Below are 109,221 nucleotides of genomic sequence, written 5' to 3' on the forward strand. Positions count from 1 at the left end.
CGTCGTCCGATGCGGGCAGACTTACGGAAGTTGCCTACTCAACGTGTTGCGTAATGTGCGGTAAGTGTCGATCTCTGGTGAATTCCCCCACAAGTAGGGCACGAACCCGCACGAACCCGCACACGCGCGCTGTTTCGGGTTAGCCTGAATCCCATGTCGGTAGCGCTGGAGAACATCCTCGCCAAGGCGGGTCTCAAAGTCGACGCGAACGAGTTCCTGAATCTCGTCGAAGACGCGGCGCGCAGACTCTCGCCGCCGAACCCGGACCCTTCGCACTACTTCTCCGCCGACCAGCGCGCCGCGCTGACCGACGTCGGCCTCGACCTTTCGCCCCACCGCGAAGGCGAACCGGACTACCGGGCGCGCACCGTCGCCGCCCACGCCGTGCTCGCCGAGGGCGCGCTCAGCGTCAACGAAGCCGCCCGCACGCTCGGCGTCGACGACAGCCGCATCCGGCACCGCCTCAAGGAAGGCCGGCTGACCGGCTGGAAGGACGGCGGCTGGCGGCTCCCGGCGTGGCAGTTCGCCGGCTCGGGCGTGCTGCCCGGCCTGGAGGTCGTGCTCAAGGCGCTGCCCCCGGACCAGCCCGCGCTCGTCGTCGCCGCCTTCATGAGCACGCCGCAGCCCGACCTCGTCATCAACGAGCACCCCGCGACCCCGAGGCAGTGGCTCCTGTCCGGAGGTGACCCGGACCACATCGCCCGCCTCATCGCCACGCTCGGCTCGCCGTTCTAGGCTGGAGCGTCCCCGAGCAAGATCACCGACAAGGACGGACCACCCCCGACCCATGGCCCGGCTACCGCTGCCGCCCGCCCGATCCGTCCTGGTCCGGCAGCTGAACCGCGCCAACGACGTGGTGACGGTCCAGCCCGCGACCAGGCTCGTCCGGATCTTCACGGCGCACGGCAACCACCCCCAGCAGTGGAATTCGTTCCGCTACACCGGCCCGCTCCCGCACGGCCGGTTCGACCAGCAGCCGCCCGGCCGCGGCGGCGCGCCGGTCACCGACCCCGCGAACGGGGTCCTCTACTTCGGCCTCACGGTCCGCACGTCGGTGGCCGAGGTCTTCCAGACGAGCTCGACGGTCGACCGCCGCACGCGCGGCCCCCGCCTGGTCGTCGTCCGCCCGACGCGCACGCTGCGGCTGCTCGACCTGACCAGCCTGTGGCCGACGCGGGTCGGTGCGTCGCAGGAGATCTCGAGCGGCCCGAAGAAGCTCACGCAGGCCTGGGCCCGCGCGATCCGCGGCGCGTTCAGCGACCTCGACGGCCTCTGGTACCGGTCCTCGATGGACTCCGGCGACCCGGCGATCTGCCTGTGGGACCCGCCGGCGGGCGCGGCGCTGCCGATCGCGCCGGACGTGCTGCTGCCGCTGGACCACCCGGGTCTGGACGTGCCGCTGGGCCGGGTCTGCGAAGAGCTGAACTACACGCTGCTCAACTGACCGGGAAGCGCACGCCGAACCACTGCTCGGCGCCGTGGGCCTCGTACGACTCGACCTCGGTGAAGCCCAGCTTCGCCGCGAGGCGCATCGAGGCCGCGTTGGCGGTCTGGGTGGTGAGCACCACCGGCTCGCCGGGCAGCGCGTCGTCGAACCACCCGAGCACCGCCGCGCACGCATCGGCCCCGTACCCGCACCCCCACGCCTCCGGCACGACGAGGTAACCGAGCTCGACCTCGCCGACGTCGGGGCGGAAGTGGCCCGGGTGCTCCTCGTCGCGCCGGTCGAGCGTGACCATGCCGATCATCGCCCCGGCGAGTTCGGCCACGAACAGGCCGGGGCGCTGCCCGGGCACCTCGGGCACCGCGCGCTCGAGCTCGTCCCGCGGCCGCGCGCCACCGAGGTAGGTGCCCACTTCCGGCGACGCGAACAGGTCGACGAACACCGGCCGGTCCCGCGCCTGCGACGCGCGGAGCACGAGCCGCTCGGTCCGGATCGGCGCGGGTGGCCAGGCGACATCTCCGAGGTCAGCCATGGGCCGCAACCTGGTGCACGCTCACAGGTGCCGCGACCACCACTCCAGGATCGCTTCGAAGCGCTGCACCCGGTGCCGCGGCCGGCCGGAGCGGGTCAGTTCGTGCCCCTCTCCGGGGAACAGCAGCATCTCCGCCGGCGCGCCCGCCCGCCGCAGCGCGACGAACATCCGCTGCGCCTGCTCCAGCGGGCACCGCCAGTCCTGCTCCGAATGCACCACCGCGAACGGGATCTTGATCCGCTCGGCGTGGTACAGCGGTGACTTCTCGCGCTGCACCTCCGGCGAAGAGCCGATGTAGGCGTCCACGAAGAAGTAGCCGATGTCCGAGCTGCCGACCATCGAGTCCCACGCGTTGACCGCGCGCTCGCTCCACGCCGCCTTGAAGCGCTCGCCGTGGTGCGCGGCCAGCCAGCTCGTCATGAAGCCGCCGTACGAGCCGCCCATGATGCCGACCCGGGAAGCGTCCAGGTCCGGCCGTTCGAGGGCCTTGTCCAGCAGCGCCAGGACGTCGTCGACGTCGACCGTGCCGAAGCCGTGCGTGATCGCGTGGCCGTGCGTCTGCCCGTAGCCCGCCGACCCGCGCGGGTTGCCGAGCACCACCGCGTAGCCCGCGGCCGCGTACACCTGGGCCTCGTCGAACACCGCCCAGTCCTGCTGGGTGAACGGGCCGCCGTGCACCACGCGCAGCACCGGGTGCGGGCCGTCGCCCTCGGGCAGCACCAGCCAGCCGTGCACCGGGTAGCCGTCCGGAGCGGTGGTGTCCAGCTCGATCATCGGCCGGAGGCCCTTGTCCCGCAACGGCTTCGAGTAGTCGGTCAGCACCTTCGGACCGGCGCTGAGCAGCACGACGTCACCCGCCGACGACGGCGTCGCGATCACGGCCGCCAGCACCGGGCCTTCGAGGGTGAACGACCGGAGCACCGCCTGGTCCGCGTAGACCACCGGCAGGTCGGTCAGCGGGGCGTCCACGGCATCGGCCGGGACCGCGCGCAGTTCCACCGCGCCCCGGTTGCGGACGGCTACGAGCACGTCGTCCCCGCGCGGTGCCGGCGGACCCGCCGAAGCCTCGCAGTCGACCGTCTCGATGTCGGTCAGCCGGCGGGCTTTCACCGGGCCGGCGCCGAACTCCGGGGTCGCGGCGTACAGCCCGGTCATCGCGGCTTCGTGGTGCTTCTCGAAGGACTGCCCGTAGTAGAACAGCGTGCCGTCGGCGCCGAACACCGGACGCTCGGCGAACCCCTCGCCCCGCACGAGGACCTCGGGCTCGCCGCCTTCGGCCGGGATCGCGCAGATGTCGCGGTAGTCGCTCTCGGCCGCACCCCAGTCCGGCGGCGCGGTGAAGACCACCCGGGTGCCGTCCGGCGTCCACACCGGGCCGGTGGCGTCGAAGCCGTCACCGGTCAGCGGCTCGGGCTCCGGTGCGTCCTCGGCCAGCGCGTCGACGACGAACAGCCGCTGCATCCGGTCGCGCAGGAAGCCGACGTCGTCGATGCGGTAGTCCATGCGCGTGATCCGGCGCGGCGCCTCGGCGGGCGGCTCCGGCGTCTCGTCGTCGGCGTCGGCCGTGCCGTAGCGGCCGGCTTCGGGCACGCGTGCGGTGAAGGCGATCCGCCGCGAGTCCGGCGCCCACACCGGCTCGCCGACGCCGAGGTGCAGGGAAGTCAGCCGCCGCGCCTCACCCCCGTCGGCCGGCATGACGTGCAGTTGCGGCCTGCCGTCCGCGCCCTGGCCCGCCCCCGCGCGGAGGAACGCCACCCAGCGCCCGTCCGGCGAGATCGCGGGCGCCGAGTCGCGCGGACCGTGCGTCCACGCGCTCTCGCCGCCGTCGAGCGACACGCGCCGCAGCGAGCTGTCCGCCGCGTTCGTCTTCAGATCGGGCTTCGTCAGCGCGGTGAGCAGCAGGTTCCCGCGCAGGGCGGGCCGGCCGGGGACGGCGAGGGCTTCGATGTCGACAGGGCGCACGCCTCGACCGTACCCGAAATCCTTAGCCGTGCGAACGACTTTGGTCGGGACTTAGGCGGCGACCTGCTTGCGCTCGTCCCGCCGCGCCTTCGCCAGGCTGGCCACCGTGGTGATCGTCAGCACGACGATGATGACGCCGAGGGAGATCCAGTTGTTGATGTCCAGCCAGTCCGGCACCACGTGGTACTCGTGCAGCGCGTGCAGGAACAGCTTCGCGCCGATGAAGGCCAGGATCACCGCGAGGCCGTAGCTCAGGTAGACCAGCTTCGTCACCAGGCCGCCGAGCAGGAAGTACAGCTGCCGCAGGCCCATCAGCGCGAACGCGTTGGCCGTGAAGACGAGGAACGCCTCCTGCGTGATGCCGAAGATCGCCGGGATCGAGTCGACCGCGAAGAGCAGGTCCGCCGAGCCGATGGCCACGATCACCAGCAGCATCGGCGTGATCATCCGCTTGCCGTTCAGCTTCACCGTGTAGTGGTGGCCGTGGTAGTCGTCGGTCACCGGGGCGATCTTGCGGACCTGCCGGGTGACGGCGTTCTCGTGGTACTCCTCTTCCTCACCCTTGCCGCGCAGCATGCTGATCGCGGTCCAGATCAGCACCGCGCCGAAGAGGAAGAAGACCCAGACGAACTGCTCGATGAGCGCGGCGCCGACGGCGATGAAGACGCTCCGCATGCCGAGCGCGAGCAGGATGCCGACCAGCAGCACGCGGTGCTGGTGGATGGCGGGCACCTTGAACGACGCCATGATGATCATGAAGATGAACAGGTTGTCGACGCTCAGCGAGTACTCGGTGATGTAGCCGGTGAAGAACTCGACGCCCGGGTCGTGCCCGGCGAAGATCCACACGCCGGCCCCGAAGAGCACCGCGCACGACACGTAGAAGATCACCCAGCGAGCGGCTTCCCCCGTGGTCACTTCATGCGGCTTGCGGTCGACGATGACCAGGTCGAGCGCGATCAACGCGAGCAGGCCACCGATCGTGGCGATCCACAGCCACAGGGGGACAGTCATGGAACCGAAACCTCCGGATAGTGCGCATGAGCAACTAACCGGAGGTCTCTCCCGCCGGTGAAAACACCGGCCGACGGTGCCGGGGGCGCAGGGCCACCGTGCTGACGACACCGCCGCGAAGGAATACTCCCCTCACAGCGCGTCCAGTTTGCCGGTTCCCCCCACCCGAGCGCCAGCCGGGATCGCGCACGTCACCGGGTTGGTCCTGTAATTTCGGTCACTTCGGTCCACCAGGTGGTCCCGAGCGTGTGATCGCTGTGAGGTCCGGGCGACACTCTCAGCAAAGCTCAAATAGGTTCGTCTGGTGCCCCGACTCCCGCTCCCGCGCACCCGCGGAGCCCGCCTCACCGCGCTCGCCGCCGTCGTCGTGGTCCTGGCCGCCGGCGCGGTCTTCTGGATCACGCGTCCCGCGGCGCCCGCCCCGGTGCCCGCGCAGGACGCGCTGATCGACATGCCCGCCGCCCCCGGCTCGGCGGAGCAGGTCAAGATCGACACGACGACCTACCTCCCGGCCACCGTGCCCGCGCCCGCGGTGCTGCTCGCGCACGGCTTCGGCGGGGACAAGACCAGCGTCGCCGACGACGCCCGTGAGCTCGCGCGGAAGGGCTTCGTCGTCATGACGTGGTCGGCCCGCGGGTTCGGCAAGAGCACCGGCAAGATCGGGCTCAACGACCCGGACGGCGAGGTCGCCGACGCGAGCCGCCTGATCGACCGGCTCGTCGCGCAGCACCAGGTGACGCTCGACGCGAAGGGCGACCCGAAGGTCGCCGTCACCGGCGCCTCCTACGGCGGTGCCCTGGCGCTGCTGCTGGCCGGCACGGACAAGCGCGTCGACGCGGTCGCCCCGGTGATCACCTACAACGACCTCGCGCAGGGCCTGGTCCCGAACGCGGCCTCGCCCGCGCTCAAGGCGTCCGGCACACCGGCCGCCGGCGCGTTCGCCACCGACGGCGTCTTCAAGAAGAGCTGGGCGGGCATCTTCTTCTCCGCGGGTTCGGGCGCGGCCGCGAGCGGGGCGCCGTCGGCCGAGGCCCCCGAAGCCGGTCAGGAGACCGACGCCGGCTCGACGGGCGCCGCCGGGGGCGCGGCGGCCGCCGTCCCCGCGGTGCCGCAGGGTGCGGGCGGCGGACCCCGGAGCGGCCCGGCCGACCCGTGCGGCCGGTTCACCGCCGCGGTCTGCCGCGCCTACACCGAGCTCGGCACCACCGGGGCGGCGAGCCAGGCGAGCGTCGACCTGCTGCGCCGCGTCTCCCCCGCGTCGGTGACGGGCAAGATCACCGTGCCGACCCTGCTGGTGCAGGGCGAGAGCGACACGCTGTTCGGCCTCGACCAGTCCGACGCGACCGCGCGCCAGATCACCGCGGCGGGCGGCAAGGTCAGGACGATCTGGTACACCGGCGGCCACGACGGCGGCAAGCCCGGACCGCAGCTGCGGGCCAAGATCGGCGACTTCCTGTGGACCGCGGTGAACGGTGGCGACCCGGGCACCGGGTTCAGCTACGACGTCCAGGGCACGTTGCGCGCCAACGGAACCCCGTCGGTCCGCACGGTCACCGCGGCCGCCTACCCCGGGCTGGCCGGGCCCGCCACCGAGCGGCGGCTGCTGCCGATGTCCGGGCCCGCGCAGTCGGTCGTGCGCCCGGCCGGGGCCAACCCCTCGGCGGTGAGCGGCATCCCGGGCCTCAACGGCGTCGCGAGCAGTTCGTCACGGCTCGGCGCGCTGTTCAGCAACGACCCGCCGGGCCAGGCCGCGCAGTTCACGACCGCGCCGGTGGACGGGCAGATCGTCGTGAGCGGCTCCTCCACCGTGCGGCTGCAGGTCGCCGCGGACCCCGCGCACCCGCAGCCGGACGCGGTGCTGTTCGCGAAGCTCTACGACATCGGGCAGGACGGCTCGCGCGTGCTGCCGGCCAACGCGATCGCGCCGTTCCGGGTCAGCGGGCTGCCCGCCAACGGCAACCCGGTCGAGGTCACCGTGACGCTGCCCGGCATCGTCCGGCCGATCGAGGGCGGCCACTCGCTGCGGCTGGTCGTCGGCACCACGGACCAGTCGTTCGCGACGCCGGGCGCGCCCGCGGTGTTCCGGGTCGCGCTCGCCGGCGGCACCGCGCTGGGCGTGCCGATCGTGCCCGGGACGTCGGTCGGCTCGCCGGCCCCGGTCGGGCAGCTGGTCGGTATCGGTGTGACGCTGGCGATCGGCGTCGCGGCGGTGCTCTTCGCGGCCCTGCGCCGCCGCCGGGCCACCGACGTCGACCCGGAACTGGCCACCACGCCGCTGGTCATCGAGGGGCTGCGCAAGCAGTACGCGGGCGGGTTCGTCGCGGTGAAGGACCTGTCCTTCCGCGTCGAGCCGGGCCAGGTGCTCGGCCTGCTCGGGCCGAACGGCGCGGGCAAGACGACCACGCTGCGGATGCTGATGGGCCTGATCACGCCGACCGAGGGCAGCATCCGCGTGTTCGGCCACAAGATCACCCCCGGCGCGCCGGTGCTGTCGCGGATCGGCTCGTTCGTCGAGGGTTCGGGCTTCCTGCCGCACCTGTCCGGCCGGGCGAACCTCGAGCTGTACTGGGCTTCGACCGGGCGCCCGGCGGACAAGGCGCACTTCGCGGAGGCGTTGGAGATCGCCGGGCTCGGCACCGCCGTCGACCGCCGGGTGCGGACCTACAGCCAGGGCATGCGGCAGCGGCTGGCGATCGCCCAGGCGATGCTCGGCCTGCCGGAGCTGATGGTGCTCGACGAACCGACCAACGGGCTCGACCCGCCCCAGATCCACCAGATGCGCGAGGTGCTGAAGCGGTACGCCGCGACCGGCCGCACCGTGGTGGTGTCGAGCCACCTGCTGGCCGAGGTCGAGCAGACCTGCACGCACGTCGTGGTCATGCACCGCGGCTCGCTGGTCGCCTCGGGCGAGGTCGGCGAGCTGGCCGCGGCGGGCGGCGAGGCGACGTTCCGGGTCGATGATCCGGCGGCGGCCGCGGCGGCGCTGAAGGCGCTCAGCGGCGTCACCGACGTCGAAGTCGAAGGCGACTTCGTGCACGCGAACCTCGGCGAGCTGCCGAGGGCCGAAGGCGTGGCCGCGCTGGTGCGCGCCGGCGTCGCGGTGGAGCAGGCCGGGCCGAGGCGCCGGCTGGAAGACGCGTTCCTGCAACTGGTCGGAGATGAGTCATGAGCGAGGGTGTGCACACCGATCCGCACGCGCTCGACGAGCTGAGCGACGTCGCGTCGCACGAGCACGCCGGGGTCGGGCCGGACGGCGCCGTCGAGGGTTACTCGGCGCGCCGGACGCTGCGGCTCGGCGTCGAGCTGCGGCGCCAGCTCAAGCGGCGGCGCACGCAGTTCCTGCTGGGGTTCGTCGCGATCCTGCCGTTCATCCTGGTGATCGCGTTCGAGCTGGGGCAGTCGAACCCGAACCGGCGCAGCGGCGGGTTCGTCGACCTGGCGACGGCGTCCGCGCCGAACTTCGTCGTGCTGGCGCTGTTCGTGTCGGGGACGTTCCTGCTGCCGATGATCGTGGCGCTGTTCTTCGGCGACACGATCGCGAGCGAGGCGTCGTGGTCGAGCCTGAAGTACCTGCTGGCCGTCCCGGTGCCCCGGCACCGGGTGCTGCGGCAGAAGGCGATCGTGTCCGGGCTGCTGTCGGCGTTCGCGCTCGTCCTGCTGCCGGTGATGTCCCTGGTCGTCGGGCTGATCTGGTACGGCGCGGGCGACGCGATCAGCCCGACCGGCGACGCGGTTTCCTTCGGCGACAGCATGCTGGCCATCGCACTGTCCACTGTGTACATCATCCTGCAGCTGGCCTGGGTGGCCGGGCTGGCCCTGGCGCTGAGCGTGTCGACGGACGCCCCGCTCGGCGCGGTCGGCGGCGCGGTCCTGGTGGCGATCCTGTCGCAGATCCTGGACCAGATCACGGCGCTGGAGGGCCTGCGCAACTACCTGCCGACGCACTACGCGTTCTCGTGGATGGACCTGATCTCCACGGACGTCGACTGGACCAACCTCGCGAGCGGCCTGCTCTCGGCGGTCATCTACGGAACGGTGTTCTTCCTGTACGCCGGGCGGCGGTTCGCCCGCAAGGACATCACGAGCTGAACCCGGTACGGTCGGGCAGGTGCCGATCACGCTGGAGAGCCACCACGACGTCGCCGTGCTGCGGATCGACCACGGCGGCGGGAACACCCTCGACAGCGACTCCTGCCGCGAGCTCGTGCTGCGGCTGGAGGAGGCTTCGCAGGCCCGCGCCGTGGTGCTCACGGGCACCGGGCGCGTCTTCTCCGCCGGCGTCGACCTCAAGCGGATCCACGACGGCGGCGCGGCCTACGTGTCGGAGTTCCTGCCGCTGCTGTCCGACGCGCTGCTGGCCGTGTTCGGCTTCGCGCGTCCGGTGGTCGCGGCGCTGAACGGGCACGCCATCGCCGGCGGCGCGGTGCTCGCCGCCGCGTGCGACCACCGCGTGCTCGGGGCCGGGACGATCGGCGTGACCGAGCTGCTGGTCGGGGTGCCGTTCCCGCTGTCGGCCCTGGAGATCCTGCGCTGCGCGTACGGGACGACGCCGTTGCCGTCGCTCACCTACTCGGGCGAGGTTTACGGCGGCGAGGACGCGCTCGCCCGCGGCCTGGTCGACGAGCTGGCCGCCCCGGGGGACGTCCTCGAGCGGGCGCTGGCCGTCGCGACCCGGCTCGGCGAGCTGCCGGCCGAGGCCTTCGCGCACACGAAGGCCCAGATCCGGCAGCCCTTCCACGAGCGGATCGCCGAGCACCGCCACACCGACGACCCCGAGGTGGAGCGGCTGTGGCGCGCACCCGCGGCCCTCGCCGCGGTGAAGTCCTATGTGGACAAGGTGCTCGGCTAGACGGCGTGCACGCCACTTTCGGCGAGGGCCTTGATGCCTTCGACCGTCTTCTGCATGTTGTTCTGCAGCTCCCCCAGCCGCATCGCGACGATTTCGTCCTCGTGCTCGGGCATCGAGCCGATGATCGTCGTCAGGTTGGACGGCCCGGGGCCGATCTGCGCCCACTGGCGCAGGATCGTGCCGTCACCGTCCGGGACCAGCTCGAAGCGCCAGGACGCGGCCGGGTTCGTCACGTCCATCACGGCCCACGCGAACAGCCGCCCGGGCTCGTAGCCGGTCACGGTCGAAACCGTCTCCCACTCCCCGGCGACCGGGTGGGAGTTGCGGCCGCGGAACTGCGCGCCCAGGCCGGGCTCGGTGCCCTCGACCCAGCCGCCGCCCTGGAACTCGTTCGAGAACCGGGCCGGCAGGTCGACGTCCAGCAGCCAGGACCAGACATCGGCCGGCCGCGCGGCGATACGGACTTCGACCTGCGTCGTAGGGCAGTCGGAAACCTTCATGGCGGACCCCTCGCTCGATGCCGGTGCCTACGGCTTCGGACCGTAACGTGGCGCCGATCACGCGGACAACTCGCACGGTGCCCGCCGCTGCGCACGGGAGAGGACGCGCGCACCCGACGAAAGTCGGGTCCTGACCGATTGTGCGCCCGGACAGCCGATTGCCGACCATCGCCGATTCTGTGAGGGTCCCACAGTGGGCTCCCGACAGTGGGCTTCGGAGCCGGGGAGGGTGCTTCCATGCGCAGACCGTTCATCGCCGTCGTCGCGGCCTTGCTGGCCCTGGCGGGGCTGGCGCCCGCCGCGAGCGCGGAGACCGACATCAGGGCGGCGCTGGCGAAGATCCCCGGGCTGACGATCGTCAAGGAGGACCCGGCGCCGGCCGGGTTCCGGTTCTTCGAGCTGACGTTCACCCAGCCCGCCGACCACCGCGACCCCCGCGCGGGCACGTTCCAGCAGCGGTTCACCCTGCTGCACCGCGACTTCTCCGCCCCGACGGTCGCCTTCACCAGCGGCTACAACGTCAGCACCGCGCCCAACCGGTCGGAGCCGACGCAGATCGTCGACGGCAACCAGCTTTCCATGGAGTACCGGTACTTCACGCCGTCACGGCCGGAGCCGGAGAACTGGGCGAAGCAGCTGACGATCTGGCAGGCGGCCGCGGACGAGCACCGCGCGGTGCAGGCGTTCAAGGCGATCTACCCGGGCAAGTGGCTGGCCACTGGCGGCAGCAAGGGCGGCATGACCGCGACGTACTTCCGGCGCTTCTTCCCCGACGACGTCGACGCGACGATCCCGTACGTCGCGCCCAACGACGTCATCGACCCGGTCGACGTCTACAACCGGTTCCTGTCGCGCGTCGGCAACGACCCGGCGTGCCGCGACAACCTGAAGGCGATCCAGCGCGACGCGTTGAAACGCCGTGACGAGCTGGGCGCGATCGCCGCGGCCGACGCGGCTCGCCGGGGCCTGACGTTCTCGATCGTCGGCTCGGCCGACAAGTCCCTCGAGATCTCGGTGATCGACTCGTACTTCGCGTTCTGGCAGTACCAGAAGCAGGCGGACTGCGCGACGGTCCCCGCGCCCGGAGCGCCCGCGGCGGAGGTCTACGCCTGGTACGAGAAGGTGGAGAGCCTCAACACCTACTCCGACCAGGACCTCGCGCCGTTCATCCCGTACTACTACCAGGCGGCGGCCCAGTTGGGCTCGCCCGAGGCGTACGACAGCTACCTCCGCGACCTGCTCCGCTACCCGGGTGCCGACCAGCCGAAGACGTTCGTGCCGGCGTCGATCCGGATCCCGCGCTTCGACTACCTGGCGATGCCCGACATCGACTTCTGGGTGAAGTCCCGCGGCACCCGGCTGCTGTTCGTGTACGGCTCGAACGACCCGTGGGGCGCGGAGCCGTTCGAGCTCGGCTTCGGCAGCCGGGATTCCTACCGGTACTACGTGCCGGGCGGCAACCACGGCTCGAAGATCGCCCAGCTGCCGGCGGCCGACGCCGCCGCGGCGACGGCGACGGTCCGCCGCTGGGCCGGGCTGCCGGCGACGTCCGCTCTGACGGCTCGCACCGCGCCCGCGGGCTTCCCGGACTTCGACGCCGACCTCACGCTTTCGGGGCGTCCGCCGCTGTGAGTTTCCGCGGGCCGGGCGTAGTCTCACGGCACCTGACGGCCCGGCCTGAGGAGTCGTGATGCCTCGTCCCGTCCACTTCGAGATCCACGCGGGCGACCCCGACCGCGCGGTGGCGTTCTACACGGCGGTGTTCGGCTGGAAGTTCGAGCGCTGGGGCGAGGTGCCGTACTGGGTGATCTCGACAGGCGAAGGCGACGGCATCGACGGCGGCCTGGTCCCCCGCATCGGCCCGGAACCCGAGGATTCGGCCCCGATCCACGGCTACGTCAACACGATCGACGTCGCGGACCTGGACGCGTCCCTGGCCGCGGTGACGGACGCGGGTGGTTCCCTGGCGCTGCCGAAGAACCCGGTGCCGGGGGTCGGCTGGCTGGCGTACTGCAAGGACACCGAGGGCAACATCTTCGGCATGCTGCAGCCGGATTCGGAAGCACCGGCGCCGAGCTGAGGCCGTCTCGCCTTCCCAGGCGTCGACGCTCACGACTTCAGTTCGACGAGTTCGAGGTCGGTCTGCGCGAAGTCGTCCCCGATGCACAGCAACGGTTCCCCGGCGACGAAGGTCGTGGCGTAGGTAAGGCAGTCACCGAAGTTCAGGCCGGCCGGATGCCTGCCCTTGCCGTATCGCATGAAGGCCACCTGCGCCGAACGCCAGTGCGGGTCGCCGAAGGAGATCACCTCGAACCGCCGTTGCTGCAGGAAGTCCGCGAGCAGGGCCTTGCCCCGCGGACCTTCCTTGTGCACGAGGACGAGGGTGGTCTCGACGAGCGTCGGCGCCCCGACCCGGCAGACCTCGGCGGAGCCGATGGCTTCGCCGAGCCGCGGCGCCATGGGCTCGCCCATGATCGTCGCGATGATCGCGGAGCTGTCGATGATCACACGCCACCGGGCCCGTAGCCGAGGATCTCTTCGCGCTCGGCCTTGCTGATCGGCACGCCACGGTTCTCCACGGAGATCTGGGGCCAGATCTCCTCCTCGAGAAAACGGACGAAGGCGGCGCCGTCCCTGGCCGCGCTCTGCTGCTTGCGAAGCTGGTCACGGCGCAGGCGCAGCGCCTCACGGACGGCACCGGTCTTGGTGTCGCCCGTCAGCTCGGCGATCTCGGCGGCCAAGCGCTCGGTCTCCGGGTCCTTGATGTTCATCGCCATGGTGTAATTCTACCTTCGATGGTGTAACTCGACCACAGTCCCCGATCCGGACCAGGGCAGGCCGCGTCCGGCCGCGGCCGCCCACGCAGCGGCGACCCGCGCTCAGAGCCCCACCACTGAGGCCTGCGGCGAACCCCATCCGTGCCGGTACGAGCAAGTGCCCCACCGCCCGTGATCGGGCGCCCCGAGCCGAGCGAGTACCCGCAGACCACGGCAGACGCCCCTGGCCAGCCCGGCTCGGGCCTTACTTGATGCCTGCCGCGTCCATGCCCCTCAGCTCCTTCTTCAGGTCCGAGATCTCGTCGCGGAGGCGGGCGGCCAGCTCGAACTGGAGGTCGCGGGCTGCCTGCATCATCTGGTCCGTCATCTGCTGGATCAGGTCTGCCAGCTGGGCTCGTGGCATGGCCGAGACGTCCTTGTCCACCAGCATGCCCGAGCTGCGGACCCGGTCGCCCTGCTCCGGCTTCTTGCCGCGCGAGGAGTTGCGGCCCGAGCCGCCCACCGAGACCTGCTCCGAGTCTTCCGCTTCGCTGTAGACGCGGTCGAGGATGTCCGCGATCTTCTTCCGCAGCGGCTGGGGGTCGACGCCACGCTCTTCGTTGTAGGCCACCTGCTTCGCGCGGCGGCGGTCCGTCTCCTCGATCGCGTGCTGCATCGAGTCGGTGATCTTGTCCGCGTACATGTGGACTTCGCCCGAGACGTTTCGCGCCGCGCGGCCGATCGTCTGGATCAGCGAGGTGCCGCTGCGGAGGAAGCCTTCCTTGTCCGCGTCGAGGATCGCCACCAGCGACACCTCCGGCAGGTCGAGGCCCTCCCGCAGCAGGTTGATGCCGACCAGCACGTCGAAGTCGCCCGCCCGCAGCTGGCGCAGCAGCTCCACCCGGCGCAGGGTGTCGACCTCCGAGTGCAGGTAGCGCACCCGGATGCCCAGCTCCAGCAGGTAGTCGGTGAGGTCCTCGGCCATCTTCTTGGTCAGCGTCGTGACCAGCACGCGCTCGTCCTTGTCCGCGCGCTCGCGGATCTCGTGGACCAGGTCGTCGATCTGGCCTTCGGTCGGCTTCACGACCACCTTCGGGTCGACCAGGCCCGTCGGCCGGATGACCTGCTCGACGAACTCGCCGCCGGCCTGGCCCATCTCGTACGGGCCCGGCGTCGCCGACAGGTACACCGTCTGGCCGATCCGGTCGGAGAACTCCTCCCAGGTCAGCGGCCGGTTGTCGACCGCACTCGGGAGGCGGAAGCCGTACTCGACCAGGTTCCGCTTCCGGGACATGTCGCCTTCGTACATGCCGCCGATCTGCGGGACCGTCTGGTGCGACTCGTCGATCACGAGCAGGAAGTCGTCCGGGAAGTAGTCGATCAGGGTCGCCGGCGCCGAGCCGGGGCCGCGGCCGTCGATGTGGCGCGAGTAGTTCTCGATGCCGGAGCAGAACCCGACCTGCCGCATCATCTCGATGTCGTAGGCCGTGCGCATGCGCAGCCGCTGCGCCTCCAGGAGCTTGCCCTGCTTCTCCAGCTCCGCCAGGCGTTCCTCGAGCTCCTGCTCGATGCCCTGGATGGCCTTCTCCATCCGCTCCGGGCCGGCGACGTAGTGCGTCGCCGGGAAGATCCGGACCTCGTCGACCTCCTTGACGATGTCCCCGGTCAGCGGGTGCAGGTAGTAGAGCTTCTCGACCTCGTCGCCGAAGAACTCGACGCGGATCGCCAGCTCCTCGTACGCCGGGATGATCTCGACCGTGTCGCCGCGCGCGCGGAACGTGCCGCGCGCGAACGCGATGTCGTTGCGGGTGTACTGGACGTCGACCAGCGCGCGCAGGAACACGTCCCGGTCGAGCTGCATGCCGACCGCGAGCTTGGAGGACCGGTCGAGGTAGGACTGCGGCGTGCCCAGGCCGTAGATGCAGGACACACTCGCGACCACGATGACGTCACGCCGCGACAGCAGGTTCATCGTCGCCGAGTGCCGCAGCCGCTCGACGTCGTCGTTGATCGACGAGTCCTTCTCGATGTAGGTGTCCGTCTGCGCGATGTACGCCTCGGGCTGGTAGTAGTCGTAGTAGCTGACGAAGTACTCGACCGCGTTGTTCGGGAAGAGCTCGCGGAGCTCGTTCGCCAGCTGCGCGGCCAGGGTCTTGTTCGGCGCCATCACCAGCGTCGGCCGCTGGACGCGCTCGATCAGCCACGCCGTCGTCGCCGACTTGCCGGTGCCGGTGGCGCCCAGGAGCACGATGTCCTTCTCGCCCGCCTTGACCCGGCGTTCGAGCTCGTCGATGGCCGCCGGCTGGTCACCGGCGGGCTGGTACTCACTGACCACCTCGAACCGGCCGCCGGTCCGCGGGATCTCCGAGACGGGCCGGAAGTCGGACTGGGCGAGCACGGGGTGTTCGGTTGCGAAAGCCACGAGAACCAGAGTAGGCCCCACCACCGACAATTTCCGTCGGCCCTGGTCAGCGGGGGTGGAACACGGTGACGGAGGCGACTTCGGCGCCGTCCACGACGCAGTGCAGGACGGCCCCCGGCACCGGGCCGTCCCCGAAGCACGAGACCAGCACCCGGTCGGGTCCGGTCGCCTGGACCTCGGTGCGCGGGAACTCCCGGAGCACCTCGGCGACCTCGGCCGACGGCGCCTCGAGGTGGGCGAGCACGACCTCACGCGGCGACGGCGGCGGCGGGATCGGCAGCGCATGGCCCTCGAAGAGGCGGTTGAGCTGGTCAGCGGCCGAAACTGCCCGCGGGAACCCCGCGAACGCCGCCGTCTGGACGACGACTTCGCAGACCTCGGCCGGCGCCAGCCCGGAGGCCAGGCCGGTGCGGAGGTGGACGCTCAGCGGCGGCCCGACCATCCCGGCCGCGACGATCGCCGCCAGGGTGGCCGCCTCGCGCGTCCGGGCGTCGAGGGCCGGGCGTTCGTGCAGGTGCCCGTAGACCGTGCCGACCGCCAGCTCGCCCAGCGCCGGAACGGTCGCGAACAACGCGTCCAGCCGGCGCTCGCCGCCCTCGACCAGTGCCGCGAAGTTCTCGCGGCCGCGCTCGTGCAGATCGGCCATCGGCTCGGTCACCGGGATCCCCTCTCAGCAGCTGCAGTCACAACAGGAGCAACAGTCGCAACAACCGTCACAGCCGCAGTCGCACCAGCTCAGGTCGCAGCTGCCGATCGGTTTCCCGCTCCACGGCCCAGGATAGGGATCACGGCAGCAGAACTGGCACGTGCAGCACATGTACGGCGCGATCGCGCAGCCGAGGAAGAAGTTGCGCTTCTTCGGCGGGACGGCGAACTTCGGGTACCAGAGGCCACCACCCTTGCCGTCGAGCGGCTCGGGTGGCGGGTCGCCGGGACCGCCCGGGCCACCGGGACCACCGCCACCGGGCCCACCTCCACCCGGACCGCCGGGTCCGCCAGGGCCACCGCCACCAGGTCCGCCACCGCCAGGGCCACCGGGGCCGCCAGGCCCACCGGGCCCACCACCACCGGGGCCACCGGGGCCACCGGGGCCGCCAGGCCCACCGGGCCCACCACCGCCAGGGCTACCCGGACCACCGGGCCCGGGCGCTCCCGGCGGCGGCACCGGCCCGGGCGGCGGAAACCCGTGCGGCCGCGGCGAACCCCAACCCGGCTGCGATGGGTTCCGCGGCGCCTGGTGCGGGTGCTGCTGCGGCGTCGGGCCCGGCCCGATCCACCCCGGCGGTGCCTGGTGCGGGTGCTGCTGCGGCGTCGGCCCCGGCCCGATCCACCCCGGCGGCGGCTGCTGCGAATGCCCGAACGCGCGCCGCACCGCCTGGCGCAGCTCGTGGACCAGCAGCGCGTGCACCAGGCCGGGCTTCGCGAACTCGGCCTCCCGCAACGCGAGTTCGACGCCCAGGACCGCGTCGTCGCACAACCGCTTCGCTTCGGCGAGCGAAGTTCCCGTGGCCTGCAAGGGATTCCACGCCCCGGCCTGCGCGTCCGCCTCGAGGTCCTCGACGGCGTCCAGCAGGTGCGCCACCCGCCCGAACAGCCGGCCCGCCTCCGCCAGCGGGGCGACGTTCCCCGGCCGTCCGGCCAGCTCCGCGGTCCGGGCGAACGCCGCGGAAGTGGCCAGTTCAGCCGGTTCCGTCGCCGACAGCGCCGAGTCCCCGAGCCGGAGGGACCGTTCCAGCGCACCCTGCTGCTCGACGGCCTCCGTCAGCAGCGACGTGTCGAACCCGACGCGGCCGCCGGTGCGGCTGCCCTGGGCCGTCCAGCGGGCCGCGACCCGGCGCGCGGCCAGCGCCACCGGACGCCGGCCGAACGCGCCGTCGCGGTCTTCGACGTGGTCGCCGACCTTCGCCGCGGCCAGCACCAGGGACACCGCCGCGGCGAGCTGGGCGCCTTCGCCGCGCGCCACCGACGTCGAGCGCATGCCCCGCAGCGGGCACGGCCCGGCGTCCCGCCGCAGCTCCGCGCGCGGTGTCTGGGCCTCGACCAGGGCCGAGATGATCAGCCCGTCGTAGTTCGTGACGACGCGCGCGAGCTGGCCGTGTTCGTCGCGCAGCGTGAGGCACAGCCCGCAGAGGTGCGCGAGCCAGTCCGCGTGCAGTCCTTCGGACAGCCGGTGCCGGCACGGTCTGATGATCCCGAACATCCCTGATTCCCCCTCGGCTCCCCAGGTCGGCGCACTTTAGCCCGAACGTGTGGCGCACGCGGCGGGTGTGCGGGATTCGTGACCGGCCCGGCAGGATGAGCGCCATGGCCGAACTGCACCCGCCGAAGGTCGAGATCTTCGACCCCGCCGAGCGCGCGAACATCGACCCCAAGGGCATCCTGCGCGAGGTCGAGGAGTACCGCGAGGAACCGTTCGGCCTCTACCTCGCACGCCCCGCGCCGGGCCGCGCGCAGTTCCACTACCTCGAGTCGTGGCTGCTGCCCGGGCTCGGCCTGCGGCTCACCGACTTCTGGTTCTCCCCCGGCCACGAACGCGACCAGGACTTCTACCTCGACGTCGTCCGGGTCGACCGGGACGGCCCGCGCTGGGTCGCCACCGACCTGTACGTGGACCTGGTGCTCAAGGACAAGCTCTCACTGCGGGTGATCGACACCGACGAGCTCCTCGAAGCCCACGCGGCCGGACTCGTCACCGCCGAAGACGCCCGGTACGCGCTCGAAACCACGTACGCGGCCGTGGAAGGCCTGGCCGCGCACGGCTACGACCTCGCCGCCTGGCTGGCCACGAAGGACATCACGCTCACCTGGCGGCGGCACCCCTAGCGGCCGCGCCGGACCGTGCCCGGCGTCACCCTCCGCACGGTGGTGCCGGGGCAGGCCCCGTAGGGTGCGGAAGGGACCGGGCCGGACGACGAACAGGAGTGTGATGGACGCCGTAGCCACGGCCCCCGACCAGGCGAAAGCGGAGTTGGCGCCGTTCGCCCGGCTGCCGGTCCTGCTGTTCGCGGCCGGGACCGCGGTGGCGCTGCTCCTCACGGCCGGCCGGTACGGCTACTTCGGTGACGAGCTGTACTTCCTCGCCGCCGGCAAGCACCTGGCCTGGGGATACGCCGACCAGCCGCCGCTGGTGCCGTTCCTGGCCTGGCTGATGAACACCGTGGCGCCCGGCTCACTGGTGGTGTTCCGGCTGCCGGCGATCGCCGCGACCGCGGCCGGGGTCGTCGTCACCGGGCTGATCGCCCGGGAGCTCGGCGGGCAGCGCAAGGCGCAGGCCCGGGCCGCGGCGGCATACGCGATCTGCGGGCAGTTCGTCGGCAGCGGCCACTACCTGGCGACGTCGACGATCGACCCGCTGCTGTGGACGCTCGTGCTGTGGCTGGTCGTGCGCTGGGTCCGCACCCGCGACGACAACCTGCTGGTGTGGCTCGGCGTCGTGACGGCAGTGGCGCTCAACGACAAGCTCCTCATCGCCGCGTTCTGGGTGGCGGCCGGGCTGGCGGTGCTGGTGTTCGGGCCGCGGGAGCTGCTGCGCCGGCCCAAGCTCTGGCTGGGCGCGCTGATCGCCGCTGTCTCGCTGGTGCCCACGCTGCTGTGGCAGCAGGCGAACGGCTGGCCGCAGCTGGGCATGGGCGACGCGGTCGGCGCGGAGGTCGACGCGGCGGGCGGGCGCGAGGCGTTCATCCCGAACCTGCTGGCCGGCGCCGGCTGGGTGATCGGCGCACTCGGCGTGCTCTACGGCGTCGCCGCACTGCTGGTGAGCAAGCAGCTGCGGCCGTACCGGTTCCTCGGCTGGACGGCGCTCGGCGTCGTCGCGATCTTCCTCGTCGCGAACGGGCGCTACTACTACGCGGCCGGGATGTTCGGCGTGCTGTGGGCGGCCGCCGCCGTGCACGTCGAAGGGCTCAAGCCCGCCTGGTGGTGGCGCTGGGTGCCCACCTGGCCCGTTTTCGTGGTGTCCGCCCTGTTCAGCCTGCCGTTCACGCTGCCGATCTGGCCCGTGCACTGGCTGGTCGACCACCCCGCCGCGCCACGGCCCGCCTACGCCGCCGAAGAGGTCGGCTGGCCCGACCTCACCGACGACGTCGCCACGCTGTACCGGACCGCACCGCCCGGGACGGCCCTCGTCACGGGCGGCTACTGGCAGGCGGGCGCGCTCGGCCGGTACGGGCCCGAGCGCGGCCTGCCCGAGGCGTACAGCCCCAGCCGTGGCTTCTGGTACTTCGGCCGGCCCGCCGACAACGCCGACACCGTGCTCTTCGTCGGGAACGACCCGTCGAAGCTCGCGAAGCACTTCGGCAGCGTCCACATCGTCGGGCAGGTCGGCAACCGGCTCGGCCTCCACAACGCGAGCGAGCACATGCCCGTCTGGCAGCTCAGCGGCCGGACGGCGAGCTGGGCCGAGATCTGGCCCCAGCTCAAGGACATGAGAGCGTAAGCCTCGAGGTCGGCTGGGGCCGCCCGATGTGCCGGTACGCTTGCACGTCGAGTCCGAACCCGGCGGCGGCACCGCGATCTCGGCCGTCCTGCCCGCCGTAACCGCCCCGCCGGAGGCCTCCGCATGACCATCACCGTGCTGATCGCCGACGATCACCCGGTCGTCCGCGACGGCCTGCGCGGCATCTTCACCGGCCGTGGCTTCGAGGTCGTCGGCGAGGCCGCGAACGGCACCGAAGCCGTGACGCTGGCCGAGCGGCTGCGTCCCGACGTCGTGCTGATGGACCTGCGGATGCCGGGCACCGACGGCGTCGCGGCCATCACCGAGCTGGCCCGCCTCGGCAACCCGGCGCGCGTCCTGGTGCTCACGACGTACGACACGGACTCCGACGTGCTGCCCGCCATCGAGGCGGGCGCCACCGGCTACCTGCTCAAGGACGCCCCGCGCGAGGATCTCTTCCGCGCGGTCGAAGCCGCCGCGCGCGGCGAAGCGGTGCTCTCCCCCGCCGTCGCGTCGCGGCTGATGGGCCGGATGCGCGAGCCGGCGCGGGACTCGCTGTCCCAGCGGGAGCTCGAGGTGCTCACGCTGGTCGCCCGCGGGTCGACGAACAAGGAAGCGGCGAAGAAGCTCTTCATCAGCGAAGCGACGGTCAAGACGCACCTGATCCACGTCTACGCGAAGCTCGGCGTGAAGGATCGCGCGGCCGCGGTGGCCGTGGCGTTCGAACGCGGGCTGCTGGGCTCCTAAGGCGTCCAGCCGGTGGCCGTCGCCCACTTCTCGGCGCGGGCGAACGCGCCGTTGACCCAGTCCTGCTTCTCGTCGGCGTAGGCCTCGACGGTGCCGTCTTCGGCGTGCGCCTCGGCCAGCCGCAGCTTCACGTCGCGGTAGTCGTCGCGCTGGTCCGGGTTCGCGCGCAGGTAGTCGCGGAAGAGCAGTGCGAGCCGCCAGGCGGGCGTCTCCAGGGACCGGACGTGCAGGTTCACCGGCCGCTTCGGGTCGGCGCCGACGTGCAGGCGCTTGGGCCACGGCTCGCCGCCGTCCTGGGCGTCGTCGTACCAGTCGCCGTCCAGCCGCGGGAAACCGGCGTCGGACAGCAGCTCCCGCAGCGTGTCGGCATCGTCCATTGTGGACACCGTGAGCTGCAGGTCGAGGATGTTCTTCGCGGGCAGGCCGGGAACGGCGGTCGAGCCGATGTGGTCGGCGCGCCGGGCGAGCTCCCCGGCCGCGGCGCGCACCCGGGCGAGCACCCGCTCGGCCTGCGCCGGCCAGGTGAGGTCGTACTCGGCGATCACCGGTGACATCGGCGGCCGCGGCCGGCGCAGCCGGACGTTCGCCTCGAACGGCACGAGCCGGTCGGCCCACAGCGCGTCGACGTCGAGGAGGACGGCGTCCTCGGGGCCGCCGTTGTCCAGCCAGACGTCCGCGACGGCGCGGCGCTGCTCGTCGCTCGCCTGCGCGCGGATCCGCGCGCGGGCGTCCTCCTCGGCCATCCCGCGCACGGTCACCAGCCGCCGGACCCGCACTTCGACCGGCGCGTCGACGACCACGACCAGGTGGTACGCCGTCGCGAGGCCGTTCTCGACCAGCAGGGGGATGTCGTGGACGATGATCGCGTCGGGCGCCGCGGCGGCCATCAGCTCGCCGGTGCGGGCGCCGACGAGCGGGTGCACGATCGCGTTCAGCCGCCGCCGCGACTCGTCGTCGGCGAACGCCTTCGCGGCGAGCGCGGGCCGGTCGAGCGAGCCGTCGGCGGCCAGGATCTCCGCGCCGAACTCCTCCACCAGCCGTGCCAGCCCCTCGGTGCCGGGTGCGACGACCTCGCGGGCGATCCGGTCGGAGTCCACCAGCACGGCACCGTGTTCGGCCAGCCGGTTCGCCACGGTCGACTTCCCGGCCCCGATCCCACCCGTCAACCCCACGCGCAACATGCCGATCACCCTAGTCAGGCGGTCCGGATGGGCTCGCCGCGACGTTCGGACTACGCCATCCGGGCCGGGCGCGTAACGTGGGTAATCGTTTTCCCGACGCCATCGTCAGCGGGTCACCGACCCGCCCTGGTCAGGGGAGGGACCATGACGATGACGAAGATCGGCAGGTCGGCGGCGGCCGTCCTGTGCGCGGGCACGCTGGCCGTGGCGGCACCCGAGGTGGCGGAAGCTTCGGCTCCTTCGGCAACGCACTGCCTGTCGGGCGTCTACCGCCTGCTGGTCCGGTGCCGGCACACGCCCACGAGCACGGTGTGTGCGGTGAAGACGACGTGGACCCCGTTCGTCACGACGTGCGAGGGTGCCCCACCGGCCTGACAGCCCACACGAACAGGTGATCCGCAAGACGATCGTGACGCGTGACTCAACCGATATCCGGACACGCCGCGTTGCTTACCCACCTAGGCGGGGTAAACTGCGTACCGTGCGCGCGACAGGGTCGCCCACACGGAGGAACGATGGCGGACAGCAAGCACGTCGGGAGGCACCGGCTCGGCACGCCGGGGCTGGTGCACTGCGTTCTCCATCGCCCGGTGGCCGACGCACTGGCGGACTACCGCCGCACCTGGCTGAGTGCCCTGCTGGTGCCGGCCAAGCACAGCTTCGCCGGCTTGCGCCGCAAGGCCCGCGCGGCGGCCCTCGAGCGCATCTGGGTCCCGGCGGTGGTCACCCGAGCCCCGGCCACGGTCACGGCTCGCGCCGCCTGACGTCCCGGCCGCCGAGTTTCGCCGCGGTCCGCACTGCCTCACACCGGGCCGAGTTCGATCGCCAAGCTCCCGCCCGGCGGATGGTCGGCCGCACCCGCAGCGACGGCCGCCGCCGGCTCAGGGGGCGACTTCGCGGGTCTCGATCGCGATCTCCGAAGACAGCGTCCGGTGCACCGGGCACTTGTCGGCGATCAGCATGAGCCTGGCGCGCTGATCGTCGTCCAAGTCGCCCTCCAGCTCGATCTCGCGCGTGATGCGGCTCAGCATGCCGCGCTCCGTCTCGCACTTCGCGCAGTCCTCGGCGTGGATGCGGTCGTGGCGGAGGCGGACCGTCGCCCTGGTCAGGGGGATTTCCTTGCGGTTGGCGTACATCCGCAGCGTGATCGCCGTGCACGAACCCAGCGATGCGAGCAGCAGCTCGTACGGGTTCGGGCCCGCGTCGGCGCCCCCGACCGCTACCGGTTCGTCGACGAGCAGCTCGTGCGTCGCCGTCGTGACCTGCTGCGTGTACGTGCCGTCGCCGGTCGCCGTGACGACGACCGTGCCCGGCTCGGGGTGCTCCATGCGCTTCGGTCCTCCCAGAACGAGTGCGCGTCCAGCCGACGGGAACATCCGGACATCCGGCGCATTCCCAAGACGCTGCGGATATCGTATCTTTTGCTGCGGGTGGGTCACCCGGACGTCGTCGTGCGCGAAGGGGGTGCGCCGTGGCCACCAGGCACCTGTCGATGCGTCCCGCCGAGCAGGGCAGCCGCGAACGCTACCTCGACGCGGCGCTGTCCGTGCTGCTCGACCGCGGCGTCATGGGGCTTTCGGTGCGCGGGGTCGCGGAGGCGGCCGGCGCGTCGACGATCTCGGTGTACGCCCGCTTCGGCGGCCGCGCGGGCCTGCTCGACGCGCTGTACGAGCGCACCTTCGACTCACTGCGGGAGCTGCTGGAGGGCCTGCCGCCGTCGAGCCGGGACGGCGTCGCCGACCTGCTGCACCTGGCCCTCGAGTACCGGCTGTTCGCCCTCGAAAGCCCGGTCCGCTACGCGTTGATGTTCGAGCGCCCGGTGCCGGGCTTCGATCCGGACCCGGCCCTGCGGTCGGCGGTGGTGCGGACGACGTTCGGCCTGTTCATCGACCGCGTCGGGCGGGTCTGCCCGCCGGGCGCGGACGCCCGCGAGGCGGCATACCAGCTGTGGACGACGATGCACGGCCTGGTCGGCGCCGAGCTGATGCTGGCGTCGCGGACGCCGCTGCCGGACTGGTTCATCCCGCCGACCGACGAGGCCAACGAGGCCATGTACCGGCGCGGCGTCAGCGCGATGATGACCGGCCTGGGCCTGCGCAACCCCTGATCAGCACAACGAAGAACCCCCGGTCCGAAGGGGACCGGGGGTTCTTCGTCAGCTCAGAGCCGCTGGTGCTCACGCACCGCCGGAGAGCTTCTCGCGGAGCGCCGCGAGCTGCTCGTCGGAGGCGAGGGTGCCACCGCTGCTCTTCGTGTCGGTCGAGGTCGAGCCGGAGGTGTAGCTCTCCGAACCACCCTCGACGCCGGTCGCGGCGTCGGCGGCGGCTTCCGCGTCGGCCTCGACGGCCTTCTGGACCTGCTTCATGTGGGCCTCGTAACGAGTGTGCGCCTCGGCGTACTGGCGCTCCCACTCCTCACGCTGCTTGTCGAAGCCTTCCTGCCACTCCTGCGTGTCCGGGTCGAAGCCTTCGGGGTAGATGTAGTTGCCCTCGGCGTCGTACTCGGCGGCCATGCCGTACTGGGTGGGGTCGAACTCGGTGTCCGGCGTGACGCCCTCGTTCGCCTGCTTCAGCGACAGCGAGATGCGACGGCGCTCGAGGTCGATGTCGATGACCTTGACCATGACGTCGCCGTTGACCTGGACGACCTGCTCCGGGATCTCGACGTGGCGCTCGGCCAGCTCCGAGATGTGCACCAGGCCCTCGATGCCCTCCTCGACGCGGACGAACGCGCCGAACGGGACGAGCTTGGTGACCTTGCCCGGCACGATCTGGCCGATCGCGTGGGTGCGGGCGAACTGGCGCCACGGGTCTTCCTGGGTCGCCTTCAGCGACAGCGAGACGCGCTCGCGGTCCATGTCGACGTCCAGGACCTCGACCGTGACCTCCTGGCCGACCTCGACGACCTCGGACGGGTGGTCGATGTGCTTCCAGGACAGCTCGGAAACGTGCACCAGGCCGTCGACGCCACCCAGGTCCACGAAGGCACCGAAGTTGACGATGGACGACACGACGCCCTTGCGGACCTGGCCCTTGGCGAGCGCGTTGAGGAACTCGCTGCGCACCTCGGACTGGGTCTGCTCCAGGTAGGCGCGGCGGGACAGGACCACGTTGTTGCGGTTCTTGTCCAGTTCGATGATCTTCGCCTCGAGCTCGCGGCCGACGTACGGCTGCAGGTCGCGGACGCGGCGCATCTCGACCAGGGACGCGGGGAGGAAGCCGCGCAGGCCGATGTCCAGGATGAGGCCGCCCTTGACGACCTCGATGACGGTGCCCTTGACGGGCTCGTCCTTCTCCTTGAGCTCCTCGATCGTGCCCCAGGCGCGCTCGTACTGCGCGCGCTTCTTGGACAGGATCAGACGGCCTTCCTTGTCCTCCTTCTGGAGAACGAGGGCTTCGACCTCATCGCCGACGGTGACAACCTCAGCCGGGTCGACATCGTGCTTGATGGACAGCTCACGCGAGGGGATGACGCCCTCGGTCTTGTACCCGATGTCGAGCAGGACCTCGTCGCGGTCGACCTTGACGATGGTGCCCTCGACGATGTCGCCATCGTTGAAGTACTTGATCGTCTTGTCGATCGCCGCGAGGAAGTCTTCCTCCGACCCGATGTCGTTGATGGCGACCTGCTGGGGCCCGGTGGGGGCGGTCGGGGCGGTGGCGGTGTCGGTGGTCATTAGGCGGGTTGCTCCGGTGGATGGAATCGAGGGTTGGCAGTTGTCGGCGCGAATGGGTGCATGCGACGACCCTGCGAGCAAACGTCCACCAGTGAACGACCGCGGCATGACCCGCATAACGGTGCGCGACCCGAGCCCGACCAGAAGCTGAGCGGAAGGCAGCGCGAACCCACTGCGCTAACACTTATCGTACGCGGCGGCCGCTAGGGGGCACAATCAGGGTCCCCCTCGATCGCTAAGGTCCTCGCGGAAGCAAACACGCACCGGACCGGAGACCACCATCATGCCACCGGAGGAGCCACCCGCGCCGGGGCGCCACGACGCCGCCGAGCACCGGCTCGGCACCTCGGCCGTCGCCTACCGCGAGGTCGGGGGCGCCGAAGCCGCCGCCGCGAACCTCGCCTGGTGGGACGCCGACGCCGACGACTACCAGGCCGAGCACGGCGGGTTCCTCGGCGACGCCGACTTCGTCTGGTGCCCCGAGGGCGTGCGGGAGGCCGACGCGCGGCTGCTCGGCGACGTCCGCGGCAAGCGCGTGCTGGAGGTCGGCTGCGGCCAGGCCGCGTGCTCGCGCTGGCTGGCGGGCCAGGGCGCGGACGCCTTGGCGACCGACCTGTCCGCCGGCATGCTGCGTCACGCCCGCGAAGGCAACGCGCGCACCGGCCACGCCGTCCCGCTCGTGCAGGCCAACGCCGAGCACCTGCCGCTGGCGTCCGGCAGCTTCGACGCCGCCTGCTCGGCCTTCGGCGCGATCCCGTTCGTGGCCTCGGTCGACGCGGTCTTCGCCGAGGTGCACCGGGTGCTGCGGCCGGACGCACCGTGGGTGTTCTCGGTGACTCACCCGATGCGGTGGATCTTCCCGGACGACCCCGGCCCGCAGGGGCTCACCGTCACCCAGCCCTACTTCGACCGGACGCCGTACGTCGAGGTCGACGACGAGGGCGCCGCCACCTACGTCGAGTACCACCACACCCTCGGCGACTACGTCCGCGCGCTGGCCTCGGCCGGGTTCACGCTCACCGACCTCGTCGAGCCCGAGTGGCCGGAGGGGCACACCCGGGTCTGGGGCCAGTGGAGCCCGCTGCGCGGCCGGCTGTTCCCGGGCACCGCGATCTTCCGCACGCGCCGCTCGTGACCTCCCTGGAGGAGCAGCAGAACGCGCGGTTCGCCGCGCTCGACCCGCTGCTGCCGCCGATCACGGCCCCGCCGGCCACGGCGAGCGAGCCGCTGGTGGTGCTCGCGGGCGGGCACCGGGCGGGGGCGCTGCTCACGCACGTCGTGCACGCGCCGGGGTCGTGGCCCGCGCTCTGGGGTCCCCTGGAGGTCTGGGACCTGACCGCGGTCCCGGGCGACAGCGGCGCGGCCGGGCTCACGGCGCTGCTGGGCGCGTGGCGCGACCGGATGCGCGGGACGCGGCCCGAACCGGATTCGGCCTGCACGCTGACCTGGCCCACCCGCGACGCCGAGGCGTCCGCGGTCCTGCTGGCCCACGGCTTCGCCCCGCTCACCTGCCTGGCCGTGCGCGCGCCCGACCCGGTCCCCGGGGCCGGACCCGCGCGGGTGAGCGTCCGCCGCGCCGGCGAGGGCGACGTCGAGGCGCTGACCGAACTGCGGCTGGCGGAATGGCGCTACACCTCGCAGGTCGGCACGGCGGTGCCGCGGCCGGGCGCGCGGGACCTGCTGCGCGCCGAGGTCGTGCGCTCGCTGCGGTTCAGCGGCCTGGTCTGGCTCGCGGAGGACGACGGCGTGCCGGCCGGCCTGGCCGCCTGCGCGCTGGCCTCGCCCGCGCCGGGCGACAGCATCCACGGCCGGCTGCGGCCGGGCCGCTGGGGCTACGTCGACACGCTGTCGGTCGCGCCCGAGGCGCGCGGCGGCGGCGTCGGCCGGGCGCTGATGGCGGTGGCCCATCGCGAGCTGCTGGACGCCGGCGTGCGCGGTACGTTCCTCTTCTACCACCCGGCGAACCCGCTCTCGCCGGTGTTCTGGCACCGGCAGGGCTATCGTCCACTGTGGACGATGTGGATCCGGCGACCCGCCTGGTCCTGACCGACGCACCAGGGGGACCCATGGAGATCGCCGAGCCGCTGCTGGCCGCCCACCGGGCGCGCTTCGCGGCCGTCGACGCGCTGCTGCCGCCCGCCGCGCCCCCGGCCGAGGGCCACCGGCTGGACGCCGCGACCGCGGACGGCACCCGGGTCGCCGGCGTTCTCCAGCGGCACCGCCTGGACCCCGGGGACATCGCGAGGCTCTGGTCGGCGGCCGACGTCCGGCAGCTGTTCCCGTACTTCGGCGACACCGGCACCGAGGGCATCGACCTGCTGCTGCGGCGGCTGAAGGACGTCCTGGCCGACGAGGAGACCGGCGACGACTCTTCGTGCGTCGTGGTCTGGCCCAGCCGCGACGCCGAAGCCGTCCGCGCGTTCCTCGACCACGGCCTGGTCCCGCTGGGGGCGCTCGGCGTGCGCACCGCTCCCCCGCCCGGAGGGGACGCCGGGGCCGGGATCCGCCGCGCCGGACCGGACGACTTCGCCGCGGCACTGGACCTGGCCACCGCGACGTTCGACTACACCGGCCTGGTCGCCGCCGCCCGCCGCGTGAACACGGCCGACCTGCTGGGCCCTTCGCTGCGGGAAGCCTTGGCCGAGCCCGAGCCGGCCGTCTGGCTGGCCGAGGAAGACGGCGAAATCCGCGCGCTCGCGCACTGCGCGTGGATCGACGCGACGCACGGCAGCGAGGCGGGCGAGCTGCTGCCCGCAGGGCGCTGGGGCTACGTGAACAACGTCGTGACCGCGCCGGGGCACCGCGGTGGCGGCCTCGGCCGGAGGCTGATGGCCCGGGTGCACCGGGAGCTGCACCGGGGCGGTGCCACCCGCACCTACCTCTACTACAACCCGACCAACCCGCTGGCGTCGGTGTTCTGGCACCGGCAGGGCTACCGTCCACTGTGGACGACCTGGGAGGTCCGCCCCGCGGCGGCGCTCCGCTGAGCGGGATCCCCTCCCCCGCCCGGGGCGGCCGGGCGGCGGCGTGGCCGCGGGAGTGGGATGGTCGGCGTCACCCACGGGTGTGACGTGCGCCCGGTGATCTTGCCGGGCACCTCCGCGAGGGCTAACTTTTGAACTGACCGGTCAGTTCAAAAGTTCTCGACGCTGGAGTAACCGTGCAGGTCCGAGCCGATCGCGTGTCCCTCGAAGGGCACCACGGCACCTTGTTACCGCCCACCTCGCTGATCGTCGGCGAGGGCGACCTGGCGATCGTGCACGGCGAACCCGGCGTCGGCGTCACGGCCTTCGGGCTCGCACTGGCCGGGCGGCTCAAGCCCAGCACCGGCACGGTGCACGCCGAGGGCACGGACGCGAAGCCGAGCGAGCTCGTGGCCGTCGTCGACGCCCCCGGCGTGAGCGATCCCGACGAGAACGTCCAGCTGCGGGTCGTCGTCGGCGAGGAGCTCGCGCTCGCGCACCGGCCCGCGCACAAGGAGGACGTCGCGCGCTGGCTGGCCGAGCACGACGCCGCGCCGTACGCGGACACCCGCTTCGAGAACCTCGAGCCCGCGCTGCGCACCCGGCTGCTCACCGAGCTCGCCGCGGCTCGCGAGGGCGTGCGCGTCCTCGTGCTCGACACGCCGGACCGGCACACCAGCCGGGTCGAAACCTGGGCCGGCGTGGCGCGTGAGCACGCCGAGCGCGGCTTCGCCGTCGTCGTGCTGGCCGCCACCACCCCGGAGTCGGCGCTGCCGTTCCCGCCCGCGCGCATCGGCGAGACCGAGCAGCCGGCGCCGCAGCACTGCGCTCCCGTCCCCGAACCCACCGAAGAGCTCTCCCCGAGCACCGACGGAGACCCCGCATGAACGCCCTCCGGATCGCGCGCAACGAGCTGCGCCGCCTGTCCACCGGCACGATGCCCAAGCTGGCGCTGGTCGCGCTCGTGCTGGTGCCGCTGCTCTACGCGTCCTTCTACCTCTACGCGAACTACGACCCGTACGGCCGGCTCGACAAGCTGCCCGCCGCCGTCTTCACCAGCGACGCCGGCGCGAAGGACGCCAGCGGCCAGCAGCGCAACGTCGGCCGCGAAGTGACCGACGAGCTGGTCAAGTCCGGCACCTTCCAGTGGCACGAGGTGTCCGAGCAGGAAGCCCGCGACGGCGTCCGCGACGACAAGTACTCCTTCGCGATCGGCATCCCGAGCGGGTTCTCGCAGGCGCTGCTGTCGGTCGGCAACTTCCAGCCGCAGCAGGCGACGATCACGCTGACCACCAACGACGCCAACAACTACCTGTCGGGGACCATCGCGAAGCAGGTGGCCGAGCAGGTCCGCAAGACGATCGCGGAGAAGGTCGGCAGCGAGGCCGCGGACCGGTTCCTGGTCGGGTTCTCCACGATCTACGGCAAGATCCAGGAGGCGTCGACCGGCGCGGCCCAGCTCGCCGACGGAGCCGGGCAGCTGAAGTCCGGCCAGCAGCAGCTCGCCGACGGCGCCGCGAAGCTCGCGGACGGCTCGTCGACGCTGGCGACCGGGCTGGGCACGTTGAAGAGCAGTACCGCTTCCCTGCCCTCGCAGACGCAGCAGCTGGCCAGCGGCGCGTCCCAGGTGGCTGCCGGGGACCAGAAGGTCGCCGACGCGGCTTCGCTCGCGGCCACGGCGTCGTCCGACATCCAGGGCAAGCTCGACGGCTACCGCAGCCAGCTCCAGACCGACCTGCGCAACGCGGGTGTGCCCGAGAACGAGGTCCAGGCGATCCTCGCCAAGGCCGACCAGCTGCGCTCGCCGGTCGACCAGGCGAACGGCAAGATCCAGCAGGCCAACGGCGACCTCGCGAAGCTGGCCGACGGCGCCCGCCAGGTCTCCGACGGCGCGGCCAAGCTCGCCGCCGCCTCGCCGCAGCTGACGAGCGGCATCGCGCAGGCGTCCGACGGCGCGAACCAGCTGCGTGACGGCGCTTCGAAGCTCAACGACGGCGAGAAGACGGCCGTCACGGGCACGAACCAGCTCGCGGACGGCGCGGTGAAGCTGCGTGACGGGCTGGCCGCCGGTCTCCAGCAGATCCCGAACCCGGACGACCCGACCCGCAACGCGACGGCCAACACGATCGCGGACCCGGTGGCGGTGAACGCCAACGGCGAGGCGTCGGCGGGGACGTACGGCGCCGGGCTCGCGCCGTTCTTCATCTCGCTGGCGACGTGGATCGGCGCGTTCGTGCTGTTCCTGATCCTGCGGCCGCTCTCGACGCGCGCCCTGACCGCGGGCGCGGCGCCGTTCCGGGTCGCGGTCGGCGGCTGGCTGTCTTCGGCGCTGCTCGGGATCGCGCAGGTGATCGTCCTGTTCGGAGCGGTGACGTGGCTGGTCGGTATCCACATCGCGCACCCGCTCGGCGCGATCGGGTTCGCCGTGCTGGTTTCGCTGACCTTCACGTCGGTGGTGCACGCGCTGAACGCGTTCTTCGGCGCGATCGGGAAGTTCCTCGGGCTGGTGCTGCTGGTGCTGCAACTGGTCAGCGCGGGCGGCACGTTCCCGTGGCAGACCATCCCGGACGCGCTGTACCCGCTGCACGTGGTGCTGCCGATGGGCTACGCGATCGACGGCTTCCGCCACCTGTTCTACAGCGGGGCGACGGTGAACCTGCTCGGCGACATCGGCGTGCTGCTGGCGTACCTGGTGGGCGGGATCCTGGTGTCGACGCTGGCCGCGCGGAAGCGTCGCGTTTGGACGGTGTCGGCGCTCAAACCCGAGCTGAGCCTGTGAGCGGCGGGACCAAGCAGAAGCTCTTCGAGGCCACGCTCCGGCTCTCGAAGAGCCGGGGCCTGGTGGGCCTGACGGTCGACGACATCGCCGCCGAGGCGGGTGTCGCGAAGGGCACGGTCTACTACAACTTCGGGTCCAAGGACGGCCTGGTCGACGGGCTGCTGCGGTACGGGGTGGACATGCTCGCCCGCCGGCTGCGCGAGGCGGTTTCGGACGCGGACCCGCTGGACGTGATCGAGGCCCAGGTCGACACGACGCTGGAGTTCATCGCCGCGTACCCGGGGTTTTCGCAGATCCTGGTGAGCGAGCTGTGGCGCACGCCGGGCCAGTGGCACGACACGCTTTCCCTGCTGCGCGAGGAGATCATCTCGATCGTGAAGCAGCAGTTGTCCCGGCTGGAGTCGGCGGGCCGGTTGCCGGAGGGCGTCCAGATCCCGACGGCGGCGGCGGGGTTGTTCGGCACGATGCTGGTGGTGGCGCTGGACTGGCAGGTGTTCGGGCCCCAGCGGACGCGGAGTGAAGTGCGGGAAGCGGTGATGGTGCTGATCCGCGGCCTCGGGCGCCACTGACCCACGGCTCGGCTCGCGGCTTCGGCTGCCAACCGCGCTGCGGCTGCCCTCGGCTCGGCAGCCAACCGCACCACGGCTGCCCGCGGCTCGGCTCGCGGCTGCGCTCAGCTCTGGGCGCGAAAGGCTTCGGCGCCATCTGAACCTGCCGCCGACCAACGGGATACTGCCGCTCAGCGGGCGGACCAACTCGCGCATGCACCCGGCGAAACGCCGCTCAACCCGCAGACCGCCCGCGGGGGCGCCCCCGTTTTCCACACTACCGCCCGGCACCGACAGTTCCGGACCGGAAGCGGTCAGGCGCGGTCTTCGATGCGGGCCCGGACCGCGGCCGCGTAGGTGTCCACCGCCGTGGCTGCCGCGGTCAGCTCGCAGGGGCCGTCGATCAGCAGACGTTTTGCCGGGACGTACGCCTGCTCCAGCTCCGGGTCGCCGGACAGGCCGTGCTCGCGGGCCAGTTCGTGGTCGGCCGCCAGGCGGGCGCGCAGCTCCTCGCGGCGGGCCACGAAACCGTCCAGGACCGCTCGCTGGCGGCGGCCGTCCTCGACCGCCGGCGCCACCGCGTGCTCGTGGCTGTCGATGTGGCGCTCGACCCATTCCGCGTCGCCGTCCACTTCGGCCGAACGCAGCTGCTTCAGGGCTCCGCGCAGCCGCTGGGCCCGGGCCGGCAGCATCGCGACGCCCGTGAAGCGCGTCGCCACGCGCAGCTGGTACGCCTCGATCTCGGCCAGCTCCTCCACCGACTGGGTCAGCACGTCCAGCCGGCCGGCGAGGTCGTCCGGTGCCGGGCGGGCGCCGACCGTGCTCGCGCGCACCGCCGCGACGCCGGGCGAAGACTCCTCGCGGAACCCGAGCAGCAGGCGGATGCCGAGCTCGGCCGCGCGGCCGGCCAGCGGGGCGAGCACCTCGCCGACGAGCCGGTCGGGTTCGGCGGAGTCGTCGATCGCGTCGACGACCAGGGTGCGGCCCGCGACGCCGGTCGTGAGCCGCTCGGCGATGCGGTGGCGGACGGCGTCGGCGGTGCGGCCGGTCGCGTCGACGGCCAAGTCGACGCTGCCCGCGGGCGGCGTCTCGCCGAGGGCCGGTGGCAGGCCGGCCACGCCGAGCGAGCGTTCGCGGTCGGCGAGGACGATCCCGAACCGCAGCGCCGCGGCGATCGGCGACCCGGCCTCCCCGGTGTCGACGACCCAGACCGTGCCGGGCTCGGCCTTGGCGAACCAGTCCGCGACGCGCTGCACGAACGAGACGTCCACGGCTTCGCCGACCGGGCGGGAAAAGCTGGCGTCGACGGCCGGGCTGCCCGAGGTCCAGATGCTCAGCTGGGGCAGATGCCCGAGCATGGTCTCGACCGGGATCATCCAGGTTCCGGAGTCCTTGCCGACCACGATCCCGACGACGTGCCCCGTCGCTTCGTCGAGCACGGCCGTGCCGCCGAAGCCGGGGCCGAGTGGTTCGGCTTCGGTCGTGCGGAACAGGCGGACCCACTCGCCGCCGGGGCCGCCGGGGTGTTCCGGGCCGCCGAGCCGGGCGTGGGTCCAGCGGCCGACCGAGCCCGGCGGGAACCCGAAGGCGCGCACGAGCTGGTGCTCGCCGAGGGGCATCCGGTGCAGCGGGGCGCGGAAGACGCGGGACTCGGGACGTTCGAGCCGCACCACGGCGAGGTCGCCGCGGCCGCCGCCGTCGGAGGGCACCCAGCAGCCTTCGACGACCGCGGCCGTGCCGGGCAACGCTTCGGCCAGGCCGACGAAGTCGACGCTCAACGCGGACTTCTGCCCCCCGGCGGTTTCGACGACGTGCGCGCTCGTCAGGACGTGGTATTCGTCCAGAACCGTGCCCGCACCGCAGACCCGGCCGAGTTCGTCGTGCAACCGGACCCGCCAGCGTCGTCGCTCACGCTCGAACCCCATTCGGCGGACCCTACGCCGTGATCGCCGCCGGGTGGGCGCCGACCTCCCTACCCAGCGGTAATGGCTCACCCGAACGGAGTCCTCCGTTGGTAGGAACGCCGAACCGTGTTGTGCGGAGGTGAGTATTTCTGTCAGACGCGTCCGAAAACCCAGCTGCCGACGGCGGCGGGGTTGTCCCCGGCCCAGAACTCGTACCAGTGCCGGGAAAACTCGTCCCGCGACAGCCGGCCGTCGCCGTCGAGGTCGAGCAGGGCGAAGACTTCGTCGGTCGGCGTGCCGACGCCGCTCCAGGCCTCGATCATGCGCCGGTACTCGTCGGCGGAGATGGCGCCGTCGCGGTTTTCGTCCACGGCCTCGAACATCGCGTCCGCGGTCCCGGTGACGGCGCCGGGCATCTTCGGGAGCTCGTCGACGACGCTCAGGACTTCGTCGAGGGTGACCTTGCCGTCACGGTCGCGATCGGACGCGTCGCGCAGCGTTGCCCACCACCCCATCATGATCGCGGCGAGCCGCTCCCCCTCGGGAGTACGGGTGTCGGTGCCGCGGAGTCCCAGCCAGCGAGCCGTGAGGGCCCGGAAGTCGGACTCGGTCAGGTAGCCGTCGTCGTCGGCGTCCATCGCGCCGAACACACCGGAGATCTTGCGTCGCTGGAAGTCACTGGCCATGGCAGACAGCGTGGTCCCGATGACCGGCACCCGACGACGTCCGCCCGAGTAGAACAGCGCCACGACCCGGTGATGCGGGTCGTGGCGCTGTGTGAACTCAGTGCGCCGCTTCGTTCCACGACCGGCCGTAGCCGACCGAAACCTCGAGCGGCACCGCGAGGTCGTAGGCCGACCCCATGCCTTCGCGCACGAGCTTCTCGAGCTCCGCCCGCTCCCCCTCGGCGACCTCGAGCACGAGCTCGTCGTGCACCTGCAGCAGGATCCGGCTCTTCAGCTTCGCCGCCACCAGCGCGCGGTGGACGTTCAGCATCGCGACCTTGATGATGTCGGCCGCGCTGCCCTGGATCGGGGCGTTGAGCGCCATCCGCTCGGCCATCTCGCGGCGCTGGCGGTTGTCGCTGTTGAGGTCCGGCAGGTACCGGCGGCGCCCGAAGATCGTCTCCGTGTAGCCGCACTTCGCCGCTTCGCCGACCACCGAGTGGAGGTAGTCGCGCACGCCGCCGAAGCGGGCGAAGTACGCCTCCATCTGTTCTTTGGCGTCCTCGGTGGAAATCCGCAGCTGCTGCGAAAGGCCGTACGCCGACAGCCCGTACGCGAGGCCGTACGACATCGCCTTGACGCGGTAGCGCAGCTCCGGCGTGATCTCCTCCGGCGGCAGCGAGAACGCCCGCGACGCGACGAACGTGTGCAGGTCCTCGCCGGAGTTGAACGCCTCGATGAGGCCCTCGTCCTTCGAGAGGTGCGCCATGATCCGCATCTCGATCTGGCTGTAGTCCGCGGTCATCAGCTCGGAGTAACCCTGGCCGACCACGAACGCGTCGCGGATGCGACGGCCTTCTTCGGTGCGGACCGGGATGTTCTGCAGGTTCGGCTCGGTCGACGACAGCCGCCCGGTGGCCGCGATGGTCTGCAGCAGCGTGGTGTGGATGCGGCCGTCGTCGGCGACGGCCTTGATCAGGCCTTCGACGGTGGTGCGCAGCTTCGTCGCGTCCCGGTGCTCCAGCATGTGCTGCAGGAACGGGTGTTCGGTCTTCTCGAACAGGCCCTGCAGCGCCTCGGCGTCGGTGGTGTAGCCGGTCTTGGTGCGCTTGGTCTTCGGCATGCCGAGCTCGTCGAACAGCACGACCTGTAGCTGCTTCGGCGAACCGAGGTTGATCTGCTTGCCGATCACCGCGTACGCCTCTTCGGCCGCCTGCGTGACACGCGAGAGGTAGTGCGCTTCGAGGGTGGTCAGCTGCTCCAGGTCGACGGCGACGCCGGCGATCTCCAGCTCCGTGATCACCTCCAGCAGCGGCAGCTCCAGCTCGGCGAGCAGCTTCGCGCCGCCGATCTGCTCGAGCTCCTTGTCGAGCGCGCCGGCGAGCTCGAAGATCGCGCGGGCCTTGACCAGCTCTTCGTCGATCTCCTTCTGCTCCAGGCCTTCGGCACCGCCGTCGAGCAGGGACAGCTGGCCGTCGCCGCCGTCGGTCTCCGAGCGCAGCTCGCGGTGGAGGTAGCGCAGCGCGAGGTCGTCCAGCTCGAACGTGCGCTGCCCGGGCCGCACGAGGTACGCCGCCAGCGCGGTGTCCATGGCCAGCCCGGCCAGGGTCCAGCCGCGGGCGCGGATCGCGTGCAGCGGGACCTTGAGGTCGTGCCCGGTCTTGCGGATCTTCGGGTCGGCGAACCAGCCCGCGAGCGCCGCGTCGTCGGCCTGGTCCATCGCCGTCACGTCGACGTACGCGCCTTCGCCGTCCGCCGCCGCGAAGGCGACCGCGCGCAGGTCGGACCGGACCGACGTGCCCGTGGTGCGGAAGGCCAGCGCCACCGGCTCGCCCTTGCTCGCGTGCGCCTCGAGCCACGCGGCGAGCGCGCCGGGCGCGAGCGCGGAGCCCGAGACCTCGAAGCCTTCGTCGGCCTCCGGCTCGGCGCTCTGCAGGGTCTGGAACAGCCGGTCCCGCAGGACGCGGAACTCCAGCTCGTCGAACAGCGCGTGCACCGCCTCGCGGTCCCACGGGCGCAGCTCCAGTCCCGACGGCGTGACGTCCAGCTCGACGTCCCGGATCAGCTCGGTGAGCTGGCGGTTCAGCTGGACCGAGCTCAGGTGCGCCCGCAGCGCGTCGCCGACCTTGCCCTTGACCTCGTCGACCCGGTCGATCAGGTCGCCGAGCGAGCCGAACTGCTTGATCCACTTGGCCGCGGTCTTCTCGCCGACGCCCGGGATGCTCGGCAGGTTGTCCGACGGGTCGCCCCGCAGCGCCGCGAAGTCCGGGTACTGCCGCGGGGTGAGCCCGTACTTCTCCTCGACGGCGTCCGGCGTGAACCGGGTCATCTCCGAGACGCCGCGCTTCGGGTAGAGCACGGTGACGTGGTCGGTGACCAGCTGCAGCGCGTCGCGGTCGCCTGTACAGATGAGGACGTCGAAGCCGTCGGCCGTCGCCTGGGTCGTGAGCGTGGCGATGATGTCGTCGGCTTCGAAGTTCTCCTTCGTCAGGGACGGGATGCCGAGCACGTCGAGGACCTCCCGGACCAGGTCCACCTGGCCGCGGAACTCGTCCGGCGTCGTGCTGCGGTTCGCCTTGTAGTCGGCGTACGTCTCCGAGCGGAACGTCTTGCGTGAGAGGTCGAACGCCACCGCCAGGTGGGTCGGCGCTTCGTCGCGCAGCAGGTTGATGAGCATCGAGGTGAACCCGAAGACGGCGTTCGTGACCTGCCCGGTCTTCGTCTTGAAGTTCTCCGCGGGCAGCGCGAAGAACGCGCGGTAGGCCATCGAATGGCCGTCGATCAGCAGCAGCTTCGGCCGCTCCGCGGTGGCGGTGGTTCCTGTGGCGTTGGCAACGGTCGTCTTCTCACTCGGGCTCACGGGGCCGAGTCTAGGCTGAGGGTCCGACACTCTTACGTGTCGCATAGGAAGAGGAGCGTTGCGTGACCGAAGGTGCCGCCCCCATCGACGTGGACCGGCTGTCCGGCATCGACCCGGCGGCCGCGGACCAGCAGCTGAACGACAAGGTCGGGATGCAGCTGATCGAGGCCACCGCCGAACGCGTGATTGGCACGATCCCGGTCGAGGGCAACCTGCAGCCGTACGGCCTGCTGCACGGCGGCGCCAACGCCGTGCTCGCCGAGGCGCTGGGCTCGACGGTCGCCGCGCTGAACGCCGGCCCCGGCCGCGCGGCGATGGGACTCGAGCTGTCCTGCACCCACCACCGGGCCGTCCGCGAAGGCAAGGTCACCGGCGTCGCGACGCCGCTGCACGTCGGCCGCGGCACGATCACCGTGGAGATCGTGCTGACCGACGACGAAGGCCGGCGCACCTGCACCGCGCGCCTCACCTGCGTCGTCCGGGACCGCCCGCCGGGCGCCTGAGCCGGTGGACCTCGACCTCGCCCAGGTGCGGGCGTTCGTCGTGACCGCCGAACAGCGCCACTTCGGGCGGGCCGCCCAGGCGCTGTTCCTCACCCAGCAGGCGTTGTCGAAGCGGATCCGGAAGCTCGAGGACTCGCTCGCGACGCCGTTGTTCCTGCGCACCAACCGCTCGGTGGAGCTCACCGCCGACGGCGAACGCTTCCTCCCGCACGCGCGCGAGCTGGTGCGGGTGGCCGACGCGGCGGTGGCCGCCATGGGCGCGGACGACCGGCCGCTGCGCCTCGACGTCGTCGACTTCCGGCTCTCCCCCATGTTCCTGCTGCGCCGGCTCGCCGAGCGGGAGCCCGCGCTGCGGATCGACCGGGTTGCCGGCGGCGGGTTCGCGCACGCCGTCGAGCCGCTGCTGGCCGGGCAGCTCGACGTCGCCATCGGCCGCGTCACCGGCTTCGGCGGGCCGCTGCCGGACGAGCTGGAGCACCGGGTCGTCCGGCTGGAGCCGTTGGTCGCCCTGCTGGCCCCGGAGCACCCCCTGGCCCAGCAGGAGGTGCTCCGGCTCGACGAGCTGCGTGCCGAGGGCATCTGGCTGCCCGGGTCCGGCGGTGCCGCCGAGTGGCTGTCCTACCTGCGGGCCCTGTGCGACCGCTTCGGCGTGCGGATCGACGACTCGGGCGTCAGCTACGACCTGCGGCACACCCTGGAGCAGACGCGGTACGGCAAGCGGCGCGTCACACTCGCCGGCGCCGACATGGAGCTTGCGCCGGACCTCGCGCTGAAGGTGCTGCCGTTCGAGCCGGCGCCGTTGTTCCCGTGGTCGCTGGTCTGGCGCCGCGGCAAGGCGCACCCGGCGCTGCGGCGGCTCCTGGCCCTGGCCGGGCGCACCAGCCGCGAAGAGGACTGGTGCGCCTACGACCCCGAGCACGCCTGGCTGCCCGAAGACGACCTCAGCCTCGCAGCCGCCGCGCGAACCACTCGGTGAACGCGGCGTCGACGTGCTTCGCCTCCGGCGTCCCCGGCGCGAACTCGTGCGCCATCCCGTCGACCGTCACCAGCTCGGTCCCCAGCTTTTCGCGCAACGCCGCCGCCGGCTCGCGCACGGCGACGTCGTCGTCCGCCCCGGTGACCAGCAGCAGCGGTGTGGTCAGCTCCCCGGCCCGGCGCACGAAGTCGTAGTGCCCGGCGACCTCCCGGGACCGCGGGGTCCACGGGTAGGTGACCCCGAAGAGCCGCTCGTTGCGGCCGATCACCGGCGCCAGCTGCGCGACCGGGCTGACCACGGCCGCGGCCTCGACCTCGACATCTCCGCGGGCGAGCACCTCCAGGGCCACCAGCGAGCCCGCCGAGCCGCCGAAGACGCCGAGCGCGCCGTCCGCGCCGGGGAGCCGCTCCCGCAGCTCGGCCAGCGCGGCGGGGAACTCCGCCACCGCCTGCTCGGTGACCGGCTCGAAGACGTTGAGCACCGCGTCCTCGCTCGCCAGCCGGAACAGCTCCGCCGGACCGCCTTCGGGCAGCCGGGCCCCGGTCAGCGGCAGGCCGAAGTACACCCGCCACGCCGGCAGCCCGGCCATCGGCACCGCTTCGGCGAAGGCCTGCTCGCTCGCCGGCACCTCCATCAGGTGCCAGCCCGCCACCAGCGCCGCCGGCTCGTCCCGGCCGGCCGGCGGCAACGCCACGAACGGCACGCCCGCCGCCACGCCCTCGACTGCTTCACGCATCCGTCTCTCCCTGTGTCTCTCGGCTGCCTCCAGCGAACCGCCGGGACCGGCGCGGGGTCCAACAGCCGTTCCGGCGCCGACGACAACCGGTGGTTGTGACAGCCGTTCGCGAAGAGGCGGCCGTTCGGGCAGACCTGCTTCACGGGGGCTGGTCCGTTCGGCCGCCCGAACCGGACGTAAGGTGCATCCCTACGGCGGTGCCCGCCCCTTCCGCACCCCGCCAGGGTGAACAGCGGATCTGCGGGAAACCGGCCACGCACCGGCAGCCGAAATGGGCGATGACATACTGCGGAAACACAGCTGTCACCCATTCGCATAACACACGCCGATACTTAGCATCGCTGCGTGACCAGCGGCGGGCCGAGAGGAAACATCGTTCGCCTTTTCGTGCAATTCGCGTCGGTTGCGATCGTCACGATGTGGACACAGAGTAGTGAGGCCGCCTGTGCACAAGACGGGCGAGAGGGATATCTTCCTGCCCTAACCTAGCCCCTGTGTCGGGGGCGACGCCTACCGGCGGCTGGTTGGTCATGGGAGGTAGTCGGTGTCAGGAGTGCGTTTTGGACGGGTTCTCGCCCTCGCAGCGGCGTCGTCGCTCGCTCTGGCGGGCTGCGCCGGTGGCGGCTCGTCCAGCAGTGGTGACAGCAGCACGCTGAAGATCGGGTTCATGGGCGACCTGACCGGGGAGAACTCCGGGATCGTGATCCCGCCCAACAACGGCGCGAAGCTCGCCATCGACGAGTACAACGCCACGAACCCCAAGGTGAAGCTCGAGCTGAAGAACTACGACAGCCAGGGCAAGCCGGAGCAGGCCACTTCGCTGGTGCAGACCGCGATCGGCACGGACAAGATCACCGCGCTGATCGGCCCGGCCTTCTCCGGTGAGTCGAAGGCCGTCGGCGGGGTCCTCGAGCAGGGCAAGATCCCGAGCGTGTCGCCGTCGGCGACCAACCCGGGTCTGGCCTCGAACGGCTGGAAGTACTGGCACCGCGTCGTCGCGAACGACAACGACCAGGGCCCGGCCATCGCGAACTTCCTCATCACGGCGAAGTCGCCGAAGAACGCGTACGTCATCTCGGACGACCAGGAATACAGCGTCGGCCTGGCGGACGCCTTCGAGAAGACCTTCAAGGACAAGGGCATCACGACCGAGCGCGACAAGTTCGCCAAGGACGCGTCGGACTACTCGTCGACCGTGCAGAAGGTCAAGGCCGCCAACCCGGACGTCATCACCTTCGGTGGTTACTACGCCCAGGGCGGCCGGCTGCTCAAGCAGCTCCGCGACGGCGGCGTGAAGGCCGTCTTCGCCACCGGTGACGGCTCGCTCGACCCGCAGCTGGTCTCGGGTGCGGGTGCCGCGGCGGCCGAAGGCGCCGTCATCGGCTGCCCGTGCAACATCCCCGACGCGGGTGCCACCAACGAGTTCGCCACCAAGTACAAGGCCAAGTTCAACGTCGACCCGGCGATCTACGCGACCGAGGGCTACGACGCGGCGACCGCCATCATCAACGCGGTCAAGGCGGGCAACACCACCGGCGAGAAGATCAACGACTTCCTGAAGACGGAAGACTTCAAGGGCGCGTCGAAGCAGGTCAAGTTCAAGGACAACGGCGAGCCGCAGACCAACGCGATCTACGTCTACCAGGTCGTCGGCGGGATCATCAAGAACCTCGGCGCGTCGACCGAGGCCAAGATCAACGGCTGACGGAGCTAGACACACCTAACGGGAGCGGGGGCGCTGTGCTCGGACACAGCACCCCCGCTCCCCGCCAATGTGGCGACCATCCTCGCCCCGTCAGGTAAGGCAACTACGTCATGTTCCAAGATCTGCAGAGCCAGTTTCTGGGCAGCACCATCGGCGGCCTGGTAGCCGGCTCCATCTACGCCCTCATCGCCCTCGGCTACACGATGGTCTACGGCGTGCTGAGGCTGATCAACTTCGCGCACTCCGAAATCTTCATGATCGGGACGATGACGTCCCTGTTCATCCTCATCGCCATCGCCGGCGGCACCGCCCCGATCTCGGTGGGCGTGTTCGGGATGATCGGCATCCTCCTGCTCATCGCGGTGGCCTCGGCGGCCACGTCCGGCGGCTTGGCCATCGTGCTGGAGCAGCTGGCCTACCGGCCCCTGCGCAAGAAGGGCGCGACCCGGCTCGCGGCCCTGATCTCCGCGATCGGCGCCTCGCTGTTCCTGCAGGAGCTGTTCGGTCTCGCGATCATCCCCGCGCTGTCGGACAAGGCCGGCAAGGTCCAGCAGAACGCGCCGCGGTTCGTTCCGCACGAGGAGCTGTTCCGCATCGGCAACGGCGTCGTGCGCACCGACCACGTCTTCGTCATCATCGCCGCCGTCGTCGTGATGGTCGTGCTCGACCAGCTGGTCAGCCGCACGCGCATCGGCCGCGGTATCCGGGCGACCGCCCAGGACCCCGAAGCCGCCGTCCTCATGGGCGTCAGCATCGACCGCATCGTGCGCATCACGTTCCTGCTCGGTGGCGCGATGGCCGGCGTCGCCGCGGCCCTGTACGTCATGGAGTACGAGAACACCGACTACCGCATCGGCTTCCTGCTCGGCATCAAGGCGTTCACCGCCGCCGTGCTCGGCGGTATCGGCAACCTGCGCGGCGCCCTGCTGGGCGGGATCGTGCTGGGCCTGGTCGAGAACTGGAGCTCCATCTTCCTCGGTTCCGAGTGGAAGGACGTGACCGCGTTCGTGGTCCTCGTCCTCGTGCTCATGCTCCGGCCCACCGGCATCCTCGGCGAATCCCTGCAACGGGCACGCGCATGAAAGGCGACGGAGTGGCTGACAACAACGAAACCCCGGCGCGCAAGGGTTTCCACCCCATCGACGGGATGCGCGACTGGTGGGCCGACGCGCCGCACTGGCAGCGGTACGGCGTCTACATCCTGCTGATCGCCTTCGCGCTGATCCTGCCCGCGCCGTGGATCGGCTCGTTCATGTCCCCGTACTCGGACTGGACGACGGTGCTGATCTTCCCGGTCGGCACGTACATCCTGCTCGCCGTCGGCCTCAACATCGTGGTCGGTCACGCGGGCATGCTCGACCTCGGGTACGTGGCGTTCTTCGCGATCGGTGCCTACACCTGGGCGTCGATCGGCACGAGCTACGGCTGGTCGTTCTGGCCCACGGTGGTGCTCGGCATCTTCCTGGCATCGGTGTCGGGCGTCATCCTCGGCGCGCCGACACTACGGCTACGGGGCGACTACCTGGCCATCGTCACCCTGGGCTTCGGTGAGATCGTCCGGATCACCGCGAACAACACCGACGCCATCGGCGGCGCGCGCGGCATCACGAACGTCCCGCACCCGGAGCCGATCTTCGGGGTCGAGTTCTTCCTCGACCCGGCGCCGTACTACTACCTGATGCTGTTCGCGATCGTGCTCGTCATCGTCTTTTCGGTGCGGCTCAACAAGAGCCGCGTCGGCCGGGCGTGGGCGGCGATCCGCGAGGACGAGGACGCGGCCGAGCTGATGGGCGTGCCGACGTTCAAGTTCAAGCTGCTCGCCTTCGCGATCGGCGCCATGATCGGTGGCTTCGCCGGCACGATCTACGCCAGCAAGGCCGTGTTCATCGAGCCGAACAACTTCCCGTTCATCCTGTCCGCGACCATCCTGGCCGCGGTCGTGCTGGGCGGTTCGGGCAACCTGCCCGGCGTCATCCTCGGCGCGTTCGTGATCGCCTGGCTGCCGGAGCGGTTCCGCCAGTTCAACGACTACCGCGTGCTGGTGTTCGGGGCCGTCCTGGTGCTGATGATGGCGCTGCGGCCGGAGGGCCTGCTGCCGTCGCGGCAGCGCAAGGCCGAACTACGGGAAGGAACCGGCGGCATGGGCGCGATGGGCGCGGAAGTCGCCGGCCCGGACTCCGAGGCCTCGGCGGAGGTGACCAAGTGAACGCCCTGCTCGAGTTCGAGAACGTGACCATGCGCTTCGGCGGTGTCACGGCGTTGCGCGAGGTCAACCTCACCATCAACGAAGGCGAGATCTTCGCCCTGATCGGGCCGAACGGCGCCGGCAAGACGACGGTGTTCAACGTCGTCACCGGCGTCTACCACCCGACCGAGGGCCAGGTCCGCTTCGACGGCGACCGCATCGACGGCATGAAGCGGTTCAAGGTCACCAAGCGCGGCGTCGCCCGGACGTTCCAGAACATCCGGCTGTTCCACAACATGTCGGCGCTGGAGAACGTCATGGTGGGCGTCGACGCGCACCACAAGACGGGCGCGATCGGGGCGACGCTGGGCCTGCCCTGGCACCGCAAGGAAGAGAAGCACGGCCGCGAACGGGCCCGGGAGCTGCTCGACTTCGTCGGCATCGGCCGGGTGGAGCACAGCGTCGCGAAGAACCTCTCCTACGGCGACCAGCGCCGGCTGGAGATCGCGCGGGCGCTGGCCACGGACCCGAAGCTGCTGCTGCTCGACGAGCCGGCCGCGGGCATGAACCCGGCGGAGAAGAACGCCCTGCAGGCGCTGATCCGCAAGATCCGGGACGACGGCCGCACCGTGTTGCTCATCGAGCACGACATGGGCCTGGTCATGCACATCAGCGACCGGCTGGCGGTGCTCGACTTCGGGCAGAAGATCGCAGAAGGGCTGCCGCACGAGGTGCAGAACAACGAGAAGGTCATCCAGGCCTACCTGGGGGTGTCCGAAGATGCTTCTTGAGGTCGAGGACATCAACGTCCACTACGGCAAGATCGCGGCCCTCAAGGGCATGAGCCTCCAGGTCGACCAGGGTGAGATCGTCTCCCTGATCGGGGCCAACGGCGCCGGCAAGACCACGACGCTCAAGACGATCTCCGGGCTGCGGCCGCTCACCAGCGGCCGGATCGTGTTCAACGGCCAGGACATCTCGAAGACCCCGGGCCACAAGCGCGTGCTGCTCGGGATCGGCCAGGCGCCGGAAGGCCGGGGCGTGTTCCCGGGCATGACGGTGCAGGAGAACCTCCTGATGGGTGCCTACACCCGCAAGGACGACCTCACGGCCGACCTCGACGAGGTCTTCGAGCTGTTCCCCCGGCTCGCGGAGCGGAAGAACCAGTTCGGCGGCACCATGTCCGGTGGCGAGCAGCAGATGATCGCCATCGGCCGGGCGCTGATGACCAAGCCGAAGGTGCTGCTGCTCGACGAGCCTTCGATGGGCCTGGCGCCGATGCTGATCGCGCAGATCTTCGACATCATCCGCGAGATCAACAAGCGCGGGACGACGGTGCTGCTGGTGGAGCAGAACGCCCAGCAGGCGCTGAAGCTGTCGGACCGGGCGTACGTGCTCGAGACGGGCCGCGTGGTGCAGACCGCCCGCGGCGCCGACCTGCTCGACGACCCGAAGGTGCGGGCCGCCTACCTGGGTGGCGACCTCGGCGTCTGAGTGTTGTTCCACGGGGCCCGGCACTTCGTGTGCCGGGCCCCTTTTCACAGCTTGACGTCGGTGCCGTTGACGTTCTTCATGTCGGTGATGGTCGGCCCGCCGAAGGCCCGGAGGGCGACCGGCTTCCGGTCCTTGGGGATGTCCCAGTAGAGGTCGAACTCGACGCGCACGCCGTGCCCGAGGTCGAACTGGGCGGGCTGGCGCTTGATGAGCATGGCCTGCTCGTCGGACGGGTGGGTGGCGCCCTGGTCGTCGACGAGCAGCTGGCGCTTGGTGTCGAACAGGACGCTGGAGGTCCCGGTGTTGGTGACGACGAGCCGCAGGCGCACGTACTGGCCCTTGGGGAGCATCTCGGCGTGGCTGCCGGTGATGCTGGGCAGCCCGGCGGCCAGGCCGATCAGGGTGAACTCGGTGTCGCCGTTCTTCGCGGGCGGCACCTTGAGGGCGGTCTCGTCGGGCCGCACCTGCCGCGGCGGCAGCTCGTAGGTGGTGGGCGCGGGCGCGCTCGGGGCCGCTTCGCAGCCGGTCAGGAGGGCGAGAGCGACGACGGCCGGGAGCAGTTTCACGTTCGTGATTCTGCCCGCCGGCCGCCGGGTTCGGCTAGCTCCCGATGCTCTCGACGACCGCCTCGGCGACGGCCTTCATGGTGGTCCGGCGGTCCATGGCGGTGCGCTGGATCCAGCGGAAGGCGTCGGGCTCGGTGAGCCCCTGGCGGCTCATCAGCAGGCCCTTGGCGCGGTCGATGACCTTGCGCGTCTCGAGCCGGTCCGTGAGCCCCGCGACCTCGGCCTCGAGGGCCTGCAGCTCGGAGAACCGGCTCACGGCGAGCTCGATGGCGGGCACGAGGTCCCGCTTGGCGAAGGGCTTGACGAGGTAGGCCATGGTGCCGGCGTCACGCGCGCGTTCGACGAGATCACGCTGGCTGAAGGCGGTGAGGATCACGACGGGCGCGATCCGGTCACCGGTGATCTTGGCCGCGGCCTCGATCCCGTCCAGCTTGGGCATCTTGACGTCGAGGATCACGAGATCGGGCTTGAGATCGGTGGCCAACGAGATGGCCTGCTCGCCATCCCCCGCCTCCCCGACCACTTCATAGCCCTCTTCACGCAGCATTTCGACGAGGTCCAGCCGGATGAGCGCCTCGTCCTCCGCGACGAGCACCCGACGCTGCGGCACGGTGTCGGCACCGTTGGCCTCGGTAGCCTGATCGGTCACCGGGGTCCTCCTGAAGACTCGGCGGGACGTGGGGTCTCGCGGCTTCCCGCGAACCTGAAGCCTACCGGGAACGATCCAGTTGACGAGATGGCGTTCACCACGTAGTGACACGCCCGACCCACTCACAGCGGGGTGCCGGTGATCCCGTAGAGTCACTGCGTCGCGCCCCCGTAGCCCAACTGGCAGAGGCAACGGATTCAAAACCCGTCCAGTGTGAGTTCGAATCTCACCGGGGGCACAGGATTCCCTGAGCCGCCGTTTCCGGCGCACTGTCTTCGCTTATTTCTCAGGCGGGCTTACTCGTTCTTCGCGCGGTGACGTGGCGCCGCCGAGCGAGGGGGCGTTGAACGCATGTGGTCTCGTACGGGGGCCAGCAACGCGGCGAGAGTTTCCACGTCGTCGCGGGAAAGCGGCTCGAAGAGCAAGCCTCCCACCACCTCGACGTGTCCTGGCAGCACTTTGGCGAGACGCTCGCGGCCCGCTTCCGTGATCGTCACCGTTGTGCTTCGGTCGTCGTCCGGGGAGGGGGTGCGTGTTACCAGGCCCGCCTTTTCCAGCAGGCCCGCTTGGTATGTCAGGCCGCTGCGGCTGTAGACCACGCCGTCGGCCAGGTCGGTCATGCGGTGGCTGCCGGACGGGGCGTCGCCGAGCCGGGCCAGCAGCTGGAACTGGACGTAGCTCAGGTCGCCGGCCTCGCGCAGCTGCTGCTCGACCGCGTGCCGGAGCAGGCTGGTCACCTCGATCAGGTCGAAGTAGGCGCCGAGCTGCACGGGGTCCAGCGACGGTGGTGCGTCAGACATGACCGGGAGCTTACTGCTTCGAATTCGAAGGGGACGTCCCTCGCCGGTGCACACTGGCGGCATGTCTTCGACCGACCTCGGCGCCGCGGTCCGCTGGCTGCGCGAACACACCGAGCCCGCGGCCGCCGGGCCGGCAGGCGGCGGACCGCGCGGCTCACGGCGGGTGCGCGGGCTGCGCCGGGAAGAACTCGCCGAGCTCGCCGGGGTGTCCGCGGACTACCTCCGGCGGCTGGAACAGGGGCGGCGGCACCCCTCGGCCGGCGTGGTCACCGCCATCGCCCGCGCGTTGCGGCTCGGCCGGGCGGACTACGAGCGGCTCTGCGCCCTCGCCGGGTACGCCGCGGCCGACGGGCAGGTGCCGCGCGAAGCCGGGGCGACCGCGGTGCGGCTCCTGGAGCGGTTCGGCGACACCCCCGCCTTCCTGACCGACGCGGCGTGGAACGTCGTCGCCGTCAACGGTGCGTGGCTGGCACTCGGCGGCGGGACGGCGACCGGGACCGCGCGGGACTGGAACGTGGCGTGGCGCACGTTCTGCGACGCACGCGCGGAGATCGATCGCACCGACGAGCACCAGGCCGGGTTCCGGGCCGTGCTCGCCACCCGGCTGCGTGACGCCCACCTGCGCTACCCGGCCGACGAATCGCTCGGCACGCTCGTCGACGAGCTGCGCACCGGCAGCCGTCCGTTCGACACCCTGTGGCGCACCCCGAAAACGCCGGCCATCGCCGAGAACCGTGCCGTCTTCCGGCATCCGGACGGTGGCGCGATCGCGCTCGACGGCGCCCTGCTCGACGTGCCCGGCGACGACCTGATGGCCGTGGTCCTCACCGCCGAGCCGGGCTCGGCCGACGCGGCCCGGCTCGGCGAGGTCGTCCGCGCCTCCGGGCACCCGGCCGTGGTCCGGGTGGGCCAAACCGGCCCAGGCTGACCACGCCCGCTGCCACGATCCTGAGGGCCGTGGATCAAGGGAACCCGGCGGACGGTGACCCGTCTCACTTGCTTCGAATTCGAAGCAGCAGTACCGTGGTCCGCAGTTGCTTCGAATTCGAAGCGAATCGAACTCGGCGAAGGCGAGAACTCCGATGAAGGCAGTGCGTTTCCACGAGTACGGCGACCCCGGCGTCCTGCGCTACGAGGACGTGGCGCAGCCGGTTCCCGGAGCCGGGCAGGTCCGGGTCCGCGTCGCCGCGACGTCGTTCAACTCCGTCGACGGCAACATCCGCGGCGGCTTCATGCGCGGCCCGATCCCGGTCGAGCTGCCGCACACCCCCGGCCTCGACGTCGCGGGGACCGTCGACGCGCTGGGCGAGGGCGTCGACGGCTTCCAGGTCGGCGACGCGGTCATCGGCTTCCTGCCGATGGACGGCGACGGCGCCGCCGCGGACTACGTCCTCGCGCCGGCCGAGGTCCTCACGCCCGCGCCGCAGAACCTCCCGCTGGCCGACGCCGCCGCGCTGCCGGTGGTCGGGCTGACCGCGTACCAGGCGCTGTTCGACCACGCCAAGCTGACGGCCGGGCAGCGCGTGCTGATCAACGGCGCCGGCGGAGCGGTCGGCGGCTATGCCGTGCAGCTGGCCAAGAGCGCCGGTGCCCACGTCATCGCCACGGCCGGCCCGCGCAGCGGCGACGCGGTCAAGGCCGCCGGTGCCGACGAAGTCGTCGACCACACCACCACCGGGGTGACCGCGGCGGTGACCGAGCCGGTCGACGTCGTGCTCAACCTCGCGCCGGTCGACCCGGCCGCGCTGGCCGCGCTCGTCACGCTGGTCCGGCCAGGCGGCGTCGTGGTGAACACGACGGTGTGGATGCCCGCCCCCGCGGACGAAGCACGCGGCGTGCGCGGCATCGACCTGTTCGTCCGCAGTGACGCCGGACAGCTGGCGAAGCTGGTCGCTTCGGTCGACCGCGGCGAACTGCGCGTCGACGTCGCCGAGCGCGTGGCACTGCCCGAACTGTCGGCCCTGCACGCCCGGGCCGCCGAGGGCGCGGTGCACGGCAAGGTCGTCGTCGTTCCGGCCCAAACGGACATAGCGCCGCCCAGCGCGAGTTAGTTTCGGATCCGTTCACCGGAGCGGGGTGGAAAGCGCGGCGCCGGTGGGCAACCGTGTGCGGATGACTGACGACGAGAAGATCTTCACCCACCACGTGAGTCGCCGCGGGTTCCTCACCGCCGCGGGTGTCGCGCTCGCCGCCGGGCCGCTCGCCGGGACCGCCGATGCCGAGCCCGCCGTCGAGCTCACCACGACCGACGGCGACCCGGCGAAGTCCCCCGCCGTCGCCGGACTGCACCTGCAGTTCGGCGCCGACGCCGCCGGCGAAGTGGTCGTCTCGTGGCACGCGCTGCAGCCGACGCGCAACGCCCGCGTGCTCCTCGGCCGGGCCGATGGCCGGTACGAACGCAGCGTCCCGGCCAAGACCGTCAGCTACACCGACGCGAAGTCCGGCCAGGTCGTCTACGCCTTCCACGCGTCGCTTCGCGGGCTTCAGCCGGACAGCGAGTACATCTACGCCGCGCTGCACGACGGCGCCGAACCGGTGCTCGCGACGTTCCGCACCGCGCCGCGCGGCCGCGCGAAGTTCACCTTCACCAGCTTCGGCGACCAGGGCACCCCGACGCTCGGCAAGCGCTACGTGCCGCCGGCCGGAGTCACCCTGCCGAACCCGCCGCTGGTCAACGACAACCTCGGCTCGCCGGCCGCGGGCGACACCACCGCCGGCGTCGAGCGCGTGCGGCCGCTGTTCCACCTGTTCAACGGCGACCTCTGCTACGCCAACCTGGCCACCGACCGGGTCCGGACCTGGTGGGACTTCTGGACCAACAACAGCCGCAGCGCGCGCAACCGCCCGTGGATGCCCGCCGCCGGCAACCACGAGAACGAGCTGGGCAACGGCCCGATCGGCTACGCCGCCTACCAGACGTACTTCTCGGTGCCGCCGGCGTCCGGGCAGACCGACGTCACCCGCGGCCTCTGGTACTCCTTCACCGTCGGCTCGGTGCGCGTGATCAGCCTCGCCAACGACGACATCTGCTACCAGGACGGCGGCAACTCCTACGTCCGCGGCTACTCAGGCGGCGCGCAGAAGGCCTGGCTGGAGAAGGAACTGAGCGCGGCCCGGGCCGACCGCGGCGTCGACTGGGTGGTCGTCTGCATGCACCAGGTCGCGATCAGCACCGCCGACCAGTTCAACGGCGCCGACCTCGGCGTCCGCGAGGAGTGGGTGCCGTTGTTCGACCGCTACGGCGTCGACCTGGTCGTCTGCGGTCACGAGCACCACTACGAGCGCTCGCACCCGATCCGCGGCTCGGCGGCGAACCCGACGCGGACGCCCGTGCCCGCTTCGACCCGCACCGACGTCGTCGACACCTCGAAGGGCACTGTCCACATGGTACTCGGCGGGGGTGGCACGTCGGCGCCGTCGAACCAGTTGTTCTTCACCCCGCCCCGCTGCCGGGTGATCACCAACGTCGGCGCCGCGGACCCGGCGACGGGTAAGCGGCCGCCGGTGTACGTCACCGAAGACGCCCCCTGGTCGGCGGTCCGCGACGCGGCGAACTCCTACGGCTTCGCGGCCTTCACGGTCGACCCGGGCACCCACCGCGGCGGGGTGACGACGATGCGGGTGACCTACTACGACGTCGTCGGCACCGACGGCGCCCTGAAGGCGTTCGAAACCTTCACCCTGCAGCGACCCCGCTCCGACGCCTGACCGGCCGGAGCGCCGCGGCCTCGAACGCGGTCTCGTGCCTTCGCCCGTAACGGAGGCCGGGCCGAGGGCGACCAGTTCGAAGACGACACCGACCGAGGCCACGGGGAGAGACTCACCAATGACCGCCGCGACCTTCGGAGGCTGGGGCGAAGCCGATGCCCAGGCCTTCGGCGACCTCGTCTCCACCATGCCCCGCTCGGCCCTCAACGCCGCCGTGAACTTCGCCAGCCTGCGGGCCGGGAACCAGTACGCCTACCTCATCCCGGTGACCGCGGCGTTCTCGTCGACCGGCACGCGGTACGTGACCTCCAGCAGTTCCGGCACGGCCGGCAACTCGGTGACCGTCACCGCGTACAGCGGGCCGTCGCAGGGCGCGTTGACACGGATCTCCTCCCCCGCCGCCGCGCCGTTCACCACGGCCGGTGCCAAGGTCGACGTCGCGTGGGGCGCCGCCGCGGCGGTCACACCGAACTGGCTGGCGCTGGTGTTCACGTGCACCGCGGCCGGCGCCACTCCGCCGCGGCTGACGACCCCGAGCGCGAACAACGTGGCCGGAGCCGGCTTCCTCAACCCGGCGCCCGGTGCGTACACCGCGCTCACCCGGGCCGCGACGACGCTGCCGGACGTCATGGACTTCACGACCGGCTGGAGCACCACCGCCCTTCCCGCGTGGCTGTCGGCGTTTTGAAGCGCCGGGGACCCCGGGGGTTCCCGAAGGCTGGCCACCGACGCCGGGTCCGACGTCTACCGGATCCCGGGCATCACCCGCACGACGGCGGGCACCCTGATCGCGGCGTGGGACCACCGCATCGGCTCGGGCGCCGACCTGCCCAACGTGATCGACGTCGTGTGCGCGCGGTCCACCGACGGCGGTGCGACGTGGGGCGCCCCGGCCGTCCTCGCGCGGCACACCGGCGGTGACACCCCGGCCACCGCGTGGGGGTGCGGCGACGTGTGCCTGCTGACCGACCCGGCCACGGGCCGGATCTTCGCGCACTACCTGTACGCCCCGCCGGGCGTCGGCTACGCCAACAGCGACAACTCGACCAGCCCGTCCACCACGACGTCGGTGCGCCCGTGCTGCCGCTACAGCGACGACGACGGCGTGACCTGGTCGGCCCAGCAGGAACTGATCGGCCAGGTCAAGACGTCGGCCATGTGGGGGCTGTTCGCATCTTCCGGGCACGGCTGGGTGGGCGCGGACGGCACGCTCTACGTGCCCTACAGCTACCAGGTCGCCGCCGGGTCGTCGACGTCCGGCGTGTTCGCCGCCTTTTCGGCCGACCACGGCCAGACCTGGCAGCGCAGCGCCCTGATCACCGCGAACAACCCCGGCGAGAACCACGGGGTGCAGCTGTCCGACGGCAGCTTCCTCATCTCGGCGCGGCCGGGCACGCCGGGCGCCCGCCGGTTCTTCACCGCGCCGTCGATGGCGGGGCCGTGGACGGCGTCCGTGCGCCCGGACCTGCCGGACCCGTCGTGCAACGGCGACCTGGTCCGCGTCGACCCGGACGACACGTCGGCGCGGCGCGACTGGCTGCTCGTGTCCGGGTGCGCGTCGACGGCGAGCCGCACGAACCTGACGGTCTGGCTGTCGACCGACCGCGGCGCCACCTGGCCCGCCGCGTGGCGGGTCTTCGACGGCGGCGCCGCGTACTCGAGCATGGTCCGGCTCGGCGACGGGACGTTCGGCATCTTCTGGGAGGACACTGTGGACGGCGTCATGCAGTTCACGCCGTTCGGCCTCGGCGTGTTCGGCGCATAGGTCAGGGTCCTTACGCAGCTCGAACACCACGCGTACGCGGTCTTCACCGGCGACGGGGACCCTCCGGTGCGTGCGCCGTCTCCCGCTGGTTCTCGTCCTGGCCCTCGCGCTCGCCGGGTGCGCTCCCCCGGCCACCTCGACGCGGACCGTGCCGATGGGCGGGATCGAGCGCACTTACCGGCTGTACCGCCCGGCCGGGCTGACCGGCGCGGTGCCGCTCGTGCTCGTGCTGCACGGCGGGTTCGGCTCGGGCGAGCAGGCCGAAGCGGCCTACGGCTGGGACGCCGAAGCCGATGCCGGGCGGTTCCTGGTCGCCTACCCGGACGGCGTCGGCCGGGCCTGGAACGCCGGCGGCGGCTGCTGCGGGCAGCCGGGCCGGGCCGGGGTGGACGACGTCGGCTTCCTGACGCGGCTCGTCGCGGACGTGAGCCGTGCCGAAAACGTGGATCCGGCACGGGTCTACGCCACGGGCATCAGCAACGGCGGCATGATGGCCTACCGCCTGGCCTGCGCGACGACGCTCTTCGCCGCGATCGCGCCGGACTCGGCGACCCAGCTGGGCGACTGTCCCCGGCCGGCGCCGGTGTCGGTGCTCCACCTCCACGGCACGGCCGACGAGAACATCCCCTACGACGGAAGCCCCGGCCGCGGCGTCGCGCGCATCGACGGCCCGCCGGTCCCCGACGTCGTCGCCCGCTGGCGCGAGGTCGACCGCTGCCCGGCCCCGGCGACTTCGACGACCGGTGTGGTCACGACGTCGGCCGCGATCTGTCCCGGCGGACGCGCGGTCGAGCTGATCACCATCGCCGGCGCCGGGCACCAGTGGCCGGGCGCCCGGGGAAGCCGGTTCGACGGCCGCGTCCCCGGGATCGATCCGCCGTCGCCCGCGCTGGACGCCACGCACGTGATCGCGCAGTTCTTCGCCGCGCATCCGGCGGCGGCGTGAGGGCCGCCTGTGTCGGTGGTTCCGTTCGGCGTCAGCGGGCCAGGAGCCCGAGGACCAGCGCGAGCGGTGGCCACACCTCCCGCCCGCGGCGGGTGCACGCGAAGGCGCGCTGCCGGACGTCCGGGCCGGCGAGCGGCAGCAGCGTGACTCCGGGCCGCGTCGTGCGGGCCGCCGGCAGCAGGCCGACGGCGGGTGCCGGGCCGGTCGCGATGATGTCCTCCACCAGCTCCAGGCTGTCCGCCCGGTGCGTGACGCGCGGGGTGAACCCGGCCATCGACGCCAGCCTGCGGATGACGTCCTCGTCGGCGGTGTTGCGGGAGTTGACGATCCAGCCGTGGTCGCGGAACGCCGCGAAGACGGCGACCGTGTCGCCATTCGCCGCGTCGGCGGCCGGGACCGCGAGGCCCCACCTGGCGGTCCACAGTGGACTCACGGTGACCGCGGGGTCCGTGGTGGCCGGGGCGAGGTCGTAGTCGTAGGTGAGGGCGAGGTCGATGTCGTCGGCCAGCAGCGCGGCGAACGCCTCGTGCGGCTCGTACTCGCTGATCCGCAGCTGCACCCGGGGGTGGTCCTCGGCGAGCGCGGCCGCTGCCGGGAGGACCGAGCGCCGCACGGCCGTGGCGAACCCGGCGACGCGGACCGTACCGGCCGGCTCGGCGTGGGGGTCGAGGTCGGCGCGCGCGGCTTCCACCGCGGCGAGGATCGTCACGGCGTGCTCGGCCAGGCGCCGTCCCGCGGGGGTCAGCCGCACGCGACGGCCGTCCGGCTCGAGCAGCGGCGCGCCGGTTTCCTTCGCCAGCACCGCGATCTGCTGCGAGACCGTCGACGTCGTGGTGCCGAGCACATCCGCCACGGCCCGCATCGAGCCGTGGCGGGACAGCTCGAGAAGAAACTGCAGCCTGCGGGTGTCCATCCCGTCATTGTCCAGGATTGGTGAACAGTACGTCCATGATCGGCACGTGGACATGGACGGTCCGGCTCGGCTTTCCTGGACCCGTGCTGTCCTCACCCCGGGCCGGAGCGGCCATGGCCGTCGCGGCGATGCTCTGCGTCCAGCTCGGCCTCGCCGTGTCCGTCGGCCTGTTCGACCGCATCGGACCGGAGGGCGCCGCATGGCTGCGCCTCGCGTGGGCCGGCGTGTTACTGCTGGTCGTGGTCCGGCCGCGGCCGTCGACGTTCCGGCGGACGACCTTCTTGGCCTGCTGCGGCCTCGGCGTGGTGACGGCGGGGATGACCATGCTGTTCATGCAGGCCGTCGCCCGGCTGCCGCTGGGCACGGCGAGCGCGCTGGAGTTCCTCGGCCCGCTGACCGTCGCCGTCGCGCAGGGCCGCGGGGGCAAGCGGCTGTGGCCCGTCCTCGCCGCGCTCGGCGTGGTGCTGCTGACCGAGCCGTGGCGGGGCGGCGCCGACCTGCTGGGCGTCGGCTACGCGCTCGCGTCCGCGGTGTGCTGGGCGGCCTACATCCTGCTGACGCAACGGGTCGGCGACGAGGTGGCGGGCGTGCGCGGGCTCGCCGTGTCGATGCCGGTGGCGGGCATCGTGGCGACGCTCGCCTACGGGCCGGGCGTGTTCGGGCACCTGACCTGGGAGCTGCTGCTCGTCGGCCTCGGGCTCGCGGTGCTGCTGCCGGTCATCCCGTTCAGCCTGGAGATGCTCGCGCTGCGCCGGCTCACCACGTCCGCGTTCGGCACGCTGATGAGCCTGGAACCGGCCATCGCCCTGACCATCGGGCTCGTCGTCCTCCACCAGGTGCCGAATCCCGGTGCGGTGGCGGGGGTTCTGCTCGTCGTGGCGGCCGGGATCGGCGCGGAACGGACGGGGGCGCGGGAGCCCGTGCCCCCGGCGGACCGCGTCCACTCCTGAGTCCGGCGTGGACTACCGGGGGCCGTTCGTCAGCGACAGGTTGAACGCGTAGCGGGACGCGCGGTAGACGTGCCAGCCGTACTCGACCACGCGGCCGGTGTCGTCGTAGGTCGTGCGCTGCATGGTCAACAGGGCCGCCCCCGGCTCCTCGTCCAGCAGCTGCGCGTCCTCTTCGGTCGCCAGGCGGGCCCCGATGCTCTGCTCCGCCGCGTGCAAACGCACTCCCGCCGCGCGCAGCAGCTGGTAGAGGCCTTTTTCACGCAGCTCTTCGTCGGTCGGGTCGAGGACGCCGTCGGGCAGGTAGTTGTTCATCAGGGCGAGCGGTTCGCCGTCGGTCGAGCGGAGCCGCGTCAGGCGCCGCACGTGCGTCAGGTTCGGCGCTTCCAGGAGCTCGGCCGCCTCGGCGTCCGCCTCCTCGACACTGTTGGCCAGCACTACCGATGTCGGCTTGCCGCCGAGCCCCGTGAGGTCGTCGAAGAGGCTGGACAGCCGCAGCGGGCGCGCCACCTTCGTCCGGACGACCTGGGTGCCGACGCCGCGCCGCCGCACGAGCAGGCCCTGGTTGACCAGGGTCTGGATCGCCTGGCGGATCGTCGGGCGCGACAGCCGCAGGCTCGCCGCCAGGTCGACCTCGTTGCCCAGCTTCGCCCCCGCGGGGAGCCTGCCGTCCTCGATGGCCGCGTGGAGCTGCTGCGAAACCTGGAAGTACAGCGGCTCGGGGCTGCCCGGGTCCACGACGATCTCCCGGCCCGGGTCCCAGGTGACGTCCGTTCCGGGGGGCAGCGGCGGCAGGGTGCTCACCACCGGGAGCCTACCGCCTCCGACCCGACATAGGGATGACTGTATGTCCATATGTCTTGCCAAAGTTCCGAGGCACTGGCACTGTCGATTCCGGAAGGACCCGCAACTCTCCGGGGAGGACATCGATGACCACGCGGTTCGACCTCGACTACCGGCCGATGTTCCGGGAGTCCCGCGAACGGGCGTGCTCCGACGCCATGCCCACCGGGGACCAGGTCCCGTGCATGCTGGGAGCGGAACGGTGACCGACCTGCTGCGGCGCCTCGCCGCGAAACGGGTGCACGACCCGGAAGCGATCGCCGAGGCGGCCGCGAACCGGGTGCGGGCCGAGTCGCCCTTCAACGACAAGGGCCGCACGATGATCATCGCAGCGGACCACCCCGCCCGCGGCGCCAACGCGGTGGGCGGCGACCCGACGGCGATGGCCGACCGGGGCGAGCTGCTGGAGCGGCTGTGCCTCGCGCTGGAACGCCCGGGCGTCACCGGCGTGCTGGCGACCGCGGACGTCATCGACGACCTGCTGCTGCTCGAGGTGCTGGACGGCAAGACGGTGATCGGGTCGATGAACCGGACCGGGCTGGCCGGGTCGAGCTTCGAAGTCGACGACCGGTTCGCCTGCTACGACGCCGAAGCGATCGAGCGGATGCGGTTCGACGGCGGCAAGACGCTCACCCGGATCTGCCTCGACGACCCGGCCACACCGAGCGTCCTGGAGAACACCGCGAAGGCGGTCAACGAGCTGGCCGACCGCAAGCTGATCGCGATGGTCGAGCCGTTCCTGTCGACCTGGACCGAAGGCCGGCTCAAGAACGACCTCTCCCCCGACGCGGTGATCAAGTCGATCACGATCGCCGCCGGGCTCGGCCGCTCGTCGGCCTACACCTGGCTCAAGCTCCCCGTCGTGGCCGACATGGAGCGCGTCCTCGCCTCCTCGTCCCTGCCGGCGGTCCTGCTCGGCGGCGAGGTCAAGGACGCGGACGCGGCCTTCGCCGCCTGGCAGCAGGCGCTGGCCCAGCCGACCGTGCAGGGCTTGGTCGTGGGCCGGTCGCTGCTCTACCCGCACGACGGGGACGTCGCCAAGGCCGTCGACACCGCGGTGGGACTGCTGTGATGCGACTCGGCACCGCGCAGGCCCCGCGAAACCCACGCCGCGGCCTGGCAGGCCCAGCGCCACTACCTGGAGGAGCACAGTGAACACCATCGAACACTGGATCAACGGCACCGGCACGTCCGCGGGCTCGACCCGCACGGCGCCCGTCTTCGACCCGGCCACCGGGCGGCAGCAGGCGGAGGTGGTGCTCGCCGAGGCCTCGGACGTCGACACCGCGGTCGCGGCCGCGAGCAAGGCCTTCGAGTCGTGGGGCAACTCCTCGCTTTCCCAGCGGACCAAGGTGATGTTCGCGTTCCGCGAGCTGCTGGTGAAGCACGAGGACGAGCTCGCCCGGATCATCTCGAGCGAGCACGGCAAGGTCGTCGACGACGCCCGCGGCGAGATCGTGCGCGGCCGCGAAGTCGTCGAGTACGCCTGCGGCATCGCCGACGCGCTCAAGGGCAGCTTCTCCGACCAGGTTTCGCACGACGTCGACGTGCACGACTTCCGGCAGCCGCTCGGGGTCGTCGCCGGGATCACGCCGTTCAACTTCCCGATCATGGTCCCGCTGTGGATGCACCCGATCGCGATCGCCACCGGCAACACGTTCGTCCTCAAGCCGAGCGAACGCGACCCGTCGGCGTCGAACTTCGTCGCGCGGCTGTACGCCGAGGCCGGGCTGCCCGAAGGGGTGTTCAACGTCGTCCACGGCGACAAGACGGCGGTCGACGCACTCCTGGACCACCCGGACGTCGCGGCGGTGTCGTTCGTCGGCTCGACGCCGATCGCCCGGTACGTGCACGAGCGCGGGACCGCGGCCGGCAAGCGTGTCCAGGCGCTCGGCGGTGCGAAGAACCACGCGGTCGTCCTGCCGGACGCCGACCTGGAGTACGCCGCGAACCACCTCACGGCCGCCGCGTTCGGCTCGGCCGGGCAGCGGTGCATGGCGGTCTCGGTCGGCGTGGCCGTCGGGACGGCCGGCGACAGGCTCGTGGAAATCCTCGCGCGCAAGGCCGGCGAGGTGCGGGTCGGGCCGGGCAGCGACCCGGCCAGCGACATGGGCCCGGTCGTCACCGAGGCCGCCCGCCAACGCGTCGTCGACGCCGTGGCCGGTGGTGCGGCGCAAGGCGCGTCGGTGGTGGTCGACGGCCGCGGGCTGACCGTCGACGGCCACGAGGAGGGCTTCTTCGTCGGCCCGTCGCTGCTGGACAACGTCACCACCGAGATGGACGCCTACCGCGAGGAGATCTTCGGCCCGGTGCTGGCGGTCGTCCGCGCGGAGACCGTGGACGAGGCGATCGCGATCATCAACGCCAACCCGTACGGCAACGGCACCGCGATCTTCACCGGCAGCGGCGAGGCGGCGCGCAAGTTCCAGCGCGAGGTGAAGGTCGGCATGATCGGCGTCAACGTGCCGATCCCGGTCCCGATGTCCTACTACTCCTTCGGCGGCTGGAAGGACTCCCTCATCGGCGACAGCCCGATCCACGGGCCCGCGGGCGTCCGCTTCTACACGCGGGCGAAGGTGGTCACGACCCGATGGCCGCACACGAGCGCTTCGGCGGCGTTCACCTTCCCGACGTCGAGCTGAGCCGCGCCCGGTAACCGGAACACTAGTCTCCGGTTTCCGGTACGGTGGGTTTCACCGACCGAAGGAGGCCGCCGTGGGGTACCGAGGACCGCTCCCGAAGAACGCCGTCGACCGCGTCAACACCTGCGTCGGCGAACTCCGGACGTCGCCGCGCTGGGGACGGCTGGTCCGCCGCCACCTCACGCAGGTCACCTACACGGGCCGGCGGTCGGGGCGCACGTTCAGCACGCCCGTCGGCTACCGGCGCGCGGGCGACGTCGTCACCATCGGCGTCCGGCTGCCCGACGCGAAGCAGTGGTGGCGCAACTTCACCGGCGACGGCGGCCCGCTCACCCTGGACCTCGACGACGCCGCCCGGACCGGCCACGCGGTGGCACACCGCGATGCGAAGGGCCGGGTCACCGTGACCGTCCGGCTCGGCTAGGACGCCATCCCGTGCCAGAGCAGGTCGGCGAGGTCTTCCGCCGCGCCACGCCACTCGCCGTTCGGGTCGAGCATGAGCAGCCCGGCCAGTCCGCGCAGCACGCCCACCGGGTCCAGACCCGGGCGGACGGTGCCGGCCGCCTCGTTCGCCGCCAGCAAGGTGGAGACCGCGCCGATCATCGCCTCCCAGGCGCTCGCCGGCAGCTCGCCGCGGGACGCGGTCGCGCGGCGCAGGGCGTCGGCCAGCCCCTTCTTCGTCATCATGTAGTGCGCCAGGTGGTCGGTCACCCACACGCGGAACGCCTCGTCCGGCGCCCGCCGCTCCAGCAGCACCGGCACGATTTCGACGATTTGCCGCACTTCGCGCTCGTACACCGCGAGGATCAGCGACTCCGGCGTCGGGAAGTGCCGGTACACGGTCCCGACGCCGACCTCGGCCTGCTTGGCGATCGCGTTGAACGAGACTTCGCCAGCCTTCGAGAGCGACTCCGCGGCCGCGACGAGGATGCGCTCGTGGTTGCGCCGGGTGTCCGCGCGCCGGGGGCTGACCGATCCCGTCGTCATCGTCCCTCCCGCTCGTCGTTCCGTCCGCCGAATCTAACCCAGACCTGGAGCGGCTCCAGCGTGACCGGCTCGTTGCGAACCGGATTGTAATCCGCTAGCCTCGCCTCCAGGTGAAGCGGATGACTATCCGCTCCCTGTTCGCCGCCACCACCACCGTCGGGCACCCTCCGGACGAGCTGCGGAAAGAGACCAGTGGACATTTCACTCGAAGTCAACGGAAGTACCGAACACCTGGACGTAGATCCCGGTGTGACACTCCTCGACGCCCTGCGCGAGCGCCTCGAAATCACCGGGCCGAAGAAGGGCTGCGACCGCGGGCAGTGCGGCGCCTGCACCGTGCACGTCGGCGGCCGGCCCGTGCTCTCGTGCCTCACCCTGGCCGCCACCGTGAAGCAGCCGGTGACCACCGTCGAAGGACTGTCCACAGAGGACCGGCTGCACCCGGTGCAGCAGGCGTTCGTGGACCAGGACGCGCTGCAGTGCGGGTTCTGCACCGCCGGGCAGGTGATGTCGGCGGTGGCCGCCGTCGAGCAGGACGTCGAGGACGTGCGGGAGTTCATGTCCGGCAACATCTGCCGGTGCGCCGCCTACCCGAACATCGTCAAGGCCGTCGAGCAGGCGAGGCGGGCCGATGCGACCCTTTGAGCTGACCGCGCCCACCACCGTCGAGGACGCCCTCGCGTCGTCCGGCACCTTCCTGGCCGGCGGGACGACCCTGGTCGACCTGATGAAGCTCGACGTCCTCACGCCGCAGCACGTCCTCGACATCAACGAGGTCCCGCTGCGCGGCATCGACACCACCGACGGCCTGCGGATCGGCGCCCTGGAGCGGATGAGCGCCATCGCCGCGCACCCCCAGGTGTACCCGGCGATCTCGCGCGCGCTGCTGCTGAGCGCGTCCCAGCAGATCCGGAACATGGCCAGCATCGGCGGGAACCTGCTGCAGCGCACGCGGTGCTCGTACTTCCGCGACGTCGCGATGCCGTGCAACAAGCGCGAGCCCGGCAGCGGTTGCCCCGCCCTCGAAGGCGCCAACCGGATGCACGCCATCCTCGGCACCAGCGGCTCCTGCGCGGCCACGCACGCGAGTGACGTCGCCGTCGCCCTCGTCGCGCTCGACGCGCGCCTTAGCCTCGCCGACGCCGAAGGCACCCGCGAAGTCGCCCTTCGCGACTTCTACCAGCTGCCCGGCGACACCCCCGCGCTGGAGAACGACCTGCGCCCCGGCGAGCTGATCACCGAGGTGCGCGTCCCGCGGCTCGACTGGGCGGTGAACTCCACCTATGTCAAGGTGCGCGACCGGCAGTCCTACGAGTTCGCGCTGTGCTCCGCCGCCGTCGCGCTGGACGTCCGCGACGGGGTCGTCGCCGACGCGCGGATCGCGGCGGGCGGGGTCGGGACGGTGCCGTGGCACCTGCCCGCCGTCGAGGACGCGCTGCGCGGTGCGCCCGCGACGCAGGCGAGCTTCGAAGCCGCCGCGGCCGTGGCGGCCGAGGGCGCCGCACCGTTGCCGGACAACGCCTTCAAGGTGCCACTGCTGAAGCGGACCATCGTCCGCGCGCTGCTCGAACTGACCGAGGGGAGCCCCCGATGATCACCCGGCTGGACGCGCCGCTGAAGGTCACCGGCGGAGCCAAGTACGGCGCCGACCACACCTTCCCCGGCCAGGTCTACGGCTACGTCGTGCTCAGCACGATCGCCCACGGCGAGCTGGAAGCGATGGACTTCTCCGCCGTCCGGGCGGCTCCCGGCGTCGTCGGCGTGTACTCGCCGTTCGACCCGCTGAAGCTCAAGACGGCGACCTCGCCGCTGTTCGGCGAGACGTGGGTCCCGCTGCAGACCAAGGAAGTCACCTACTACGGCCAGCCGATCGGCTTCGTCGTCGCGGAGACGTTCGAGCAGGCGCGCGACGCCGCCGCCCTGGTCGAGGTCGCGTACCGCGAGCTGCCCGCCAAGACGTCGCTGGCCGAGGGGCTCGCCGACGCCGAGGACGCGCCGCCGGGCCGCGACGGCGAGGGACCGACCCTCGAGGTGCTCGAGGACGGCGTCGAGTCCTTCGCCGAGGCCCTGACCGCGAGCCCGGTCGTCGTCGAAGCGACCTACACGACGGCAACGCAGAACCACGCCGCGATGGAGCCGCACTCCGCGGTCGCGGTGTGGGACGGCGGCGAAGTGACCGTCTACAGCGGCAACCAGGCCTCGAACCTGCAGGCGATGGAGCTGGCCAGCGCCCTGGACGTGCCGCTGGAGGCCGTCCACTGCGTGAACCCGTTCGTCGGCGGCGCGTTCGGCGGCAAGGGCCGGACGTCCTCGCCGGCGTTCCTGGCCGCCGCGGCCGCCCGCGACCTCGGCCGGCCGGTCAAGTCCGCGCTGACCCGCGAGCAGGTCTTCACCGCGACCGCCGGCCGGGCCGCGACGGTCCAGACCATCAAGCTCGGCGCCGAAGCGGACGGCACGATCGTCGCCCTGAGCCACGACTCGTGGTGCAGCACCGACACCGCGCGGTCGTTCGTCGAGCCGACGTCGCACGGGACCTCGCGCGAGTGGTACGCGACGCGGAACCTGGCCATCAGCCAGAAGATCGTGCCGCTGAACGTGCCGCCGACGACGTTCATGCGCGCGCCCGGTGAGGCGCCCGGCTCGTTCGCGCTGGAGAGCGCGATGGACGAGCTGGCCGAAGCGCTCGGCATGGACCCGATCGAGCTGCGCGTCAAGAACAACTCGACCGCCCCGCCCGGCAAGGACCTGCAGTGGTCGAGCAAGCACCTCGACGAGTGCTTCCGCGTCGGCGCGGCCCGGTTCGGCTGGCAGCACCGCCGTCCGGGCGGCCGGACCGACGGCGACTGGCTCGTCGGCATGGGCGCGGCCACCGCGATGTTCCCCGCGCTGCGCTTCCCGGCCACGGTCGGCGTCACGCTCAACGCGGACGACACGGCCGTCGTGGCGACGAGCGGCGCGGACCCGGGCACCGGCCTGCTGACCGTGCTTTCCCTGGTGGGCGCGGAATCGCTGGACATCCCGGCCGACCGGATCACGCCGAAGCTGGGCGACTCGGCCCTGCCGCCGGGCGGCCTCTCCGGCGGCTCGACGGCGACGGCGAGCGCGGGCACGGCGATCATGATCGCCGCCACCAAGGCGATCGACGAGCTGGTGGCCCTGGCCGCCGACCCCGGCGCACCGTTCGAAGGCGCCGAAGTCACCTACGCCGACGGCCGCGTCTTCGCCGACGGGCGGACCATGACGTTCGGCGAACTGCTGCGCGCGCTGGGCCGCGAGAAGCTCGAGGTGACCGGCTCGTCCGCGCCCGGCGAAGAGGTCACCAAGCACTCGTTCAGCTCGTGGGGCGCCCAGTTCGTCGAGGTGCGCGTGCACAAGTGGACGCGCGAGGCGCGGGTGTCGCGGATGCTCGGCGTGTTCGACGCGGGCCGGATCATCAACGACAAGACGGCCCGCAGCCAGCTCATGGGCGGCATGATCTGGGGCGTCTCGGCGGCCCTGCACGAGGGCCTGGAGATCGAGGCGAACGGCCGGCTCGCGAACGGCGACTTCGCGAGCTACCTGCTGCCTGTGAACGCCGACATCCCCGACGTCGACGTCCACTTCGTCGAGTACCCGGACACGCTGCACAACGCGGTCGGCGCGCGCGGGGTCGGCGAGATCGGCACGGTCGGGATGGCGGCCGCGGTCGCCAACGCCGTGCACAACGCGACCGGCGTCCGCGTGCGGCACATCCCGATCACGATCGAGGATCTGCTCGAAGACTGACGGCCGGGAGCGGGGCGCGAGGGCGTCCCGCTCCCGCCGTTACCCATCCGCGACAACTCCCGCGACGGTTCGCCCATGACGGCGGCCCGTCCCCGGTCCTAGGCTGACGGGCGCTCCCCCGATCTTCCACGAAGGGACCTCCCGGCATGACCGACCCCGTCGTCCCCACCACGTCCGGCGCGGTCCGCGGTCAGGTCACCGCCGCCGGCTTCGCGCTGTTCCGCGGCATCCCGTACGCCGCCGCGCCCGAGGGCGACCTGCGCTTCGCCGAACCGGTCCCGGCGCCACCCTGGGAAGAGGTCCGCGACGCGAGAAGACCCGGGCCGACCGCTCCGCAGCGCCGTCACGACGTGCCCGGGCTGGACCTCGCGCCGCTCGCCGGCACCGGCTGGCGGCCGGGCCCGGAGTACCTGACGGTCGACGTCTGGACCCCGCAGCTCGGCGCGGCCGGCCTGCCGGTGCTGGTGTTCGTGCACGGCGGCGCGTTCCTCGGCGGCACCGGGTCGGCGCCGGTCTACGACGGCACGGCGTTCGGGTACGCCGGCGCGGTGCTGGTGACCGTGCAGTACCGGCTCGGCGTCGACGGCTTTCTGCCGCTGGAGGGCGGCACGACGAACCTCGGGCTGCGCGACCAGCTCGCGGCGCTGCGGTGGGTCCAGGAGAACATCGCCGGGTTCGGCGGCGACCCCGCCAAGGTCACCTTCTTCGGCGCCGCCTCCGGCGCGGTCAGCGTCGCCTGCCTCCTCGCTTCCCCGCTCTCCCAAGGGCTCTTCCGCCGCGCGATCGTCCAGAGTGGACACCCGGACATGGTGCGCAACGGCGTCCAGGCACGCCGGCTCGCCAAGGTGATCGCCGACGAGCTGAAGGCCGAACCGACCGCCGAGGCGTTCCGGAAGGTGTCGACCGAGCAACTGCTGGACGCGCAGGACGCCGTGCTGCGGCCGGGTGGCGCGCCCGACCTGCGGGACGCCCTGGGGTACGACCGCGGGTACGGGCTCAGCCCGTTCCTCCCGGTGGTCGGCGACGACGTCCTGCCGCAGCACCCGGCGAAGGCGATCCGCGCGGGCGCGGGCCGCGACGTCGACCTGGTCGTCGGCAGCTGCAGCGAGGAGATGCGGCTCTACCTGGTGCCCACCGGGGTGCTCGAAGCGGTCACGGACGACCAGGCCGTCGCGTCGCTGGCGGTGTCGCACCCCGACCCGGCCGGCGTGCTGCAGCGCTACGGCCTCGGCTCCGACCGCTCGGCGGGTGAGGTCCTGGTGGCGGCCCTGACCGATCTGGTCTTCCGCGACGGCGTGCGGGACCTGGCGGAGCACCACGCCGGCCGGACCTTCCGGTACGAGTTCGAGTGGGGCTCGCCGCTGCTCGACGGCGGGCTGGGCGCGTGCCACGGGCTCGAGCTGCCCTTCGTGTTCGACGCGCTGGGCCCGATGTCCGGCCCCCAGGGCCTGGTCGGCGAGCACGCGCCGCGGGAGCTGGCCCGCGACCTCAACAGCGCGTGGTACCGCTTCGCCGCCACCGGGGCACCGGGCTGGGTGGAGTACGCGGGCGAGGACACGATGTTCCACGCCTACTGAGCGGCGCCCGCTGCTGACCGGACCAGTCCCCTTGCTCCACCGGGCTGGACCCCGTCCTGGGCAGTTGACGAGGCCCCCGCGGCGCTGCCAGGCTCAGGCCGCCCGGACGGCCGGACGAAATGGGGACCCCGATGCCCGAGGCGGGCTCTGCCGCACCGCCGCGCGCGCTCGTTCGCACGCTGTTGCGCAGCGGCACACCCGCGGAACCGGCCGAGCCCCCCGACGAGAACGGTGACCTCACCGCGATCGGGGACGCGACGCTCGCCCGCGCCGCGCGCTACTGGGTCGTCGTGCCCCTGACCTACCGGATCGCGGCGTTCGTCAAGGTGTTCATCGGCTTCACCGCGGCCAACGGGCGGCTCGGGCTCGGGCCGGTGCTGGCCGCGACCCTCTTCGCCGTGGCGGCGAACGCCGGCGCCGTGGCCTGGGTGCTGCGCTCCGGCGGGCTGCGCGCCCGGATGACCGGCCGGGCCCTCGCCCTCGACCTGGCCGTCGGCGTGGCGCTCAACTTCGCTGTCGCCGCGACGGCCCCGGCGGCGGTGCAGCCGTTCGCCGTCGACGTCTCCTGGACCTGGCTGGTCGGCGCGGTCGCCATGTGGGCGGGCACGTCCGGGCTGCCGTCGGCGCTGTGGCTGCTGGTCGCGGCCGTCCCGCTCCGCGCCGCGCTCACCCTGGCCGGCGGCCTGCCGCTGACCGACCCGCTCTCGGTGACGCGGTCGATCGGCTGCATGATCGCGCTGGCGGTGGCGATCGTGCTGGCCGCGGGCATCCTCATCCTGCTCGGCGCCGGCACGCGGTTCGCCGTGGACATCGGGATCCGGCGCGGCCGCGAGGCCGAGCGCCGCCGGACCCGGCGCATCATGCACGACAGCGTGCTGCAGACCCTGGAAGCGCTGGCCATCACCGCCCCGGGGGACGACACGCACGCCGTGAGCCGGCTGTCCGAAGTGCGGTCGGTGGCGAAGGCGGAGGCCGCCGAGATCCGCCGCCGGATCACCGAACCGGTGCCGAACGGGACCGCGCGCGGGTTCGCCGTCGAGCTCGCCGACGTCGCGACCGAGATGGCGCGCGACGGCCTGCGCACCCAGCTCGTCGCCGCGGACTTCGCCGACGACGACAAGCTGTCGCAGGACCGCCGCACCGCGATGTGCGAAGCGGTGCGGGAAGCGTTGCGCAACACCGTGAAGCACTCGGGGACGAAGCAGGTCGTGCTGCGCGTCGAGGAACGCGACGGCGGCATCGCGGTCGTCGCGCGCGACCAAGGCCAGGGCTTCGACGTCCGCGAACGGCCGCCGGGCTTCGGTATCAGCCAGTCGATCGTGGCGCGCCTGGCCGAGGTCGGCGGGCACGGCACGGTGGACTCGCAGCCGGGCCGCGGCACCCGCGTGACGATGTGGGTGCCGAGCTAGACAACGGTAGTGCGCTGGCGGGCAAGACCGCGAGCGGCTGGGCGGCGCACGATTCCCGCACAGCCACCCGCGGGAGGAGCTCACCATGGCCGGAACGCTGCGCCGCGACGCACTCGGCACGGCCGGTGTCGTCTTCCTCGTCCTGGCGGCCGTCGCGCCGCTCACCGGCATCGTCGTCATCGCGGCCCTGGGCATCGCGCTCGGGAACGGCGGCGGCATGCCGGGCGCGTTCCTGCTCGCCGCGGTGATCCTCGTGCTCTTCGGCGTCGGCTACGCGCAGATGAGCAAGGTCGTCACCGGCGCGGGCGGGTTCTACGTCTACGTCACCAAGGGACTCGGCCGCCCGCTCGGCCTGGTCGCCGCGTTGATCGCGTTGCTCGGCTACAACTGCTTCGTCGCCGGCGCGGTCGGCACGAGCGGGTTCTTCACGGCGAACGTCGTCGAGCAGGTCTTCGGGTGGCACACGCCGTGGCAGCTGTGGAGCCTGCTGTCCGCCGCCGCGGTGTTCGCGCTCGGCCGGCGCGGGGTCGACGTCAGCGCGAAGGTCCTCGGCGTCTCGCTCGTCCTGGAGGTCTCGATCCTGCTCGTGCTCGACGTCGCGGTCGCCGTCCGGACCGGTCTGGACGTCCACGCGTTCTCCCCCGGCGTCGTCTTCGGCGGCTCGGTCGGGATCGCGTTCCTGTTCGCCTTCAACGCCTTCGTCGGGTTCGAGGCCACCGGGTTGTTCAGCGAAGAGGCGCGGGACCCGCGCCGGACGATCTCCCGCGCGACCTACACGGCGATCGTGCTCATCGGCGTCTTCGCGGCCTTCACGACGTGGGCGATCGTCAGCGCGACGGGCGTCGCCGAAGCCGGGAAGACCGCCCAGGACCACCTCTCGACCGGTGATCTGGTCTTCTCGATCAGCCGGACGTACCTGGGCTCGTTCCTCACCGACGTGATGATGCTGCTGCTGGTCGTCAGCCTGTTCGCGGCCCTGCTGGCCCTGCACAACTCGGCGACGCGGTACCTGTTCGCGCTCGGCCGGGCCCGGGTCCTGCCGGCTGTCCTCGGCCGGACGAACGCGGCCAACGGCGCGCCGTACGTCGCCAGCGGGACGCAGATCGGGCTCGCGACGCTCATCGCCGCGGGGTACGCGCTGGCGGGGCTGGACCCGCTCGCCGACCTCACGGCCAGCATGACGGGCATCGGCACACTCGGCGTGATCACGTTGCAGGCCCTGGCCGGGATCGCGGTCGTCGCGTTCTTCCGCAAGCGGCGCGACCCCCGGATCTGGCGCACGGCGGTCGCTCCCGGCCTCGGCGGGATCGGCCTGATCGCCGTGACGGCGCTGGCGGTCCTCAACTTCCCCACCCTGGCCGGATCGGACGCGCCGGCGATCGCGCTGCTGCCGTGGCTCCTGGCCGTCGCGGCGGCGGGCGGGCTCGGGCTCGCGGCGTGGCTGCGGAGCCGGCGCCCGGACGTCTACGCGGGCCTCGACGAGCTGGGCCTCGAATCCGTGGTCGGTTAGACCGCGACCACGAGCGGCACGCGCACCGCGACGAAGTCCGGCCGGTGCCGCAGCGCGAACCCGAGCGAGAGGTAGAGCCGGATCGCCGAGGTGTTGCTCGCCGCCGCGTGCATCATCGGCGTCTCCCCGCGTTCGCGGATGCCCGCCGCCACCGCGAGCACCAGCCGGGTCGCCAGGCCCTGCCCGCGGTACGCCGGATCCGTGCAGACGGCGCTGATCTCGGTGTGGCCGGGCGGGTGCAGCCGCTCCCCGGCCATCGCGACCAGCGCGCCCTCGCGGCGGATCCCGAGGTACGTGCCGAGCTCGACGGTCCGCTTCCGGAACGGCCCCGGCTTCGTCCGCTCGACGAGGTCGAGCATCTCCGGCACGTCCGCGGGGCCCAGCCGCACGGCCTCCGGCTCCGGCGCGGCCGCGACCCCCTCGTCCACCAGCTGGACGCCCGGGATCACGTCGAGCACCTCCCAGCCGGCCGGCGGCCGCGCGGCGGCGGTGGTCGCGAGCACGACGGTCGCGCCGGGCCCGGCCAGCTCGGCGACGTCCCGCCAGTCCTGCTCGCCGGGGTCGTCCGGCAGGGCCAGGAAGGGGGCGACGTCCTCGGGGTAGCGCAGCACGCGCCCCTGCCGTTCCGCGAAGTGCGCGTGGGGGCCGGACAGCGAAGCCCACGTGGGGTTGTCGAGCGGAGATCCCATCCCGCCAGGATGCGCAAAACCGCCGGGCCCGCGGCGGCGCTCCCACATCGTGAGCGTGCTCGATAGGGTGCGCGCGTGGGTTCTCAGGTCCCGGTGTGGATACCGGTCGTCGTCGCGCTGCTCGGCCTCGCCGGGGTGATCCTCACGCAGGTGCTTGCGGGGCGGCGGGAGACGAAGCGGATGACCGAGGAGGCGGCCCGCGAGGAGCGCCGCTGGCAGCGCGAACGCGAAGCCCGGACGCACGAGACCCGCGCCGACGCCTACGCCCAGCTGATGGGGGTCCTCGAAGCGTTCGACGGCGTGCTGTTCCAGGCCCGCGCGGTCCGCGAGTCCGGTGACGCCCTCGACGAGCACCAGATCACCGAGCTGCGCGAGGTCCGCAGTGAGGCCCAGCACGCACTCGGACCGGTCGTGCTGCACGCGCCGGAAGCGGTCCGGCGGCTGGTCAGCGACGCGACGCTCCCCCGGATGCGGCTGGCCGCGATGCTGCTGGACCCGGACGACGACAGCGGCAAGACGCGCGGCGCCTGGGACGCCGGCCAGCGCGGCTACCGCGTCATGCGCGCCCGGATGCGCGCCGACCTCGGGTTCGACGCGGAGCCGGTGGACGAGCTGTACCCGGATCAGCCGACCGTGGTCAGCTCGTCGTCCGAAAGCACCTTGTCCCCGACCGAGACGACGAGCCTCCCGCCGCCGACCGTGTAGCGGTATTCGCCGTTCTTCGCGACGAAGCCGTCTCCCGATGCCTCGGCCGGCAGGACGATGTGGGTGTCGTCCGAGGCCGCCTGCCCGCGCGCTTGGCCGTCGTAGAAGACCCGCCCGTCGGGGACGCGGCAGATCGTGACGAGCGACCGCGCGGTCTGCGCGACGAGCAGCGCCGTCCCCTCGCCACCCGGCAGGTAGCGCGCGGCGTCCCCCGGGCACGGCTTGCCCTCGGGCGTCGCCGATGTCGACGTCGTCGAGGGCGTGATCGGCGGGGTGAAGCCGTTCGCCGTCGTGACGACGGTCTTGGTCGTCGGCAGCACGGGCGTGGTGTAGGCCGGGTACGGCCCGGACGCGGCCGGCGCCGGCTTCGAGCGTCCGGCGAAGAGCAGGACCCCGACCACCGCGACGGCGGCGACCAGCATCAGGGTGAGCAGGACCCACAGCGCCCGCGCGCGGGCCCGGCCGGGGGCCAGGCCCGTGCAGATGCGGCAGTGCTGTGCGGCGCCGTCGTTGACCGCGCCGCACTGCGCACACGTCCACGGGGAACCCGCCATGGGGCCTCCTTCGGCCCGGCGCCACTCCACGCCGGCACCTCATCGTCACCCGGGGACGTGCGAGGCGCAAAGCCCCGTTACGCCCGATGGACGACGTTCACCCGTCGTCGTCGGCTCCAGCTTGCCGTGCCCGGCCCCGCCGGCGTCATCTCCCCGGGGTGAACCGTCAGACGACGAACCGGCGGTGCGCGTGCGGTTCCAGCGGCATCGCGCCGTGCAGCGCGGCGCGGGCGCGAAGCTCCAGTGCGTGGTCCAACGGCCCGGTGCCGGGCGCCGCCGCGGCGTGGAACGTGCCGCGGTCGAACAGGTAGACCAGCGCGAGCTTCCGCTCGCGGCGGCCGTCCGGCTCGGCGAACTCGACCGTCGCGGACCGCAGGCAGCCGCCGTAGCCCGCCCGCGCCAGCCGGTCCGCGACGTCCACCAGGTCGCTGGTCAGCACGCGCAGGTCGCGGTTGCGGCGCCAGCAGCGGACGGTCGAGCGGCCGTGGAGGTCCTGCGTCACCAGCGGGTGCACCGGCAGCCGCGCCGACGTCGCGGCGATCAGCTCCGCTTCGGTGCGGGCCAGCGCGTCCCCGTCCACCTTGAAGCCGACGGTGCCGCCGCCGGTCGGCGCGAGGCCGAGCGCGGCGCGCACCCGCGGGCCGGCCGCGGCGAGCGTGTAGAGGGACTGCAGGTGCGGGCGGGACGTCCAGCACCGGACGAGCTTGCTGTCCAGCAGGGTCACGACGATGTGTCCTATCTCGGGTAGAGAAAGACCGCCGGGCCGGGCGCACTGGCAATGTCCACAGTGGACGTCAGGCGCGGGGACGCGGGGTCGGAAAGGACAGCATGCGCCCGTGGCCGCCGGTTCCGGACGGGAACCGGACGGTCACGCGGCGAACGGCAGCACCGCGACGGCGAACGGTCATCCGAACGCAGGTTCCACCGATCAGCGGTATCCCGCTCGCCTCAACGCGCCGAGACCACGACCTTTCCGAAGTTCTCCCGGCTCTCGAACCGCCGGAACGCCGCGTCCGCGTCCTCGAACGGGTGAACGCTGTCGATGACCGGCTCGATCGGGCGGACCGCGAGGCGCCGCACGAGGTCCTCGGTGTCGTCCCGGCTGCCCACCCAGGTCTTCCGGATGGTCGCGCCACTGCGGAACAGGTCCATGTAGTCCACCGGCGGGCCCTCGGCCCCGACGAACCCGACGAGCGCGATCTCGGCGTGGTGCGTGCCGGCCGCGACCAGGGACTGGGCGAACGTGCCGGGCCCGCCGACCTCGACGATCCGGTCCGCGCCGCGGCCGCCGGTCGCGTCGAGCACGGCCTTGCCCCACTCCGGCGTCGCGCGGTAGTCGATGACGGTGTCCGCACCGAGCTTCCGCAGGCTTTCGGCCTTCTCCGGGCTCGACGTCGTCGCGACGACCCGCGCGCCGTTCGCCTTGGCCAGCTGCAGCGCGAACAGGGAAACCCCGCCGGTGCCGAGGGTGAGCACGACGTCGGCCGGGCTCAGCGGCGTGGCGCCGTTGAGCGCGGTCCACGCCGTGACGGCGGCGCACGGCAGCGTCGCGCCCTGTTCGTAGGTCAGCGAGTCCGGCAGCGCGACGAGCGCGTTCTCGGAGACGGCCCGGTACTCGGCGAGCCAGCCGTCCTGGGCGTTGCCGTAGCCGCGCAGGGTTTCCGCGGCGGGCAGGCGGCCGCCGATCCAGTTCGAGTGGAAGGCGTCGAGCACGCGGTCGCCGGTCGCGAAGCGCGTGACACCCTCGCCGACGGCGGCGACCTCGCCCGCGGCGTCGGAGACCGGGATCAGGTCCCCCGGCCCGTTGGTGAAGTGGTCGCCGCGCAGGATGAGCAGGTCGCGGTAGTTCAGCGACGTCGCCCGGACCCGGACGAGCACCTCGCCGCGCTGCGGCTCGGGAACGGGTTCTTCCAGCCGGACCAGACGGCCGGCGTGGGACCGGTAGACGTGCACCGCGTCCTCCTCATGTTAATCGATTGGCTAACATCGACCATGGCACAGCGGCCCGCACCGGGGCAACCGGGGATACTCGGACCATGGCCAGCCGCACCGCGACCCCCCTGGAGCACCCGGCCCTCGAGGACGTCACGTTCCCCGAGGCCCTCGAGGCACTGCGCGACCCGCACCGGCTCGCCATGGTCGCCGCGCTCGCCCGCGAGCCCGGTCAGTCGTGCGGTGCGATCATGCCGCCGGTCAGCAAGCCCGCGGCGTCACGGCACTTCAAGATCCTTCGCGCGGCCGGCCTGCTCAAGCAGTGGGACAGCGGCACGCAACGCCTGAACGCCCTGCGTCGCGAAGAGTTCGACGCGCGCTTCCCCGGACTGCTCGGCCTGGCGCTCGCCGAAGCCGCGCGCGGCTGATCCGGATCTTCCCCCGCGTTCTTCCCCAACCAGACATTTAGCATTGCTAATAGATCTGAGTCAGAGCTACTTTGGGGACATGACCGAACTCGCCGAACGGCTGCTGGGTGCCGTCCAGGGCATCCGCCGCGTGGTGCGCCGCCGGGTGCGCGCCGACGTGCCGGACTACCCCCTGCCCGGCGCCCAGGTCGAGGTCCTGCGCGTGGTCGCCGACCACCCCGGCATCGGCGTCGCCGCCGCCGCGCGCGAGCTGCACCTGGCCGCCAACTCCGTCAGCACGCTGGTCAACCAACTCGACGAAGCCGGTCTGCTGCGCCGTGAACCCGACCCGGCCGACCGGCGCGCGACCCGGCTGGAGATCACGGACGCGGCGCGCGAGCGGATGGCGACCCTGCGGCTCGCCCGCACCGGGATCGTCGCCGGCGCCCTCACCGGACTGTCCGAAGAGGACATCGAGGCGATCGAACACGCGTTGCCGGCACTGGAAAAACTCATGGGCATCCTGAAGGAGCAGCCATGACCGAACCCGCGGTGCGGTGCACCGGGCTCAGCCACTCGTTCGGGACGACCCGCGCCGTCGACGGCGTCGACCTGGAAATCGGCCAAGGCGAGGTGTTCGGCCTGCTCGGCCCGAACGGGGCGGGCAAGACCACCACCCTCCGGATGATCACCACGCTGCTGCCCACCGCACCCGGCCACATCACGGTCTTCGGCGTCGACGTCGCGCGCCGCCGGATGGCCGTGCGCCGGCTGATCGGTTATGTGCCGCAACAGCTTTCCGCCGACGGCGCGCTGACCGGCCGCGAGAACGTCGCGTTGTTCGCGCGGCTCTTCGACGTCCCCCGCGCCCGGCGCGACGGCGAGGTGCGGCGTGCCCTGGACCTCGTCGGGCTGGCGGGCGAAGCCGACCGGGTCGCGAAGGGTTACTCCGGCGGCATGATCCGCCGGCTCGAACTGGCCCAGGCCCTGGTCAGCTCACCGCGGCTGCTGATCCTCGACGAACCGACGATCGGGCTCGACCCCGTCGCCCGCTCGGCCGTCTGGGAACGGATCACGCAGATCCGCACCGACACGGGCATGACCGTGCTCGTCACGACCCACTACATGGACGAGGCCGAGCAGTACTGCGACCGCGTCGCGCTCATGCACGCCGGCCGGATCCGCGCGCTCGGCACGCCCGCCGAGCTCGAAGCGGACCTCGGCCCGGAGTCCACATTGGACGACGTGTTCCGCGCGGTCACCGGCGACCGCCTCGAATCCGACGAAGGAGGGATCCGCAGTGTCCGTGCCGCTCGCCGCACCGCCCGCCGTCTCGGCTGACCCCGGACCGCTGCGCCAGCTGCGCATCCTCGCCGCGCGCGTCGGCGCGATGTGCCTGGTGGAGCTGCAGAAGCTGCGCCGCGACCAGACCGAACTGCTCACCAGGGCGATCCAGCCCGCGCTGTGGCTGCTGATCTTCGGGGAGACGTTCACCCGGATCCGGGCGATCCCGACCGGCTCGACGCCGTACCTCGACTACCTCGCGCCCGGCATCCTCGCGCAGTCGGCGTTGTTCATCTCGATCTTCTACGGCATCCAGATCATCTGGGAACGCGACGCCGGCGTGCTCTCCAAGCTCCTGGTGACGCCGACCCCACGGGCCGCGCTCGTCGCCGGCAAGGCGTTCGCCGCCGGCGTCCGCGCGCTCGTGCAGGCGCTGATGGTGCTGGTCCTGGCCGCGATCCTCGGCGTCGGGCTGACCGTCAACCCGCTGAAGCTGCTCGCGATGGCCGTCGTGCTCGTGCTCGGGTCGGCGTTCTTCTGCTGCCTGTCCATCGTGATCGCCGGCATCGTGCTGTCGCGGGAACGGCTGATGGGCATCGGCCAGGCGATCACGATGCCGCTGTTCTTCGGCTCCAACGCGCTGTACCCGGTCGACCTGATGCCGTCGTGGCTGAAGGTGCTCAGCCACGTCAACCCGCTGAGCTACCAGGTCGACGCGCTGCGCGGGCTGCTGATCGGCACGCCCGCCCACCTCGGGCTCGACTTCGGGGTGCTGGCCGCGGCGACGGTCGCCGCGATCGCCGTCGCGTCCGCTCTGCTCGGCAGGTTGGCCCGGTGAGGCACATGTCTCACCGAACGGAGGCTTCATTCCCGGATGGCTAATCTCGGTTTCGTGAATGGTCGCCCTCGCCTGGCCTCTTTGGTCGTATTGTGCGTTCTCGCCGGAATTCTGGTGGCGGGCACGGTGGCTCCCGCGGCCATCGGCGCGGGCCTGTTGTCGAATCAGGTCAGTGATTCGGTGGACGCCATTTCCGCGCAGCTCGCCGCCGCCGACCCGCCGTTGACCACGACGGTGACCGACCGCGACGGCACCCCGATCGCGACGCTGTACGCGCAGTACCGGCTGCCGGTCACCGCGGCCGGCATCGCGACGACGATGAAGGCCGCGATCATCGCGGTCGAGGACCGCCGGTTCTACACCGAAGGCGGCGTCGACGTGCAGGGCATGCTCCGCGCGGCGATCAACGACAGCGCCGGCGGCTCGCTGCAGGGCGCGTCGACCATCTCGCAGCAGTACGTCAAGAACTACCTCGTGAACGTCGTCGACCGGACCGACCCGGTGGCCCAGGCCGCCGACCGCGAGGACTCGGTCGCGCGCAAGCTGCGGGAAGCGAAAATGGCCGTCCAGCTCAACGACACGATGAGCAAGGACGACATTCTCGCCGATTACCTGAACGTCGTGGAATTCAGCGGCACCGTGTACGGCGTCGGCGCCGCGGCGAAAGCCTACTTCGGGACGACAGCGGACAAATTGACCGTGCCGCAGGCCGCGTTGCTCGCCGGAATGGTGAACAACCCGAGCGTCTACAACCCGTACACGCACCCGGACAAGGCGACGCAGCGGCGCAACCTCGTCATCGACGACATGGTCGCCAACGGCTCCATCCCGGCGTCCTACGCCGCGACGGCGAAGGGCGCGCCGCTCGGCGTGCTGCCGAACGGGCCGGTGGCGCCGTCCTCGACGTGCATGGGCGCGGCGCCGGACGCCGGGTTCTTCTGCGCCTACGCGGAAAGCTACCTCGTGCACGCCGGGTTCACCGCGGACCGGCTGGCCACCGGCGGGTACACGATCAAGACCACGCTCGACCCGCGCGTCTCGCAGGTGGCGAAGGACGCCGTCGACGCGAACGTGCCGACCACCCAGGACGGCGTCGCGAACACCTTCGCCGTCGTGCAGCCGGGTTCGACGGGCCACCAGGTGCTCGCCGTGGTCGCCAACCGGAACTACGGCACGGACCCGGCGCAGGGCGAGACGTCCACCGACATCGTGGCCGACGCGAGCAACGAGTTCGGCGCGGGCTCGTCGTTCAAGATCTTCACCTCGGCCGCGGCGCTCGTCACGGGCAAGGCGGGTCTCGAGACGCCGCTGCCCAACCCGGACAGCCAGTGCTTCCCGGTGCCGGACTCGCACGCGGCCTGCTACACGGTCCACAACGACGGCCACTACGCCGACCCGATCAGCCTCGCCGACGGGCTGGCGACGTCGCCGAACGTCGCGTTCGTCGGGCTCGAGAGCCAGGTCGGGATGCCCGCGGTGCTCGACATGGCCTACAAGCTCGGGCTGCGGAACACCCTCGCGACCAACGACGCGGGAGCCGCGCCGAACCCGGCTTCGAGCAACCCCCAGTACAGCCAGCCGCAGTCGCGGTACTTCCAGAACCTGCTGTCGTTCACCCTGGGCAACAGCCCGGTCAGCCCTCTGGAGATGGCGAACGTCTCGGCGACGCTGATGAGCGGCGGCGTCTGGTGCCCGCCGAACCCGATCCTGTCGGTCACGGACCGGAACGGGAACGCCGTCCCGGTGCCGCAGCAGGCGTGCGAGCAGGTCATCCCGACGGGCGTCGCGAACACCCTCGAGGCGGGGCTGAGCAAGGACACCACGAGCGGGACGTCGGCGGAGGCCGCCCACGCAGCCGGCTGGACGCGTCCCGACATCGGCAAGACGGGCACGACGCAGCAGAGCGAGTCGGTCGCGTTCGTCGGCGGCGTCGACGGCTACGCGGTGTCGTCGATGGTCTTCGCCGACGGCTCGCACCCGCGCGAGATCTGCCCGGGCACGCCGGTCCACCTGGGCAACTGCGGTCACGGCGCGTTCGGCGGCACGGTCGCCGCGCCGCCGTACTTCCACGCGATGAGCACGCTGCTGCAGGGCGTGCCGGACCAGCCGATCCCCGGGCCGGACCCGGAGTACCTGACCGCGCGGAACTAGCGCGGTTCGAGGAAGACGAGCGGGATCTCGCGCTCGGTCTTCGTCTGGTACTGCGCGTAGTTCTTGAAGTCGCCGGCGATCTTCGGCCAGAGCTTCGCGCGCTCGTCGGCGTCGGCGACGCGGGCGCGCATCGGCCGCTTCGGCGCACCCTTCAGCGACACCTCGACCTCGGGGTTGTCACGCAGGTTGAGGAACCACGCGGGGTGCGTGTCGTCCCCGCCCCGCGAGGCCACGACGACCAGCGTGTCCCCGTCCTGGTGCGGCGAGGTGAGCAGAACCGACCGCGGCTGCCCGCTCTTGCGGCCGACGGTGGTGAGCTCCAGGACGGGCATGGCGGCGTGCCAGCCGACCCGCCCGCCGGTGAGCTTGATCAGGCCGCGGTGCACGGCGTTCATGGTCTTGAGGGCGAAATCGCTCGGCATGATCACAATCTAGTCCCCGAGTTCCCCGAAACCACCACGCGGCGGCGCGCCGGTGTGCGAGGCTGCGCCGCGAAGAGACGAACTGGGAGAAAGAAGCACCGATGCTGATCTGGGGCTGGCGCACACGCGTCTACGTACTGGCGATGACCACTTTCCTGTGCGGCCGCTGCGGCAACCCGGCGTCGCACTCGGTCCGCAAGGCGGTCACGAAGTTCACGCTGTTCTTCATCCCGCTCTTCCCGATCGGCGTCAAGTATTCGGCGCAGTGCACGTTCTGCGGGGTGGAGAACCGCATCTCGAAGGAGGACGCCGTCCGCCTGCAGGAGCAGGAATCCGCGGCGCAGGCGTCCCCGGCTCAGGGCTTCCCGGCCCAGGCTTCCCCGGCGCAGGGTTTCCCCGCGCAGCAGGGCATGCCCCAGCAGGGTTTCCCGTCGCCGCACCCGTCGCAGCCGCAGGGCTTCCCGCAGCCGCAGCACCCGTCGCAGGGCGTCCAGCAGCCGTACCCGCAGCAGGGCCAGCACCCCAACCAGGGCAACTGACCCACCCGACGCTCGGCACCCGGGCCCGGCGCACGCCGACGCCCGGGGCCGAGCTGTCCAATCCGGACAAACGGCCACCAATCGAGCCAAATCACGCCCAGCACGGCGCCATCGCAACCCACGACCCGTGTGTCACCACGGACCCCCGCGCACCCAACCCATCGCAACGGGCCACCGCGATCGCGCCCAGCCGATCACCGCGGCCCGCCGACCTCAGGCACCGACCGGCGCGAACCCCGCGGTCCGCCGCGCAATCCGAGCCGCGATCCTCGCGAACCCACCACACGCGGCCCCGAGCAGCACCACATCGACCGCGGCCCCGGCTCCACCCGGCCAGTCCCGCTTCTCCGCCCACGCCCGCAGCTCCTTCTCGGCAGCACCGGCGAGCGCGACCGCCTCATCAAGCCCGGCAGCATCCCCGCCCGCGAGCAGTTCCCGCAGCGCCCGAGCGGCGTCCACCGCGTGCGCCCCGAGCCGGGCGAGCACCGGCCGCGCCGCCGACGGCACGGGTCCCCGCGACTCCGCGACCTCCCGCGCAAGTCCACCCATCCGAGTGAGATCGGCAGCGGTGTGGACGGCGGCGACGACCGCCTTCACGTCCCCCTCCCGCGGCGCGAGCAGGGCCAGCAGCGCACACGCCTGGTCCTCGCACGCGGCCCCGAGCGAGTCCACCGCCGAAGCCTGTTCCCGCGCACGTCCGCCCAGCGTGTGGTCACTTTCGAGCGCGCACCGCGTGGCCTCTTCGAGCGCGCTCGCGACCAGTGCGCACAGGTCCGCCAGCCGGTGGGCGAGCGTGACCAGCTCCTTCTGAAACGCCGTCGGCATGGCGGCAGGAAACCAGCCCGGCCGGGTGTCGGCATCTCGTCGCCCGGACCGGAATTGTCAGACCCCCGTGCTCTCCTCGTCGGCGAGAGCGGTGCACCCCGCACCCGCTGGAGAAGGAGGAGACCGATGGCAGGCGAAACGCTGGTCACCGTGGTCGGCAACCTGACGACCGACCCGGAGCTGAGGTTCACCCCGTCCGGCGCGGCGGTCGCGAACTTCACGGTCGCGTCCACGCCCCGCACGTTCGACCGCGATTCGGGGGCCTGGCGCGACGGCGAACCGATGTTCCTGCGCTGCAGCGTGTGGCGGCAGTACGCGGAGAACGTCGCGGAGTCGCTTCGCCGCGGAGCGCACGTAGTCGTCCAGGGCCGGCTGAGACAGCGGTCGTACGACACGAAGGAGGGCGAGAAGCGCACCGTGACGGAGCTGGACGTCGACGAGGTCGGCCCGGCCCTGCGCTACGCCACGGCGCAGGTGACCAAGGCCGTCCGGGCGGTGGCCGGGGAGCCGGGCAGTCCGTGGACGCCGGAACCGGCCGTCTCCGAATCGCCGCCGTTCTGACTCCCATCCGGTCACGCCCGGCGTTCGAAAGCCCGTTGACGGGAAGTCGACCCGGGCTCGACCGGTGGCGCTGACGATGGACGGGACGCACTGGCCCGACCGATTCCGGACGCGCTGTCGAAATCCCGTCAGCTGGTTCGACGCATGAGCAGACAGAGGTCGAACCACGAGCGGAGGGACCGAGATGAACGGGAACGAACGGACCGGATCACCGGCCGTGCCGAACCACCGGATGCTGGCGATGCTGCGAGCGGTCGGCGCGGGCCGCGGCCGGGTGTCCTGCAGCAGTGAACCGGACTTGTTCATCGACGGCCTGTCGTGCGGCGACCAGTTCGCGGCCCACGCGCTGGCCCACCTGGGCCTGGTCCGCGCGGCCCGCCCCGGCCTCCCGGGCGAGCTGGTCCCGGCGATCCTGACGGCCGACGGCCAAGCAATCGTCTCGGCCCAGCACCAGCAAACGGCCGCCTGACCCCCGGCGGCCCCGAAGCTTGACAACTCCAGAAGGAATCGCGGCGCCGGCCGAGCCCGCACCACCCGAGCCTCCCCGGCCGACGCGACTACCGTGGCGCCCATGAGCAACACCGAGGCAGCCCCCGCCGAGCTCGCCTGTGGCGACCGGCCCACGGCCGCCGACCCCGAGCGCCCGGCCGTCGAGATCCTCACCCCGCGCGAGGTCCCCCTGGGCGGCCCGCGGGCGATGCGGGTCCGGCGCACCCTCCCCCAGCGGGCCCGCTCGCTGATCGGCGCCTGGTGCTTCGCCGACCACTACGGCCCGGACGAGGTCGCCGGCGCCGGCGCGATGGACGTGGCCCCGCACCCGCACACCGGCCTCCAGACGGTGAGCTGGCTGTTCGCCGGCGAAATCGAGCACCGCGACAGCCTCGGCACCCACGCGATGGTGCGCCCCGGCGAGCTGAACCTGATGACCGGCGGGCACGGCATCTGCCACTCGGAGGTCTCGACCGCGGCCACGAAGACGCTCCACGGCGTCCAGCTCTGGGTCGCGCTGCCCGAGCGGCACCGGCACACGGCGCGGGCCTTCGACCACTACGTGCCGTCGGTGAACCGGATCGAGGGCGCCGAAATCCGGGTGTTCCTCGGTTCGCTGGCCGGGCGCACGTCCCCGATCCCGACGTTCACCCCGCTGCTGGGCGCGGAAATCGTCCTAGGCCCGGACGCTCACATGTCCCTCGGCGTCGACCCGCGCTTCGAGCACGGCGTCCTGGTCGACACCGGCGACGTGGTCGTCGCGGGCACCCGTGTCCGCGCGGCGGAACTGGGCTACGTCGGCATCGGCGTGCACTCCCTGACGCTGAGCAACCGAGGCACGGCGCCCGCCCGGTTCCTCCTGCTCGGCGGGACCCCGTTCGACGAAGAAATCCTGATGTGGTGGAACTTCGTCGGCCGGACCCACGAGGAGATCGCCGCCTTCCGCGAGGCGTGGCAGGCGGAATCCGACCAGTTCGGCAAGGTCGACGGCTACACGGGCACCCCGCAACGCCTCCCCGCGCCGGAGCTGCCGGCCGTCCGCATCAAGCCGCGCCGGAACCCGGGTTCAGGCCAGGAAACCCGCCACGGCTGAGACGAACGCGGGCCCGTCGTCCAGCCAGGGATAGTGCGCGGCGCCGGGCATGACGGCCACGCGGCCGGCAGGGAAAAGCGCGGCGAACTCGGCCGCGACGGCCGGGCTGGCGATCCAGTCCAGCTCGCCGGCGACCACCAGGACCGGAGCCTCGACCGCACCGAGAGCGGCTCGCGTGACTTCGGGTTCGAAGGCACCGTCGGCGTTGAAGGCGCGCGCGGCGACGCCGTTGCGCTGACCGGGCTCGGCGGCCTGGTGCCGCCGGGCGGCGTCGTCCCAGCGGCCGTAGTACATCGGCGCGACGGCCGCCCAGTCGGCGCTGGTCGCCGTCTTGGCGGCGATGGCCTCGTAGGCCGCGGCGGCCGCGGCGAACCAGGGCTCGCCCGCCCGCCGGGCCATGATCAGCCGTCGTTCGCCGACGGACAGCGGGAAACCGACGGCCCGCGGGCTGGGCGTCACGAGCACGAGCCGGCGCAGCCGTCCGGGATACCGGGCGGCGTACAGCACGGCCAGGCTCGCCCCGGCCGAGTGCCCCAGCAGGTCGAACCGCTCGAGCCCGAGGTGCTTGCGCAGCGCCTCGACGTCCTCGACCTGCCGGTCACACCGGTAGGTCGCCGGGTCGGCGGGTTCTTCGGATTCCCCGGTCCCCCGCAGGTCCGGCACAGCGAGCCGGCGCCGGGCTGCCAGCCCGCCGAGCTCCCCGAGGTACGCCCCGGCCCGCATCGGCCCGCCCGGGAGACAGACCAGGGGCGGCTCGCCACCGGAACCCAGGAGCCGGCAGGCGAGCGCGGTCCCGTCAGGCGCGGGGAAGATCGGCATTCCCGACCCTGGCACCTCCCGGCCACGCCGGGCAAGCCTTCACTTCGCCCGGGCGAGATAGGCGTCCAGCGTCGCCAGCCGGTGCCCCCGCGCGAACCCCTCGACCTCCGCCGGATCGGCCCCCGCCTCGATCAGCTCGAGCAGGCGCTCGTGCTCCTCGACGGACTTCGGGGCGCGCCCCGGCACCGAGGCGAACGTGCTGTCGCGGACCGCGGCGAGACGGGTCCAGCAGCGCTGCACCAGGTCGACCAGGTTCGGGTTCGGGCAGGCGCCGAACAGCACCTCGTGGAACTCGGCGTTCAGCGCGGTGAAGGCCAAGGGGTCGAACTCGGCGAGGCTGCGGCGCATCCGCTCGTTCAGCGCACGGGCACGCGTCAGGGCCTCCGGCGTGAGCAACGGCGCGGCGAGACCGGTCGCCGCCCCCTCCACGATCGCCACGGTCTGCATCGCGTGCCGGTACTCCGTGGGGTCGATGGCCACCACCCGGGCACCGACGTTCCGCTCGAACTGGATCAGCTCCTCGGCCTCGAGCCGGCGCAGGGCCTCGCGGACCGGCACCGCGCTGACGTCGAGCTCGCGGCCGATCTGGTCGAGCACCAGCCGGTACCCGGGCCCGTAGCGGCCGTCGAGGATCCTGGCTTTGATCGTCTCGTAGGCCAGCTGGGACTTCGTGACCGGTCTTCCCGAGGACGCGCTGATCATGTAGGAAACCATATATGGTCCTGCCGACGGACGACGCCCAGGAGGCCGTGCCGATGCCGATCCCCCAGCCCGCGCCGACCGCGGCCGACCTGATCGTCGACGGGCTGCGGGCCCACGGCGTGGACACCGTCTTCGGCCTGCCCGGCGTGCAGACCTACGACCTGTTCGACAGCCTGGCCCGCGCGGGGGACGCCATCCGGGTGATCGGCGCCCGGCACGAGCAGACCGTCGCCTACATGGCGTTCGGCTACGCCCAGGCGACCGGGCGGACGGGCGTCTACACCGTGGTGCCCGGTCCCGGCGTCCTCAACGCGTCGGCCGCGCTGCTCTCGGCGTACGGTGCGAGCGCGCCGGTCCTGTGCCTCACGAGCGAGATCCCGCGCGCCTACCTCGGCCGCGGGCTCGGCCACCTGCACGAGATGCCCGACCAGCTGGCCACCCTCCGGACGATGACCAAGTGGTCGGCGCTGGTGGAGCACCCGGTCGAGGTGCCGGACGCGCTGGCGACCGCGTTCCGGGAGGCGGCGGGCGGGCGGCCGAGGCCGGTGTCCCTGGCCGTCCCGTGGGACGTCCTGGGCCTGCGCGCTCCCGCGACGGTCGCCGGGCCGCGCCCGCTCCCCCGGCCGGCCGTCGACCCGGCCGCCGTCGCCGAGGCGGCGGAACTGCTGGCCGGTGCGAAGAACCCGATGATCATGGTGGGCGGCGGCGCCCGGCACGCGGCCGCCGAGGTCCGGGCGCTGGCCGAACGGCTGCAGGCGCCGGTGGTGCCGTTCCGCGGCGGGCGCGGCATCGTCGGCGACGACCACCCGCTGGGCTTCACCTGCGTCTCCGGGTTCGAACGGTGGGCCGAGACGGACGTCGTGATCGGCATCGGGTCGCGGATGGAGCTGTCGTGGTTCCGCTGGCCGGAAAAGCCCGCCGGGCTGAAGACCGTCCTGCTCGACATCGACCCGCGGCAGGCGACCCGGCTGGCGGCGGACGTCGCGATCGTCGCCGACGCGGCCGACGCGACGGCCGCGCTGACCGAGGCCGCAGGTCCACAAAGGACGGACCGGACCGAGGAGTTCACGGCGGTGAAGGCCACCGTGGCCGAACGCTTCGCGGACGTCGGGCCGGAGCTGGAGTACCTGCAGGCGATCCGGGACGTGCTGCCCCGCGACGGTTTCTTCGTCGAAGAGATCTGCCAGGTCGGCTTCGCGTCCTACTTCGGGTTCGAGGTCTACTCGCCCCGCACCTTCGTCACGTGCGGCCACCAGGGCACGCTCGGCTTCGGCTATCCGACGGCACTCGGCGTGCAGGCGGCGTTCCCCGACCGCCCGGTGGTCTCGGTGACCGGGGACGGCGGTTTCATGTTCGCCGCCCAGGAGCTCGCGACGGCCGTCCAGTACGGGCTGAACGTGGTGGCGGTCGTGTTCGACAACGGCTACTACGGCAACGTCCACCTCGACCAGGAGCGGTTGTTCGAGGGCCGGGCGCTCGGCGGGCGGCTGCGGAACCCGGACTTCGCGCGGCTCGCCGAGACGTTCGGCGCGCTCGGCCTCACCGCGCGCACCCCGGACGACCTGCGCGGCGCGCTGGAGAAGGCGTTCGCCGCGGGCCGGCCGGCCCTGGTGCACGTGCCGTGCGAGCTGGGCGCCGGCGCCTCGCCGTGGAAGTACCTGATGCCGAAGTCGGACCGCAGCTAGCCGGCGGCCACGCGCTCGAGCGCGGCGAACACGCGGTCGACGTCGGCGGTGGTCGTCCGCCAGTTGCTGAAGGCGGCCCGGAGGGCGGGCCGGCCGTCGTACACGGTGGGGGTCAAGAAGGTGGTCCCGTCCTCGGCGATGGCACGCACGAGGGCGTCGACGTCACCCCCGGCGGCCGGGGCGAAGCAGACGACGTTCAGCCGCACCGGTGCGAGCAGCCGCCAGCGCGGCGATCCGTCGAGGCGCGCGCCGAGGTCCCGGGCGAGGGCGACGCACCGCTCGACGATCTCACGGTGCCCGTCCCGGCCGTAGGCGACGAGCGAGAACCAGGCCGGGAGGGCGCGCAGCCGCCGGGAGTTCTCGGGCGTGAGGTGCAGGAAGTCCGGGTCGTCGCCGATTTCGCCGAGGTAGGCGGCGTTGTTGCCGAACACGCGCAGCTGCAGGTCGCGGCGGCGGGTGAACTGGACGGCGGAGTCGTAGGGCACGTTGAGCCACTTGTGCAGGTCGATGACGACCGAGTCGGCCTGGTCGAGGCCCGCGGTCAGCGCTGCGTGCTGCGGGGCCAGCGCGGCGAAGCCGCCGAACGCGGCGTCGACATGCAGCCAGAAGTCGTACCGCTGCTTGAGCGCGGCGATCGCGCGCAGGTCGTCGAAGTCGACGGTGTTCACCGTGCCCGCGTTCGCGACGACGACGATCGGGCCGTCCTGCTCGTCGAGCGCCTCGGCGAGTTTCGCCACGTCGACGGCTTCGCGGTCCGGGAGCACCGGCACCTTCCGGAGCGCCGAACGGCCCATCCCGAGGAACGACAACGCTTTCAGGATGCTCGAGTGCGGCGAGCCGGACAGCACGGTGACCGGGCCGAGCGCCGCGGCGCCGTCGTCGGACACCGCCACCCCGGCGCGCTCGCCGAGCCATTCGCGGGCGATGGCGAGGCCGGTGACGGTGGACATCGTAGCCCCGGTGACGAAGGCGCCGGAGAACTCCGGGCCGAGCCCGAACAACTCGGCCAGCCAGCCGACCGTCTCGCGTTCCAGGTCCTGCGCCGAGGAATCCATGCCACTGGCTGGGTTCTGGTCATAGGTGGCGGTGAGCCAGTCACCGGCCAGCGACGCCGGAGTCGCACCACCGGTGACGAACCCGAGGTACCGCGGCCCGGCGCTCCCCGCGAAGCCGCCTTCCCAACGCTGCGAAAACTCCTCCAGCGCCCCACGCGCACCAACCCCTTCACGCGGCAAAGGCGCGCGAACGACATCGCCGGGCGGAACAGCGGCAGCCCGCTCAGACAGCCCGTCCAGCGCCTCGCCGGCAAGTTTCCGCGCGGCATCAAGAAGTTCGGGCAAGGACTTCAGGTCTTCGGCAAGCCTAGGATGCACAACCCCGACGCTAAGCCGCCCACCGACGCCTGTCGCGGTCCAATCCACCAAAACTGGCCCGCCACCCGTGTCGACCGGCCAATCACACGTGATGCCCCTTCAATCACACGTGATGCCTCTCCAATCACGCATGATGCCCGCCCAATCACGCGAGATACCCCGCCAATCACGGGAGATGCCCGGAACCAACCCCCGCCAGACCCGCGGGCCTGGCCGCTGACCTGGCGAGCCGCCCTTCCCAGACCCGCGAGCCAGCCCCACGATCGCGAACCCGCCCGCCGACCGGGCGACCGACACCCGAGTACCAAGCCCGGTCAGCGGCGCCGAATCCGCCGGACCCGAGCCTCGGCCGGGTCAAACGTCACCCGGCGCAGGGGCCCGGCCAGCAGCAGCACCACCGCCATCGCCGACAACGCCGCCAAGACCATCGCTGCGACGAACTGGGCCGCGCCCGACGTCGCCGTGCTCAGCACCCAATACCCGGCCAGCACCAGGGCCGCCGGTGCGAACAGGCCGCACAGGACCGGGACCGGCGGGACCCGGTCACCGTCGGGGCGGCGGGCGGAGACCACCGCCGCGCCCGTGCACGTGACCGCGGCGACCAGCAGGCAGCCGCCGATGGTGTCGCTCAGGCGGTGCCAGCCCAGGGCGACCGCCGCCGCCGAGACCCAGGCGACGCCGAGGCCGCCCGCCACGAACGTCAGCCTGCGGAAGCGGCGCGGCAGGACGATCGCCAGCGCGACCAGCACCGCCATCGCCGCGCTGACGTGGCCGCTCGGGAAGCTGTTGTGGCTCGCGACGCCGAACCGCTCGCCCGTCACCGGGCGGTCGAGGACGTACAGCTTGAGCAACTGCGCCACCACCAGGGGAGCAGCGAGCAGCGCCAGTGCCGTCACGCCCAGCGCGAGGCGCCGCCGGGCCAGGGCGAGCACCACCAGCAGCACCGCGACGCCGCCGAGGACGGCCACCAGGTCGACGTCACGCAGCGGGGCCGCCCAGTCCACTGTGGTCCCCGCGGACTGGGCGCTGCGGACGACGCCGTTCTCGACGCCGCGGCCGGCCTCCGTCCGCACGAACAGGAGATAGGCCGCGACGAACGCGAGGGCGAACCCGGCCGCGCTCGCCGCCAGCACGGCGGTGCGGGACGCGGCCCGGGTCACGAGCGCGTGGCGGCCGGAGGGCGGGGTGGTCGGACGGGCCTCGGAGGTCATCACTGCCATGTCCCCGAGTCTGGGGGCGGCATTTCGAGATCCCGTCAGCGCGATGTCATGGTTTTGCTACAAGATCCGCCCGGGTCGCCACGACGTGCGCTTTTCCGAATAATGGCGCCGTGGCCGAGGTACTGGTGGTGGAAGACGACGCGGCGGTGCGGGAGGGACTGGAACTGGCCCTGCGCCGGCAGGGACACGTGGTGCGCACGGCGGAATCGGGCGAGCGCGGCATCGAGGCGCTCGTGCACCACCGGCCCGACATCGTCGTGCTCGACCTGATGCTGCCCGGCATGGACGGCTTCGAGACGTGCCGCCGGATGCGCGCGGCCGGGCCGATCCCGATCATCATGCTCACCGCGCGCAGCGACGACTTCGACATCGTCGCCGGGCTCGAAGCGGGCGCGGACGACTACGTGGCCAAGCCGGTCGGACCGCGCGTGCTGGACGCGCGGATCCGGGCCGTGCTGCGCCGGGCCGTCGCCGAGCGCCCCGGGGAGGTACCGGAGCCCGAGGAACGCCACGGCGACCTGGTGATCGACCGGGCCGGGCTCGAGGTGACCAAGCGCGGTGCCCCGGTTTCGCTGACGCCGACCGAGCTCAAGCTGCTGCTGGAGCTCTCGCGCACGCCCGGGCAGGTGTACAGCCGCCAGCAGATCCTCTCCGCCGTGTGGGACCACGACTACCTCGGCGACTCACGGCTGGTCGACGCCTGCGTGCAGCGGCTGCGCGCGAAGATCGAAGACGTGCCGGCGAAGCCGGAGTACGTGCAGACGGTCCGGGGGTTCGGCTACCGGTTCGGCCGCTCGTGAACCACCGGATCCGCTCGTGGCTCGCCGGGTTGCGGCCCCGCCTGGTCGCCGCCTTCGCGGTGATCATGATCCTCGGCGCGACGACCGCGGCGGGGGCGAGCTACATCTCCGCGCGCAACGCGATCCTCGGCGGCGTCCAGGACCAGACGATGCTGAAGCTGCGCGACCAGATCGTCACGTACCTGCCGACCGTGTCGCTGCCGCCGAACCAGGCCACGCTCGACGCGTTCGCCGCGGCGCTCAAGTCCAGCGGCGCGCTCGTCGTCTACCACGGCCTGCACTCGTCGTCGGGCCTGCTGCTCGAGGAAGTGCCCGCCGAGCTGCGCCGGGCCGTGGCCACCAGCACGAACATCCAGTTCCAGCGGGTCGTCACCCAGGGGTTCCCGCAGTTCTTCGTCGGGATCCCGGTGCAGACCGGCGCCAAGCCGAGCGGCCTCGAGGTCTACGCCGTGACGTCGCTGTCCCAGCAGCAGGCCGCGATCGGCGAGCTGGCCACGACGGCGTGGCTGTACTCCGCGCTCGCGCTGCCGTTCGCGGTGGCCGTCGCGCTGCTGGCCGCACGGCAGGTCCTGCGGCCCGTGCGTGCCCTCAACACCGCCGCGAGCCAGCTCGGCCGGGGCCGGCTGGACGTGCGGCTGCGCGTCAAGGGGTCCGACGAGCTCGCGCAGCTGGTCACGACGTTCAACAACACCGCGGCCGAGCTGGAGCGCACGGTCGGCACGCTGCGCGCGATGGAGGCCGACGCGCGGCGGTTCGTCGCCGACGTCTCGCACGAGCTGCGCACGCCGCTGGCCGCGATGAACGCCGTCACCGACGTGCTCGACGAGGACGCCGGCCAGCTGCCCGCGGACACCGCCGTCGCCGCGCGGCTCGTGTCGGCCGAGACGAAGCGGCTCACCCGGCTGGTGCAGGACCTGATCGAGATCTCCCGGTTCGACGCCGGGCGGGCGGAGCTGCGGCGGGAGCAGCTCGACGTCGCTTCGGCGGTCGCCGACAGCCTCGCCGCGCGGGGCTGGGAGCCGGGCGAAGACCTGGTGACCGAGCTGCCGGCCGGCATCGGCGCCGCGCTCGACCGGCGGCGGCTGGACATCGTCGTGGCGAACCTGGTCGGCAACGCGATGCGCCACGGCGCGCCGCCGGTGGAGGTGGTGCTGCGGGCCGAGGACGGCGACGTCGTGCTGACCGTGACCGACCACGGGCCGGGCATCCCGGCGGAGGTGCTGCCCGGGGTGTTCGACCGCTTCACCAAGGCCGACACCGCCCGCGCGCGCTCGGAAGGCAGCGGGCTCGGGCTGTCCATCGCCCGGGAGAACGCGCGGCTGCACGGCGGCGACATCGTCGCGGCGAACACCGGCACGGGCGCCCGGTTCGAGCTGCGGCTGCCTCGGGAGGCGTGGTGAAGAAGTTCATCGTCGTGGTGACGCTGGCCGTCTTAGCGCTGGCCGGCGGGTGCGGGATCAAGCCGACGCCCGCGGTCGGGGCCGGGCCGGCGCCGACGCTGCGGAACCCGGCGGGCGGCGGGGGCGGCGCCGACCTGATCCTCTACTTCGTCATGGACGGGCGGGTGCGGCCCGTGGCGCGGCCGTCGGATCACTCCGTCGGTGTCAGCACCGCACTTTCGGTGCTGCTGAGCGGTCCGACCGACGCCGAGGCGGCCGACGGCTACACGACGATGCTGCCGCCCGAGGCGGGGCCGATCGCGCTCTCCCCCGGCACGCCCGCGGCGATCACGTTCCCGTTCCCGATCGGCCGGCTCAGCGCGACCGCGGTCGACCAGCTGGTGTGCACCTCGTTCGCGGCGCTGGCCGCCGTGGGCTCGTACGTCGTGGGCGGCACCATCACGCTCGTCGGGCAGGACACCACGCTGCCGGCCCAGACCTGCCAGGCCTCCTGAGCGCGGTGGCTACGGTCGGGGCATGGAACGCGTGCGGTGCTGCGTCGCCGGCGGCGGCCCGGCTGGGGTGATGCTCGGGCTGCTGCTGGTCCGCGCCGGGGTCGACGTCGTCGTGCTGGAGAAGCACCACGACTTCCGGCGGGACTTCCGGGGCGACACGGTGCATCCGTCGACCCTGCGGCTGCTGGCCGAGCTGGGGCTGGCCGAGCGTTTCGCCACTTTGCCGCGCGGCCTGCTGGCGAAGGCGCGGCTGCGGGTGCGCGACGAGCAGATCGTCGCCGCCGACTTCGGGCGGCTCCGGAAGCCGTACGACCACCTCGCGATGGTGCCGCAGGCCGACTTCCTCGCCCTGCTCGCCGGCGCCGAGCCGGGGCTGTCGCTGCGGAGGGGCTGCGAGGTGACCGGCCTGCTGCGCGACGGCGAGCGCGTGACCGGGGTCCGCTACCGCGACGACCGCGGCGACGACCGCGAACTGGCCGCGGACCTCACGGTCGGCTGCGACGGCCGCTGGTCGGCGGTGCGCCGCGCGGCCGGCCTGGAGCTGCGGGAGTTCGCGGTGCCGATGGACGTCTGGCAGGTCCGCGTGCCGAAGGGCCCGCGACCGGGTCCGGACGGCCAGCTGTTCGTGCGGCTGGACGACGGCCAGGCCGCGGCGACCATGGACCGCGGCAGCTACTTCCAGGCGTCTTACCTGATCCCGAAGGGCCGCGACGCCGAGCTGCGCCGGGGCGACATCGCCGGCTTCCGCGCCCGGATCGGCGCGCTGATGGGCTGGGACACCGGCCGGCTGGCGGCGATCCGCTCGTGGGACGACGTGCACCACCTCGACGTCCGGATGGGGCGGCTGCGGCGCTGGCACGCCGACGGCGTGCTGTGCGTCGGCGACGCGGCGCACCCGATGTCGCCGACCGGCGGCGTCGGGGTGAACCTGGCGATCCAGGACGCGGTGGCGACGGCGGCCCTGCTGGCGAAACCGCTGCGCCACGGCCGGGTGCCGCCGCGGAAGCTCGCCGCGCTCCGGCGGCGCCGGTGGCTCCCGACGGCGGCGGTCCAGTGGGCCCAGCGCGCCGAGCACGCGCTGCTGCTGAAGCCGTGCCTCGACGGGACTCTGCGCGGCATGCCGGCTTTGCTGCGCCTGGTCGGGCGGACGCCGGTGTTGCAGGCCCTCGGCGCCTACCTGATCGGGTTCGGCTTCCGGCCGGAGCACGCGCCGCGGTTCGCCCGCCGTCCATCCACTGTGGAGCGTCACGGCCAGCCGACGTCGTGAACGAGTCAGGCCGCGGGGTACGGCCGGACGGCCCGCGCGTCCGCCAGCGACCGGGCCCACCAGCCCAGCTGGTCGAGCAGCGCCTTGGCCGCGACGGCCGCGCCGTCGTCCGTGGGCAGGCCGTCCGCGCCGAAGCGCGCGTGGGCGCCGTGGAAGCTGACCGTCTCGCGGATCGTCACCGCGTGCAGCTCGGCGAAGACCGCCCTCAGGTGCTCGACCGCGCGCAGGCCGCCGGAGATCCCGCCGTAGGAAACGAACGCGACCGGCTTCGCCCTCCATTCGACGCGGTGCCAGTCGATGACGTTCTTGAGCGATGCCGGGTAGCTGTGGTTGTACTCCGGGGTGACGACGACGAACGCGTCGGCGGACTCGAGCCGCGAGGTCACCTTCGCGACCTCGGCCGCGACCGCCTCCGCCGGTGCCGCGCCGAACGCCGGCATCGCCATCGGCAGGGCGGGCTCGGCGAGGTCGACGACGTCGACCTCGAAGCCGCCGTGGTCGCCCGCGACGCCGGCCAGCCAGTCCGCGACCACCGGGCCGAACCGTCCTTCCCGGACACTTCCCACGATCACCGCGACCCGCACGGGTGCTTCGGACACGCTTCCTCCTTGACACAGCGGCGTTGGTGCCGACCGGGTCAGGATCGGACTTCAAGCTCGCTTGAAGTCAAGCGTGCGGCTGTGGTTGGCTGGAAAGCATGGTGAACGCCACGGCCCGGCCGCTGCCCGACCTCACCGTCGGCGAACTCTCCCGGCGCAGCGGAGTGCCCGCGTCGGCCCTGCGGTTCTACGAGGACGAAGGCCTCATCCGCAGCCGCCGCACCGCCGGCAACCAGCGCCGCTACTGCCGCGACGCGCTGCGGCGGGTGACGTTCGTCCGGATGTCCCAGCGGGTGGGCATGCCGCTGTCGGCCATCCGCGAAGTGCTCGCCCTGCTGCCGGACGACCGGACGCCGACGCGCGCCGACTGGGCGCGGATCTCGAAGTGCTGGCAGGAGGACCTGAACGCGCGGATCCGCCAGATGGAACAGCTGCGCGACCAGCTCACCGACTGCATCGGCTGCGGCTGCATGTCGCTGGCGAAGTGCCGGCTCGCCAACCCCGGCGACCGGCTGGGCACCGACGGGCCGGGCCCGCGGCGCCTCGCCGACCACCGGGGCGAAGGCTACGAAGACTGACTAGCGGCGGTCGAGCACGCCGCGGACGAACATCGCCTGCCCGGCGTGCTGGATGTCGTCGTCGAGGACGCTGATCAGCCGGACTCCCAGCGACACCGGCGGGTCCCAGGCCTCGTCGACGATCCGGTCGAGCGCCTGGCCGTCGAGGCCGCTGACGAACCGGACGGTCTGCTCGTGCACGGCGTCGTAGTAGCCGGTGAGCAGGTCCGGCTTGTCGACCCGGACCGCCTCGACGTCGGCGGGGCGGTGGCCGTAACCGGTGTCGCCGGCCGGGAACGGCAGGCCGAACCGCGAAAGCCAGTCTTCGCCGGTCCACACCTGCTCGGTCCCGGCCGCGTCGGCGACGTGGTCGTCCTGGACGCGGGTCAGGTGCCAGACCAGCCAGGCGATCGAGTTGGCGTCGTCGTCCAGCCGGGCCGTGAGCTGCTCGGCGGTGAGCCCCTCCACCGCCGCGTGCACCGTGCCCTGGACCCGGCTGAACCCGTCGACGAGCAGATCGGCCACGTTCATCGGCTGCCTCCCGTTGCTGGCGCCTACCCCGGCGACCTACCCGATCATGCCCGCCGGCAAACGGGCCGGGCTAGCCCGGCAGCAGCTGGTCGAAGAACGAGCGGTAGCGGCGCAGCGCGATCCGCAGCTCCTCGGTGGCCGGTTCGCCCTGCTGCCACTGGCCTTCGAGCTCGCTCTTGTGCTCGGCGAACGTCGTGGCCAGCGCGCTGATGACGGCCGCGACCAGCTCGTCGGCCTGGCGGACGGCCTGCTTCGGGTCGTCGACGAAGCCGGTCTGCACGTTCTGCCAGCGGTCGCGGAACCCGGTGACCTTCTCCTCGTCGATCAGCGGTGGCGTCTCCGCCTCGCCGTCGGACGTCGGAGCGGCACCACGCGCGGGTTCGGGCTGGTCGGCCGCGGAAGCGAGGTCGGCCGTGCTCAGGTGCCGCCCGGCCGGCTCGCGGCTCTCGTCCGGCTCCTCGAAGTCCGGCCGCTCCTGTCCGGGTACCTCCGTGGTCTCACGGACGTCCTCGTCGTGGTCCGCGCCGTGGCGGGTCAGGTGCTCGGTCATGGTCAGCGTCCTCCGTTCCACTCGGTCCGCGGCTGCGCGGTCGCCCGGCCTTCGGGCCGGTCGGTCTCACGACGGTCGGCGTCGTGCTCGTGTCCGTTGTGGTCGTGGCCGTTGCGGCGGTCGTGGTGCTCGTCGTGCTCGTCGGCGCCGTCGGTCAGCAGGTCCTCGAAGACGGCGCGGTAGCGCACCATCGCGTCGCGAAGGTCCTCAGTGGACGCTCCGTCGCGCTTCTGCCGCGTGGCGTGCGCCGCGCGGTAGTGCTCCAGGGTTTTCGCGTGCCGCACGGAAAGATCGGCCACCTGCTGCTCGTAGCCCTCGGTCGGGTAGCCCCGCTCGGCCATCAGCGCGACCAGGACCTGGTCGGCTTCGGCGACCGCGGCGGCCGGGTGGTCGACGAACTTCTCCTGGACCTGCGTCCACTCCCGGGCGTAGCGCTCGCGCGCCGACGCCGACAGGGGGCGGATGTCGAGCTCCTTGTGCCGGCGTTCCCGCTCGGCCAGTTCCCGTTGCGCCGCACGGGGATTGTCGCTCTCTTCGACGGCCCGGTCGTACTCGGGACCGAACCGCTGTTGCAGCCGTTTTCGCTGCATCTCTTGCGTCACCAGCCAGATCACGGCGCTGAGCACCGCGACGGCCACGACGACGATCAGGACGATCAGCCATGTGGGCATCGCACAAACTCCTTCAAGGATGTCGAGCCCCCCGATGGGTCCGGTGTTCCCGGATCGCGCGTCCCGAAACCGGCCGACCCGCTCTCGACCTCCGGATTCGGCCGACCGGCGGCGCCCGTGCGTCCGGATGCCGTCACCCGTCCGCCGGGGTGTAACGACGATAACAACAGATGACTAGCATTGTTACCACTCGAGTGCTATCGTCGATAACAGAACGACGGAAGCGGCGCTACGGACGCCGCCCGGACCGGAGGAAGGAAACCCCGATGAGCACTCCCCGCGTCGCGATCGTCACCGGCGGCTCCCGCGGCATCGGCCGCCAGGTCGCCGAGCGCCTGGCCGCCGACGGCATGGCGGTCGTCGTCACCTACGCCGGCAACGAGAAGGAGGCCCGGGCCGCGGTCGACGCCATCACCGAGCGCGGTGGCCAGGCGATCGCCGTCCGCGCCGACGTGGCCGAACCCGCCCAGGTCGCGGCGCTGTTCGACGCCGCCGAGACCACCTACGGCGGCGTGGACGTCGTCGCCCACCTGGCCGGGGTGATGAACCCGCCGACGCCGATCGCGGACACCGACTTCGACGTCCTCGACCGCGTGCACCGCACGAACATCCGCGGCACGTTCGCCGTGGCCCAGCAAGCCGCGAAGCGCGTGCGCGACGGCGGGGCGGTGATCACCACCTCGACGTCCGTGCTCGGGCTGAACCTGCCCGGCTACGGCATCTACAACGCGACCAAGGGCGCGGTCGAGGCGATCACCATGATCCTGGCGCGGGAGCTGCGCGGCCGCGACATCACCGTGAACACCGTCGCCCCCGGCCCGACGGCGACCGCGTTGTTCCTCGACGGCAAGGACGAGGAGACCGTCGAGCGGATGGCCAAGCAGCCGCCGCTCGAGCGCCTCGGCCGTCCCGAGGACATCGCCGAGGTCGTCGCGTTCCTCGCCGGCCCGGCCCGCTGGGTCAACGGCCAGGTGCTGCGCGCCAACGGCGGAATCGTCTGAGAGGGGACAAGACCGTGATCATCGTCGTCACCGGCGCCTCCAGCGGGATCGGCGCCCTCTCCGCCCGGGCGCTGGCCCGCGCCGGGCACACCGTCTACGCCGGCATGCGCGACACCGGCGGCCGCAACGCCCCGCAAGTCGGCGCCGCGGCCGCGTACGCGAAGGACCACGACGTCGACCTGCGCAGCGTCGAACTCGACGTGTCCAGCCAGGACTCGGCCGATGCCGCCATCGCGTCGGTCGTCGCCGCGCACGGCCGCCTGGACGTCGTGGTGCACAACGCCGGGCACATGGTGCTCGGCCCGGCCGAAGCGTTCACGCCGGAGCAGCTCGCGCAGATCTACGACACCAACGCGATCGGCACCCAGCGCGTCAACCGCGCCGCCCTCCCCCACCTGCGTGCCCAGGGCGACGGGCTGCTCGTGTGGGTGTCGAGCAGCAGCGTCCGCGGCGGCACCCCGCCCTACCTGGCGCCGTACTTCGCGGCGAAGGCGGCGATGGACAGCCTCGCGGTCAGCTACGCCGCCGAGGTCGCCCGGTTCGGCATCGACACCACGATCGTGGTGCCCGGCGCGTTCACCTCGGGCACCAACCACTTCCCGCACTCCGGGCACCCGGCCGACGAGGCCGTCGCGAAGGCCTACGAAGAGCGCTACGCGGGCCTGACCGACCACGTCGCGGCGAAGCTCGCCGAGATCACCCCGGCGGACGCGGACGTCGCCGTCGTCGCCGGCGAGCTGGCGCGCGTGGTGGACCTGCCGAAGGGCAAGCGGCCGTTCCGGGTGCACGTCGACCCGTCCGACGACGGCGGGTGGCTGGTCGCCGAGGTGGGCGACCGGATCCGCGGCGAGTTCCTGCGCCGGATCGGCCTGGGCGACCTGCTCAGCCCGGCGGCCGGCTGAACCGCGTCACGATCAGGTGGTCCTTCGCCGGGCCGCGGACCGCCCACTCCTGCCGCCAGCGGCGCGCGTCGAGCACGCGGTAGCTGCCTCGGTAGAGGTCGTCGCGGCAGGGGTGGTCCGCGTCCCAGTGCCCGGCGCGCAGGTCGACGGCGTGGAAGAAGCCGCCGTGGTCGAAGTGCACGTCGGCGCGGCCGGGCGCGGTGGGCCGGTAGTGCAGCTCACGGGTGACCGGGCCGGTGTAGCCGCCGAGCCGCAGTTCGCCGGCTTCGCGGTAGACGAGGACGCCGTCCTCCTCCGTGAAGGTGGCGGTACCGGTGACGTCGCCCGCCGGATCGCCGTCGGCGGTGCGGATTTCGCGATCGAAGCGCCACTCGCCGGTGAAATGCGCGACGAGATCGGGAACCGGCCAGTACTCCACGCGTCCAGTCTGCCACCCCGCGGCGGGCCGGGCCGGAACTGTCGGACCCCCGCTCTATAGTCGGCCGGGTGGCAGACACCGACCTCGCGACCGTGTCCGAAGCGCTGGAGACGCTCCAGCGCGTGTTCGGCTACGACAGCTTCCGCGGCGACCAGGCGGCGATCGTCGAGCACGTGATCGCCGGCGGCGACGCGCTCGTGCTGATGCCCACCGGTGGCGGGAAGTCGTTGTGCTACCAGATCCCGTCGCTGGTGCGGCCGGGCGTGGGCGTCGTGGTGTCGCCCCTGATCGCGCTGATGCAGGACCAGGTCGACGCGCTGCGCAACGCCGGCGTCCGCGCGGGTTTCCTCAACTCCACGCAGGACTACGCGGCCCGGCAGGAGACCGAGGCGGCGTTCCTGGCCGGCGAGCTCGATCTGCTCTACCTGGCCCCGGAACGGCTCTCGATGGAGTCCACCGCGCGGCTGTTCGACCGCGGCAAGATTTCGCTGTTCGCGATCGACGAAGCGCACTGCGTCTCCCAGTGGGGCCACGACTTCCGGCCGGAGTACCTGGCGCTGTCGTCGCTGCACGAGCGCTGGCCGGACGTGCCGCGGATCGCGCTGACCGCAACGGCGACCGAGGCCACGCACAAGGAGATCTCGACCCGGCTGAAGCTCGACGAAGCCCGCCACTTCGTCGCGAGCTTCGACCGGCCGAACATCCAGTACCGGATCGTCGGCAAGAACTCCCCGCAGCGGCAGCTGCTGGAACTGCTGCGGACCGAGCACCAGGGCGACGCCGGGATCGTCTACTGCCTGTCCCGGAACTCGGTCGAGAAGACCGCGGAGTTCCTGGTGCAGAACGGGATTCCGGCGGTGCCGTACCACGCGGGGCTCGACAAGCACACCCGCGCGAAGCACCAGTCGCGGTTCCTGCGGGAAGACGGCCTGGTCGTGGTGGCGACGATCGCGTTCGGCATGGGCATCGACAAACCGGACGTCCGGTTCGTCGCGCACCTCGACCTGCCGAAGTCGGTCGAGGGCTACTACCAGGAGACCGGCCGCGCGGGCCGGGACGGGCTGCCGTCCACCGCGTGGCTCGCGTACGGGCTGCAGGACGTCGTGCAGCAGCGCAAGATGATCGACACGTCCGAGGGGGACGAAGCGCACCGCCGCCGGCTCGGCGCGCACCTGAACGCGATGCTCGCGCTGTGCGAGACGGTGGAATGCCGGCGCGTGCAGATCCTCAACTACTTCGGGCAGAAGTCCGAGCCGTGCGGCAACTGCGACACGTGCCTGAACCCGGCGGAAAGCTGGGACGGCACGATCCCGGCGCAGAAGCTGCTGTCGACGGTCGTGCGGCTGCGCAACGAGCGGCGGCAGAAGTTCGGTGCCGGCCAGGTCACCGACATCCTGCTCGGCAAGACCACGCCGAAGGTCACGCAGTTCCAGCACGACACGCTCAAGACGTTCGGCATCGGCACCGAGCTGCGCGAGCCGGAGTGGCGCGCGGTGGTGCGGCAGCTGCTGGCGCAGGGCCTGCTGGCCGTCGAAGGCGACTACGGCTCGCTGGTGCTCACCGAGGCCAGCGCCGAGGTGCTGAGCGGCGACCGCCAGGTGATGCTGCGCCGCGAGCCCGAGCGCGCGGCGGCGGCGAAGGTCCGCAGCACGAAGAAGGCCGCCGCCGCGGCGGACATGCCCGCGGAGGCGGCCCCGTTGTTCGAGCGGCTGCGGGCGTGGCGCGCGGGCGTCGCGAAGGAGCAGGGCGTGCCCGCGTACGTCATCTTCCACGACGCGACCCTGCGCCAGATCGCCACGCAACGGCCGTCCTCGCTGGCCGAGCTGGGCACGGTCAGCGGCGTCGGCGAGAACAAGCTCGCCAAGTACGGCGAGGGGGTCCTCGAGACGCTGTCGGACGGGTGACCTACCGGGCGGCCGGCCCCGGCTGCCCGTTCGGCCCGGTCACGGAGTTGACCTTGCGGACCGCGCCGGCGATCTGCTCGTGGTACTTGCCCTTGGTCTTGTCGTCGACGAACTTGGCGGCCTTGCCGACGGCCTCGTTCACCTTTTCGGGGTTCTTCTTGGCGTAGGCACGGGCCGCGCCCGCGGCCCCGGCCAACACGGTCAGCTTGCGCAGGAATGCCACGGTGGTCCTCCCTCATCGGTAGCGGTCATCCTGACAACGCGGACGAACCACCCGGAGGTTCCCCGTGTGACCTCCGCCAAACCTGCGCGCGGAGCGTGACGGGCCGGTGACGGGTCCGGAAAATGCCGCGCGGGCTGCCTTGGCGCGCCTTTAGGCTCGCGATCATGCGCGACCTGGCCGCCCTGCCGAAAGCCCACCTGCACGTCCACCTGGAGAGCACGATCCGGCCGGCCACGCTGCGCGAACTCGGCGAAGCGAACGGTGTCGCCGTCCCGGGCGAGCCACCGGTGTTCGACGGCTTCCGCGCCTTCGCCGACTACAACGCGCTGATCCGCTCCTGCCTCCAGCGTCCCGAAGACTTCGAGCGCATCGCCCGCGAGTACTGCGAAGACGAAGCCGCCCAGGGCACGCGCTACGCCGAAGTCACGTTCACCGCGGCCTCGCACGGGGAACGCCTGGGCGACCTCGAAATGCCGCTCGAATCCGTCCTCAAAGGACTCTCCGGGCTCGAGTGCCGCGTGGTGCTGGACCACTCGCGGCGCCGCTCGGTCGAACGCGCCGAGCGCACCCTCGACCTCGCGCTGAAGTACGACGACGTGTTCGCGATCGGCATGGCCGGCGAGGAAAACCACTCGCTCCGGCCCTTCGCGAAGGTGTTCGACAAGGCTCGCGAAGCCGGAATCCACCTGCTGCACCACACCGGCGAGGACGCGGGCCCGGACAGCATCCGCGAGGCACTGGGCGTCGGCCGCACCGAGCGGCTCGGGCACGGCATCCGCGTCCTCGAAGACCCGGCGCTGGTCCGGGAAGTCCGCGACCGGGGCCTGGCGCTGGAAGTCTGCCCGTCCTCGAACGTGACGCTCGGCCTGGTGCCTTCCCTGGCACAGCACCCGCTCCCCCGGCTCGTCGAGGCCGGGCTGACGGTCACGCTCAACACCGACGTCCCGTCGGTCACCGGCGCGAACCTCGCCGAGGAGTACGCCCGCGTCCAGGCGGCCTTCGGCTACGACGACACCGCGATGGCGGACTTCGCGCGGGCGAGCGTCCGGGCGTCCTTCGCGCCCGAGAGCACCAAGAAGAAGATCCTCGCGGACATCGACGCGTGGCTCACACCGGCAGCAGGCGCGTGACCAGCGTGGAGAGCTGCTGCACCGTGCGGCACTCGTGCATTTCGACGACGTCGGCGTACTCCAGGGCCGCCGAGTCGCCGGTCGACCACAGCGACCGCCGCTCCGGGTTGAGCCAGTAGACGTGGCGGGCGCGGGCCTTGATCTCGCGCACCGCGTCGAGGTTCGGGTCGCCGCCGTTGGTGCGGGCGTCGCCGAGGATCAGCACGGACGTGCGCGGGCCGACCGCGTCAAGCCAGTTCTCGGTGAACTGGCGCAGCGAGCCGCCGTAGTCGCTGTGGCCGTCCCAGCGCACCAGCGCCGCTTCGGACAGCATCCGCGCGCCCAGGTGCTCGGGGTCGGCGACGCCGGTCGTAACCAGGTGGGTGACCTCGTCCGCGCTGTCGACGAACGCGAACACGCGGACCTTGCCGAACTGGTCGCGCAGCGCCTGCACCAGCAGCATCGTGAAGTTCGCGAAGCCGGCCACGGACCCGGAAAGATCGCACAGCAGCACGATTTCCGGCCGGCCGGGCCGCCGGTGGCGGTAGGCCGGGCGCAGCGGCACGCCGCCGGTCGAGAGCGACCGCCGCAGGGTGCGGCGCAGGTCGATCTGCCCGCGCGTGGTGCGCTTGCGGCGGGCCGCCAGCCGCGTCGCGAGCTTGCGGGACAACGGCTGGATCGTCCGGCGCAGCTCGGCGAGCTGCTTGCGGCTGGCGATGAGGAAGTCGACGCGGTCGGGGGCGGGCGCGATGGCGTGCTTGGCGACGCGCTCGCGGCCGCGGACCTCGGCCGCGCGACGGCGGGCCTCGGTGCGGACCTGCCCGCGGAAGCCTTCGACGCGGCGGCGGATCTCGTCGCGGTCGAGCCGGTCGGTGAACTCGCCGGGCGCGCCGCCGCCGCGCACCGCGGCCAGCACCCGCGCGATCAGTGTCTGCGGCTGGAGCCGTTCCAGGGTCTGGTGGGCCGAGAACCCGCCGCCGGGACCGGACGCCGAGCCGTACTGGCCCAGCATCTCCACGGCGAGCCCGGCCAGCTGGGCGAGGGCCTGCTGGTCGCCGTCGGCGAGCGCGGCGGCCAGTTCCTCCCGGAGTTCTTCCAGCGTCGACGGCTGGTCTTCGCGTGCCCGCTCGGGCGCGCCGATCCCGGCCGGGAAGTACAGGTCGAACGCGGCGTCGAACACCGCCCGCTGCCCGCCCCGCCGGACGAGCGCGGCGGCCAGGCCCTCCCGGACGAGCGAGCGGTCGTCGAGGCCGAGGACCTCCAGCGCGGCCGCGGCGTCGACCGTCTCGGCGGGGCCGGCCGGGATGCCCTGGGCCCGCAGCGCCCGGACGAACGACGCGAGGCGCTCCGGCACGCCGGTGGTCACGACGCGTCCAGGACCTGTTCGAGCTGGAGCCCGGCGCCCGCCTTGGCGATGTCGTCCTGGTGCTTGAGCACGACGCCGAGGCTCTCGCGCACGACCCGCTCGTCCAGCGCCGACGCGCCGAGCGCGAGCAGCGTGCGCGCCCAGTCGATCGTCTCGGCGACCGACGGCAGCTTCCGCAGGTCCATCGCGCGCAGCGCGGCGATCACCCGGACGACGGAATCGGCCAGCGCGGCGTCGATGCCCGGGACCTTCAGCCGGACGATGTCGCGCTCGAGCTCTTCGTCGGGGAAGTCGATGTGCAGGAACAGGCACCGGCGGCGCAGGGCCTCGGACAGCTCGCGCGTCGCGTTCGAAGTCAGGACGGCGAACGGCGCGCGGGTCGCGGAGATCGTGCCCAGTTCGGGCACGGTCACCTGGAAGTCGCCGAGGACCTCCAGCAGCAGGCCCTCGACCTCCATGTCGGCCTTGTCGGTCTCGTCGATGAGCAGGACCGTGGGCTCGTCCGACGAGATCGCGGTGAGCAGCGGGCGGCGGAGGAGGAACTCCTCGCCGAAGATGTCGGTGCGGGCCTGCTCCCACGTCTCGTCGCGGCCGGCGGTGATCCGCAGAAGCTGCTTCGCGTGGTTCCACTCGTAGAGCGCGCGGGCCTCGTCGATGCCCTCGTAGCACTGCAGGCGCACCAGCCGCGAACCGCTGACCTGGGCGACGGCCTTGGCGAGCTCCGTCTTGCCGACGCCCGCGGGGCCCTCGACCAGCAGCGGCTTGCCGAGCCGGTCGGCGAGGAACACCGTGGTCGCCACGGCCGTGGACGCCAGGTAGCCGGCCTCGGCCAGCTTCGCCGACACGTCGTCGACGGAAGTGAAGAATCCGGTGCCCACCACTGACCTCCTAAGCGGTCGCTCACCAGGAGCGTACCCGACCGGCGGGTTAGCATCGGCCGCGTGACCTACGTTGCGGCTTCCGACCGATACGAAACGATCCCCTACCGGCGCTGCGGGCGCTCCGGGCTGAAGCTGCCCGCGATCTCGCTCGGGCTGTGGCACAACTTCGGCCACGACCGGCCGCTGCAGACCCAGCGCGACATCACCCGCCGCGCCTTCGACCTCGGCATCACGCACTTCGACCTGGCCAACAACTACGGCCCGCCCTACGGCTCGGCGGAGGAGAACTTCGGCCGGCTGCTGGCCACGGACTTCAAGCCCTACCGCGACGAGCTGGTCATCTCCACCAAGGCCGGCTACGACATGTGGCCCGGCCCCTACGGTGAATGGGGCTCCCGGAAGTACCTGCTGTCCTCGCTGGACCAGTCGCTCGGCCGGATGGGCCTGGACTACGTCGACATCTTCTACTCGCACCGGTTCGACCCCGAGACACCGCTGGAGGAGACGGTCGGGGCGCTCGACGCCGCCGTCCGCGCCGGGAAAGCGCTTTACGTCGGGATCTCGTCGTACAACTCGGAGCGGACCGCCGAGGCCGCGCGCCTGCTGCGCGAGCTCGGCACGCCGCTGCTGATCCACCAGCCGTCGTACTCGATGCTGAACCGCTGGATCGAGGAGGACGGCCTGCTCGACACCCTCGAGGAGGCCGGCGCGGGTTGCATCGCGTTCTCGCCGCTGGCCCAGGGCCTGCTGACGGACAAGTACCTGAAGGGCGTCCCGTCGGATTCCCGCGCGGCGCAAGGCAAGTCATTGGACCCGGACACCCTCGACGAGAACCGGCTGGGCCGCGTCCGCGCGCTCAACGCCATCGCGGCCCGCCGCGGCCAGTCGCTGGCCCAGCTGGCGCTGACCTGGGCCCTGCGCGACAGCCGGGTGACGTCGGTGCTGATCGGCGCGAGCAGCGTCAAGCAGCTGGAGGACAACGTCGGCGCGCTCGGCAACCTCGACTTCGGCTCGGAGGAGCTGACCGAGATCGACGGCCACGCCACCGACGCGGACATCAACCTCTGGAAGCGTTCGTCAGACGCCTGAGCGGCGGAACGGCGAGGTGCCCGGCGCACCTCGCCGTTCTTCTGTCCCAACGTTTGACCAGATTTCGTATTTGGTCATACGATGGCCGCATGCCTCCTGCCGAAGACCGCGCCGAACGGGCCGAGCGGATCCTCGACGCGGCCGCCGACCTGCTGCTGCGGGCGGGCTACCGGCGCACGACCGTCGAGGACGTCGCCGAGCGCGCCGACGTCGGCAAAGGGACCGTCTACCTGCACTGGAAGAACCGTGAGGAGCTGTTCCTCACGGTGCTCCTGCGGGAGTCCGTCCGGAGCCTCGAAGACCTCGTGCGGGCGCTCGAAGCCGATCCGCTCGCCGCCCGGCTGTCCCGGCTGACGGAGCTCCAGTACGCGAACGTGCTGGGCCGGCCGCTGCTGCGGGCCGGGTACGCCGACGACACCGAGACGCTGGGCAAGCTGCTGCCGAAGCTGCACGCCAAGCTCGACCCGCGCCACGACGAGGCGTTCGTCGAATACCTCGAACTGCTGGCGGCGAACGACCTGCTCCGCACGGACCGCCCGGCGGCCGAACTCGCCGTCGCCTACCAGGCCGTGCTGCACGGGTTCCTCCTCGCCGCGCACCCTCCGCGGTTGATCGCCGACACCGTCGCGCACGCCTTCGAACCGCTCACCGTCTCGACGAGGCAGCTGCGCGCCGTCGCGCCGCGGGTCCTCGCGCTCTTCACCGAATCCGTCGCGCTCGACCGGAAGCAGCTCGAGCGCGCGTACTGACCACTGGGAGGACACCGTGCGCACCGGAATCCTGATCGACGAGCTGGGCGTCGGCTTCGACGCCATGACCGCGCAAGCACGCGAAGCCGTGAAGCTCGGCTACACCACGCTCTGGCTGGCCCAGCGCGGCGGCTGGGACGCCCTCACGGCGTTGCCCGCGCTCGGCGCCGCGGCTCCCGGCGTCGCGCTGGGTACGTGTGTCGTGCCGACCTACCCGCGGCACCCGATCACGATGGCCGCCCAGGCACTGACCGTCCAGGCCGCCACCGGCGTGCCGGTCCACCTCGGCGTCGGGCTGAGCCACCGGTTCATCGTCGAGCAGGAGTTCGGGTACTCCTACGACCGCCCGATCCGGCACCTGCGCGAATACCTCGAAGCGCTGAACCCGTTGCTGCGCGGGGAAAAGGCGGACGTGCACGGCGAATCGCTCACGGCGGCGGGCGGGCTGACCACGCCGGGCGCGGCCCGGCCCGCGGTGCTGGTCGGCTCGGTGAGCCCGCGGTCGACGCGGCTGGCGGGCGAGCTGGCCGACGGCGTGATCACGACGTGGGCGGGCCCGCGCGCGATCGGCGAGTTCGTGGTCCCGGCGCTCGGCGCGGACCGGCGGGTGGTCTCCGGCCAGCTGATCTGCGTGACGTCCGAAGTGGACGAACGCCGGGCGTGGGTCGAGGACACCTACGGCGCGGCGGCGGCCGTCCCCGCCTACCGGGCGGTCCTGGACCGCGATGGCTACGAACGCGCCTCGGACAGCGCGATCATCGGCGACGAGGAAAGCGTGCGCCGCCAGGTGAAGTCCCTCGAAGACGCGGGCGCGACCGAACTGCTGGTGATGCCGTTCGGCCCGGCCGAAGACCAGGCCCGCACGCGCGAGCTGATGGCCGCGTGAACCGGCGCCCGCCGATGATCTTCAGCGGATCTTCAGCTTCCGCGCGGCGAACCGGCGTTACCGTGAAACCATGGTCACGCCACGGAAGTCGCTCGCCACGCTGGTCGTCGCACTCGGGCTGACCGCGGTCTCCTGCGGCACCGCCGAACCCCAGGCCGCGACCGCGAAGCCGAACATCGTGTTCGTGCTGACCGACGACCTGGCGATGAACCTGGTGCAGTACATGCCGAACGTGCGGAAGCTGGCCCGTGACGGCACCACGTTCGCGAACTACACGGTGACCGACTCGCTGTGCTGCCCGTCGCGGTCGTCGATCTTCACCGGGGAGTTCCCGCACGACACCGGCGTGTTCACCAACGGGGGCGACGACGGCGGGTTCGGCACCTTCCACAAGCGCGGCGACGAATCCGCCAGCTTCGCCGGGCAGCTGCAGCACGCCGGCTACCGCACGGGCATGATGGGCAAGTACCTCAACGGCTACCAGCCGAAGGCCACGGTGGCCGGTCAGGCGCACTACGTCCCGCCCGGCTGGGACGAGTGGGACGTCGCCGGCAACGGCTACCCCGAATACGACTACACCCTCAACGAGAACCACGACCTGACCCACCACGGGAAGGCCCCGCAGGACTACCTCACCGACGTCCTGGCCGCGAAGGCCGGCGGCTTCGTTTCGGCGTCCACCCAGCTGAAGAAGCCCTTCTTCCTGGAGGTCGCGACCTTCGCGCCGCACGGGCCCTACACCCCCGCGCCGCAGGACAAGGACGCCTTCCCCGGCCTCACCGCGCCGCGCACGCCCGCGTTCGACAAGCTGCCGGCCAACCCGCCCGCGTGGCTCGCCGGCCGGGAACCCCTGACCGACAAGGAAAAGACCGGCATCGACACGGACTTCCGCAAGCGCGTCCAGGCCGTGCAGTCGGTCGACCGGATGGTCGGCTCGCTGCGCGAGACCCTGACCAAGGCCGGCGTCGCCGACGACACGCTCGTGGTCTTCAGCTCCGACAACGGCTTCCACATGGGCGAGCACCGGCTGACGCCGGGCAAGATGACGGCGTTCGACACCGACGTCCACGTGCCGCTGATCGCCGCCGGCGCGGGCACGGGGGCCGGCAGGACCGTGGCGAACCCGGCGGCGAACATCGACCTCGCCCCGACGTTCGAGTCGCTGGCCGGCGCCACGCCCCCGCCGGCCACCGACGGGCGCAGCCTCGTCCCGCTCCTCACCGGGCAGCAGGCGCCGGGCTGGCGGACCGCGTCCCTGGTCGAGCACCACGGGCCCGACACCGACCCGACCGACCCGGACATGCCGGCGAAGAACAGCGGCAACCCGACGACGTACGAAGCGCTCCGCACGCCGGCGATCACCTACGTCGAGTACGCCGACGGCACCACGGAGTTCTACGACCGCACCCGGGACCCGGACGAGCTGGACAACACCGCGGCGACGCTGCCGCCCAACCGGAAAACCCAGCTGCACAACGCCTTGCAGGCCCAGAAGAACTGCCACGGCAGCCAGGCCTGCGCGGCGGCCGACCATCTGCTGCCCTGACGCAGGTGCGCGGCCTCCGGGAACAGGACGTCGGCTTCGTAGCGGGCCGGTTCAGCCGGCGCCCTGGGCCCGCCGGGCCTGGATCAGGTCCTCGCGGGCGCGGGCCACGCGGGAGCGGACGGTGCCGACCGGGCAGCCGCAGACGTCGGCGGCCTCGGCGTAGGACAGCCCCAGCACCTGGGTCAGCACGAGCACCTCGCGCCGTTCCGGGTCCAGGCCGTCGAGCAGCAGGCCCAGCTCGACGAGCTCCTCGAAGCCCGCTTCGGTGCCGCTCGCGCGGTCCGCGGCGGATTCCCAGTCGGTGTCGGCCAGCTTGGGCCGCGCCCCGGCGGCCCGGATCTGGTCGACGACGACCCGCCGCGCGATCGACAACAGCCACGTCCGCGACGACGAGCGTCCCGCGAAGCGGCGAAGGCTGCCGAAGGCGCGAAGGTAGGTCTCCTGCGTCAGGTCGTCGGCTTGGGCCGCGTCGGTGAGGTGCGCGAGGAAGCGCCAGACGTCGGCCTGGGTCGCACGGACCCACTCCTCAAGGGCACGCCGATCGCCACGGCCGGCCGCCATCGCCAGGGCCGTGCCGCGTTCGTCGTCCTCACCGCGGGTCATGGTCCGGAACCTAGCAGTCATCGGGAACCGAATGCGTCCGCCGTCCGACTACTGGGAGATGAGGTGCGAGGACTGCCGCGAAGCGCTTTCGGCCCGGCTGGACGGCGAAGAAGAGCCTGCGTCGCCCGACGAGCACCTGACGTCGTGCGCGGCGTGCCGGGCGTGGTTCGCGCGCGCGTCCGACCTCCGGCGCGAGATGCTGCTGCGTCCCGCGCCGCGGGTCCCGGACCTCACAGCGGCGATCCTCGAGCGCACGCCGGCGCCGTCCGGCGAGGGCTGGGGCCTGCGGATCGCACTGGCCGTCGTGGCGATCGCCCAGCTCGGGCTGGCGTTCGGGCAGCTGCTGGACGCGCACGGCGTCGTCCACCTCGACCACGAGAGCGGCGCGTGGAACATGGCGGTCGGCATCGGCCTGCTGGTCGCGGTCTTCCGGCCCCGGACGGCGGGCGGGCAACTGCCGCTGCTGGCCGGGTTCGTCGGGGTGCTGCTCGTCCTGTCGGCGGGTGATCTGGCGGCCGGGCAGGTGACGGTGGCCCGGCTCGCGACGCACGTGCTCGTGGTGGCGGGGTTGGCCCTGCTGTGGGCGGTGCACCGGGCGCACCGCGATCGGCACGCGCCCCTTCCCGCGGCCACGGCCGACGACGGGACCGGCGTCGGCGGGTCCACTGTGGACGCCCCGGCGACGGGACGGCCGCGGCCCCGGCCCTTCCGGCGTCAGGCCCACGGCCGCCACGCGGCCTGACGCGACGCCGTGTAGGACGTTATACGCAAGTCACTCGATCTGCTTGACCGCCCACTCGGCCCACTCGCGCTGCATCGCCGAGAAACGCTTGCCCCACTCGAGGACCAGCCGTCCGTAGAGCGACTGGTTGTCCTCGCCCCAGTCGATCGAGTCCTCCAGCTCGTCCAGCCGCTCTTCGCGCACCCGGGCCGCCTCCCCCATCGATGCCACGTAGCCGCGCGCCTGTGCCGGGGAAACCGAGCCGAGGAAGTACACGCGCAGCAAGCCGGCGCTGCGGGGCGGGCCGCCCGGGTCGACTTCGACCAGCCAGTGCCGCAGCTCCTCGAGCCCGGCCTCGGTGATCTCGTACTCCTTGCGCCCGCGCGGGCCTTCGGCCAGGACGCGGATCATGCCCGCCGCCTCCAGCTTGCCGAGCTCGCCGTAGAGCTGGCTCTGCGTCGCGGGCCAGACGTTGGCCATCGCCCGCTCGAACCGCTTGAGCAGGTCGTAGCCGCTGCCGGGCTCGTCGGCCAGCATCCCGAGCACCGCGTGTCGAAGGCTCATGCCCCCAGTCTGACATTCCACTCTTGACATGTCCAACTAGAAGCTTCTAGTTTCGACATGTCAAAGTTGGAACGTGGGGAGAACGGCATGAACTACCTGAAGAGCTTCCTTCCGTGGATCGCGTTCGCCGTGGTCGCGACGCAGGCCGACTGGCGCTGGTCCGGCCTGACCGGGCTGGTCATCTCGGCCGCGCTCCTGCTGCTCGCCCGCCGCGAAGGCCGCAAGAACGACGCCCTCATCATCGAGTGGAGCGCGCTCGCGTTCTTCGCCCTGCTGACGGCGACGGCGTTCGCCTTCCCGGCGTCGCCGCTGAAGACCTACACCGGCGCGCTCACCGACGCCTGGCTGGCGCTCACCGCCTGGGGCTCGCTCGCCCTCGGGAAGCCGTTCACCCTCGGCATCGCGCGCACGATGACGCCGCCGGAGCTGTGGGACAACCCGATCTTCAAGCACGTCAACGTGCTCATCACGCTCGTGTGGGCCGCGAGCTTCACCGTCACCGGCCTCGCCGGAATCGCGCTGCTGAACTTCGCCCCGCACGCCACCGCCGCGCTGATCACGCTCAAGGTCCTCGGCTTCGCCGTGCCCGTCGCCTTCACCATCCGCTACCCGCGCATCGTGCGCGCCCGAGCCGAAAAGGCCGCCTGACATGACCACCAGCGACTTCCACCTGAGCGGGGTCTACGCCCCCGTCCACGACGAGCTGACCGCGTTCGGCCTGCCCGTCTCCGGCGCGCTGCCGCCCGAGCTGACCGGCTGGTACCTGCGCAACGGCCCGAACCCGCGCGAGGACAGCAAGCACTGGTTCACCGGCGACGGCATGGTCCACGGCGTCCGGCTCGAAAACGGCCGCGCCGCCTGGTACCGCAACCGCTGGGTCCGCACCGACAGCTTCGACGACCCGGACCTCAAGCTGTACCACGAAGACGGCACCCGGAACCTGCACGCCAGCGTCGCGAACACGCACGTGGTGAACCACGCCGGCCGCACGCTCGCGCTCGTCGAGTCGTCGCTGCCGTACGAGATCACGACGGACCTGGAAACCGTGGGTGCGTACGACTTCCACGGCGAACTGGCCGACTCGATGACCGCGCACCCGAAGATCTGCCCCGCCACCGGCGAACTGCACTTCTTCGGCTACGGCAGCATCACCGCGCCGCACGTGAGCTACTACCGCACCGACGCCGCCGGGAAGCTCGTCGTCAAGCAGCCCATCGACGTCCCGGGGCTGACGATGATGCACGACTTCGCGCTCACCGCCGCGCACGCCGTGTTCTACGACCTGCCGGTCGTGTTCGACCAGGCGGCGGTCGGCAAGGGCATGCCCTACGCGTGGGACGCGGCCTACGGCGCCCGGCTCGGCGTGCTCCGCCGCGACCGGCCCGAGGCCGGCGTGCGCTGGCTGGAGATCGAGCCCTGCTACGTCTTCCACACGCTCAACGCGTTCGACACCCCGGACGGCCGGATCGTCGTGCACGTCATGCGCTACGACCACCAGTGGTGGGCCGGCCACGACGACCCGCCGGCGTCGCTGTGGCGCTGGACGGTCGACGTCGTCGCCGGGACGGTCACCGAGGACCGGCTCGACGACCGGCCGGGCGAGTTCCCCCGCATCGACGACCGGCTCGCCGGGTCCGACGCGCGCTTCGGGCACGTCACCGGCCACGACGTCCTGCGCCGCTACGACCTGCACGCGGGCACGGCCACCGAGCACGTCTTCGGCGCGGGGCACATCCCGGGCGAAGCGGTGTTCGTCCCGGCGGAGCACGGCGAAGGCTGGCTGCTCACCTACGTCTACGACGCGGCGGAGGACCGCAGCGACCTCGTCGTGCTCGACGCCGGGAACGTCGCCGCGGCGCCCGTGGCGACCGTCCACCTGCCGCAGCGCGTTCCCGCGGGCTTCCACGGGAACTGGCTGCCGGACGCTTAGGCGAACTTCGTCTTGGGCCGCTCCTGCCGGACGTCGTCGACGAAGACGTCGACCTTCTCGTCGAGGAACGCCACCAGGCCGGCGACGCGCTCGCTCTCCGGCAGCGGCGTCGGGTAGCTCCAGGCGAGGTCCGCCTGCCCGGCCACGTCGAAGTGGTCGGCCGCGCCCTTGTATGGGCAGTGCGTCACGGTGTCGATCTTCGCGAGCAGGTCCATCCGGACGTCGACGCGCGGCAGGTAGTAGCGGGTCGGCAGGCCGGTCTCGAACAGCAGGTGCGGCCGGACGGTGTCGGCGACGGTGACGCCGCCG

General features: G+C 72.1%; 112 protein-coding genes and 1 tRNA gene (1 of these 113 cut by a window edge). 70 read left to right on the plus strand and 43 right to left on the minus strand.

Annotated features, from left to right (window positions below; translation table 11 throughout):
- The first annotated feature begins 153 nt into the window (after window positions 1-153).
- Window positions 154-735: a DNA-binding protein gene (locus ACWEN0_RS34095; protein ID WP_451983091.1), complete on the plus strand. Its 582-nt coding sequence runs from the start codon at window positions 154-156 to the stop codon at window positions 733-735.
- A gap of 52 nt (window positions 736-787) precedes the next feature.
- The gene (locus ACWEN0_RS34100; RefSeq protein WP_451983094.1) at window positions 788-1,444 is read left to right on the plus strand and encodes an RES family NAD+ phosphorylase; all 657 of its coding nucleotides are present in this window, start codon (window positions 788-790) and stop codon (window positions 1,442-1,444) included.
- On the opposite strand, the gene ACWEN0_RS34105 is transcribed toward ACWEN0_RS34100, so the two are convergent.
- From ACWEN0_RS34105 to ACWEN0_RS34115, 3 genes are read right to left on the minus strand one after another with little or no spacing between them, the layout of a single operon-like run.
- Window positions 1,437-1,976 (minus strand): GNAT family N-acetyltransferase, encoded by a 540-nt coding sequence (locus ACWEN0_RS34105; RefSeq protein WP_451983097.1) that lies wholly within the window; start codon window positions 1,974-1,976, stop codon window positions 1,437-1,439. The two genes, ACWEN0_RS34100 and ACWEN0_RS34105, sit on opposite strands and share 8 nt — an antisense overlap.
- 21 nt (window positions 1,977-1,997) lie before the next feature.
- Window positions 1,998-3,938: an alpha/beta fold hydrolase gene (locus tag ACWEN0_RS34110; RefSeq protein WP_451983100.1), complete on the minus strand. Its 1,941-nt coding sequence runs from the start codon at window positions 3,936-3,938 to the stop codon at window positions 1,998-2,000.
- 51 nt (window positions 3,939-3,989) lie between these two features.
- Window positions 3,990-4,952 carry a TerC family protein gene (locus ACWEN0_RS34115; protein WP_451983103.1) on the minus strand — a complete coding sequence of 321 codons (963 nt, stop codon included), beginning with the start codon at window positions 4,950-4,952 and terminating at the stop codon, window positions 3,990-3,992.
- 304 nt (window positions 4,953-5,256) lie between these two features.
- On the opposite strand from ACWEN0_RS34115, the gene ACWEN0_RS34120 reads away from it, so the two are divergent.
- The 3 genes from ACWEN0_RS34120 to ACWEN0_RS34130 are packed head-to-tail and all read left to right on the plus strand — an operon-like array spanning window position 5,257 to window position 9,801.
- A complete protein-coding gene (locus tag ACWEN0_RS34120) occupies window positions 5,257-8,121 on the plus strand; it encodes an alpha/beta fold hydrolase (protein ID WP_451983106.1) in 2,865 nt (954 codons plus the stop codon).
- Window positions 8,118-9,041: an ABC transporter permease gene (locus ACWEN0_RS34125; RefSeq protein ID WP_451983109.1), complete on the plus strand. Its 924-nt coding sequence runs from the start codon at window positions 8,118-8,120 to the stop codon at window positions 9,039-9,041. Before ACWEN0_RS34120 ends, ACWEN0_RS34125 begins: the two co-directional genes overlap by 4 nt.
- A 19-nt stretch (window positions 9,042-9,060) precedes the next feature.
- A complete protein-coding gene (locus ACWEN0_RS34130) occupies window positions 9,061-9,801 on the plus strand; it encodes an enoyl-CoA hydratase/isomerase family protein (protein ID WP_451983112.1) in 741 nt (246 codons plus the stop codon).
- Here ACWEN0_RS34130 and ACWEN0_RS34135 read toward each other — a convergent pair.
- Window positions 9,798-10,301: an SRPBCC family protein gene (locus ACWEN0_RS34135; protein ID WP_451983115.1), complete on the minus strand. Its 504-nt coding sequence runs from the start codon at window positions 10,299-10,301 to the stop codon at window positions 9,798-9,800. The genes ACWEN0_RS34130 and ACWEN0_RS34135 overlap by 4 nt on opposite strands.
- 237 nt (window positions 10,302-10,538) lie before the next feature.
- On the opposite strand from ACWEN0_RS34135, the gene ACWEN0_RS34140 reads away from it, so the two are divergent.
- Window positions 10,539-11,933 carry a S28 family serine protease gene (locus tag ACWEN0_RS34140; RefSeq protein ID WP_451983118.1) on the plus strand — a complete coding sequence of 465 codons (1,395 nt, stop codon included), beginning with the start codon at window positions 10,539-10,541 and terminating at the stop codon, window positions 11,931-11,933.
- A gap of 58 nt (window positions 11,934-11,991) precedes the next feature.
- A complete protein-coding gene (locus tag ACWEN0_RS34145; RefSeq protein ID WP_451983121.1) occupies window positions 11,992-12,381 on the plus strand; it encodes a VOC family protein in 390 nt (129 codons plus the stop codon).
- A gap of 29 nt (window positions 12,382-12,410) precedes the next feature.
- Here the strand turns inward: ACWEN0_RS34145 and ACWEN0_RS34150 are convergent, their stop codons facing one another.
- The 5 genes from ACWEN0_RS34150 to ACWEN0_RS34170 all read right to left on the minus strand — a co-directional run bounded on the left by ACWEN0_RS34150 (window position 12,411) and on the right by ACWEN0_RS34170 (window position 17,679).
- Window positions 12,411-12,809: a type II toxin-antitoxin system VapC family toxin gene (locus tag ACWEN0_RS34150; RefSeq protein WP_451983124.1), complete on the minus strand. Its 399-nt coding sequence runs from the start codon at window positions 12,807-12,809 to the stop codon at window positions 12,411-12,413.
- Window positions 12,806-13,078 (minus strand): type II toxin-antitoxin system VapB family antitoxin, encoded by a 273-nt coding sequence (locus ACWEN0_RS34155; RefSeq protein WP_451983127.1) that lies wholly within the window; start codon window positions 13,076-13,078, stop codon window positions 12,806-12,808. Before ACWEN0_RS34155 ends, ACWEN0_RS34150 begins: the two co-directional genes overlap by 4 nt.
- A 244-nt stretch (window positions 13,079-13,322) precedes the next feature.
- On the minus strand, window positions 13,323-15,479 hold the full coding sequence (uvrB, locus tag ACWEN0_RS34160) for an excinuclease ABC subunit UvrB (RefSeq protein ID WP_451983130.1): 2,157 nt from the start codon (window positions 15,477-15,479) through the stop codon (window positions 13,323-13,325).
- A 46-nt stretch (window positions 15,480-15,525) separates the two neighbouring features.
- Window positions 15,526-16,137: a carboxymuconolactone decarboxylase family protein gene (locus ACWEN0_RS34165; protein ID WP_451983133.1), complete on the minus strand. Its 612-nt coding sequence runs from the start codon at window positions 16,135-16,137 to the stop codon at window positions 15,526-15,528.
- Window positions 16,138-16,149: 12 nt separating this feature from the next.
- Window positions 16,150-17,679 carry a DUF5685 family protein gene (locus ACWEN0_RS34170; protein WP_451983136.1) on the minus strand — a complete coding sequence of 510 codons (1,530 nt, stop codon included), beginning with the start codon at window positions 17,677-17,679 and terminating at the stop codon, window positions 16,150-16,152.
- 104 nt (window positions 17,680-17,783) lie between these two features.
- Here ACWEN0_RS34170 and ACWEN0_RS34175 point away from each other — a divergent pair, with 104 nt between their 5' ends.
- The 3 genes from ACWEN0_RS34175 to ACWEN0_RS34185 all read left to right on the plus strand — a co-directional run bounded on the left by ACWEN0_RS34175 (window position 17,784) and on the right by ACWEN0_RS34185 (window position 20,661).
- Window positions 17,784-18,302, plus strand: coding sequence for a DUF402 domain-containing protein (locus ACWEN0_RS34175; RefSeq protein ID WP_451983139.1), 519 nt, complete (start codon window positions 17,784-17,786; stop codon window positions 18,300-18,302).
- Between the two features lie 103 nt (window positions 18,303-18,405).
- A complete protein-coding gene (locus tag ACWEN0_RS34180; RefSeq protein WP_451983142.1) occupies window positions 18,406-19,914 on the plus strand; it encodes an ArnT family glycosyltransferase in 1,509 nt (502 codons plus the stop codon).
- A gap of 123 nt (window positions 19,915-20,037) precedes the next feature.
- Window positions 20,038-20,661 carry a response regulator gene (locus ACWEN0_RS34185; RefSeq protein ID WP_451983145.1) on the plus strand — a complete coding sequence of 208 codons (624 nt, stop codon included), beginning with the start codon at window positions 20,038-20,040 and terminating at the stop codon, window positions 20,659-20,661.
- On the opposite strand, the gene coaE is transcribed toward ACWEN0_RS34185, so the two are convergent.
- Complete coding sequence (coaE, locus tag ACWEN0_RS34190) at window positions 20,658-21,842, minus strand: dephospho-CoA kinase (protein WP_451983148.1); 1,185 nt, start codon at window positions 21,840-21,842, stop codon at window positions 20,658-20,660. The two genes, ACWEN0_RS34185 and coaE, sit on opposite strands and share 4 nt — an antisense overlap.
- A 144-nt stretch (window positions 21,843-21,986) precedes the next feature.
- Between coaE and ACWEN0_RS34195 the strand changes: the two genes are divergently transcribed.
- Both ACWEN0_RS34195 and ACWEN0_RS34200 read left to right on the plus strand, forming a co-directional pair.
- On the plus strand, window positions 21,987-22,217 hold the full coding sequence (locus tag ACWEN0_RS34195; RefSeq protein ID WP_451983151.1) for a hypothetical protein: 231 nt from the start codon (window positions 21,987-21,989) through the stop codon (window positions 22,215-22,217).
- A gap of 140 nt (window positions 22,218-22,357) precedes the next feature.
- A complete protein-coding gene (locus ACWEN0_RS34200) occupies window positions 22,358-22,606 on the plus strand; it encodes a hypothetical protein (RefSeq protein ID WP_451983154.1) in 249 nt (82 codons plus the stop codon).
- A 117-nt stretch (window positions 22,607-22,723) separates the two neighbouring features.
- On the opposite strand, the gene ACWEN0_RS34205 is transcribed toward ACWEN0_RS34200, so the two are convergent.
- Window positions 22,724-23,170, minus strand: a complete 447-nt coding sequence (locus tag ACWEN0_RS34205) for an OsmC family protein (RefSeq protein WP_451983157.1) — start codon at window positions 23,168-23,170, stop codon at window positions 22,724-22,726.
- A gap of 164 nt (window positions 23,171-23,334) precedes the next feature.
- Here ACWEN0_RS34205 and ACWEN0_RS34210 point away from each other — a divergent pair, with 164 nt between their 5' ends.
- Window positions 23,335-23,949, plus strand: a complete 615-nt coding sequence (locus ACWEN0_RS34210; RefSeq protein ID WP_451983523.1) for a TetR/AcrR family transcriptional regulator — start codon at window positions 23,335-23,337, stop codon at window positions 23,947-23,949.
- 69 nt (window positions 23,950-24,018) lie between these two features.
- Here ACWEN0_RS34210 and rpsA read toward each other — a convergent pair whose 3' ends face one another.
- A complete protein-coding gene (rpsA, locus tag ACWEN0_RS34215; RefSeq protein WP_364451091.1) occupies window positions 24,019-25,518 on the minus strand; it encodes a 30S ribosomal protein S1 in 1,500 nt (499 codons plus the stop codon).
- 283 nt (window positions 25,519-25,801) lie between these two features.
- Between rpsA and ACWEN0_RS34220 the strand changes: the two genes are divergently transcribed.
- The 6 genes from ACWEN0_RS34220 (at window position 25,802) to ACWEN0_RS34245 (ending at window position 31,829) form a co-directional block, all read left to right on the plus strand.
- Window positions 25,802-26,653, plus strand: coding sequence for a class I SAM-dependent methyltransferase (locus ACWEN0_RS34220; protein WP_451983160.1), 852 nt, complete (start codon window positions 25,802-25,804; stop codon window positions 26,651-26,653).
- Entirely contained in the window at window positions 26,650-27,564 is a 915-nt protein-coding gene (locus ACWEN0_RS34225) for a GNAT family N-acetyltransferase (RefSeq protein ID WP_451983163.1), read from the plus strand. The genes ACWEN0_RS34220 and ACWEN0_RS34225 overlap by 4 nt, the downstream gene beginning before the upstream one ends.
- A 20-nt stretch (window positions 27,565-27,584) precedes the next feature.
- Window positions 27,585-28,505 (plus strand): GNAT family N-acetyltransferase, encoded by a 921-nt coding sequence (locus ACWEN0_RS34230; RefSeq protein ID WP_451983166.1) that lies wholly within the window; start codon window positions 27,585-27,587, stop codon window positions 28,503-28,505.
- Window positions 28,506-28,678: 173 nt separating this feature from the next.
- Window positions 28,679-29,368, plus strand: a complete 690-nt coding sequence (locus ACWEN0_RS34235) for an ABC transporter ATP-binding protein (protein ID WP_451983169.1) — start codon at window positions 28,679-28,681, stop codon at window positions 29,366-29,368.
- Complete coding sequence (locus tag ACWEN0_RS34240) at window positions 29,365-31,260, plus strand: YhgE/Pip family protein (RefSeq protein WP_451983172.1); 1,896 nt, start codon at window positions 29,365-29,367, stop codon at window positions 31,258-31,260. Before ACWEN0_RS34235 ends, ACWEN0_RS34240 begins: the two co-directional genes overlap by 4 nt.
- Window positions 31,257-31,829, plus strand: a complete 573-nt coding sequence (locus ACWEN0_RS34245; protein ID WP_451983176.1) for a TetR/AcrR family transcriptional regulator — start codon at window positions 31,257-31,259, stop codon at window positions 31,827-31,829. Before ACWEN0_RS34240 ends, ACWEN0_RS34245 begins: the two co-directional genes overlap by 4 nt.
- 293 nt (window positions 31,830-32,122) lie before the next feature.
- Here the strand turns inward: ACWEN0_RS34245 and ACWEN0_RS34250 are convergent, their stop codons facing one another.
- The 3 genes from ACWEN0_RS34250 to polA all read right to left on the minus strand — a co-directional run bounded on the left by ACWEN0_RS34250 (window position 32,123) and on the right by polA (window position 37,237).
- Window positions 32,123-33,733, minus strand: a complete 1,611-nt coding sequence (locus ACWEN0_RS34250; RefSeq protein WP_451983179.1) for a trypsin-like peptidase domain-containing protein — start codon at window positions 33,731-33,733, stop codon at window positions 32,123-32,125.
- A gap of 131 nt (window positions 33,734-33,864) precedes the next feature.
- Window positions 33,865-34,398, minus strand: a complete 534-nt coding sequence (locus ACWEN0_RS34255) for an EF-hand domain-containing protein (protein WP_451983182.1) — start codon at window positions 34,396-34,398, stop codon at window positions 33,865-33,867.
- Window positions 34,399-34,495: 97 nt separating this feature from the next.
- Complete coding sequence (polA, locus tag ACWEN0_RS34260; RefSeq protein WP_451983185.1) at window positions 34,496-37,237, minus strand: DNA polymerase I; 2,742 nt, start codon at window positions 37,235-37,237, stop codon at window positions 34,496-34,498.
- A gap of 62 nt (window positions 37,238-37,299) precedes the next feature.
- Here polA and ACWEN0_RS34265 point away from each other — a divergent pair, with 62 nt between their 5' ends.
- Together ACWEN0_RS34265 and ACWEN0_RS34270 are read left to right on the plus strand one after the other, a co-directional pair.
- A complete protein-coding gene (locus tag ACWEN0_RS34265) occupies window positions 37,300-37,740 on the plus strand; it encodes a hotdog fold thioesterase (RefSeq protein WP_451983188.1) in 441 nt (146 codons plus the stop codon).
- 4 nt (window positions 37,741-37,744) lie between these two features.
- Entirely contained in the window at window positions 37,745-38,716 is a 972-nt protein-coding gene (locus tag ACWEN0_RS34270; RefSeq protein ID WP_451983191.1) for a LysR family transcriptional regulator, read from the plus strand.
- Here the strand turns inward: ACWEN0_RS34270 and ACWEN0_RS34275 are convergent.
- Entirely contained in the window at window positions 38,682-39,452 is a 771-nt protein-coding gene (locus ACWEN0_RS34275; protein ID WP_451983194.1) for an alpha/beta hydrolase family protein, read from the minus strand. The genes ACWEN0_RS34270 and ACWEN0_RS34275 overlap by 35 nt on opposite strands.
- Window positions 39,453-40,005: 553 nt before the next feature.
- Between ACWEN0_RS34275 and ACWEN0_RS34280 the strand changes: the two genes are divergently transcribed.
- The 5 genes from ACWEN0_RS34280 to ACWEN0_RS34300 all read left to right on the plus strand — a co-directional run bounded on the left by ACWEN0_RS34280 (window position 40,006) and on the right by ACWEN0_RS34300 (window position 44,836).
- Window positions 40,006-41,157, plus strand: a complete 1,152-nt coding sequence (locus ACWEN0_RS34280) for a branched-chain amino acid ABC transporter substrate-binding protein (protein WP_451983197.1) — start codon at window positions 40,006-40,008, stop codon at window positions 41,155-41,157.
- A 110-nt stretch (window positions 41,158-41,267) separates the two neighbouring features.
- Complete coding sequence (locus ACWEN0_RS34285) at window positions 41,268-42,239, plus strand: branched-chain amino acid ABC transporter permease (RefSeq protein WP_451983200.1); 972 nt, start codon at window positions 41,268-41,270, stop codon at window positions 42,237-42,239.
- Complete coding sequence (locus tag ACWEN0_RS34290; RefSeq protein WP_451983203.1) at window positions 42,236-43,363, plus strand: branched-chain amino acid ABC transporter permease; 1,128 nt, start codon at window positions 42,236-42,238, stop codon at window positions 43,361-43,363. Before ACWEN0_RS34285 ends, ACWEN0_RS34290 begins: the two co-directional genes overlap by 4 nt.
- Window positions 43,360-44,133 (plus strand): ABC transporter ATP-binding protein, encoded by a 774-nt coding sequence (locus ACWEN0_RS34295; RefSeq protein WP_451983206.1) that lies wholly within the window; start codon window positions 43,360-43,362, stop codon window positions 44,131-44,133. The genes ACWEN0_RS34290 and ACWEN0_RS34295 overlap by 4 nt, the downstream gene beginning before the upstream one ends.
- Window positions 44,123-44,836 (plus strand): ABC transporter ATP-binding protein, encoded by a 714-nt coding sequence (locus ACWEN0_RS34300; RefSeq protein ID WP_451983209.1) that lies wholly within the window; start codon window positions 44,123-44,125, stop codon window positions 44,834-44,836. The genes ACWEN0_RS34295 and ACWEN0_RS34300 overlap by 11 nt, the downstream gene beginning before the upstream one ends.
- Before the next feature lie 44 nt (window positions 44,837-44,880).
- Here ACWEN0_RS34300 and ACWEN0_RS34305 read toward each other — a convergent pair whose 3' ends face one another.
- Both ACWEN0_RS34305 and ACWEN0_RS34310 read right to left on the minus strand, forming a co-directional pair.
- Window positions 44,881-45,402 (minus strand): DUF4352 domain-containing protein, encoded by a 522-nt coding sequence (locus ACWEN0_RS34305; RefSeq protein WP_451983212.1) that lies wholly within the window; start codon window positions 45,400-45,402, stop codon window positions 44,881-44,883.
- 34 nt (window positions 45,403-45,436) lie between these two features.
- Window positions 45,437-46,051 (minus strand): ANTAR domain-containing response regulator, encoded by a 615-nt coding sequence (locus tag ACWEN0_RS34310; protein WP_086851473.1) that lies wholly within the window; start codon window positions 46,049-46,051, stop codon window positions 45,437-45,439.
- A 164-nt stretch (window positions 46,052-46,215) separates the two neighbouring features.
- Between ACWEN0_RS34310 and ACWEN0_RS34315 the strand changes: the two genes are divergently transcribed.
- Window positions 46,216-46,289, plus strand: a tRNA-Leu gene (locus tag ACWEN0_RS34315).
- Window positions 46,290-46,347: 58 nt separating this feature from the next.
- On the opposite strand, the gene ACWEN0_RS34320 is transcribed toward ACWEN0_RS34315, so the two are convergent.
- Window positions 46,348-46,851, minus strand: a complete 504-nt coding sequence (locus ACWEN0_RS34320; RefSeq protein WP_451983215.1) for a MarR family winged helix-turn-helix transcriptional regulator — start codon at window positions 46,849-46,851, stop codon at window positions 46,348-46,350.
- Window positions 46,852-46,912: 61 nt separating this feature from the next.
- On the opposite strand from ACWEN0_RS34320, the gene ACWEN0_RS34325 reads away from it, so the two are divergent.
- The 6 genes from ACWEN0_RS34325 to ACWEN0_RS34350 all read left to right on the plus strand — a co-directional run bounded on the left by ACWEN0_RS34325 (window position 46,913) and on the right by ACWEN0_RS34350 (window position 53,270).
- A complete protein-coding gene (locus ACWEN0_RS34325) occupies window positions 46,913-47,779 on the plus strand; it encodes a helix-turn-helix domain-containing protein (RefSeq protein WP_451983218.1) in 867 nt (288 codons plus the stop codon).
- Window positions 47,780-47,933: 154 nt separating this feature from the next.
- On the plus strand, window positions 47,934-48,902 hold the full coding sequence (locus ACWEN0_RS34330; RefSeq protein WP_451983221.1) for an NADP-dependent oxidoreductase: 969 nt from the start codon (window positions 47,934-47,936) through the stop codon (window positions 48,900-48,902).
- Between the two features lie 61 nt (window positions 48,903-48,963).
- A complete protein-coding gene (locus ACWEN0_RS34335) occupies window positions 48,964-50,559 on the plus strand; it encodes a fibronectin type III domain-containing protein (protein WP_451983224.1) in 1,596 nt (531 codons plus the stop codon).
- Between the two features lie 118 nt (window positions 50,560-50,677).
- Window positions 50,678-51,247 (plus strand): hypothetical protein, encoded by a 570-nt coding sequence (locus ACWEN0_RS34340; RefSeq protein ID WP_451983227.1) that lies wholly within the window; start codon window positions 50,678-50,680, stop codon window positions 51,245-51,247.
- A gap of 99 nt (window positions 51,248-51,346) precedes the next feature.
- A complete protein-coding gene (locus ACWEN0_RS34345) occupies window positions 51,347-52,324 on the plus strand; it encodes a sialidase family protein (protein ID WP_451983525.1) in 978 nt (325 codons plus the stop codon).
- Window positions 52,325-52,394: 70 nt separating this feature from the next.
- On the plus strand, window positions 52,395-53,270 hold the full coding sequence (locus ACWEN0_RS34350; protein WP_451983230.1) for an extracellular catalytic domain type 1 short-chain-length polyhydroxyalkanoate depolymerase: 876 nt from the start codon (window positions 52,395-52,397) through the stop codon (window positions 53,268-53,270).
- A 31-nt stretch (window positions 53,271-53,301) separates the two neighbouring features.
- Here the strand turns inward: ACWEN0_RS34350 and ACWEN0_RS34355 are convergent, their stop codons facing one another.
- Complete coding sequence (locus tag ACWEN0_RS34355) at window positions 53,302-54,183, minus strand: LysR family transcriptional regulator (RefSeq protein ID WP_451983233.1); 882 nt, start codon at window positions 54,181-54,183, stop codon at window positions 53,302-53,304.
- Between the two features lie 35 nt (window positions 54,184-54,218).
- On the opposite strand from ACWEN0_RS34355, the gene ACWEN0_RS34360 reads away from it, so the two are divergent.
- Window positions 54,219-55,133 carry an EamA family transporter gene (locus ACWEN0_RS34360; RefSeq protein ID WP_451983236.1) on the plus strand — a complete coding sequence of 305 codons (915 nt, stop codon included), beginning with the start codon at window positions 54,219-54,221 and terminating at the stop codon, window positions 55,131-55,133.
- Between the two features lie 12 nt (window positions 55,134-55,145).
- Here ACWEN0_RS34360 and ACWEN0_RS34365 read toward each other — a convergent pair whose 3' ends face one another.
- Complete coding sequence (locus ACWEN0_RS34365; RefSeq protein ID WP_451983527.1) at window positions 55,146-55,925, minus strand: GntR family transcriptional regulator; 780 nt, start codon at window positions 55,923-55,925, stop codon at window positions 55,146-55,148.
- 250 nt (window positions 55,926-56,175) lie between these two features.
- On the opposite strand from ACWEN0_RS34365, the gene ACWEN0_RS34370 reads away from it, so the two are divergent.
- The 3 genes from ACWEN0_RS34370 (at window position 56,176) to ACWEN0_RS34380 (ending at window position 59,039) form a co-directional block, all read left to right on the plus strand.
- The gene (locus ACWEN0_RS34370; protein ID WP_451983239.1) at window positions 56,176-57,045 is read left to right on the plus strand and encodes a Cgl0159 family (beta/alpha)8-fold protein; all 870 of its coding nucleotides are present in this window, start codon (window positions 56,176-56,178) and stop codon (window positions 57,043-57,045) included.
- A 79-nt stretch (window positions 57,046-57,124) separates the two neighbouring features.
- Window positions 57,125-58,615 carry a CoA-acylating methylmalonate-semialdehyde dehydrogenase gene (locus ACWEN0_RS34375; protein ID WP_451983242.1) on the plus strand — a complete coding sequence of 497 codons (1,491 nt, stop codon included), beginning with the start codon at window positions 57,125-57,127 and terminating at the stop codon, window positions 58,613-58,615.
- 73 nt (window positions 58,616-58,688) lie between these two features.
- Window positions 58,689-59,039, plus strand: coding sequence for a hypothetical protein (locus ACWEN0_RS34380; protein ID WP_451983245.1), 351 nt, complete (start codon window positions 58,689-58,691; stop codon window positions 59,037-59,039).
- On the opposite strand, the gene ACWEN0_RS34385 is transcribed toward ACWEN0_RS34380, so the two are convergent.
- The gene (locus tag ACWEN0_RS34385; protein ID WP_451983248.1) at window positions 59,036-59,602 is read right to left on the minus strand and encodes a TetR/AcrR family transcriptional regulator; all 567 of its coding nucleotides are present in this window, start codon (window positions 59,600-59,602) and stop codon (window positions 59,036-59,038) included. The genes ACWEN0_RS34380 and ACWEN0_RS34385 overlap by 4 nt on opposite strands.
- Before the next feature lie 192 nt (window positions 59,603-59,794).
- On the opposite strand from ACWEN0_RS34385, the gene ACWEN0_RS34390 reads away from it, so the two are divergent.
- From ACWEN0_RS34390 to ACWEN0_RS34415, 6 genes are all read left to right on the plus strand, one after another.
- Complete coding sequence (locus tag ACWEN0_RS34390) at window positions 59,795-60,247, plus strand: (2Fe-2S)-binding protein (RefSeq protein ID WP_451983251.1); 453 nt, start codon at window positions 59,795-59,797, stop codon at window positions 60,245-60,247.
- Complete coding sequence (locus tag ACWEN0_RS34395) at window positions 60,234-61,196, plus strand: FAD binding domain-containing protein (RefSeq protein WP_451983254.1); 963 nt, start codon at window positions 60,234-60,236, stop codon at window positions 61,194-61,196. The genes ACWEN0_RS34390 and ACWEN0_RS34395 overlap by 14 nt, the downstream gene beginning before the upstream one ends.
- Window positions 61,193-63,367, plus strand: a complete 2,175-nt coding sequence (locus ACWEN0_RS34400) for a xanthine dehydrogenase family protein molybdopterin-binding subunit (RefSeq protein WP_451983257.1) — start codon at window positions 61,193-61,195, stop codon at window positions 63,365-63,367. The genes ACWEN0_RS34395 and ACWEN0_RS34400 overlap by 4 nt, the downstream gene beginning before the upstream one ends.
- Window positions 63,368-63,513: 146 nt before the next feature.
- The gene (locus tag ACWEN0_RS34405) at window positions 63,514-64,944 is read left to right on the plus strand and encodes a carboxylesterase/lipase family protein (protein WP_451983260.1); all 1,431 of its coding nucleotides are present in this window, start codon (window positions 63,514-63,516) and stop codon (window positions 64,942-64,944) included.
- Window positions 64,945-65,075: 131 nt separating this feature from the next.
- Complete coding sequence (locus ACWEN0_RS34410; RefSeq protein WP_451983262.1) at window positions 65,076-66,353, plus strand: sensor histidine kinase; 1,278 nt, start codon at window positions 65,076-65,078, stop codon at window positions 66,351-66,353.
- 85 nt (window positions 66,354-66,438) lie between these two features.
- Entirely contained in the window at window positions 66,439-67,863 is a 1,425-nt protein-coding gene (locus tag ACWEN0_RS34415) for an APC family permease (RefSeq protein ID WP_451983265.1), read from the plus strand.
- Here the strand turns inward: ACWEN0_RS34415 and ACWEN0_RS34420 are convergent.
- Entirely contained in the window at window positions 67,860-68,552 is a 693-nt protein-coding gene (locus tag ACWEN0_RS34420; protein ID WP_451983268.1) for a GNAT family N-acetyltransferase, read from the minus strand. The genes ACWEN0_RS34415 and ACWEN0_RS34420 overlap by 4 nt on opposite strands.
- A 75-nt stretch (window positions 68,553-68,627) precedes the next feature.
- Here ACWEN0_RS34420 and ACWEN0_RS34425 point away from each other — a divergent pair, with 75 nt between their 5' ends.
- Entirely contained in the window at window positions 68,628-69,257 is a 630-nt protein-coding gene (locus tag ACWEN0_RS34425) for a hypothetical protein (protein ID WP_451983271.1), read from the plus strand.
- Here the strand turns inward: ACWEN0_RS34425 and ACWEN0_RS34430 are convergent.
- The 3 genes from ACWEN0_RS34430 to ACWEN0_RS34440 all read right to left on the minus strand — a co-directional run bounded on the left by ACWEN0_RS34430 (window position 69,176) and on the right by ACWEN0_RS34440 (window position 71,764).
- Window positions 69,176-69,811 (minus strand): hypothetical protein, encoded by a 636-nt coding sequence (locus ACWEN0_RS34430; RefSeq protein WP_451983274.1) that lies wholly within the window; start codon window positions 69,809-69,811, stop codon window positions 69,176-69,178. The two genes, ACWEN0_RS34425 and ACWEN0_RS34430, sit on opposite strands and share 82 nt — an antisense overlap.
- Window positions 69,812-69,977: 166 nt before the next feature.
- Window positions 69,978-70,535, minus strand: coding sequence for a PspA-associated protein PspAB (gene pspAB / locus ACWEN0_RS34435; protein ID WP_451983277.1), 558 nt, complete (start codon window positions 70,533-70,535; stop codon window positions 69,978-69,980).
- Between the two features lie 224 nt (window positions 70,536-70,759).
- Window positions 70,760-71,764, minus strand: a complete 1,005-nt coding sequence (locus ACWEN0_RS34440; protein ID WP_451983280.1) for a zinc-dependent alcohol dehydrogenase family protein — start codon at window positions 71,762-71,764, stop codon at window positions 70,760-70,762.
- An 83-nt stretch (window positions 71,765-71,847) separates the two neighbouring features.
- Here ACWEN0_RS34440 and ACWEN0_RS34445 point away from each other — a divergent pair, with 83 nt between their 5' ends.
- The 5 genes from ACWEN0_RS34445 to ACWEN0_RS34465 all read left to right on the plus strand — a co-directional run bounded on the left by ACWEN0_RS34445 (window position 71,848) and on the right by ACWEN0_RS34465 (window position 76,423).
- A complete protein-coding gene (locus ACWEN0_RS34445; protein WP_451983283.1) occupies window positions 71,848-72,171 on the plus strand; it encodes an ArsR/SmtB family transcription factor in 324 nt (107 codons plus the stop codon).
- 79 nt (window positions 72,172-72,250) lie between these two features.
- Entirely contained in the window at window positions 72,251-72,691 is a 441-nt protein-coding gene (locus tag ACWEN0_RS34450; protein ID WP_451983286.1) for a MarR family winged helix-turn-helix transcriptional regulator, read from the plus strand.
- Window positions 72,688-73,491, plus strand: a complete 804-nt coding sequence (locus ACWEN0_RS34455) for an ABC transporter ATP-binding protein (RefSeq protein ID WP_451983289.1) — start codon at window positions 72,688-72,690, stop codon at window positions 73,489-73,491. The genes ACWEN0_RS34450 and ACWEN0_RS34455 overlap by 4 nt, the downstream gene beginning before the upstream one ends.
- Complete coding sequence (locus ACWEN0_RS34460; RefSeq protein ID WP_451983292.1) at window positions 73,451-74,272, plus strand: ABC transporter permease; 822 nt, start codon at window positions 73,451-73,453, stop codon at window positions 74,270-74,272. The genes ACWEN0_RS34455 and ACWEN0_RS34460 overlap by 41 nt, the downstream gene beginning before the upstream one ends.
- 36 nt (window positions 74,273-74,308) lie before the next feature.
- Entirely contained in the window at window positions 74,309-76,423 is a 2,115-nt protein-coding gene (locus tag ACWEN0_RS34465; protein ID WP_451983295.1) for a transglycosylase domain-containing protein, read from the plus strand.
- Here ACWEN0_RS34465 and ACWEN0_RS34470 read toward each other — a convergent pair.
- On the minus strand, window positions 76,420-76,845 hold the full coding sequence (locus ACWEN0_RS34470; protein ID WP_451983298.1) for a nitroreductase/quinone reductase family protein: 426 nt from the start codon (window positions 76,843-76,845) through the stop codon (window positions 76,420-76,422). The two genes, ACWEN0_RS34465 and ACWEN0_RS34470, sit on opposite strands and share 4 nt — an antisense overlap.
- 101 nt (window positions 76,846-76,946) lie before the next feature.
- On the opposite strand from ACWEN0_RS34470, the gene ACWEN0_RS34475 reads away from it, so the two are divergent.
- On the plus strand, window positions 76,947-77,384 hold the full coding sequence (locus ACWEN0_RS34475; protein WP_451983301.1) for a zinc-ribbon domain-containing protein: 438 nt from the start codon (window positions 76,947-76,949) through the stop codon (window positions 77,382-77,384).
- 213 nt (window positions 77,385-77,597) lie between these two features.
- Here ACWEN0_RS34475 and ACWEN0_RS34480 read toward each other — a convergent pair whose 3' ends face one another.
- Window positions 77,598-78,209, minus strand: coding sequence for a PhoU domain-containing protein (locus ACWEN0_RS34480; RefSeq protein WP_451983304.1), 612 nt, complete (start codon window positions 78,207-78,209; stop codon window positions 77,598-77,600).
- Between the two features lie 126 nt (window positions 78,210-78,335).
- Between ACWEN0_RS34480 and ACWEN0_RS34485 the strand changes: the two genes are divergently transcribed.
- From ACWEN0_RS34485 to ACWEN0_RS34495, 3 genes are all read left to right on the plus strand, one after another.
- Entirely contained in the window at window positions 78,336-78,770 is a 435-nt protein-coding gene (locus ACWEN0_RS34485) for a single-stranded DNA-binding protein (RefSeq protein ID WP_451983307.1), read from the plus strand.
- 184 nt (window positions 78,771-78,954) lie between these two features.
- Complete coding sequence (locus ACWEN0_RS34490; protein ID WP_451983310.1) at window positions 78,955-79,239, plus strand: hypothetical protein; 285 nt, start codon at window positions 78,955-78,957, stop codon at window positions 79,237-79,239.
- 102 nt (window positions 79,240-79,341) lie between these two features.
- Window positions 79,342-80,352 (plus strand): pirin family protein, encoded by a 1,011-nt coding sequence (locus tag ACWEN0_RS34495; RefSeq protein ID WP_451983313.1) that lies wholly within the window; start codon window positions 79,342-79,344, stop codon window positions 80,350-80,352.
- Here the strand turns inward: ACWEN0_RS34495 and ACWEN0_RS34500 are convergent.
- Both ACWEN0_RS34500 and ACWEN0_RS34505 read right to left on the minus strand, forming a co-directional pair.
- Window positions 80,326-81,171, minus strand: coding sequence for an alpha/beta fold hydrolase (locus ACWEN0_RS34500; RefSeq protein ID WP_451983316.1), 846 nt, complete (start codon window positions 81,169-81,171; stop codon window positions 80,326-80,328). The two genes, ACWEN0_RS34495 and ACWEN0_RS34500, sit on opposite strands and share 27 nt — an antisense overlap.
- 39 nt (window positions 81,172-81,210) lie before the next feature.
- Window positions 81,211-81,885, minus strand: coding sequence for a GntR family transcriptional regulator (locus ACWEN0_RS34505; RefSeq protein ID WP_451983318.1), 675 nt, complete (start codon window positions 81,883-81,885; stop codon window positions 81,211-81,213).
- Window positions 81,886-81,887: 2 nt separating this feature from the next.
- Here ACWEN0_RS34505 and ACWEN0_RS34510 point away from each other — a divergent pair, with 2 nt between their 5' ends.
- A complete protein-coding gene (locus ACWEN0_RS34510) occupies window positions 81,888-83,558 on the plus strand; it encodes a thiamine pyrophosphate-dependent enzyme (protein WP_451983321.1) in 1,671 nt (556 codons plus the stop codon).
- On the opposite strand, the gene ACWEN0_RS34515 is transcribed toward ACWEN0_RS34510, so the two are convergent.
- On the minus strand, window positions 83,555-84,664 hold the full coding sequence (locus ACWEN0_RS34515; RefSeq protein WP_451983529.1) for a pyridoxal phosphate-dependent decarboxylase family protein: 1,110 nt from the start codon (window positions 84,662-84,664) through the stop codon (window positions 83,555-83,557). The two genes, ACWEN0_RS34510 and ACWEN0_RS34515, sit on opposite strands and share 4 nt — an antisense overlap.
- Window positions 84,665-85,245: 581 nt before the next feature.
- On the minus strand, window positions 85,246-86,151 hold the full coding sequence (locus tag ACWEN0_RS34520) for a phosphatase PAP2 family protein (RefSeq protein WP_451983324.1): 906 nt from the start codon (window positions 86,149-86,151) through the stop codon (window positions 85,246-85,248).
- 110 nt (window positions 86,152-86,261) lie between these two features.
- Between ACWEN0_RS34520 and ACWEN0_RS34525 the strand changes: the two genes are divergently transcribed.
- From ACWEN0_RS34525 to ACWEN0_RS34540, 4 genes are all read left to right on the plus strand, one after another.
- Window positions 86,262-86,951 (plus strand): response regulator, encoded by a 690-nt coding sequence (locus ACWEN0_RS34525; RefSeq protein WP_451983327.1) that lies wholly within the window; start codon window positions 86,262-86,264, stop codon window positions 86,949-86,951.
- A 65-nt stretch (window positions 86,952-87,016) separates the two neighbouring features.
- On the plus strand, window positions 87,017-88,351 hold the full coding sequence (locus tag ACWEN0_RS34530; protein ID WP_451983531.1) for an ATP-binding protein: 1,335 nt from the start codon (window positions 87,017-87,019) through the stop codon (window positions 88,349-88,351).
- Window positions 88,348-88,845: a hypothetical protein gene (locus ACWEN0_RS34535; protein WP_451983329.1), complete on the plus strand. Its 498-nt coding sequence runs from the start codon at window positions 88,348-88,350 to the stop codon at window positions 88,843-88,845. The genes ACWEN0_RS34530 and ACWEN0_RS34535 overlap by 4 nt, the downstream gene beginning before the upstream one ends.
- 22 nt (window positions 88,846-88,867) lie before the next feature.
- Window positions 88,868-90,112 carry an FAD-dependent oxidoreductase gene (locus ACWEN0_RS34540; protein WP_451983331.1) on the plus strand — a complete coding sequence of 415 codons (1,245 nt, stop codon included), beginning with the start codon at window positions 88,868-88,870 and terminating at the stop codon, window positions 90,110-90,112.
- Between the two features lie 5 nt (window positions 90,113-90,117).
- On the opposite strand, the gene ACWEN0_RS34545 is transcribed toward ACWEN0_RS34540, so the two are convergent.
- On the minus strand, window positions 90,118-90,711 hold the full coding sequence (locus tag ACWEN0_RS34545; protein ID WP_451983333.1) for an NADPH-dependent FMN reductase: 594 nt from the start codon (window positions 90,709-90,711) through the stop codon (window positions 90,118-90,120).
- A 98-nt stretch (window positions 90,712-90,809) separates the two neighbouring features.
- Here ACWEN0_RS34545 and soxR point away from each other — a divergent pair, with 98 nt between their 5' ends.
- On the plus strand, window positions 90,810-91,289 hold the full coding sequence (gene soxR, locus ACWEN0_RS34550) for a redox-sensitive transcriptional activator SoxR (protein ID WP_451983335.1): 480 nt from the start codon (window positions 90,810-90,812) through the stop codon (window positions 91,287-91,289).
- On the opposite strand, the gene ACWEN0_RS34555 is transcribed toward soxR, so the two are convergent.
- The 3 genes from ACWEN0_RS34555 to ACWEN0_RS34565 form a co-directional block, all read right to left on the minus strand.
- Window positions 91,290-91,799, minus strand: coding sequence for a mycothiol transferase (locus tag ACWEN0_RS34555; RefSeq protein WP_451983337.1), 510 nt, complete (start codon window positions 91,797-91,799; stop codon window positions 91,290-91,292).
- Window positions 91,800-91,869: 70 nt separating this feature from the next.
- Window positions 91,870-92,349 (minus strand): hypothetical protein, encoded by a 480-nt coding sequence (locus ACWEN0_RS34560; RefSeq protein WP_451983339.1) that lies wholly within the window; start codon window positions 92,347-92,349, stop codon window positions 91,870-91,872.
- Window positions 92,350-92,351: 2 nt separating this feature from the next.
- Complete coding sequence (locus tag ACWEN0_RS34565; protein WP_451983341.1) at window positions 92,352-93,020, minus strand: hypothetical protein; 669 nt, start codon at window positions 93,018-93,020, stop codon at window positions 92,352-92,354.
- A gap of 266 nt (window positions 93,021-93,286) precedes the next feature.
- Between ACWEN0_RS34565 and ACWEN0_RS34570 the strand changes: the two genes are divergently transcribed.
- Together ACWEN0_RS34570 and ACWEN0_RS34575 are read left to right on the plus strand one after the other, a co-directional pair.
- Window positions 93,287-94,021 carry an SDR family oxidoreductase gene (locus ACWEN0_RS34570; RefSeq protein ID WP_451983343.1) on the plus strand — a complete coding sequence of 245 codons (735 nt, stop codon included), beginning with the start codon at window positions 93,287-93,289 and terminating at the stop codon, window positions 94,019-94,021.
- Between the two features lie 14 nt (window positions 94,022-94,035).
- Window positions 94,036-94,923: an SDR family oxidoreductase gene (locus tag ACWEN0_RS34575; protein WP_451983345.1), complete on the plus strand. Its 888-nt coding sequence runs from the start codon at window positions 94,036-94,038 to the stop codon at window positions 94,921-94,923.
- Here ACWEN0_RS34575 and ACWEN0_RS34580 read toward each other — a convergent pair.
- A complete protein-coding gene (locus tag ACWEN0_RS34580; RefSeq protein ID WP_451983347.1) occupies window positions 94,904-95,341 on the minus strand; it encodes a DUF6314 family protein in 438 nt (145 codons plus the stop codon). The two genes, ACWEN0_RS34575 and ACWEN0_RS34580, sit on opposite strands and share 20 nt — an antisense overlap.
- 68 nt (window positions 95,342-95,409) lie before the next feature.
- On the opposite strand from ACWEN0_RS34580, the gene recQ reads away from it, so the two are divergent.
- Window positions 95,410-97,245 (plus strand): DNA helicase RecQ, encoded by a 1,836-nt coding sequence (recQ, locus tag ACWEN0_RS34585; RefSeq protein WP_451983349.1) that lies wholly within the window; start codon window positions 95,410-95,412, stop codon window positions 97,243-97,245.
- A gap of 1 nt (window position 97,246) precedes the next feature.
- On the opposite strand, the gene ACWEN0_RS34590 is transcribed toward recQ, so the two are convergent.
- A complete protein-coding gene (locus ACWEN0_RS34590) occupies window positions 97,247-97,468 on the minus strand; it encodes an antitoxin (protein ID WP_451983351.1) in 222 nt (73 codons plus the stop codon).
- A gap of 164 nt (window positions 97,469-97,632) precedes the next feature.
- Here ACWEN0_RS34590 and add point away from each other — a divergent pair, with 164 nt between their 5' ends.
- A complete protein-coding gene (add, locus tag ACWEN0_RS34595; RefSeq protein ID WP_451983353.1) occupies window positions 97,633-98,598 on the plus strand; it encodes an adenosine deaminase in 966 nt (321 codons plus the stop codon).
- On the opposite strand, the gene ACWEN0_RS34600 is transcribed toward add, so the two are convergent.
- Window positions 98,576-99,943 (minus strand): vWA domain-containing protein, encoded by a 1,368-nt coding sequence (locus ACWEN0_RS34600; protein ID WP_451983355.1) that lies wholly within the window; start codon window positions 99,941-99,943, stop codon window positions 98,576-98,578. The genes add and ACWEN0_RS34600 overlap by 23 nt on opposite strands.
- A complete protein-coding gene (locus tag ACWEN0_RS34605; RefSeq protein WP_451983357.1) occupies window positions 99,940-100,821 on the minus strand; it encodes an AAA family ATPase in 882 nt (293 codons plus the stop codon). The genes ACWEN0_RS34600 and ACWEN0_RS34605 overlap by 4 nt, the downstream gene beginning before the upstream one ends.
- A 63-nt stretch (window positions 100,822-100,884) precedes the next feature.
- Here ACWEN0_RS34605 and mgrA point away from each other — a divergent pair, with 63 nt between their 5' ends.
- The 4 genes from mgrA (at window position 100,885) to ACWEN0_RS34625 (ending at window position 105,094) form a co-directional block, all read left to right on the plus strand.
- A complete protein-coding gene (mgrA, locus tag ACWEN0_RS34610) occupies window positions 100,885-101,913 on the plus strand; it encodes an L-glyceraldehyde 3-phosphate reductase (protein WP_451983359.1) in 1,029 nt (342 codons plus the stop codon).
- A gap of 89 nt (window positions 101,914-102,002) precedes the next feature.
- Entirely contained in the window at window positions 102,003-102,662 is a 660-nt protein-coding gene (locus tag ACWEN0_RS34615) for a TetR/AcrR family transcriptional regulator (RefSeq protein WP_451983361.1), read from the plus strand.
- Window positions 102,663-102,678: 16 nt separating this feature from the next.
- Window positions 102,679-103,548, plus strand: a complete 870-nt coding sequence (locus ACWEN0_RS34620) for a TIGR03564 family F420-dependent LLM class oxidoreductase (protein ID WP_451983363.1) — start codon at window positions 102,679-102,681, stop codon at window positions 103,546-103,548.
- Between the two features lie 70 nt (window positions 103,549-103,618).
- Window positions 103,619-105,094 carry a sulfatase family protein gene (locus tag ACWEN0_RS34625; protein WP_451983365.1) on the plus strand — a complete coding sequence of 492 codons (1,476 nt, stop codon included), beginning with the start codon at window positions 103,619-103,621 and terminating at the stop codon, window positions 105,092-105,094.
- Window positions 105,095-105,145: 51 nt separating this feature from the next.
- Here the strand turns inward: ACWEN0_RS34625 and ACWEN0_RS34630 are convergent, their stop codons facing one another.
- Window positions 105,146-105,697 carry a sigma-70 family RNA polymerase sigma factor gene (locus ACWEN0_RS34630; protein WP_451983367.1) on the minus strand — a complete coding sequence of 184 codons (552 nt, stop codon included), beginning with the start codon at window positions 105,695-105,697 and terminating at the stop codon, window positions 105,146-105,148.
- Between the two features lie 31 nt (window positions 105,698-105,728).
- On the opposite strand from ACWEN0_RS34630, the gene ACWEN0_RS34635 reads away from it, so the two are divergent.
- The gene (locus ACWEN0_RS34635; RefSeq protein WP_451983369.1) at window positions 105,729-106,439 is read left to right on the plus strand and encodes a zf-HC2 domain-containing protein; all 711 of its coding nucleotides are present in this window, start codon (window positions 105,729-105,731) and stop codon (window positions 106,437-106,439) included.
- Between the two features lie 30 nt (window positions 106,440-106,469).
- Here ACWEN0_RS34635 and ACWEN0_RS34640 read toward each other — a convergent pair whose 3' ends face one another.
- The gene (locus ACWEN0_RS34640) at window positions 106,470-106,982 is read right to left on the minus strand and encodes a PadR family transcriptional regulator (RefSeq protein WP_451983371.1); all 513 of its coding nucleotides are present in this window, start codon (window positions 106,980-106,982) and stop codon (window positions 106,470-106,472) included.
- Between the two features lie 87 nt (window positions 106,983-107,069).
- Between ACWEN0_RS34640 and ACWEN0_RS34645 the strand changes: the two genes are divergently transcribed.
- Together ACWEN0_RS34645 and ACWEN0_RS34650 are read left to right on the plus strand one after the other, a co-directional pair.
- Window positions 107,070-107,630 carry a hypothetical protein gene (locus ACWEN0_RS34645; RefSeq protein ID WP_451983373.1) on the plus strand — a complete coding sequence of 187 codons (561 nt, stop codon included), beginning with the start codon at window positions 107,070-107,072 and terminating at the stop codon, window positions 107,628-107,630.
- 1 nt (window position 107,631) lies between these two features.
- Complete coding sequence (locus tag ACWEN0_RS34650; protein ID WP_451983375.1) at window positions 107,632-108,912, plus strand: carotenoid oxygenase family protein; 1,281 nt, start codon at window positions 107,632-107,634, stop codon at window positions 108,910-108,912.
- On the opposite strand, the gene ACWEN0_RS34655 is transcribed toward ACWEN0_RS34650, so the two are convergent.
- Window positions 108,909-109,221, minus strand: partial view of a DUF427 domain-containing protein gene (locus tag ACWEN0_RS34655; protein ID WP_451983377.1) — the final stretch only. 428 nt of this gene lie beyond the right edge of the window; 313 of the gene's 741 nt are visible here — the last part of the coding sequence; its start codon lies beyond the right edge, outside the window; its stop codon occupies window positions 108,909-108,911. The genes ACWEN0_RS34650 and ACWEN0_RS34655 overlap by 4 nt on opposite strands.

This window comes from Amycolatopsis sp. NPDC004378, assembly GCF_053602455.1.

Excerpts from the sequence above, each read along its gene's own strand:
- ACWEN0_RS34100 (WP_451983094.1), top strand. The coding sequence starts at position 788 with ATGGCCCGGCTACCGCTGCCGCCCGCCCGATCCGTCCTGGTCCGGCAG.
- ACWEN0_RS34135 (WP_451983115.1), bottom strand. The coding sequence starts at position 10,301 with ATGAAGGTTTCCGACTGCCCTACGACGCAGGTCGAAGTCCGTATCGCC.
- ACWEN0_RS34105 (WP_451983097.1), bottom strand. The coding sequence starts at position 1,976 with ATGGCTGACCTCGGAGATGTCGCCTGGCCACCCGCGCCGATCCGGACC.
- ACWEN0_RS34320 (WP_451983215.1), bottom strand. The coding sequence starts at position 46,851 with ATGTCTGACGCACCACCGTCGCTGGACCCCGTGCAGCTCGGCGCCTAC.
- coaE (WP_451983148.1), bottom strand. The coding sequence starts at position 21,842 with ATGTTGCGCGTGGGGTTGACGGGTGGGATCGGGGCCGGGAAGTCGACC.
- ACWEN0_RS34445 (WP_451983283.1), top strand. The coding sequence starts at position 71,848 with ATGGCCAGCCGCACCGCGACCCCCCTGGAGCACCCGGCCCTCGAGGAC.
- ACWEN0_RS34510 (WP_451983321.1), top strand. The coding sequence starts at position 81,888 with ATGGTCCTGCCGACGGACGACGCCCAGGAGGCCGTGCCGATGCCGATC.
- ACWEN0_RS34650 (WP_451983375.1), top strand. The coding sequence starts at position 107,632 with ATGACCACCAGCGACTTCCACCTGAGCGGGGTCTACGCCCCCGTCCAC.
- ACWEN0_RS34520 (WP_451983324.1), bottom strand. The coding sequence starts at position 86,151 with ATGGCAGTGATGACCTCCGAGGCCCGTCCGACCACCCCGCCCTCCGGC.
- add (WP_451983353.1), top strand. The coding sequence starts at position 97,633 with ATGCGCGACCTGGCCGCCCTGCCGAAAGCCCACCTGCACGTCCACCTG.
- ACWEN0_RS34200 (WP_451983154.1), top strand. The coding sequence starts at position 22,358 with ATGGCGGACAGCAAGCACGTCGGGAGGCACCGGCTCGGCACGCCGGGG.
- ACWEN0_RS34645 (WP_451983373.1), top strand. The coding sequence starts at position 107,070 with ATGAACTACCTGAAGAGCTTCCTTCCGTGGATCGCGTTCGCCGTGGTC.
- ACWEN0_RS34455 (WP_451983289.1), top strand. The coding sequence starts at position 72,688 with ATGACCGAACCCGCGGTGCGGTGCACCGGGCTCAGCCACTCGTTCGGG.
- ACWEN0_RS34360 (WP_451983236.1), top strand. The coding sequence starts at position 54,219 with ATGATCGGCACGTGGACATGGACGGTCCGGCTCGGCTTTCCTGGACCC.
- ACWEN0_RS34220 (WP_451983160.1), top strand. The coding sequence starts at position 25,802 with ATGCCACCGGAGGAGCCACCCGCGCCGGGGCGCCACGACGCCGCCGAG.
- ACWEN0_RS34230 (WP_451983166.1), top strand. The coding sequence starts at position 27,585 with ATGGAGATCGCCGAGCCGCTGCTGGCCGCCCACCGGGCGCGCTTCGCG.
- ACWEN0_RS34480 (WP_451983304.1), bottom strand. The coding sequence starts at position 78,209 with ATGCCGACGGCGTTTCAGAAGGAGCTGGTCACGCTCGCCCACCGGCTG.
- ACWEN0_RS34540 (WP_451983331.1), top strand. The coding sequence starts at position 88,868 with ATGGAACGCGTGCGGTGCTGCGTCGCCGGCGGCGGCCCGGCTGGGGTG.
- ACWEN0_RS34115 (WP_451983103.1), bottom strand. The coding sequence starts at position 4,952 with ATGACTGTCCCCCTGTGGCTGTGGATCGCCACGATCGGTGGCCTGCTC.
- ACWEN0_RS34630 (WP_451983367.1), bottom strand. The coding sequence starts at position 105,697 with ATGACCCGCGGTGAGGACGACGAACGCGGCACGGCCCTGGCGATGGCG.
- ACWEN0_RS34385 (WP_451983248.1), bottom strand. The coding sequence starts at position 59,602 with ATGACGACGGGATCGGTCAGCCCCCGGCGCGCGGACACCCGGCGCAAC.
- ACWEN0_RS34420 (WP_451983268.1), bottom strand. The coding sequence starts at position 68,552 with ATGGGATCTCCGCTCGACAACCCCACGTGGGCTTCGCTGTCCGGCCCC.
- ACWEN0_RS34615 (WP_451983361.1), top strand. The coding sequence starts at position 102,003 with ATGCCTCCTGCCGAAGACCGCGCCGAACGGGCCGAGCGGATCCTCGAC.
- ACWEN0_RS34495 (WP_451983313.1), top strand. The coding sequence starts at position 79,342 with ATGAGCAACACCGAGGCAGCCCCCGCCGAGCTCGCCTGTGGCGACCGG.
- ACWEN0_RS34555 (WP_451983337.1), bottom strand. The coding sequence starts at position 91,799 with ATGAACGTGGCCGATCTGCTCGTCGACGGGTTCAGCCGGGTCCAGGGC.
- ACWEN0_RS34335 (WP_451983224.1), top strand. The coding sequence starts at position 48,964 with ATGACTGACGACGAGAAGATCTTCACCCACCACGTGAGTCGCCGCGGG.
- ACWEN0_RS34625 (WP_451983365.1), top strand. The coding sequence starts at position 103,619 with ATGGTCACGCCACGGAAGTCGCTCGCCACGCTGGTCGTCGCACTCGGG.
- ACWEN0_RS34170 (WP_451983136.1), bottom strand. The coding sequence starts at position 17,679 with ATGTTCGGGATCATCAGACCGTGCCGGCACCGGCTGTCCGAAGGACTG.
- ACWEN0_RS34125 (WP_451983109.1), top strand. The coding sequence starts at position 8,118 with ATGAGCGAGGGTGTGCACACCGATCCGCACGCGCTCGACGAGCTGAGC.
- ACWEN0_RS34240 (WP_451983172.1), top strand. The coding sequence starts at position 29,365 with ATGAACGCCCTCCGGATCGCGCGCAACGAGCTGCGCCGCCTGTCCACC.
- ACWEN0_RS34475 (WP_451983301.1), top strand. The coding sequence starts at position 76,947 with ATGCTGATCTGGGGCTGGCGCACACGCGTCTACGTACTGGCGATGACC.
- ACWEN0_RS34635 (WP_451983369.1), top strand. The coding sequence starts at position 105,729 with ATGCGTCCGCCGTCCGACTACTGGGAGATGAGGTGCGAGGACTGCCGC.
- ACWEN0_RS34410 (WP_451983262.1), top strand. The coding sequence starts at position 65,076 with ATGCCCGAGGCGGGCTCTGCCGCACCGCCGCGCGCGCTCGTTCGCACG.
- ACWEN0_RS34300 (WP_451983209.1), top strand. The coding sequence starts at position 44,123 with ATGCTTCTTGAGGTCGAGGACATCAACGTCCACTACGGCAAGATCGCG.
- ACWEN0_RS34155 (WP_451983127.1), bottom strand. The coding sequence starts at position 13,078 with ATGGCGATGAACATCAAGGACCCGGAGACCGAGCGCTTGGCCGCCGAG.
- ACWEN0_RS34145 (WP_451983121.1), top strand. The coding sequence starts at position 11,992 with ATGCCTCGTCCCGTCCACTTCGAGATCCACGCGGGCGACCCCGACCGC.
- ACWEN0_RS34400 (WP_451983257.1), top strand. The coding sequence starts at position 61,193 with ATGATCACCCGGCTGGACGCGCCGCTGAAGGTCACCGGCGGAGCCAAG.
- ACWEN0_RS34195 (WP_451983151.1), top strand. The coding sequence starts at position 21,987 with ATGACGATGACGAAGATCGGCAGGTCGGCGGCGGCCGTCCTGTGCGCG.
- ACWEN0_RS34255 (WP_451983182.1), bottom strand. The coding sequence starts at position 34,398 with ATGGCCAGTGACTTCCAGCGACGCAAGATCTCCGGTGTGTTCGGCGCG.
- ACWEN0_RS34205 (WP_451983157.1), bottom strand. The coding sequence starts at position 23,170 with ATGGAGCACCCCGAGCCGGGCACGGTCGTCGTCACGGCGACCGGCGAC.
- ACWEN0_RS34405 (WP_451983260.1), top strand. The coding sequence starts at position 63,514 with ATGACCGACCCCGTCGTCCCCACCACGTCCGGCGCGGTCCGCGGTCAG.
- ACWEN0_RS34490 (WP_451983310.1), top strand. The coding sequence starts at position 78,955 with ATGAACGGGAACGAACGGACCGGATCACCGGCCGTGCCGAACCACCGG.
- ACWEN0_RS34355 (WP_451983233.1), bottom strand. The coding sequence starts at position 54,183 with ATGGACACCCGCAGGCTGCAGTTTCTTCTCGAGCTGTCCCGCCACGGC.
- ACWEN0_RS34500 (WP_451983316.1), bottom strand. The coding sequence starts at position 81,171 with ATGCCGATCTTCCCCGCGCCTGACGGGACCGCGCTCGCCTGCCGGCTC.
- ACWEN0_RS34275 (WP_451983194.1), bottom strand. The coding sequence starts at position 39,452 with ATGCGTGAAGCAGTCGAGGGCGTGGCGGCGGGCGTGCCGTTCGTGGCG.
- ACWEN0_RS34250 (WP_451983179.1), bottom strand. The coding sequence starts at position 33,733 with ATGGGGTTCGAGCGTGAGCGACGACGCTGGCGGGTCCGGTTGCACGAC.
- ACWEN0_RS34415 (WP_451983265.1), top strand. The coding sequence starts at position 66,439 with ATGGCCGGAACGCTGCGCCGCGACGCACTCGGCACGGCCGGTGTCGTC.
- ACWEN0_RS34330 (WP_451983221.1), top strand. The coding sequence starts at position 47,934 with ATGAAGGCAGTGCGTTTCCACGAGTACGGCGACCCCGGCGTCCTGCGC.
- ACWEN0_RS34180 (WP_451983142.1), top strand. The coding sequence starts at position 18,406 with ATGGACGCCGTAGCCACGGCCCCCGACCAGGCGAAAGCGGAGTTGGCG.
- ACWEN0_RS34565 (WP_451983341.1), bottom strand. The coding sequence starts at position 93,020 with ATGCCCACATGGCTGATCGTCCTGATCGTCGTCGTGGCCGTCGCGGTG.
- ACWEN0_RS34285 (WP_451983200.1), top strand. The coding sequence starts at position 41,268 with ATGTTCCAAGATCTGCAGAGCCAGTTTCTGGGCAGCACCATCGGCGGC.
- soxR (WP_451983335.1), top strand. The coding sequence starts at position 90,810 with ATGGTGAACGCCACGGCCCGGCCGCTGCCCGACCTCACCGTCGGCGAA.
- ACWEN0_RS34485 (WP_451983307.1), top strand. The coding sequence starts at position 78,336 with ATGGCAGGCGAAACGCTGGTCACCGTGGTCGGCAACCTGACGACCGAC.
- ACWEN0_RS34175 (WP_451983139.1), top strand. The coding sequence starts at position 17,784 with ATGGCCGAACTGCACCCGCCGAAGGTCGAGATCTTCGACCCCGCCGAG.
- ACWEN0_RS34465 (WP_451983295.1), top strand. The coding sequence starts at position 74,309 with ATGGCTAATCTCGGTTTCGTGAATGGTCGCCCTCGCCTGGCCTCTTTG.
- ACWEN0_RS34470 (WP_451983298.1), bottom strand. The coding sequence starts at position 76,845 with ATGCCGAGCGATTTCGCCCTCAAGACCATGAACGCCGTGCACCGCGGC.
- ACWEN0_RS34095 (WP_451983091.1), top strand. The coding sequence starts at position 154 with ATGTCGGTAGCGCTGGAGAACATCCTCGCCAAGGCGGGTCTCAAAGTC.
- ACWEN0_RS34325 (WP_451983218.1), top strand. The coding sequence starts at position 46,913 with ATGTCTTCGACCGACCTCGGCGCCGCGGTCCGCTGGCTGCGCGAACAC.
- ACWEN0_RS34640 (WP_451983371.1), bottom strand. The coding sequence starts at position 106,982 with ATGAGCCTTCGACACGCGGTGCTCGGGATGCTGGCCGACGAGCCCGGC.
- ACWEN0_RS34210 (WP_451983523.1), top strand. The coding sequence starts at position 23,335 with ATGCGTCCCGCCGAGCAGGGCAGCCGCGAACGCTACCTCGACGCGGCG.
- ACWEN0_RS34140 (WP_451983118.1), top strand. The coding sequence starts at position 10,539 with ATGCGCAGACCGTTCATCGCCGTCGTCGCGGCCTTGCTGGCCCTGGCG.
- ACWEN0_RS34560 (WP_451983339.1), bottom strand. The coding sequence starts at position 92,349 with ATGACCGAGCACCTGACCCGCCACGGCGCGGACCACGACGAGGACGTC.
- ACWEN0_RS34450 (WP_451983286.1), top strand. The coding sequence starts at position 72,251 with ATGACCGAACTCGCCGAACGGCTGCTGGGTGCCGTCCAGGGCATCCGC.
- ACWEN0_RS34570 (WP_451983343.1), top strand. The coding sequence starts at position 93,287 with ATGAGCACTCCCCGCGTCGCGATCGTCACCGGCGGCTCCCGCGGCATC.
- rpsA (WP_364451091.1), bottom strand. The coding sequence starts at position 25,518 with ATGACCACCGACACCGCCACCGCCCCGACCGCCCCCACCGGGCCCCAG.
- ACWEN0_RS34505 (WP_451983318.1), bottom strand. The coding sequence starts at position 81,885 with ATGGTTTCCTACATGATCAGCGCGTCCTCGGGAAGACCGGTCACGAAG.
- ACWEN0_RS34530 (WP_451983531.1), top strand. The coding sequence starts at position 87,017 with ATGATCCTCGGCGCGACGACCGCGGCGGGGGCGAGCTACATCTCCGCG.
- ACWEN0_RS34340 (WP_451983227.1), top strand. The coding sequence starts at position 50,678 with ATGACCGCCGCGACCTTCGGAGGCTGGGGCGAAGCCGATGCCCAGGCC.
- ACWEN0_RS34185 (WP_451983145.1), top strand. The coding sequence starts at position 20,038 with ATGACCATCACCGTGCTGATCGCCGACGATCACCCGGTCGTCCGCGAC.
- ACWEN0_RS34290 (WP_451983203.1), top strand. The coding sequence starts at position 42,236 with ATGAAAGGCGACGGAGTGGCTGACAACAACGAAACCCCGGCGCGCAAG.
- ACWEN0_RS34430 (WP_451983274.1), bottom strand. The coding sequence starts at position 69,811 with ATGGCGGGTTCCCCGTGGACGTGTGCGCAGTGCGGCGCGGTCAACGAC.
- ACWEN0_RS34395 (WP_451983254.1), top strand. The coding sequence starts at position 60,234 with ATGCGACCCTTTGAGCTGACCGCGCCCACCACCGTCGAGGACGCCCTC.